The organism is Corynebacterium sp. CCM 9203 (assembly GCF_041357675.1).
Taxonomy (GTDB): Bacteria; Actinomycetota; Actinomycetes; order Mycobacteriales; family Mycobacteriaceae; genus Corynebacterium.
Genome location: NZ_JAUERY010000002.1, coordinates 346029 through 461371, shown reverse-complemented (window position 1 = coordinate 461371; position 115343 = coordinate 346029). Strand labels below are relative to the sequence as shown.

General features: G+C 62.5%; 105 protein-coding genes and 5 tRNA genes (1 of these 110 only partly in view). 75 read left to right on the top strand and 35 right to left on the bottom strand.

What is annotated here, in order from left to right; all coding sequences use genetic code 11:
• Positions 1 to 51: 51 nt before the first annotated feature.
• Entirely contained in the window at positions 52 to 561 is a 510-nt protein-coding gene (locus QWU44_RS05430) for a phage holin family protein (protein ID WP_370914668.1), read from the bottom strand.
• A 109-nt stretch (positions 562 to 670) separates the two neighbouring features.
• Here QWU44_RS05430 and QWU44_RS05425 point away from each other — a divergent pair, with 109 nt between their 5' ends.
• Positions 671 to 1483, top strand: a complete 813-nt coding sequence (locus QWU44_RS05425) for a hypothetical protein (RefSeq protein WP_370914667.1) — start codon at positions 671 to 673, stop codon at positions 1481 to 1483.
• A 36-nt stretch (positions 1484 to 1519) separates the two neighbouring features.
• Here QWU44_RS05425 and QWU44_RS05420 read toward each other — a convergent pair whose 3' ends face one another.
• A complete protein-coding gene (locus tag QWU44_RS05420) occupies positions 1520 to 2344 on the bottom strand; it encodes an HAD family hydrolase (RefSeq protein ID WP_370914914.1) in 825 nt (274 codons plus the stop codon).
• 456 nt (positions 2345 to 2800) lie between these two features.
• Here QWU44_RS05420 and ssd point away from each other — a divergent pair, with 456 nt between their 5' ends.
• From ssd to QWU44_RS05385, 7 genes are all read left to right on the top strand, one after another.
• Entirely contained in the window at positions 2801 to 3850 is a 1050-nt protein-coding gene (gene ssd, locus QWU44_RS05415; RefSeq protein ID WP_370914666.1) for a septum site-determining protein Ssd, read from the top strand.
• A complete protein-coding gene (locus QWU44_RS05410; RefSeq protein WP_370914665.1) occupies positions 3850 to 5004 on the top strand; it encodes a TadA family conjugal transfer-associated ATPase in 1155 nt (384 codons plus the stop codon). Before ssd ends, QWU44_RS05410 begins: the two co-directional genes overlap by 1 nt.
• Positions 5001 to 5792 carry a type II secretion system F family protein gene (locus QWU44_RS05405; protein WP_370914664.1) on the top strand — a complete coding sequence of 264 codons (792 nt, stop codon included), beginning with the start codon at positions 5001 to 5003 and terminating at the stop codon, positions 5790 to 5792. Before QWU44_RS05410 ends, QWU44_RS05405 begins: the two co-directional genes overlap by 4 nt.
• The gene (locus QWU44_RS05400) at positions 5789 to 6367 is read left to right on the top strand and encodes a type II secretion system F family protein (RefSeq protein ID WP_370914663.1); all 579 of its coding nucleotides are present in this window, start codon (positions 5789 to 5791) and stop codon (positions 6365 to 6367) included. The genes QWU44_RS05405 and QWU44_RS05400 overlap by 4 nt, the downstream gene beginning before the upstream one ends.
• A gap of 153 nt (positions 6368 to 6520) precedes the next feature.
• Positions 6521 to 6703: a DUF4244 domain-containing protein gene (locus QWU44_RS05395; protein WP_370914913.1), complete on the top strand. Its 183-nt coding sequence runs from the start codon at positions 6521 to 6523 to the stop codon at positions 6701 to 6703.
• Entirely contained in the window at positions 6703 to 7026 is a 324-nt protein-coding gene (locus QWU44_RS05390) for a hypothetical protein (protein ID WP_370914662.1), read from the top strand. Before QWU44_RS05395 ends, QWU44_RS05390 begins: the two co-directional genes overlap by 1 nt.
• On the top strand, positions 7013 to 7330 hold the full coding sequence (locus QWU44_RS05385) for an Rv3654c family TadE-like protein (protein WP_370914661.1): 318 nt from the start codon (positions 7013 to 7015) through the stop codon (positions 7328 to 7330). The genes QWU44_RS05390 and QWU44_RS05385 overlap by 14 nt, the downstream gene beginning before the upstream one ends.
• A gap of 2 nt (positions 7331 to 7332) precedes the next feature.
• On the opposite strand, the gene QWU44_RS05380 is transcribed toward QWU44_RS05385, so the two are convergent.
• On the bottom strand, positions 7333 to 9726 hold the full coding sequence (locus QWU44_RS05380) for a DEAD/DEAH box helicase (protein ID WP_370914660.1): 2394 nt from the start codon (positions 9724 to 9726) through the stop codon (positions 7333 to 7335).
• A gap of 277 nt (positions 9727 to 10003) precedes the next feature.
• On the opposite strand from QWU44_RS05380, the gene QWU44_RS05375 reads away from it, so the two are divergent.
• The 3 genes from QWU44_RS05375 to QWU44_RS05365 all read left to right on the top strand — a co-directional run bounded on the left by QWU44_RS05375 (position 10004) and on the right by QWU44_RS05365 (position 14656).
• On the top strand, positions 10004 to 10207 hold the full coding sequence (locus QWU44_RS05375; protein ID WP_370914659.1) for a cold-shock protein: 204 nt from the start codon (positions 10004 to 10006) through the stop codon (positions 10205 to 10207).
• 387 nt (positions 10208 to 10594) lie between these two features.
• Positions 10595 to 13534, top strand: a complete 2940-nt coding sequence (gene topA / locus QWU44_RS05370; RefSeq protein ID WP_370914658.1) for a type I DNA topoisomerase — start codon at positions 10595 to 10597, stop codon at positions 13532 to 13534.
• Positions 13535 to 13606: 72 nt separating this feature from the next.
• A complete protein-coding gene (locus QWU44_RS05365; RefSeq protein WP_370914657.1) occupies positions 13607 to 14656 on the top strand; it encodes a transglycosylase domain-containing protein in 1050 nt (349 codons plus the stop codon).
• 11 nt (positions 14657 to 14667) lie between these two features.
• Here QWU44_RS05365 and QWU44_RS05360 read toward each other — a convergent pair whose 3' ends face one another.
• Positions 14668 to 16197, bottom strand: a complete 1530-nt coding sequence (locus QWU44_RS05360; protein ID WP_370914656.1) for an adenylate/guanylate cyclase domain-containing protein — start codon at positions 16195 to 16197, stop codon at positions 14668 to 14670.
• 101 nt (positions 16198 to 16298) lie between these two features.
• Between QWU44_RS05360 and QWU44_RS05355 the strand changes: the two genes are divergently transcribed.
• The 3 genes from QWU44_RS05355 to QWU44_RS05345 all read left to right on the top strand — a co-directional run bounded on the left by QWU44_RS05355 (position 16299) and on the right by QWU44_RS05345 (position 18286).
• Positions 16299 to 17555: a DNA polymerase III subunit delta' gene (locus tag QWU44_RS05355; RefSeq protein ID WP_370914912.1), complete on the top strand. Its 1257-nt coding sequence runs from the start codon at positions 16299 to 16301 to the stop codon at positions 17553 to 17555.
• 73 nt (positions 17556 to 17628) lie between these two features.
• A tRNA-Thr gene (locus QWU44_RS05350) sits at positions 17629 to 17704 on the top strand.
• A gap of 369 nt (positions 17705 to 18073) precedes the next feature.
• Complete coding sequence (locus QWU44_RS05345) at positions 18074 to 18286, top strand: hypothetical protein (RefSeq protein ID WP_370914655.1); 213 nt, start codon at positions 18074 to 18076, stop codon at positions 18284 to 18286.
• Positions 18287 to 19362: 1076 nt separating this feature from the next.
• On the opposite strand, the gene QWU44_RS05340 is transcribed toward QWU44_RS05345, so the two are convergent.
• The 3 genes from QWU44_RS05340 to QWU44_RS05330 all read right to left on the bottom strand — a co-directional run bounded on the left by QWU44_RS05340 (position 19363) and on the right by QWU44_RS05330 (position 26657).
• A complete protein-coding gene (locus tag QWU44_RS05340) occupies positions 19363 to 21804 on the bottom strand; it encodes an ABC transporter permease (RefSeq protein ID WP_370914654.1) in 2442 nt (813 codons plus the stop codon).
• Positions 21801 to 22535 carry an ABC transporter ATP-binding protein gene (locus tag QWU44_RS05335; protein ID WP_370914653.1) on the bottom strand — a complete coding sequence of 245 codons (735 nt, stop codon included), beginning with the start codon at positions 22533 to 22535 and terminating at the stop codon, positions 21801 to 21803. The genes QWU44_RS05340 and QWU44_RS05335 overlap by 4 nt, the downstream gene beginning before the upstream one ends.
• A gap of 1707 nt (positions 22536 to 24242) precedes the next feature.
• Complete coding sequence (locus QWU44_RS05330) at positions 24243 to 26657, bottom strand: YncE family protein (protein WP_370914652.1); 2415 nt, start codon at positions 26655 to 26657, stop codon at positions 24243 to 24245.
• Positions 26658 to 26932: 275 nt separating this feature from the next.
• On the opposite strand from QWU44_RS05330, the gene QWU44_RS05325 reads away from it, so the two are divergent.
• Positions 26933 to 28081: an MFS transporter gene (locus tag QWU44_RS05325; protein ID WP_370914911.1), complete on the top strand. Its 1149-nt coding sequence runs from the start codon at positions 26933 to 26935 to the stop codon at positions 28079 to 28081.
• A 26-nt stretch (positions 28082 to 28107) separates the two neighbouring features.
• Here the strand turns inward: QWU44_RS05325 and QWU44_RS05320 are convergent, their stop codons facing one another.
• From QWU44_RS05320 to QWU44_RS05275, 10 genes are all read right to left on the bottom strand, one after another.
• The gene (locus tag QWU44_RS05320) at positions 28108 to 28923 is read right to left on the bottom strand and encodes a cytochrome c biogenesis CcdA family protein (protein WP_370914651.1); all 816 of its coding nucleotides are present in this window, start codon (positions 28921 to 28923) and stop codon (positions 28108 to 28110) included.
• 2 nt (positions 28924 to 28925) lie between these two features.
• Positions 28926 to 29843: a DsbA family protein gene (locus QWU44_RS05315; RefSeq protein WP_370914910.1), complete on the bottom strand. Its 918-nt coding sequence runs from the start codon at positions 29841 to 29843 to the stop codon at positions 28926 to 28928.
• Between the two features lie 178 nt (positions 29844 to 30021).
• A complete protein-coding gene (locus QWU44_RS05310) occupies positions 30022 to 30384 on the bottom strand; it encodes a DUF2304 domain-containing protein (RefSeq protein WP_370914909.1) in 363 nt (120 codons plus the stop codon).
• Positions 30384 to 31049 carry a glycosyltransferase family 2 protein gene (locus tag QWU44_RS05305; protein ID WP_232958759.1) on the bottom strand — a complete coding sequence of 222 codons (666 nt, stop codon included), beginning with the start codon at positions 31047 to 31049 and terminating at the stop codon, positions 30384 to 30386. Before QWU44_RS05305 ends, QWU44_RS05310 begins: the two co-directional genes overlap by 1 nt.
• 184 nt (positions 31050 to 31233) lie before the next feature.
• Complete coding sequence (locus QWU44_RS05300; protein ID WP_370914650.1) at positions 31234 to 32058, bottom strand: glycosyltransferase; 825 nt, start codon at positions 32056 to 32058, stop codon at positions 31234 to 31236.
• A gap of 4 nt (positions 32059 to 32062) precedes the next feature.
• The gene (locus QWU44_RS05295) at positions 32063 to 33286 is read right to left on the bottom strand and encodes a lipopolysaccharide biosynthesis protein (protein WP_370914649.1); all 1224 of its coding nucleotides are present in this window, start codon (positions 33284 to 33286) and stop codon (positions 32063 to 32065) included.
• Positions 33286 to 34725, bottom strand: a complete 1440-nt coding sequence (locus QWU44_RS05290; protein WP_370914648.1) for a M1 family metallopeptidase — start codon at positions 34723 to 34725, stop codon at positions 33286 to 33288. Before QWU44_RS05290 ends, QWU44_RS05295 begins: the two co-directional genes overlap by 1 nt.
• A complete protein-coding gene (locus QWU44_RS05285) occupies positions 34718 to 36835 on the bottom strand; it encodes a prolyl oligopeptidase family protein (RefSeq protein ID WP_370914647.1) in 2118 nt (705 codons plus the stop codon). Before QWU44_RS05285 ends, QWU44_RS05290 begins: the two co-directional genes overlap by 8 nt.
• A gap of 79 nt (positions 36836 to 36914) precedes the next feature.
• A complete protein-coding gene (locus QWU44_RS05280) occupies positions 36915 to 38216 on the bottom strand; it encodes an alpha/beta hydrolase (RefSeq protein WP_370914646.1) in 1302 nt (433 codons plus the stop codon).
• Between the two features lie 105 nt (positions 38217 to 38321).
• Positions 38322 to 39440, bottom strand: coding sequence for an alpha/beta hydrolase (locus QWU44_RS05275; protein ID WP_370914645.1), 1119 nt, complete (start codon positions 39438 to 39440; stop codon positions 38322 to 38324).
• A 906-nt stretch (positions 39441 to 40346) separates the two neighbouring features.
• Here QWU44_RS05275 and lpdA point away from each other — a divergent pair.
• The gene (gene lpdA / locus QWU44_RS05270) at positions 40347 to 41762 is read left to right on the top strand and encodes a dihydrolipoyl dehydrogenase (protein ID WP_370914644.1); all 1416 of its coding nucleotides are present in this window, start codon (positions 40347 to 40349) and stop codon (positions 41760 to 41762) included.
• 101 nt (positions 41763 to 41863) lie between these two features.
• Here lpdA and ramB read toward each other — a convergent pair whose 3' ends face one another.
• A complete protein-coding gene (gene ramB, locus QWU44_RS05265) occupies positions 41864 to 43294 on the bottom strand; it encodes an acetate metabolism transcriptional regulator RamB (RefSeq protein ID WP_370914643.1) in 1431 nt (476 codons plus the stop codon).
• A gap of 673 nt (positions 43295 to 43967) precedes the next feature.
• Between ramB and QWU44_RS05260 the strand changes: the two genes are divergently transcribed.
• The 8 genes from QWU44_RS05260 to QWU44_RS05225 all read left to right on the top strand — a co-directional run bounded on the left by QWU44_RS05260 (position 43968) and on the right by QWU44_RS05225 (position 50690).
• Positions 43968 to 44723, top strand: coding sequence for a succinate dehydrogenase cytochrome b subunit (locus QWU44_RS05260; protein WP_370914642.1), 756 nt, complete (start codon positions 43968 to 43970; stop codon positions 44721 to 44723).
• Positions 44724 to 44744: 21 nt separating this feature from the next.
• On the top strand, positions 44745 to 46754 hold the full coding sequence (locus QWU44_RS05255; protein ID WP_370914641.1) for a fumarate reductase/succinate dehydrogenase flavoprotein subunit: 2010 nt from the start codon (positions 44745 to 44747) through the stop codon (positions 46752 to 46754).
• Complete coding sequence (locus QWU44_RS05250) at positions 46754 to 47503, top strand: succinate dehydrogenase/fumarate reductase iron-sulfur subunit (RefSeq protein ID WP_370914640.1); 750 nt, start codon at positions 46754 to 46756, stop codon at positions 47501 to 47503. Before QWU44_RS05255 ends, QWU44_RS05250 begins: the two co-directional genes overlap by 1 nt.
• A gap of 56 nt (positions 47504 to 47559) precedes the next feature.
• A complete protein-coding gene (locus QWU44_RS05245; RefSeq protein ID WP_370914639.1) occupies positions 47560 to 47901 on the top strand; it encodes a hypothetical protein in 342 nt (113 codons plus the stop codon).
• 93 nt (positions 47902 to 47994) lie between these two features.
• Positions 47995 to 48129: a hypothetical protein gene (locus tag QWU44_RS05240; protein ID WP_370914638.1), complete on the top strand. Its 135-nt coding sequence runs from the start codon at positions 47995 to 47997 to the stop codon at positions 48127 to 48129.
• A 46-nt stretch (positions 48130 to 48175) separates the two neighbouring features.
• A complete protein-coding gene (locus QWU44_RS05235) occupies positions 48176 to 49498 on the top strand; it encodes a DUF445 domain-containing protein (RefSeq protein WP_370914637.1) in 1323 nt (440 codons plus the stop codon).
• A 51-nt stretch (positions 49499 to 49549) separates the two neighbouring features.
• Positions 49550 to 50317, top strand: a complete 768-nt coding sequence (locus QWU44_RS05230) for a CGLAU_01105 family protein (RefSeq protein ID WP_370914636.1) — start codon at positions 49550 to 49552, stop codon at positions 50315 to 50317.
• A gap of 127 nt (positions 50318 to 50444) precedes the next feature.
• Positions 50445 to 50690, top strand: a complete 246-nt coding sequence (locus QWU44_RS05225; protein ID WP_370914908.1) for a DUF2516 family protein — start codon at positions 50445 to 50447, stop codon at positions 50688 to 50690.
• Positions 50691 to 50783: 93 nt separating this feature from the next.
• Here the strand turns inward: QWU44_RS05225 and purU are convergent, their stop codons facing one another.
• Positions 50784 to 51686 carry a formyltetrahydrofolate deformylase gene (purU, locus tag QWU44_RS05220; RefSeq protein WP_370914635.1) on the bottom strand — a complete coding sequence of 301 codons (903 nt, stop codon included), beginning with the start codon at positions 51684 to 51686 and terminating at the stop codon, positions 50784 to 50786.
• Between the two features lie 75 nt (positions 51687 to 51761).
• Here purU and deoC point away from each other — a divergent pair, with 75 nt between their 5' ends.
• Complete coding sequence (deoC, locus tag QWU44_RS05215; RefSeq protein WP_370914634.1) at positions 51762 to 52451, top strand: deoxyribose-phosphate aldolase; 690 nt, start codon at positions 51762 to 51764, stop codon at positions 52449 to 52451.
• Between the two features lie 11 nt (positions 52452 to 52462).
• Here the strand turns inward: deoC and QWU44_RS05210 are convergent, their stop codons facing one another.
• The 3 genes from QWU44_RS05210 to QWU44_RS05200 form a co-directional block, all read right to left on the bottom strand.
• Positions 52463 to 53272: a DUF2993 domain-containing protein gene (locus QWU44_RS05210; RefSeq protein ID WP_370914633.1), complete on the bottom strand. Its 810-nt coding sequence runs from the start codon at positions 53270 to 53272 to the stop codon at positions 52463 to 52465.
• A 147-nt stretch (positions 53273 to 53419) separates the two neighbouring features.
• Complete coding sequence (locus tag QWU44_RS05205; protein WP_370914632.1) at positions 53420 to 54253, bottom strand: class I SAM-dependent methyltransferase; 834 nt, start codon at positions 54251 to 54253, stop codon at positions 53420 to 53422.
• Between the two features lie 15 nt (positions 54254 to 54268).
• Positions 54269 to 54772, bottom strand: a complete 504-nt coding sequence (locus QWU44_RS05200) for a DUF2505 domain-containing protein (protein ID WP_370914631.1) — start codon at positions 54770 to 54772, stop codon at positions 54269 to 54271.
• Between the two features lie 23 nt (positions 54773 to 54795).
• Between QWU44_RS05200 and QWU44_RS05195 the strand changes: the two genes are divergently transcribed.
• A complete protein-coding gene (locus QWU44_RS05195; RefSeq protein ID WP_370914630.1) occupies positions 54796 to 55956 on the top strand; it encodes a UDP-N-acetylmuramate dehydrogenase in 1161 nt (386 codons plus the stop codon).
• A gap of 94 nt (positions 55957 to 56050) precedes the next feature.
• Here QWU44_RS05195 and QWU44_RS05190 read toward each other — a convergent pair whose 3' ends face one another.
• Positions 56051 to 57802, bottom strand: coding sequence for a long-chain-fatty-acid--CoA ligase (locus QWU44_RS05190; RefSeq protein WP_370914629.1), 1752 nt, complete (start codon positions 57800 to 57802; stop codon positions 56051 to 56053).
• Between the two features lie 240 nt (positions 57803 to 58042).
• Here QWU44_RS05190 and mshA point away from each other — a divergent pair, with 240 nt between their 5' ends.
• The 4 genes from mshA (at position 58043) to QWU44_RS05170 (ending at position 62126) form a co-directional block, all read left to right on the top strand.
• A complete protein-coding gene (mshA, locus tag QWU44_RS05185) occupies positions 58043 to 59320 on the top strand; it encodes a D-inositol-3-phosphate glycosyltransferase (protein ID WP_370914628.1) in 1278 nt (425 codons plus the stop codon).
• An 85-nt stretch (positions 59321 to 59405) separates the two neighbouring features.
• A complete protein-coding gene (locus tag QWU44_RS05180; RefSeq protein ID WP_370914627.1) occupies positions 59406 to 60152 on the top strand; it encodes a phosphoglyceromutase in 747 nt (248 codons plus the stop codon).
• Between the two features lie 49 nt (positions 60153 to 60201).
• Entirely contained in the window at positions 60202 to 61443 is a 1242-nt protein-coding gene (locus QWU44_RS05175) for a sensor histidine kinase (RefSeq protein WP_370914907.1), read from the top strand.
• On the top strand, positions 61440 to 62126 hold the full coding sequence (locus tag QWU44_RS05170; protein WP_370914626.1) for a winged helix-turn-helix domain-containing protein: 687 nt from the start codon (positions 61440 to 61442) through the stop codon (positions 62124 to 62126). Before QWU44_RS05175 ends, QWU44_RS05170 begins: the two co-directional genes overlap by 4 nt.
• Here the strand turns inward: QWU44_RS05170 and QWU44_RS05165 are convergent.
• Positions 62108 to 63100: a hypothetical protein gene (locus QWU44_RS05165; protein WP_370914625.1), complete on the bottom strand. Its 993-nt coding sequence runs from the start codon at positions 63098 to 63100 to the stop codon at positions 62108 to 62110. The genes QWU44_RS05170 and QWU44_RS05165 overlap by 19 nt on opposite strands.
• 33 nt (positions 63101 to 63133) lie before the next feature.
• On the opposite strand from QWU44_RS05165, the gene QWU44_RS05160 reads away from it, so the two are divergent.
• The 9 genes from QWU44_RS05160 to QWU44_RS05120 all read left to right on the top strand — a co-directional run bounded on the left by QWU44_RS05160 (position 63134) and on the right by QWU44_RS05120 (position 71102).
• Positions 63134 to 64081, top strand: a complete 948-nt coding sequence (locus QWU44_RS05160) for a hypothetical protein (protein ID WP_370914624.1) — start codon at positions 63134 to 63136, stop codon at positions 64079 to 64081.
• Positions 64078 to 65097, top strand: a complete 1020-nt coding sequence (locus QWU44_RS05155) for a hypothetical protein (protein ID WP_370914623.1) — start codon at positions 64078 to 64080, stop codon at positions 65095 to 65097. The genes QWU44_RS05160 and QWU44_RS05155 overlap by 4 nt, the downstream gene beginning before the upstream one ends.
• Before the next feature lie 73 nt (positions 65098 to 65170).
• On the top strand, positions 65171 to 66019 hold the full coding sequence (gene proC, locus QWU44_RS05150) for a pyrroline-5-carboxylate reductase (protein WP_370914622.1): 849 nt from the start codon (positions 65171 to 65173) through the stop codon (positions 66017 to 66019).
• A gap of 244 nt (positions 66020 to 66263) precedes the next feature.
• Positions 66264 to 66455, top strand: a complete 192-nt coding sequence (locus tag QWU44_RS05145) for a helix-turn-helix domain-containing protein (protein WP_198735018.1) — start codon at positions 66264 to 66266, stop codon at positions 66453 to 66455.
• A 339-nt stretch (positions 66456 to 66794) separates the two neighbouring features.
• Positions 66795 to 66896 carry a 30S ribosomal protein bS22 gene (locus QWU44_RS05140; protein ID WP_003855542.1) on the top strand — a complete coding sequence of 34 codons (102 nt, stop codon included), beginning with the start codon at positions 66795 to 66797 and terminating at the stop codon, positions 66894 to 66896.
• Positions 66897 to 67103: 207 nt separating this feature from the next.
• Entirely contained in the window at positions 67104 to 68159 is a 1056-nt protein-coding gene (gene fepB / locus QWU44_RS05135; protein ID WP_370914621.1) for a Fe2+-enterobactin ABC transporter substrate-binding protein, read from the top strand.
• 122 nt (positions 68160 to 68281) lie between these two features.
• The gene (locus QWU44_RS05130; RefSeq protein WP_370914620.1) at positions 68282 to 69250 is read left to right on the top strand and encodes a FecCD family ABC transporter permease; all 969 of its coding nucleotides are present in this window, start codon (positions 68282 to 68284) and stop codon (positions 69248 to 69250) included.
• Entirely contained in the window at positions 69247 to 70311 is a 1065-nt protein-coding gene (locus QWU44_RS05125) for a FecCD family ABC transporter permease (protein WP_370914619.1), read from the top strand. Before QWU44_RS05130 ends, QWU44_RS05125 begins: the two co-directional genes overlap by 4 nt.
• A complete protein-coding gene (locus QWU44_RS05120) occupies positions 70311 to 71102 on the top strand; it encodes an ABC transporter ATP-binding protein (protein WP_370914618.1) in 792 nt (263 codons plus the stop codon). Before QWU44_RS05125 ends, QWU44_RS05120 begins: the two co-directional genes overlap by 1 nt.
• A gap of 10 nt (positions 71103 to 71112) precedes the next feature.
• Here the strand turns inward: QWU44_RS05120 and QWU44_RS05115 are convergent, their stop codons facing one another.
• Positions 71113 to 72159: an HAD-IB family hydrolase gene (locus QWU44_RS05115; RefSeq protein WP_370914617.1), complete on the bottom strand. Its 1047-nt coding sequence runs from the start codon at positions 72157 to 72159 to the stop codon at positions 71113 to 71115.
• A gap of 124 nt (positions 72160 to 72283) precedes the next feature.
• On the opposite strand from QWU44_RS05115, the gene QWU44_RS05110 reads away from it, so the two are divergent.
• The 8 genes from QWU44_RS05110 to QWU44_RS05075 all read left to right on the top strand — a co-directional run bounded on the left by QWU44_RS05110 (position 72284) and on the right by QWU44_RS05075 (position 81990).
• On the top strand, positions 72284 to 72523 hold the full coding sequence (locus QWU44_RS05110; RefSeq protein WP_370914616.1) for a glutaredoxin family protein: 240 nt from the start codon (positions 72284 to 72286) through the stop codon (positions 72521 to 72523).
• Positions 72524 to 72659: 136 nt separating this feature from the next.
• On the top strand, positions 72660 to 74039 hold the full coding sequence (locus QWU44_RS05105) for a glutamyl-tRNA reductase (protein ID WP_370914615.1): 1380 nt from the start codon (positions 72660 to 72662) through the stop codon (positions 74037 to 74039).
• Positions 74040 to 74170: 131 nt separating this feature from the next.
• Complete coding sequence (hemC, locus tag QWU44_RS05100) at positions 74171 to 75082, top strand: hydroxymethylbilane synthase (RefSeq protein WP_370914614.1); 912 nt, start codon at positions 74171 to 74173, stop codon at positions 75080 to 75082.
• 2 nt (positions 75083 to 75084) lie between these two features.
• On the top strand, positions 75085 to 75498 hold the full coding sequence (locus tag QWU44_RS05095) for a hypothetical protein (RefSeq protein ID WP_370914613.1): 414 nt from the start codon (positions 75085 to 75087) through the stop codon (positions 75496 to 75498).
• Positions 75499 to 75710: 212 nt separating this feature from the next.
• On the top strand, positions 75711 to 77396 hold the full coding sequence (locus tag QWU44_RS05090) for a uroporphyrinogen-III synthase (protein WP_370914612.1): 1686 nt from the start codon (positions 75711 to 75713) through the stop codon (positions 77394 to 77396).
• Positions 77397 to 77493: 97 nt separating this feature from the next.
• Positions 77494 to 78519, top strand: coding sequence for a porphobilinogen synthase (hemB, locus tag QWU44_RS05085; RefSeq protein ID WP_370914611.1), 1026 nt, complete (start codon positions 77494 to 77496; stop codon positions 78517 to 78519).
• 131 nt (positions 78520 to 78650) lie between these two features.
• Entirely contained in the window at positions 78651 to 79208 is a 558-nt protein-coding gene (locus QWU44_RS05080; RefSeq protein ID WP_370914610.1) for a hypothetical protein, read from the top strand.
• Positions 79209 to 79398: 190 nt separating this feature from the next.
• A complete protein-coding gene (locus tag QWU44_RS05075; protein ID WP_370914906.1) occupies positions 79399 to 81990 on the top strand; it encodes a heavy metal translocating P-type ATPase in 2592 nt (863 codons plus the stop codon).
• A gap of 33 nt (positions 81991 to 82023) precedes the next feature.
• Here QWU44_RS05075 and QWU44_RS05070 read toward each other — a convergent pair whose 3' ends face one another.
• Positions 82024 to 83190 carry an NADP-dependent malic enzyme gene (locus QWU44_RS05070; protein WP_370914609.1) on the bottom strand — a complete coding sequence of 389 codons (1167 nt, stop codon included), beginning with the start codon at positions 83188 to 83190 and terminating at the stop codon, positions 82024 to 82026.
• A gap of 157 nt (positions 83191 to 83347) precedes the next feature.
• Here QWU44_RS05070 and hemE point away from each other — a divergent pair, with 157 nt between their 5' ends.
• The 12 genes from hemE to rfbA all read left to right on the top strand — a co-directional run bounded on the left by hemE (position 83348) and on the right by rfbA (position 95916).
• On the top strand, positions 83348 to 84421 hold the full coding sequence (gene hemE, locus QWU44_RS05065) for a uroporphyrinogen decarboxylase (protein WP_370914608.1): 1074 nt from the start codon (positions 83348 to 83350) through the stop codon (positions 84419 to 84421).
• Between the two features lie 121 nt (positions 84422 to 84542).
• Positions 84543 to 85967, top strand: a complete 1425-nt coding sequence (locus QWU44_RS05060; protein ID WP_370914607.1) for a protoporphyrinogen oxidase — start codon at positions 84543 to 84545, stop codon at positions 85965 to 85967.
• Positions 85968 to 86191: 224 nt separating this feature from the next.
• Complete coding sequence (gene hemL / locus QWU44_RS05055) at positions 86192 to 87508, top strand: glutamate-1-semialdehyde 2,1-aminomutase (protein ID WP_370914606.1); 1317 nt, start codon at positions 86192 to 86194, stop codon at positions 87506 to 87508.
• A 37-nt stretch (positions 87509 to 87545) separates the two neighbouring features.
• On the top strand, positions 87546 to 88148 hold the full coding sequence (locus tag QWU44_RS05050; protein WP_370914605.1) for a histidine phosphatase family protein: 603 nt from the start codon (positions 87546 to 87548) through the stop codon (positions 88146 to 88148).
• 2 nt (positions 88149 to 88150) lie between these two features.
• Positions 88151 to 88753 (top strand): redoxin domain-containing protein, encoded by a 603-nt coding sequence (locus tag QWU44_RS05045; RefSeq protein ID WP_370914604.1) that lies wholly within the window; start codon positions 88151 to 88153, stop codon positions 88751 to 88753.
• Positions 88754 to 88764: 11 nt separating this feature from the next.
• On the top strand, positions 88765 to 89571 hold the full coding sequence (locus QWU44_RS05040; RefSeq protein ID WP_370914905.1) for a cytochrome c biogenesis CcdA family protein: 807 nt from the start codon (positions 88765 to 88767) through the stop codon (positions 89569 to 89571).
• 191 nt (positions 89572 to 89762) lie between these two features.
• Positions 89763 to 91376, top strand: coding sequence for a cytochrome c biogenesis protein ResB (locus QWU44_RS05035; RefSeq protein ID WP_370914603.1), 1614 nt, complete (start codon positions 89763 to 89765; stop codon positions 91374 to 91376).
• Between the two features lie 102 nt (positions 91377 to 91478).
• Positions 91479 to 92468, top strand: coding sequence for a c-type cytochrome biogenesis protein CcsB (gene ccsB, locus QWU44_RS05030; protein ID WP_370914602.1), 990 nt, complete (start codon positions 91479 to 91481; stop codon positions 92466 to 92468).
• Positions 92469 to 92705: 237 nt separating this feature from the next.
• On the top strand, positions 92706 to 93344 hold the full coding sequence (locus QWU44_RS05025) for a LysE family translocator (RefSeq protein WP_370914601.1): 639 nt from the start codon (positions 92706 to 92708) through the stop codon (positions 93342 to 93344).
• 40 nt (positions 93345 to 93384) lie between these two features.
• Positions 93385 to 94389: a dTDP-glucose 4,6-dehydratase gene (gene rfbB / locus QWU44_RS05020; RefSeq protein WP_370914600.1), complete on the top strand. Its 1005-nt coding sequence runs from the start codon at positions 93385 to 93387 to the stop codon at positions 94387 to 94389.
• A gap of 28 nt (positions 94390 to 94417) precedes the next feature.
• A complete protein-coding gene (rfbC, locus tag QWU44_RS05015) occupies positions 94418 to 95050 on the top strand; it encodes a dTDP-4-dehydrorhamnose 3,5-epimerase (protein WP_370914599.1) in 633 nt (210 codons plus the stop codon).
• A complete protein-coding gene (rfbA, locus tag QWU44_RS05010) occupies positions 95047 to 95916 on the top strand; it encodes a glucose-1-phosphate thymidylyltransferase RfbA (RefSeq protein WP_370914598.1) in 870 nt (289 codons plus the stop codon). Before rfbC ends, rfbA begins: the two co-directional genes overlap by 4 nt.
• Positions 95917 to 95947: 31 nt before the next feature.
• On the opposite strand, the gene QWU44_RS05005 is transcribed toward rfbA, so the two are convergent.
• Positions 95948 to 96361 carry an ArsR/SmtB family transcription factor gene (locus tag QWU44_RS05005; RefSeq protein WP_370914597.1) on the bottom strand — a complete coding sequence of 138 codons (414 nt, stop codon included), beginning with the start codon at positions 96359 to 96361 and terminating at the stop codon, positions 95948 to 95950.
• Between the two features lie 258 nt (positions 96362 to 96619).
• Entirely contained in the window at positions 96620 to 96940 is a 321-nt protein-coding gene (locus QWU44_RS05000; protein ID WP_370914596.1) for a hypothetical protein, read from the bottom strand.
• A 73-nt stretch (positions 96941 to 97013) separates the two neighbouring features.
• On the opposite strand from QWU44_RS05000, the gene QWU44_RS04995 reads away from it, so the two are divergent.
• Positions 97014 to 97334, top strand: coding sequence for a DUF4229 domain-containing protein (locus QWU44_RS04995; RefSeq protein ID WP_370914595.1), 321 nt, complete (start codon positions 97014 to 97016; stop codon positions 97332 to 97334).
• 60 nt (positions 97335 to 97394) lie between these two features.
• Here the strand turns inward: QWU44_RS04995 and QWU44_RS04990 are convergent, their stop codons facing one another.
• The 6 genes from QWU44_RS04990 to QWU44_RS04965 form a co-directional block, all read right to left on the bottom strand.
• Positions 97395 to 98288: a 1,4-dihydroxy-2-naphthoate polyprenyltransferase gene (locus QWU44_RS04990; protein WP_370914594.1), complete on the bottom strand. Its 894-nt coding sequence runs from the start codon at positions 98286 to 98288 to the stop codon at positions 97395 to 97397.
• A gap of 51 nt (positions 98289 to 98339) precedes the next feature.
• Positions 98340 to 99512, bottom strand: coding sequence for an o-succinylbenzoate--CoA ligase (gene menE, locus QWU44_RS04985; protein WP_370914593.1), 1173 nt, complete (start codon positions 99510 to 99512; stop codon positions 98340 to 98342).
• 33 nt (positions 99513 to 99545) lie between these two features.
• Positions 99546 to 99860, bottom strand: a complete 315-nt coding sequence (locus tag QWU44_RS04980; protein WP_370914592.1) for a hypothetical protein — start codon at positions 99858 to 99860, stop codon at positions 99546 to 99548.
• Positions 99861 to 100123: 263 nt separating this feature from the next.
• Positions 100124 to 100408, bottom strand: coding sequence for a hypothetical protein (locus tag QWU44_RS04975; protein WP_370914591.1), 285 nt, complete (start codon positions 100406 to 100408; stop codon positions 100124 to 100126).
• Positions 100405 to 101670: an anion permease gene (locus tag QWU44_RS04970; RefSeq protein WP_370914590.1), complete on the bottom strand. Its 1266-nt coding sequence runs from the start codon at positions 101668 to 101670 to the stop codon at positions 100405 to 100407. The genes QWU44_RS04975 and QWU44_RS04970 overlap by 4 nt, the downstream gene beginning before the upstream one ends.
• A 327-nt stretch (positions 101671 to 101997) precedes the next feature.
• Positions 101998 to 102939 (bottom strand): 1,4-dihydroxy-2-naphthoyl-CoA synthase, encoded by a 942-nt coding sequence (locus QWU44_RS04965; protein WP_370914589.1) that lies wholly within the window; start codon positions 102937 to 102939, stop codon positions 101998 to 102000.
• Between the two features lie 79 nt (positions 102940 to 103018).
• Here QWU44_RS04965 and QWU44_RS04960 point away from each other — a divergent pair, with 79 nt between their 5' ends.
• The 6 genes from QWU44_RS04960 (at position 103019) to QWU44_RS04935 (ending at position 109302) form a co-directional block, all read left to right on the top strand.
• Positions 103019 to 104056 carry an o-succinylbenzoate synthase gene (locus QWU44_RS04960; protein WP_370914904.1) on the top strand — a complete coding sequence of 346 codons (1038 nt, stop codon included), beginning with the start codon at positions 103019 to 103021 and terminating at the stop codon, positions 104054 to 104056.
• 38 nt (positions 104057 to 104094) lie between these two features.
• Positions 104095 to 105738, top strand: coding sequence for a 2-succinyl-5-enolpyruvyl-6-hydroxy-3-cyclohexene-1-carboxylic-acid synthase (menD, locus tag QWU44_RS04955; RefSeq protein ID WP_370914588.1), 1644 nt, complete (start codon positions 104095 to 104097; stop codon positions 105736 to 105738).
• Entirely contained in the window at positions 105735 to 106232 is a 498-nt protein-coding gene (locus QWU44_RS04950) for a DUF3592 domain-containing protein (protein ID WP_370914587.1), read from the top strand. Before menD ends, QWU44_RS04950 begins: the two co-directional genes overlap by 4 nt.
• Complete coding sequence (locus QWU44_RS04945) at positions 106225 to 107352, top strand: glycosyltransferase family 4 protein (protein WP_370914586.1); 1128 nt, start codon at positions 106225 to 106227, stop codon at positions 107350 to 107352. The genes QWU44_RS04950 and QWU44_RS04945 overlap by 8 nt, the downstream gene beginning before the upstream one ends.
• Before the next feature lie 72 nt (positions 107353 to 107424).
• Positions 107425 to 108591 carry a glycosyltransferase family 4 protein gene (locus tag QWU44_RS04940; RefSeq protein WP_370914585.1) on the top strand — a complete coding sequence of 389 codons (1167 nt, stop codon included), beginning with the start codon at positions 107425 to 107427 and terminating at the stop codon, positions 108589 to 108591.
• 21 nt (positions 108592 to 108612) lie between these two features.
• Positions 108613 to 109302: a demethylmenaquinone methyltransferase gene (locus QWU44_RS04935; RefSeq protein ID WP_370914584.1), complete on the top strand. Its 690-nt coding sequence runs from the start codon at positions 108613 to 108615 to the stop codon at positions 109300 to 109302.
• A 4-nt stretch (positions 109303 to 109306) separates the two neighbouring features.
• Here QWU44_RS04935 and QWU44_RS04930 read toward each other — a convergent pair whose 3' ends face one another.
• Complete coding sequence (locus QWU44_RS04930) at positions 109307 to 110551, bottom strand: geranylgeranyl reductase family protein (protein ID WP_370914903.1); 1245 nt, start codon at positions 110549 to 110551, stop codon at positions 109307 to 109309.
• Between the two features lie 254 nt (positions 110552 to 110805).
• Here QWU44_RS04930 and QWU44_RS04925 point away from each other — a divergent pair, with 254 nt between their 5' ends.
• The 9 genes from QWU44_RS04925 to rplA all read left to right on the top strand — a co-directional run.
• Positions 110806 to 111849 (top strand): polyprenyl synthetase family protein, encoded by a 1044-nt coding sequence (locus tag QWU44_RS04925; RefSeq protein ID WP_370914583.1) that lies wholly within the window; start codon positions 110806 to 110808, stop codon positions 111847 to 111849.
• A gap of 97 nt (positions 111850 to 111946) precedes the next feature.
• A tRNA-Tyr gene (locus tag QWU44_RS04920) sits at positions 111947 to 112028 on the top strand.
• A 243-nt stretch (positions 112029 to 112271) separates the two neighbouring features.
• Positions 112272 to 112344, top strand: a tRNA-Thr gene (locus tag QWU44_RS04915).
• Between the two features lie 54 nt (positions 112345 to 112398).
• Positions 112399 to 112470: transfer RNA gene (locus QWU44_RS04910), tRNA-Met, on the top strand.
• Positions 112471 to 112624: 154 nt separating this feature from the next.
• Positions 112625 to 112697 (top strand) — tRNA-Trp (locus QWU44_RS04905).
• A gap of 42 nt (positions 112698 to 112739) precedes the next feature.
• The gene (gene secE, locus QWU44_RS04900) at positions 112740 to 113087 is read left to right on the top strand and encodes a preprotein translocase subunit SecE (protein WP_370914582.1); all 348 of its coding nucleotides are present in this window, start codon (positions 112740 to 112742) and stop codon (positions 113085 to 113087) included.
• Between the two features lie 165 nt (positions 113088 to 113252).
• Positions 113253 to 114167: a transcription termination/antitermination protein NusG gene (gene nusG / locus QWU44_RS04895; RefSeq protein ID WP_370914581.1), complete on the top strand. Its 915-nt coding sequence runs from the start codon at positions 113253 to 113255 to the stop codon at positions 114165 to 114167.
• Positions 114168 to 114562: 395 nt separating this feature from the next.
• Complete coding sequence (rplK, locus tag QWU44_RS04890) at positions 114563 to 115000, top strand: 50S ribosomal protein L11 (protein WP_200253960.1); 438 nt, start codon at positions 114563 to 114565, stop codon at positions 114998 to 115000.
• Positions 115001 to 115117: 117 nt separating this feature from the next.
• Positions 115118 to 115343: the start of a 50S ribosomal protein L1 gene (gene rplA, locus QWU44_RS04885; protein WP_370914580.1), read on the top strand. 491 nt of this gene lie beyond the right edge of the window; only the first 226 of its 717 coding nucleotides appear in the window; it begins with the start codon at positions 115118 to 115120; the stop codon falls past the right edge of the window.

Sequence of the window (115343 nt, the reverse complement as noted above, 5' to 3'; positions counted from 1 at the left end):
GCGTAAGACGTCGGGGCGGGGCGAAGGAGAGAGACAGACAAACAGTGTGTCTTAGGTAAGCATGCCTTTGCGGGATGACGTCTCGAGCTTCTTCTCGGCCTGACCGGGAACCAGGGTCTTGAGTTTCTGGACCGAATCAATGGTCTTCTTCGGGGCACCGACCTTCTTCACCTTCTTGTATCCGATGAAGGCGACCACGGCGGCGAGGACGACCATGAACAGGAATACGATGAGGAAAGCGGCCCAGCGGTCCAGCCAGGTGGCGAGCAGTTCTGCCAGGAAGAAGAAAAAGAAGAAAGAACTGTAAAGAGCGATGGTACCGGCGACCGCAAACATGCCGCCACCGACGGCACCCTTCTTGGCTTCCTGCGCTAGCTCGGTCTTGGCGAGCTCAATTTCACCACGGATCAGAGTGGACATCTGCGCGGTGGCATCAGAGACCAGGTCGCCGATGGAACCCTGGCCGGCTGCACGGGTATCGACATCGGACAGAGGGATGCTGCTCACTTTGGGGGTGAATGAGTCTTTTCCGTCTGTGAAAAGGCCATCGGAGTTGCTCACGGTAGGTTGTCCTCCACGTGGGTGAAATATGGTGTGTGCGACAGTACTGATTGAGAGTACGGGATGAACACTGCGGGGGCACTGTCAGTTCAATACAGTCAATCGTGCCATGAACACGGGCTTTGTGCGAACCGCAGGAGCTATGGAGTGCTCGGATCTGCCGGGGCAGGAGCCCCGAACGGTCGATGTGCTGACTGCGGGGAACACCCTGAAGGACGGTTACCCTGGTGCCGTGAAACCCAGACGAGATCCACTGGCACCACTGCGGGACCTGCCCGGAGTGTCGGAATCCGCTTCTCAAGCCCGAGCGGCACTCGCCGCCGTGCACCGCAGACCGGTCAATCTACGTCGTCCGGAGATCACCGGTGCAGAATCCGTATTGCGAGGGGCGCGTGCAGGAGCAATGATCGACCGGGCCACGGGCGAAGACCCGGAGATCCTCACCCGTGCACTGGACGTCTACAGCATCCTGGCCCCTGACCTCGTTCAGGAAACCGCACGCGTGTTCTTGCGTTCTCCGCTGCAAGTGCTGGCGCGAATGGACGTACTCGCGGGTGGCACCGGGCGTCCCGTCAGGGCCTCAGCCGAACTGGCGGTGCTGGCAACCACCGTGACCGCCGGTGCAGATCCGGATCTCCTGCCCGGGGTCATGCACGGCCAGATACTCTCTACCGTCCCATTCGGTGAACGTAGTGGTGTCATTGCGCGGGCCATATCCCGACTGGCTGCCGTGGCCGGCGGTTTTGATCCGCGGGGTCTGGCGGTGCCTGAGCCCTGGCTCAACCGTCACCGAGCGGAATACCTGGCTGCCGGAAAGGAGTTCGGTACGGGAGCAATCGGAGTGGGACGATTCCTTGATCTGCATCTGCGCTCGTATGTGGCGGGGGCGGCGGAAGCGGAGGGGATCGCCGCTCTTCTGTGAGTGGTGCAGGCGGCACACCCGTCATCAGGTTGCGGATCAGGCGCGGGCACGCCGGGCGAGCCAGAAGCCTCCCACCGTCACAGCGGCGATTCCCGCGGCGATGCCCGTACCAATCCCGACATCGCGGCTGCTCGGCATCTGGAACAGTGGCTCCGGGTTCTTGAACGTCCGAATTTCCCAGCCGCGCTGCAGTGCTGTCTTCTTCAGCGGCCGGTCAGGGTTGACGGCGACGGCGGTACCCACGGCCTCAAGCATCGGAATGTCGGTGGCGGAGTCTGAGTAGGCGAAGCTGCGGTCCAGATTGTAGGAGTGTTCGCGGGCAAGGTCGAGGAGCGCCTGCCGTTTGGCGGCACCCTTACAGTAGAAGAGGACTTCTCCCGTGAATTTTCCGTGTTCCGTACCCAGTCGCGTCGTGACGATGCGGTGGACTCCCAGTTCCCGTGCGATCGGTTCGACCAGTTCAGCGGCGGATGCGGAGATAATGATCACGTCATGTCCGCGCGCTCGGTGCTGTTCTATGAGTGCGCGTGCCTCAGCGTAGATCGCTGGGGTCACCACTGAATGAAGTGTCTCTTCGACGATGCCGCGGACCTGTTCGACATCCCATCCCGCGACCATCGACGCCAGGTGATCCCGAGTGGAGTCCATCTGTTCGGATGAATGCCCGGCGAGCATGTACGTGGACTGCGCCAGAGTCATCTTGAGGGCTTCTGCGGGGGTGATCAAGCCGTTGTTCATGAACTCGCGGCCATACGCATAGGCGGATGATCTGGCGATCACTGTCTTGTCCAGATCGAAGAATGCCGCCACTGGTGCAGTGGTGACGTCCTGGGTCGGGAGCTGTTCAGACACGGGAACCAGTGTAGCTTCATTCCCCGGTGAAAACCCACAGGTGGCATGAAGCTTGTGGGGCTGGTGTGAATCAATGTGGTTAATGGGGTGCTCCTTTCGCGGCCCGGCCCTCGCGGTTCGGTGCCGCGGTCTCTGGCTCGTATATCGGTGGAGGGCGTGATGCGGTTACATGCATGAGTCCATGCACGGGGGGATTGTTGAACCTGTCGAATGTCTATGACATAATTGCCACTGCTGGGCCCCGATATACTGTGCGGCCCGCCCCGGTCACACCCCCCCGAGACCGGGTTACGACGGCCCGCGTAACACCCCCCCCGATACGCGGGCCGTCCCCATGTCCTCCCTATGTTCACGACCCGGGGATAGTCCACCGAGGCTGTTGAATTTTCCGGTTTCGGGATGGTTCTCCACAGCACAGTGGAACGCTCGTGCGACGGGATCATCGGATACGTGAGGCTCTGGTGTATGAGCACAGCGGACAAACCCATCCTCGTCGCGGTCACGGACCCGGTTCTCCATCCTGAGGCCATCCACGTGGCCACTGTCACTGGTCGTCCGGTCATCGATATGCCCGACCCCGAGGAGGTCAACCGACACGCCCGTCGGGCACACGCAGTCCTCGTGGATTCTGATGGTGCTGGTTGCTTCCGTTCCGGGGCCCGCCACCCGCACCTTTACCTCCTTGCAGCGGACCCGGGGCCGGTCGACTGGAGAACGGCGATGAGCTGTCATGCGGAGGCGGCTTTCGTGCTTCCCGCGCAGTCACCGGAACTGCTGGCGGCACTGGGGGATCAGACCACGACGGACACCCGTGGCAGAGTGCTCGGGATACTCGGTGCCGTTGGAGGGGCCGGTACCAGCACTCTCGCTGCGGCGGTTGCCCGCGAACTCGCTGACGATCGTCCACTTCTCATTGACGCTGTGGACAAGTCCGGCGGCCTGGATCTACTGCTCTGCATGGAGGACACACCCGGGGCCCGGTGGCCGGAGGTCACCCTGGGGCGTGGGCGTGTGGAACTCGATGATCTTCGCAATGCGCTTCCCCGAAGTGCTGATGGCATCACCGTCCTGTCCGCCGCCCGGAGCAGGATCACCGACCCCTTCACCTTGGATTCCGGAACACTGGCTGCGGCACTGACCTGCGTCCGATCGGGTTCCGGCACTGCCGTGCTCGACCTACCCGCCGGAGCCCGTGGCGCCGACCTCGCCGTCGAGTGCTGCGACCTCGTGATACTCCTGGTACCGGCGGAGGTTCGGGCGGTGGCTGCCGCAGCTTCACTTACCGCGAAATTCGCGGCGCGGAAGACACCGGTGTGCACTGTGCTCCGGCACCGGGGATGGTCCGGCATCGACGTTGCGGAAATGGAACGTCTCACGGCGACGGACTGTCTCGCGGAACTCGGACAGATCGCGGGCCTGGCTAAGTCATGTGAGATACACGGGCTCCCGATGAGACCGCCGAAGGCTCTGGCGGTTGTTGCTCGTGCCGCCGTCGCCGAATTCCGGGATCTGTGATGACACGCAGAGAATCCCTCGTGGAGCGGGTACGTCGGCGCCTTGCCGAGGAATCCAGTCACGCGGGAGCCATTCTGGATCAGCGCCACACAGCCCAGGTCATCCGGCAGGAAGCCGGCGTGATCAGTGACGTCGAGGTACTCGAGGTGCTCCGTCAACTGCGGTACGACTCCACGGGCGCTGGGCCACTCGAACCTGTGCTCTCGGTGGAAGGTGTCACTGATGTCGTGGTCAATGGCCCCGACGAAGTCTGGTACGACAGTGGCGAAGGCATGCAGCGTGCGGAGAGCAGCTTCACCTCCGACGCGGAGGTCCGCCGTCTGGCGACACGGCTCGCGGCTCTCTGCGGCAGGCGCCTCGATGACGCCCACCCGTTCGCTGACGGAAGGATGCACCGGGCTGACGGTACCGCGGTCCGGGTCCATGCACTACTTTCACCTCCCGCCGAGAACGGGACCTGCATCAGCCTTCGGGTACTGCGGCAGGCAACGATGCGCCTGGAGGCCCTTGCCGCAGGGGGAGCGATGCCCTCCGAAATCGCCGAACTGTTGCGATATGTGGTGCGTTCCCGGCACTCACTGCTGGTGGTCGGTGGGACAGGCTCCGGTAAAACCACGCTCCTATCAGCACTGCTCGCCGAGGTACCCCACCACGAACGTATTGTGTGCATCGAAGACACAGCGGAACTCCATCCGCCCCATCCTCATGTGGTCAACCTTGTGGCCCGCCCAGCGAACACCGAGGGGGCCGGTGAGATTACCATGTCCAGTCTGCTGCGGCAGGCACTGAGAATGCGTCCCGATCGGATCGTCGTGGGAGAGATTCGAGGTGCGGAAGTCGTTGATCTCCTAACCGCGCTAAACACCGGCCACGATGGAGGCGCGGGAACCGTACACGCGAACAGCCTGACCGAGGTGCCTGCACGATTTGAAGCGCTCGCGGCGCTCGGAGGTCTGCAGCGGACCGCACTGCATTCCCAGCTCACCGCGGCACTCCGGGTGGTGGTGTCAGTACACCGTTCCCCGGCCGGTGACCGACGGGTCCACCAGATCGGGGTCTTGCGTGACAATCCGATCAGGGTGTTACCGGTCTGGGATGCAGATGCAGGCGAACTAGCTGGTTTCGCTGACCTACGGGAGATGGTTTCCCGATGATTCCGCTCCTCATTCTGGCGGTCGCCTGTCTGTTCGGCCCACCCGCTCCGGGAACCCGGATCTCACGGGGTTGCCCCGTGAGATCCACCCGCGTCATGCCCGGTATCTTCCTCCTTGTCCTCGCTGTCCCCTTTGTCTTTCTCACACCGCTGACCGTCTCCCTGTCCCTGATTGTTGCGGTCATAACATGCACCTGGTGGGTCTTCAGTGCGCGACGATACCGGCAGCGGGCACGCGTCGCAGATGCCACCGCAGACATAATCAGTCGGCTCGTGGCCGATCTCCACGCCGGAACCGCCATGCCGGATGCCGTGAGATCCATATCAGAGAGTTTGGGGGAGCGCGGGCAAGTCCCGGCGTCGATCACGGAAGTGCTGTGTACCGCAGCCCGGCGTGCCGCCACGGGGTCGGGAGCGGCCATGACTCTAGCTGAGGCCGGTGATCTGCCTGATCTCGCCGCCGCCGGCCGGTTATGGGAACTATCCGAAAGTTACGGGATTCCCCTGGCCACGCTTCTTGACCAGGCGAGGAGCCGTACCGACGCTCGGATCCGTCACCGGAGTCGCACACAAGCCGCGCTCCAGGGGCCACAGGCGAGCGCCCTCGTGCTCACGCTCCTTCCTCCCTTCGGGATGCTGATGGGAATACTGATGGGGGCGCATCCGATCGAACTGCTGACCGGTGGTGGCGCCGGAGGTCTGCTGTTACTCGGTGGAGTGCTGCTCACCTGCGCGGGAATTGTCTCGTCGAGGATCATCGTTCTTCGTGCTGCAGGGGGTGCACCATGACAGATACGGCCCTCTGGGGCGCAGCGACGTTGCTCATTCTCGCCGCCGCCGCTCTCTGCGCACCACCTTCCCCGTTCCACCGGATTCGTGTGGCGACCGGACACGAACCCAAACAGCCTCGTGATCACCCAGCTCAGGCCTCGCCACTCGACGTCGCCGCAGACATTGAGTTGTTCGCAGCATGCACTGCCGCCGGACTCCCCACCGAAACAGTCATCACCGCAGTCGCTGCCGCCGCCGGTCCCACGACCGTGGACGCATGGCGGACAGCGGGGGCCCTGATCGCAGTCGGTGCACCCGGCGCTGATGCCTGGCAGGTGCTCACGAGAGTCCGGGGGCTCGATGAACTCGCGCGTATCGCCCTACACTCCGGGGAATCCGGAGCGACCGTATCCGCAGGATGTGAGCGCATTGCCCGTCGGTTACGCGAGGATGCCGCAGATGAAGCTGTAGGTGCGGCGGAACGTGCGGGAGTGCTTATCGCTTTGCCCCTGACCCTCTGTTTCCTGCCCGCGTTCATTCTCCTCGGGTTGGTCCCGATCGTGATCAGTCTCGGCGGTCAATTGCTCGGCTGAGGCCGGACATGGACCCCATCATCACCATCATCCAGAATCTCAGAAAGAAAAGTTGAGGAAAATACCATGACCCCTGAAACCACGCCCCCCACGCACTCCGCACACCCGGTTGCATCTGAGAGCCCGTACTCCGGGCCGACTGAGGTCGGCAAGGTGGCTACGCCCTTCCATTCGCTGTACAACGACGACGGCATGAGCACGATCGAATACGCCATGGGAAGCATCGCGGCAGCGGCGCTGGCTGCGGTGCTGTACACGGTGATCACGGGATCTGACGTCGTTGACGCGATCCGTGGCATCGTTCTCGATGCCCTGTCCGGCGGACCCGGTGCGTGATGCCGGAAACACCGACGCGCACGCACGAGCACGGATCGGTGACCATTGAGGCCGCCATCTCCATCAGTGCGCTGATCGTGTTCTGTGCCGTCATCGCAGCGGGCGTCGTGACTCTTTCGGCGCATGTCGCCGCAATCGATCTGGCGGGTGCCGTGGCCCGTGCACACGCGGTGGGAAAGGAGATCCACCCAGGCCCTGGAACCAGAATCGCCGTCACGGAGCATGCAGGGACAGTCACCGCAACAGTTTCCGTTCCCGCTCCGTTCGGGGTGGCCACGGCCAGAGCTTTCTATCCCGTGGAGTACCCCGGTGCGACAGAGTGAGAGAGGATCGACGACACTCATCGCCGCAACCGCCGCCGCCGCATTCATGGTGCTCGCGTTGATCGTGTTCGATGCCACCGGTGAACTTCTGGCCAGACACCGCGCATGGGTCTCTGCGGATCTCTCGGCCGTTACCGCGGCGACGGCACTGTGGTTCGGTGATGATCCGTGCGTCGCGGCTGCCGGGACCGCAGCGCTCAACGCGGGAGGAGAACTCCAGGAGTGCAATGTCGACGGAATGGATGTCACGGTACTTGTCGCGGTGTCGGGTGCGACGGGGCGTGCCCGGGCTGGTCCCCTGTGAGATCAGTGCCCGGAGAGCATCGTCACCATCGCCCCGAGTAGCTTCAGTGCGCCCTGTTTATCCAGTGGTGAGTTGCCGTTCCCGCATTTCGGGGACTGCACACACGAAGGACATCCGTCCTCGCACGGACAGGCACGGACCGCCTCGAAGGTGGCTGTGATCCACTCCCGGAAACGGGTGAAGCCACAGTCCGCGAACCCTGCGCCACCGGGATGCCCGTCATAGACAAAGACGGTGGGGAGACCGGTATCCGGGTGCAGCGCCGTGGAGACACCCCCGATGTCCCACCGGTCACATGTCGCGATCAGCGGCAGCATGCCGATCGCGGCGTGTTCTGCGGCGTGCAGGGTACCCGGGAGATCAGCCGGGGTAAGACCCATCGCAGCCAGTGTCGCCGGATCGATGGTGTAGGCGACCGCTCGTGTTTTCAATTGCTGCGCCGGATAATCGAGGGGAACCTGATCGAGCACTGTTCCGTCCATCAACCGCATGACATACCCGGTCACCTGCTCCGTCACCTCCACATCGACGTTCGCGACCCACAACCCCGGGAAAGGATTGTGCAGTTCCCCTTCGGTGGGATCCCCGGTGATGCGGATATCGGTGGTGCTCCGTGCGAAGGTCGTGTAATCGGGTATCTCCGTGTGGGCGAGGGCGAGGTGATCATCTAGCAGCAGGTCGTCCACGACGAAGGATTCGCCCTGGTGGAGATAGACCGCGCCGGGATGCACCTGGGACACCGCCCGTGTCGCGTCGACTGTCCCGAGTAGTCGACCGTCCTCTGAATCCACGATGGTGATCTCCCCATTTGCACCACCCCGAAGGGATACTGATGCGTGAGCGGTGTGTGGTTGCGGTACTCCTATTTCGTCATCGGTCAAGCGGTCTACCGCAAACCATCCTCGGGGGCGTTTCCGCAGAAACCCCTCCGTTGTCAACGTGTCGATGGTGTCGCGTATGGAGCTCGGGGAGCCTCCGGAGTGTGGCTCGAAAAGCTTGAGGTCCGCTTCCGTCAACGGAAACTCCACGGCCGCGCAGTAGAGGTGACCTCGTAGGACATAGGGGTTCGACGGGTCGAAGACGCTCTGCTCGATGGGGGATCCCAGCAGAGCTTCGGGGTGGTGCACCAGATACGTGTCCATCGGATCATCCCTGGCGATGAATACCACGATGGACTCCTGACCGCGTCTACCGGCACGACCGGCCTGCTGCCGGAATGATGCGACTGTCCCGGGGAATCCTGCGGTGATGACGGCATCGAGACCGCCGACGTCGATACCGAGTTCCAGTGCATTTGTGGAGGCGACCCCCAGGAGTGTGCCATCGTCCAACTGCCGCTCCAGTCGTCGCCGGTCTGCGGCGAGATATCCCGCCCGGTACGCCGCAATTCGCTCGGCCAGATCCCGACGCCCCATTTTGGAGAGTTCGTCGGCACAGCGTAGGGCAACTGCCTCCGCACCACGACGGGAATGCACGAAGGTCAGGGTCCGTGCCCCCTCTGATACCGAACTCGCCATGATCAGTGCGGCCTCTGCTGACGCGGCCCGTCGTGATGGGGGCGTGGGCGTATCATCCGGAGGAGCGATGAATCCGGGTTCCCAGAGCAGCACCGTCCTCGATCCCGTGGGTGCCCCGTCATCGGTCACGGTTTCCATGGGGAGGCCCACCAGTCTGCTCGCGTGGCCACCTGGGTCCGCGATGGTCGCCGATGTGAGGATGAACACCGGGGAACTGCCGTAGTGGGAGCAGATCCTGCGTAGTCTGCGGAGGACTAGGGCGACATTCGCCCCGAAGATGCCCCGGTAGGTGTGACATTCGTCGATGACCACGAAGGCCAGGTGTCGTAGAACCCGGGCCCATCGGGCATGGTTGGCCAGGATTGATGTGTGGCACATGTCCGGGTTGGTAAAGATCATGCGGCTGGTGTCCCGGATGTGGTGGCGGACCTCGTGTGGGGTGTCGCCGTCGTAGGGCGCGGGATGGATGCCGCCGAGTCCGTCGACGTTCCGGGATAGTCGGCTGGCGGTGGCGAGCTGATCGCTCCCCAGTGCTTTCGTTGGTGTGAGATAGAGCGCACATGCGACGGTGTCGGTGGCGAGCGTGGACAGGATCGGTAGGAGATAACCGAGGGACTTGCCCGATGAGGTGCCTGTGGAGACCACGACGTGGTGGCCTTCCCAGGCCAGCCGTGCGCACTGCTCCTGGTGGATGAACAGGCGCTGGATGTCTTCTTCCTCGGACAGGTGCCTCTGCAGTGGTGGGTGAACCCATTCCGGCCAATGGCCGTGTCGCGCGGGTCGTGGTGGGGTGGTGATGGAGAAGGTGCAGTGCGATTCGGGGAGCCGGGTAGCAAGAATTGCTCCTATTTCATCGCCTAATGTCCTGATGGCCGCCATCGCACTCCCTTTATTAATCCTTTTGACCTGCGAGAATAAACTAATTTCCGATTCAGACTATCGCTCAGCGCGCAAACATGACACACTGGTAATCGGTCGCAGATTTTCATGCGGGGTACTTCGGTACACGCAGAGGATAGTGTCACGGAACCCAGGTTTCATCCAACAGTTTCTTAGGATTCTGTTTGAAGCCTGTCAGGAGGTATCCGTGACGGCCCGGTGTTCTTCGTCAGGTGAAGTTCAACCGCATCCTAAAGTTAAGAAAAAGGTTAAAAGTATGGCACAGGGAACTGTGAAGTGGTTCAACGCTGAAAAGGGCTTTGGTTTCATTGCCCCGGCCGATGGATCCGATGATGTCTTCGTTCACTACTCCGAGATTCAGGGTAACGGTTTCCGTACCCTCGAGGAGAACCAGCAGGTCGAGTTCGAGATCGGTGAAGGCGCTAAGGGCCCGCAGGCCCAGCAGGTTCACGCCCTCTAAGGTCTCACCACCTGACTTGAAAACCCGGATTTCCCGCAGTGATGCGGTGGAAGCCGGGTTTTCTGCATCTCTGGGCGGATTTTTAGCGGCTTCCTGAAGTGTGGCGAGTGTATCCGTATACCCAGCGTGAGGGGTGCCACCTGTCACTGTGGTTCGTGATGGGTGCATTTGGAAGGTAAAGAAACTTAGGCGGCTAGACCCGGGTGGGGGTAATTCCCAGGTGCTAACTGTATGGCGGGAAAGTGGGTTTGTCCGGCGTGAACGGTGTACCGCAGGTGCATCTGAACGAGGAGTATCCCCGGTGATGCCGTGCAGTGGAGACATATACAACTGTGTACGGTAGTCGAAGATGAAGAACACCCACTGTTCGAGAGGTACGTAACCCAAGTGGCAGCAGCTAAGCGGTCAGGCACGAAACGACTGGTCATTGTCGAGTCGCAGACGAAGGCGAAGAAGATCGCCCCCTATCTGGGAAGCGACTATATCGTCGAGGCATCCGTCGGGCACATCCGTGACCTGCCGCGCGGTGCCGCTGATGTACCGGCGAAGTATAAGAAGGAACCTTGGGCACGTCTCGGGGTGGATGTCGAGCATGGCTTTGCTCCGCTGTACGTGGTCAGCGCGGACAAGAAGAAGAAGGTCTCGGACCTCAAGGCCAAACTCAAGGATGTCGATGAGCTTTACCTCGCCACCGACCCTGACCGTGAGGGCGAAGCCATCGCCTGGCATCTGCTCGAGGTGCTGAAGCCGAAGGTCCCGGTCCGGCGCATGGTGTTCAACGAGATCACCAAACCCGCGATCCTTGCGGCTGCGGAAAATACCCGCGAACTGGACGCCAATCTCGTCGACGCCCAGGAGGCCCGCCGCATCCTGGACAGGCTCTACGGTTACGAGATCTCCCCGGTGCTGTGGAAGAAGGTCATGCCTCGCTTGTCGGCCGGTCGTGTCCAGTCCGTGGCAACCCGGGTGATCGTCGAGCGGGAACGTGAACGGATGGCGTTCATTTCGGCGCACTACTGGGATATTGCGGCTGAGTTCGACACCGGTAACCCGTCCGCGGACGCGACCAACCCGCGAGTCTTCTCTGCACGCCTGACGGCTGTCGATGGGTCACGTGTCGCAGCGGGTCGGGACTTCAACGACCGAGGTGTTCTCAAGACCGATTCTGTCGTCGTCATCGACGAACAGCGGGCACGTCAGCTCGCGGATGGCCTCGCACAGTCGACGATGGCTGTTGTGGGTGTCGAGGAGAAGCCGTACACCCGCCGCCCGTACCCGCCGTTCATGACGTCGACATTGCAGCAGGAGGCCGGCCGGAAACTCCACTACACCTCGGACCGCACGATGCGTATCGCACAGCGGCTGTACGAGAACGGCCACATCACGTACATGCGCACCGACTCCACGACGCTGTCCGCGTCGGGCATTGAAGCGGCCCGGACCCAGGCTGTCGAACTCTACGGACGGGACTATGTCTCTGATGCTCCCCGCCAGTACACCCGTAAGGCGAAGAACTCCCAGGAGGCGCACGAGGCGATCCGTCCGGCAGGAGAGACCTTCGCCACCCCGGGTGAGCTGCACAGTCAGCTCGATGCCGAGGAGTTCAAGCTCTACGAACTGATCTGGCAGCGCACCGTGGCGTCCCAGATGGCCGATGCCAGGGGCACCTCCATGAAGGTGACCATCGCGGGTAACGCTGATGACGGGTCGGCCTGTGAGTTCGCTGCGACGGGGCGCACAATCACGTTCCCTGGTTTCCTCAAAGCATATGTCGAGGTGTCCCGACAAGCGGATGGCCGCGATGTGGCGGACAACGCGGAGAAGCAGCTTCCGCGCCTCAACGAGGGTGATGCCCTGACGATCTCCGACGTCACGGCAGAAGGCCACACCACCAATCCACCCGCCAGGTACACAGAGGCGTCGTTGGTGAAGAAGATGGAGGATCTGGGTATCGGGCGTCCGTCGACGTATGCGTCGATCATCAAGACGATCCAGGATCGCGGGTACGTCTATCCGCGAGGTAGTGCGCTGGTACCCAGTTGGGTCGCTTTCGCGGTCGTCGGGCTGTTGGAGGCGTCGTTCTCATCGCTGGTGGACTACGATTTCACGTCCTCGATGGAGGATGAGCTTGATGAGATAGCGGCGGGGACGGAGAACCGTACGCACTGGCTCAACGGGTTCTACTTCGGCAACGTGGAGGCATCCGACGCGATGGCGGAGACGGTGGCCCGGCTCGGTGGTCTGAAAGCGCTCGTCGGTGACAACCTCGAACACATCGATGCCCGCAGCGTGAACTCCCTGCATCTGTTCGATGACGAGGAAGGCCGGGGTATCTTCGTCCGGGTCGGACGCTACGGCCCGTACCTTGAGCGGCAGGTAGGTACCGCAGAGGACGGTTCCCCGGAACATCAGCGGGCGAATTTGCCGGATTCGATGACTCCGGACGAACTGAACCTTGCAGCGGCAGAGAAGCTTTTCGCTACGCCGCAGGGTGGGCGGGAACTGGGAGTCAATCCTGCCAATGGGCGGATCATCGTGGCCAAGGAGGGGCGTTACGGCCCGTACGTGACCGAACTGGTCACGGATGCGGAACGTGAGGGTGCTCTGGGGATTGCAGAGAAGGTTGTCGCCGAGGAGCGTGCCGCCGAGGACGCGCAGCGTGCCGCCGAGGGGAAGCGGGCGAAGAATTGGGAGACCAAAACCGCCGCGAACCAGAAGGAGAAGCGGGTCAACCAGATCATCGAGGAGACCCTCAAACCGGGAACCGCATCACTCTTTTCTTCCATGGAGCCGGCGACGGTGACGCTGGAGGATGCGCTGCGGCTGTTGTCTCTGCCGCGAGAGGTCGGAACCGACCCAACGGACGGTGAACTGATCACGGCCCAGAACGGTCGTTACGGTCCCTACCTGAAGAAGGGCAACGATTCCCGGTCGCTCGCGGACGAAGAGCAGATCTTCACTGTCACTCTCGACGAGGCGCGCCGCATCTACGCAGAACCGAAACGTCGTGGTCGTGCGCAGGCGGCTCCGCCATTGAAGACACTGGGTGACAATGATGTGTCGGGTAAACCGATGGTGGTCAAGGATGGCCGCTTCGGCCCTTATGTCACCGACGGCGAAACCAATGCGTCGCTGCGGAAGGGAGACACCCCCGAGACGATGACTGACGTTCGGGCGTGTGAACTGCTCTCCGAGCGGCGCGCCAAGGAAGCCGCGAACCCATCCCCGGCGAAGAAGACTCGGAAGAAAGCGACCAAGAAAGCCGCGAAAAAAACGGTGAAGAAGACCACGAAGCGTGTGGTCAAAGCGGGAACGAAGAAGAAATAGCTCTGAATCGGACTGCGGCGGGTTCGTGCGGTAATCCGCATGGGCCAGCGGTCCCGGCCCTGATGATGGTCCATGTACAGTGCGGATTCGAGGTCGACCGCTGCGGGACAATCCCGGAGCCGCAGGGAGGATGTTCGCGGCATGTTCTGCTCAACGTGTAGCAGGTGGATACCGGCGTATTCGTCGGGTCCCGTGGTGTGCCCGCACTGCCGCACAATCCAACCGGCCCCGGATGGGGAACAATCCTGCGACTTTCTTAGCCCGACGCCGCCGAAACGTCGGCAACGCGGTTTTCTCTTCAAGACCGCCACCGCGCTGCTCTTCTTCTGTCTCATCTCGACCATCGGATTCGGGTCACTCCGCTTCTGGACGCCGCCGTCGACGGCATTCATGAGGAACCATGAGGGGCCCTACGTATACGAGTACGTTTCGGTCGACCACATCAGTCGGAATGTGCTGGCCGCCATGATCCTGCATGAGGATGATCAGCTCGGTCCCCGGGTTCAGGCTTTTGACTGGGGAGATTTTCTGGGGCGGGCTCGGGCATATGTGACAGGAACCAAACAAGAGACCTATTCGACAATTCCCCAGCAATTGGCCAAAAACCTGTTCTTTTCCCCGGAACCCAGTGCAGTGCGCAAGGCGGTGGAGGTGTACCCGGCGTCGTTTCTCGCCTTCTCCCTGCCCGATTCCAGGATTATCGAGCTGTACGCGAACTATGCGGAATTCGGGGACGGCATCTACGGGGTATGCGCAGCGTCCTGGTACTACTTCGACACTCCACCGTGGTTTGTCTCTGAATCCGAAGCCGCCCAGCTCGCCGGAATGCTACCGAACCCCAAGGACGTCGTCCGGCTGCAGGGTGGCGGGGTGTCACACCCCGCCACCGCCGAATATCCCAGCGCCGCTTACCACATCAACGGTGCATTGAACGTCGACATCCCGCAGCGCCTCCGAGCATGGGGAGGGTGGGAAAACGTCATGGAGAGCATCGGAATCCACGACTCGGCCGGTGATCACTCGGATTCCAGGCCCTCCCCGACGTCATGTTCGGTGATGCCGGAGGGCATCCGTGCCCGGCTGGCGCGGGAGGACCCGGGATTCAGATCCCGGTGGCCCTGACGGACACGGAGCTATGCCCGCTCGGCGAGTGTCGCGCGGATAGGGCGTGCCAGTTGGGTCAACTCATGGCGCCCCCGCAGTTCCACGGACTTCAGCAGCGTCCACCGGGCGCGCTCGGCCTCGTTCGCGTCACGCAGGGTGGCGGCGGAGGTGAGCACCTGCCCAGGGGTGTTCTTGGCCAGTTCAGTCAGCCTCGCGGCCTGATTCACGGCGTCCCCGATGACGGTGTACTCGAAACGGTCATGCCCACCGATGTGCCCGGCAACGACATGTCCTGCAGAGACACCGATGCCGCAGGATAACTCCATGCCTTTGAGCTCCTGACGTAGCTCACGGGCGGCTGCGAGAGCATGCCCGGTGGCGTCGGCGAGTTGAAGCGGCGCACCGAAGACAGCGAGAGCTGCGTCCCCCTGGAACTTGTTGATGATGCCCTTGTGCCGGTGCACCACATCCACGACGTGCTCGAAGAACTGGTTGAGTGCCGCCACGACCTCCTCAGGGGTGTGATTCACCGCGAATCCCGTTGAGCCGATGACATCGACGAACAGAACCGCCACCTTTCGATCCTCGCCCCCGAGGGTTGGGCGTTCCTCCATAGCCCTGTGCGCGACCTCCGTACCGACGTAACGGCCGAAGAGCTCACGGACACGTTGACGCTCCCGGAGACCTCGCATCATCTCGTTGAACCCGGCCTGGAGCACCCCGATTTCGGAACCGTCGTAAATGTCTACCTGGGTGGAGGTCTCCCCTCGTCGAACCTTGTTGATCGCGTCCTGTAGTTCACGGATAGGGTCAACGACGCTCATGATCACGAGCGCTGTAGCCGCGAATCCCGTCACGAGGGCCGCGAGCGCGAGCGCGATCACTGCGGGCAGAATGTCTTCGGGATCCGCCGTGAAATAACCGCTCTTCTGTCCAGCGATGAGCAAAAGAATGCCGATGGCCGGGATGCCGGTCGTGGATAACCAGGTGAGCTGGAGACGTCGCTGTACCGGAGGTTCCAGAGTGGAGTCCTCGAAACGGCGGGCGAGAGCAATCACCGCGACCGGGCGGACGAGCCGCGCCGCTTCAAGATAGGTCAGCAGGACGATGACTGATCCTCCGAGGAAACTCGTCAGCCCCACGACCAGAGCGTGTCTGGGAGACTCCTCCACCCCCGCGACGGTGGTGATGATGCCGATACCGATCATCCACACGGCCCCCGCGAGCGCGGACTGGTACACCGGTATTCGCATGACCAGATTGCGCACCATATTCGGGTCATGCGCCTCCGGGTGCCGCTGCCAGCGGAGTACCGGAAGGAACAGCGCTGCCGTCGCGATGACGCCCACGACGATGGCGAACAAGAGGTACCCGACAGCGAGTACCGGGAGATACTCCGCGCGGTGCGTCACCTCGGATGTGGCGGGCAGCGGAACGAGGAACTTCAGAAATAGCATGACACCCACGGCGCCGAGTACATTCGAGCCGAGCACCGTCGCGGCATACAGTGGCCACGAGGTACCCCACAGCCACCTGATGATTTGTGCGACACGACTCATGACCTTCACCTTATCCGGCCCGCCGGACACGTGCGTGGCGTTGCTTATAGGCTGGGGGAGTGAGCACGCCGAAGGCCCCCCAGAACCCTGCCGACGTCCCGGTGACCGGACCGGACCGGGACGGAAACGATGTCTTTGATCGGGTCGCGGGTTCCCCGGCCGTCCGCCGCACGCTAACGTCCGCAGCGGCGTCGGCACGCACCCGCGCAGCGCGGAGAGGCAGGGACGACACAGAATCGACCGGAGCCACGGAAGCGGGCATGACCCACTCATGGCTGTTCACCGGGCCTCCAGGCTCCGGACGTTCGGTGGCCGCCCTCGCCTTCGCCGCAGCCCTCGTGTGCGGAGATCCGAATAGTACGGGATGCGGGAGATGCACCGCCTGCCGAACGGCGCTCGCCGGGACACACGCCGACGTCATCCACGTGGTGCCACACGAGCTGAGCATCAGTGTCAGTCGGATGCGCGACGTGATCCGGGACGCCTCCAAACGCCCCACCACCGCCGACTGGAGGGTCGTGGTCATCGAAGATGCCGACCGGTTGAGTGACGCGGCGGCCAACGCACTACTGAAAACGGTGGAGGAGCCCCCGGAACGGACGGTGATCATCCTATGCGCCCCGTCGACGGACCCCCGGGACATCGCCATCACGCTGCGCTCGCGGTGCCGACACGTCTACATCCCGACACCAGCGATCCCCGACGTCGCCCGCATTCTCGTCCGTGAACTCGGAGTCGCGGAAGGGGACGCGAACCTCGCCGCCGCAGCATCGGCCGGGCACATCGGGCGTGCGAGGAATCTTGTGCGCAGCACTGCGGCGCAGCAACGACGTGCACAAGTGCTGGGGCTCGCCAGACTGGTGTACGAGGGTGACCTCGCATTCCGGGAGGTGACCAACCTCATCCGCACCATCGAGACGGAAGCCGGGGAAACCCTCGATGCCCTCGACGAGAGGGAGACCGAGAAACTGGCCGTCGCGCTCGGAATGGGGGCGAAGGGCAAGGGAACGGTGAAAGCCCTGCGCGGCACCCGCACGGAGATCAAAGACCTGGAGGAGAAACAGAAACGACGCCGCACCCGCTACCTGCGGGACGCCCTCGACCTCTCCCTAGTGGATCTCGCGGGACTCTACAGGGACGCCCTGCTCACCTCATCCGGGGCGCAGGAGGTGCAACGCATTCATCCGGACATGGCGGAAATCGTCGACAAACTCGCGGAACGCAACACCGCTGAAGCTCTGGTGGCGTGCCTCGATGCCGTGACGCTCTGCCGGGAATCCCTCGGACAGAGTGTACGGCCCGTCGTGGCCATGGACGCGCTCGTCGGACGGCTCCGCAAAGCATGCGGAGTGTCCTGAAAAACCGGATCACGGTGGGTTTTCGTGTCAGAGGTGATCATGCGCTAGAGTGGACAACCGGTAGCGATACCACGCCGCCTTAGCTCAGTCGGTAGAGCATTTCACTCGTAATGAAAAGGTCGCGAGTTCGATTCTCGCAGGCGGCTCCACTTAGACGCCCATTTTGATACAAAGCCTGGTCTGACGGGTGGCGGATCAGAAAGGGCGTTTTTACTTGTTATCTCGGGTTTCTGGCGGTTCGCTTGTACTGGGCTGTGGTGCTACGAGGATTCGCTGGGGGTATCGGACAGACGATTCTCACGGCTTCGATGTGGGTTGAGTCTTCTGACGGCATGAAGCGTCAAAGGTATTGGCTTCCGCCCAAAAGTATATGGGTGGCGTTAAAATGTGCTGACTCACTACCCGGGCGGAAAGTACTGCACTGCACAAGGCTTCCGGTGGAGGTCTCGGGTGCTCAAGCTTTCCCGCCAACTACCGGTGGCTGGTGGGCTCGATCACCCCGAGTGAGGTGGTAGTGCATGAACGCGGTGTTTGACGCCCACCGAGACGGCCCCTGGGTCCGGGCATCGGGCCCGTGCCGAGGAGTCCGGCGAAACGGTGAGGCGATGTCGGACCGGGCTGCGTGGCCGATTGCGTTCAGCAGTGGCTGGTTTAGCGTGTTCGGGACGCCTAGGCAGAACACCAGCCATGCAGGCATGGTCGGCCAGTGCACGACGACTTCTGTGCTGTAGGCGGCGGATATAGTCCTGAGCCCGGGCGCGTGTTCGCTGTGGGTACGCTGAACGGGCTGTGGTTGACCGACATCACCGAGCACAAGACCGTCGAGGGCAAGTTCTGCCTCTGTGTGATCAAGTGGTGTCTACTCGGATCGTAGGGTGCTCGATCGAGTCGAGGGTGAAGTCGCGGCTGGCTGTCCGGGTGCTCGGGAACGCTGTCGTGATCTGTAGCGATGTCGTTGGCCACGTCGTTTACAACGATAGGGGCAGTCACTTTTCTCCCGCCGGGAGTTTCTGGTGTGTTCTTGCGCGTTGTCGCTGGCCTGGTCGGGCCGAGTGGGGACAATACCGCTGACCGCTGTGGAATCGTTGTTTGCGCTCCTGTAAAACAGTGCTCCTCGGCCGCGCCGTACCTAGGCCCATCTGCGGGGAGATGCTGATCGTAGGTAGTGGCCTGGATTGAGTGAGTCTTTTATCGCCGATATCGTCTGGCCTGTTTGATGCCTGTCGGTTTTGAGACGGTCATGAACACGACAGGCACACTGGCTGCGTGACTACAACCTGTTACCTACCCGTACAAACAGAACCGATTACCCCACGGTTATAGTTGCAAAAGGACTTGTTGTCCATCGAAGGACTATTCATTGAGTCTGAGGACAGTACCTACGGAATTACCTACCCGGGATCTGGAAGAGCCCGAGAAACAGATGGTGCAGCAGGCCCTCGAGTGCACCCACCACGGCGAGCATGGCGATGTGATACCGCGAATACACTGCTGATCGATGCTGGGGCTCGGGCCGTGTCCCTGTAGGCGAATGTCGCATCACGTTTGGACTTAGCCTTGACCGGGCCTGTTCTGCAAGTTTCACGGCGTTCTCCGCCGTTATGCGTGATGTTGAAGAGCGGAATCTTTGTCATCAATATTACCCGGCCTGGCGGCCCTAGCATTGGCGAATCCGATACGACATCATCAATCCAGCATCTCGCGAGACTCTCATATCGGGAATGCCAAAAATTCTGTAGTAAAAATCCGTCTAAACAAAAGCTGGCGGGAAAGATACATTATTTCGTATCTTTGACACTCTGTTTCTCTATGTCACCCTTAGCGCCTGGACAGGGGACACCTCAACCGCGCGCCGAGACGCAATCAGTGAAGCACACGCACCAACTGCAATAGTGACTGCGATGGTCAGTCCGAAGAATCCCAGAGGGAGACCTAATTCGAAGCGCAATTCGTCTGCTCTGTTCACGAGCGAATACACTCCGCTCACTGCTACAGTCATTCCAGCCATCACGCCAAGTAAAGCACCTAAGCTAGTAAGTAACAGGGTTTCCAACACAAGCGAAAGTCGAATATCTGACCTCAGATTTCCCAGGGCTCGCTGTAGTCCAATCTCTTGCGTCCTTTCCATGACTGAAACGCGAAGAGTATTAGAAATACCAACCATTGCAATTAATACACCAATTGTTAATAGCAATAATGCGAAAGTAGTTAAGAGCTTAATGTAGCCTTCTAGTTCCGCAACTTGCTGACTTGATCCTTGATATGAAACTGGTAGGCCCGACAACGCCTGCGATAGGGAGGCAACTGCATCAGTGACGTCAACGTTATCGGCAAACTTAACCCACACCTCTAATCTGTGTTCTCCGCCGATAGAATCAAAATCAGATTGAGTAACATAGGCATAGTTGGTTCCCTCGTCTCGTGTATCCGCTTGAAGTTCTAAGACCCCTCCCGGGCTTTCGATTTTGACGGCACTGCCATTCCTGATCTCAAACTGATTTCCGAGAAAAACGGTTCCTGGTTTTACTATTTCAAGGTACCGGGGTGTTTGAACAGCTTGCTGCAACTCGGGGCTAATTTTAACAATTTTTGCCCCTTTGATGACTTCACCATTGCTTTGAACATCGGCGCTCAAAGTTTCCACAACTGCGCTACTCTTGATAATGCCAAGTGTAGAAATTTTATTTATAATATCCTCGGCAGAAACGTGATCCTCATCGAAAGAAATAGAGATACTGGGCAAAGGTACATCAGTGAGCGACTTATTTATTGATGCGAAAACCGTCGAGCTACCAGTTCCGATTAATGCGATAAAGGCAACCGTAACTGCTGTGAGGGTTCCAATTGAAGATGACCTCATTTGATGGGTGCGAATCTTCTCCAACGCCTCGGTTGCTGCAACGGAACGTTCTACTCCGGGAATGTTCAGCAAGATACCAGAAATTTTATGGATCAGGCCGGAAATCAGGCATAGTCCAAGCGCAATAGTGATCGCACTAATAACGATTGTTACGAGGAGCATTCCTAAGTACGCAGACAGGACCATCCCAACAACACCGAGAAGAAAGAAGAGGTTAGTCACCGTAGTCACTAGTTTCCTAGTTCCATGACTAGTATTCGTATAGCTTGACTCTCTAAGAGCCCCGAGGGGGGTGTTTCTCATTGCTTGTTTCGCAGGTCCAAGCGCACCGACAATGCAGACAACCGTTCCAAGCGTTAGCGAAATGATGATACTCTTAACGCTCGTTCCAAAGGTCATTGGTATTGATGGAATTAAAAGAACGAACGCGATAATGCTCAGCGAAAAGGTGGCGCCCAAGATAGCTCCAAATAGCCCCGTACCGGCAGCATCACCAAGTACCGATCGGAAAATCTGGCCACGGCTAGCCCCGAGACAACGTTGTAATGAATAATCGCGCCGATCTTTTTCGATTCGTACAACAAAAACCGACCGAATTACCAGTACCAGAACGAGGAACGCGGCAAGTAGAACTCCGGCAACTCCCATCTGAATATACGTCGCACCTGGTAATGAGTATCGGGTCTTTTGCTTAATAAATTCATTGATCGAAATAACGGTTGGGTGTTTTTCGGAAGTCGATACTGCAGAACGAATACCCTCCAGAACCTCATTTGATTCTGGTGCTTGAATTAGAAGCTGTGAGTAGCTATCAGAGGCAACGTCACGAATGCTATTGATCGTTTCGACGCCACCATAAACAACATGATCTGACCCGGGTACCGAGGAGCCGGGAGTTTCAATTAAGCCAGATATTATAGCAGCACTAGGGTCAGCATCTTCCACATTCCACTTGATATATACTATATCTCCGACCGACAATCCCCAATTAGTAGCAATCGAAGCGTCTATCAAAATTTCATTAGGCGCCTTCGGTAATGATCCAGAGATAAGCTCGGAGTCCTCTGAGACCCAATCGAGTGAGCGGAGGCGCACTGGATTTTCAAGAGTGCCGCGTTGGATAAATCCGATACTATCAACAGAAGGTTGAATTGAGCTTACTCCCGGAACTTTGAGAATCTGATCGCGCAATTCAGCATTGATTGGATTTGTGTCATACCGGGGTCCAGATATAGTCACCGCATAGTTATAGTCTTTAAATGCATTTCGAAGGTTCTTTTCAGTGGTCTTCCAGAGGGAATCATTGAAAGTCAATACCGAGGTGAGGAAGAACACTCCGAGGGTTACTGCTATGATAACCGGCCGTAGTCTGGAAAATGAATTCCTCATGAGATGTCACCTTCAGTAGAAGTGAAGTGCTGTGAACGTGGAATCTCGATGCCTTCAATTCGACCATCAAGCATGCGCACAATTCGATCAGCACGATTAGCCGCATCGTGATCGTGGGTAACCATCATTATCGATTGGCCCAACTGTTTAGTGCAGTAAACGAAAAGCTCTAATAGTTGTGAACTTGTTTCTGAATCAAGCGCACCTGTCGGTTCATCAGCAAACACGATTTGTGGCCGACTGAGCATCGACCTAGCGATTGCAACACGTTGTTGTTGTCCACCTGACATCTGACTAGGGAAGCGTTCGAGTAGATTACCGATTCCGAGAATTTCGACAACTTCTTCTAGCCAAGCCGTATCCTCCCGGCAGCGTCGGAGTCGAAGAGGGTAGAGGATATTCTCGAGTGCAGTCTTTGAGGATATGAGGTTATATGCTTGGAAAATAAAACCAACAGATTCACGACGCATCTCAGTCAATTTACGATCATTGAGTTTGGTGATGTCGATGCCAGTAAGCAATATTTGTCCAGAATCAACAGAATCCAAACCAGAGGCGCAATGGAGAAGTGTCGATTTTCCAGATCCAGAAGGGCCGGTTACTGCAAGAAATTCTCCTGCCTGTATCTTTAGCTCGACATCAATTAGCCCAGTTACCTTTTCTTCTCCCACAGAGTAGTATTTACTGATACGGTCGATTACTAGTGGTTGTATATCCTTCTGTCTAGCCACGGATTCGCCTTTCTGAAAATGTGCCATTTGGGTGATTTGAACTTCAATATAAACATTTATATGCTCAATACTTTTAGAAAATCTATTATATTTAATTAGATTGGAAGCCTGGGATACTTCAGTGCTGTAATCTTTTGTTCTTTAGGGTGGTTGGGGGTTTGCTACATAAGTAGTGTAGGGCAAGGGGCGCTAATGTTCGACTATATTTATCTTTGGCCCCCTGTTTTAGGCTCGTAGAGACAGTTTCTCAGTTGTGTGGTCGGTGGTCAAGGGGTATGTATCGGGGGGTAAAAATTTGAAAAACTACAGTAGAGTTGGTTTTCGACTTTTGGTAGTGAACGTACACGTCGGGTTCTTTCTGGAAGCATACTTATGTGGTCCGAACCGGTGCGTCATGGGTATGTGACAACTGCGTTGTTTGGGCGTGAATGTCGATTTGGGAGATGGGGATGGTCTTGTGCTCAATGGTGTTAGTTAGTATAAGTGTGCTGGGGCGCAGTGTTTGGTGGATCTCGCTTCATCTACATGATGATTGTGGACCGCAGCCTCTGTTAGAACCGTCACGTCTCCGGTCCTGGGCGTCATCCTGTAGCCAAAACGATTGAGACTCCAACGCCGACAGTATCGTGTCGCTCGAGGTCAACCGGGGTGTACTTGCCAAACTCTCGGGTCAGTACCCCGTTGCTTAATCTGACATCCACCAGGCTTAACGTCTACGGTGTACCGTATTTTACCTCTCTACGTCAGCGCGTTACGCCTTCACGTGGGGTTTTTCTACCGGTTCCCCTAATTTATGTGGTTTCTAGCCCGCGACCTGTGTGGGGTAATGCATTCATGATGACGTGGCAGTGTAGATCTGCGGACATTGCTCCGATCTGTGGCGGTAGCGTTCGGTTACATGCCAGCCGTGAAGGTCTGGCTCGTTAAAATCCATCGCACACCAGTGTGGTGGATCATCGCGTGGTTGTCTCGGACGGAAGGCCGGACGCGCTGAGTTGTTCGTGTCAAATCAGTGACTCGTTGTTCTTTGGCAGTGTTTCCTCCGCGGCGTTTGCTTCGGATGAAAAAGTAACTTGAAACCAGATGACGGGTCGTTTCAAAAGACACAGAAAAGGTGATGGCTGCCGCTCCGATTGCGTGACCTTATGTGCCAACCGCTGGGGATGCGGTCGCATGATATGGTGCGACAGGCTATAGGGCACCGGTGTCGGCAATTCCGTTCTCAGCGAGCTTGGTTACGGACGGTTCGGAGAAGCGTGGCGGAAGGTCGGCTTTCCGCGGAAGATAGCTGTGCAGCGTCAGAATGCGTTTCCGTGTTCTGGGCACCCAAATCCTATTGGAGGACATGCAGCTCGCTAGACTAGTCAACGATCAATCGAGGATGGCTGTTGTCCCTGATGTCAGTATGATCGATTGACTTATATAGCATAGTCCGTCCGGCGGCGAAGTCCCCGGCCGGTTTGTGTGATCGGGGTGCCATTCTCATCGAGACGTGTCGCAGCATAGGGCATTCCACGCAGTTCATCGGGATTAAGGTCTCGTACTGTGTGAGTTCTCCGCAGATGTCCTATGTCGCGAACTAGACTAAAATGCCATCTACGCCAGCAATCTAAACTGGGTGGTATGTCCTCACAGTGGTTAGGGATTCGGAGCGACCTGTCATCCATTGGATGACTTTTGTCGACTCTGAGGACAGTGCCTACGGACTCACCTGCCCGGGATCTGGAAGAGCCCGAGGAAGACCTGATGCAGCAGTCCCCCGAGCGCGGCGAGTACTGCGAGCACGGCCATGATCCCGGTAAACGTCCCGGTGCTTGATCCGTCGGCGCGTGCGGAATCCCGGTCCGCGAGCGCGGCGTCACGTGCGGATTCAGCTTTGATACGGGCCTGCTCCGCGAGTTCCGCGGCGGCTTCTGCTTCGATCCGTGCTGCTTCGGCCCGCTCTGCCCGTACGGTGGCGTCTGTAGCTGTTTTCTCCGCTTCCGTGTGCGCCCGCTCGGCCGTGGTGAGTGCGGCCTCGAGGGCGGCGTGCGCCTGCTCTGCTGCGGCCAGCCGGGATTCGATTGCGGCCAGTGTTGCGGTGAGTGAGGTCACCTTTTCTTCGGCTGCGGCCAGTGCCTCCCGCGCGACGGTGAGTCGCTGTTCGAGTTCGGCAGTGTCGGCCGCATGCTCGGCTGCCGCCTCGGCGAGGGCCTCCTCAGCTGCTTCCGCGCGAGTTTTCTCCAGCGCGGCCGTATTTTCGGCTGCAGCCAGCTGTTCACGTACCGTCGCGAGTTCCCGGTGAGTCTCGGCCAGTGCATCCCGGGCCGCATCGCGGTCATCCCGGATGTCGTGGAAAGCCTGCCGCAGTCCCGCCAGCCGGACCTGTGCGAGCCGGTTTGCCCGGTAGCTGTGCAACTGGTCGGTCCCACCGTCTCCATTTCCCCAACTGCGTTTATTGGTGACGTAGATGGTGCCGTCCCCATCGAAGGAGATGTGGTTCGGCTTCGCGCCGGCATCGAGGTTGGCCACCGGAATGAGGGTGTCCGCATCGATCGCGGTGACTGTGCCACCGTCACGGTTACTCACGTAGAACAGATCGGTGACAGGCTCGTAGACCGCGGCCACGGCTTTGTCACCGGTCGCGATGTCTGCCAGTACATCTCCTGACTCCAGGTCGATGATGAGGACGTTTCCGGTGTCCTGATTCGCCACCGCGAGGTTTCCTCGTCCGATGTCGAGCGCCACGCCGGAGCCACGACGCATCACCTGCGGGTCCAGTTGGTATACCTCCGCATCGGAGGGATCCTCGATGTTGATCCGGAGTGCCGCCGGTTTGTCGAGGCTCACGGTGTAGAGGGTGTGCGTGGACTGGTCGTAGGCCGCGTCCATGGGCCGGGTGAAGCCCTCGGGGAGCGGAATCGTGCCAATCTTCGTGGGAGCGGTGGGATCGGAGCCGTCGTAGACGGTGATCCAACTATCATCCCGGCTGTACGGACTGGTGACGTACACGCGGTGGGTCGCGGAGTCCACGACCACGCTGCGTGGGTGGCCACCGTCGACCACCGGGAACTGGTGGATGAGGCTCAGGTTGTTGGCGTCGTAGACCGCGACGGTGCCGCCCATCGTGTTCGTCACCCAGAGAAGGTCATTGCTGTCGTCGATACCGATCCCGAACGCCTTGTACGCCTTGTAGTCGCCCTCGGCGGGTTCAGCGGGTTCAACTTCACCGAGGACCTCCAGTGTCGCCGGATCGACCTTCATGATCGCGGAGGGACTGCGAGTCTCCCGATCGAAGTGGGTCCGGGTGACGAACAGCGCTCCCTGGCGTGCGGAATACACCGACTGGTAGAGACCGCGGGGGAGTTCTCCGATGGTGACGTCGAACCCCTCTCCGCCGTAGGTGTCGTTCAGAGGGGCCACGACCGGGCCGTTCGTACGCAGCGGAGGCCCACCGTCAACGGTGTATCCGACGGTGATCGGCTTACCTATGATCGCCGGGTCTGTGGGAAGGGACACCGCCGTGGTTCGGGCGCGTCGATTTTCCGGGACGGTCACCGGTGTGGGCAGGAGGTTGGCGGAGTGTCCCTCGATGCCGACGTGATCGATGACGGCGCCTTCCGGGAGGTTGAACACCTCGACGGCCACCGCAGCCCCGAGGCGGGGCGCGGTCTCGGAGCCGGAGTCGGGGTCGTGCACGGTGATCCGCGGGTGGGACCGGTAGACCGTGGTCACGCTGTTGTCCCCGTCGCTGATGAGCAGGGTGTGCTCCTGTCCCGCGGTGAGGCGACTGGTGCTCAAGGTGTAAACGGTTCCTTTGAACGTGCCGTTCTCCGCGGTGACGGTGTCCACCAGGTTTCCGCCCCCGATGTCCCACTTCTGGGCTGTGCCGTCGACCTGCGCGGAGAGTACCGCCCCAGCCGGAAAACCTGTGACCTTCGTGCGGAGGACCGTGCCACCGGAGGACCACGTGAACGCATCGGTGACGACGATGGATGCGGTGCCCGCGGTGCTGGTCGACTCCGGTGCCGGGGCAGGCATGGCGGTGGCGTTACCGATGACGCCGATTCCCCCGGTGATGAGGGAGACTGTGACGATCCCGGCGAGAGCCCGCCGCCCGACCCGAAGCTGTGGTCTACCCATAGTGTGCTCCTCTTTCCCAACTGCGCTGTGACGACCCTGAATTGAAGATAAGTGGAGGCTAACCTAAAAGTATGGGTTGTGGCCAGGGGGTACCTGGAGCGGTGTGGCCGACCCCGCCCGAGCGCCCCGTGCCCCTGAAAGCCGGACGAAGGTCTAACATCTCCCGCATGGTGGAGGAGAGACCCGAATCGCACGTGCCCGGATACGTCCGACCGGGGCACGCGTTCAGACGCGTCGCCGGGGAACGCCGGGCCTGGCTCCCCGTGGCGCTCAGCATGTTCACGGTGGCTTGGGGTGGGAACGAGTTCACGCCACTGCTCGTGCTGTACCGCCAGGCTGGGGAATTCTCCCCGGTGTTCGTCGATCTCATGCTCGTCGCCTACGCCATCGGCGTCGCGGTGGGGCTGCTGGTCACCGGCCCGTTGACCGACCGGTACGGGCGACGCCCGATCATGCTGCCGGCCCCGATCCTCGCGGTGCTTGCTTCGGTGATCATTGCCCTCGCGGAGCACACGGCGGGGTGGATGACCATCGGGCGGTTCCTGTCCGGGCTCGCAGTCGGCATGGCGATGACGGGTGGCGGCTCGTGGGTGAAGGAACTCTCCTCGCCGCTGTTTGACCCGGGGGCCCGGCCCTCGTCGGGCGCGAAACGGGCGTCGATGGCATTGACCGCCGGGTTCGCCGTCGGCCCGGCGGTCGCCGGTGTTCTCGCGCAGTGGCTGCCCTGGCCCGGCCAGCTCTCCTTCGGTGTGCATGTGGTGCTGTCCCTGGTTCTGGTCCCCCTGCTCCTGACGATCCCGGAGACCCGGCAACCGGCGATCCACGCGAAGCGCCGGTCGGTACTGGATAGCTTGCGGGTCCCATCGTTGCGGAACCCCCGGTTCTACGCGGTGGTTCTACCCATCGCGCCCTGGGTGTTCGGCTCCGGGTTCACCGCCTACGCGACGCTGTCGGCACGCATGCAGGACCACGTCGCACACCCGTTGGCGTTCTCCGGTGCGATCACCCTGCTGACCCTGGGAGTCGGTTTCGCCATCCAGCAGGCGGCACCTGCGATTGCCGGAACCGGAGGGCCCCGCGGCCCGGTCGTTGCGATGGTGGCGACCATCGCGGGATTCGTTGGTGCTGTCGCGGTGGTGCTCAATCCGTCTGTGCCGGTGATGCTCGTGGCGTGCGTATTCCTCGGTCTCTCCTACGGGCTGTGCGTTTACACGGGCCTGTCGGAGGTGCAGCGGATGGCAGCCCCGAACGAGCTCGGTGCCCTGACCGGTATCTTCTACTGCTTCACCTACACCGGGATGGCGTTCCCGGCTCTGCTGACCAGACTCAGTGACTGGTTCAGCTACCCGCTGATGCTCGGTTTCGGGGCGGTGGTGGCCATGATCGTGCTGGCCGTGGTGAGCGTGACGGGGCGCCGGTTCTGATGGTGGTATCCCCCGGTGGCGCTAGCCTAGCGGCGCCGCAGGAGCTTCACACCGATTCCCACGGCGATGATGCTGAGGACGACGATCAGGGCGACGACGTTGTCGATACCGGCCGCGAACTGCGCAACCCGGTTCTGTAGCCGGAACTGGGTTTCGGTGTCCAGCAGGGTCGGTAGAGCGGAGGTTCCGTGGCTGGTGAGGAAGAGGGCACCTATACCGATGAACAGAAAGCCGGCGGCGATGCTGAGTGTGTTCGTATGGATCGGGCCGATGTGTATCTCCCGGCCCCGGAGCCAAGAGGCCCGGCCGAGGTCGAAGCGGTCCCACAGGAGAGCCAGAAGAAACAGTGGGACGGTCATGCCGAGGGCGTAGCAGGCCATGACGAGCGCGCCGTAGACGGCGGACCCGCCGAGCGCCGAAGTAGCGAGCACCGCCCCGAGGAGGGGACCGGCGCAGAAACCGGCGAAGCCGTAGACCGCCCCGAGCGCGAACACGGGCAGCCATCCGGTACCGCGGATCCGGTTGTTCATGGTGGAGAGGCCCGGGATGCGGAATCCCAGGCCCAGGAGGGACCAGAAACCGAAGGCGATCATCACCCAACCAGCCACGGCGATGACGGTGTCCCGGTGCTGGGTGAACAAGGAACTGAATCCACCGATTCCCGCGCCGACCGGGACGAGTACTGCGGCGAGTCCTGCGAAGAACACGGCGGTCCGTGCCACGAGCTGGCGTTTCGAGCTGAACGCGTAGGCGAAGAATGCGGGGAGAAGGAGCGCCGAGCAGGGGCTCAGGATGGAGAGTGCCCCGCCGAGGAACGCCCCGACTATGCCGATCGACAGCACTGTTAACGGGCCTCCTGTGCTGTCAATTCAGCCGAGGAACGGGTGTCGGCATCAGGAACCGTGTTCTCCCCGTCGGCCACGCGTTGGAGCTCTGTATTGATGACCTCCTCGAACACCTCAAGGGGTTGTGCGCCACCGATGAAGGTCTCTCCGATCACGAAACCGGGGGTTCCGCTCACACCGATACCGCTGGCGTAGGCACGGGCGTTGGCGATTGCTTCGTCGTATTTGTCGCTGGTCGCGTCCGCACGGAACTTCTCCATGTCCGGTACCCCGGCTTCTTTGGCGAAGCGGATGAAATCTTCGATCCCGTAGTTTGGGTGGCCGGACGTGTCCTTCGAGGAGGTGTAGAGAGCGTGCTTGAATTCGATGAACTTGCCCTGCTCTGCGGCGGCCCGTCCGGCCCGCGCCGCGGCTTCGGCGTTGGGGCCGTTGATCGGAAGATCATTCCATTCCATGCGCACCAGACCGGTGTCGACGTATTTGCTCAGGATCGTCGGTTCCGTGTTATTGGCGAACAGTGAGCAGAACGGGCACTCGAAGTCGGAGAACTCGGAGATGACGACGGGGGCGTCGATCGCGCCGATGGCGAAGGGATCGTGGACGTTGCGGCGGTGGATGTTGAGGATGTCCGATTGGGCCTGCAGCGGACCCCGCGGACCCCAGAACAGGGCATCGTAGCTGCCGTCGGACAGCTTCTTCGGTCCGCTACCGCGCGTCCCGTCTGCACCAGCTTTGACCGCATTGACGACGTCATCGTAGGACGGCGAGGAACCTGTTGTGGCCCCGGTGTTGTTCTCCGGGGCTGCGGTCGTGCCGATTGTGGCGGATGTGGTGGGATGATCTGCGGTGCGGTCTCCGATGACGTAGCCGACCAGACCCGCGATGATGACGAGAAGTGCGGTGAAGGCCCACAGCATCGGGGGGATTTGATTCGTTGTGGTTTCGGCGGATGCGGGGACGGAGGTGTTTTCTGTTGCGGTGGTCTCCGCATTCTCGTCGGACACGAGGGGCTCCTTCTCTGAGGGGCTTGGTGTGATGAATCGGTCAGTGTCTCATTGTCCACGATCGGTGGCGAAAACCAATCGGTCTGATCCGCTACACGGACGGATACTCGTCCTCCGGGCGGACGGCATTGCGCAGGGCGATGGCCCGCGCGAGACGTGCGTAGCGCAAGTCCTGTTCACGGAACCGCACCCACGCGCTCAAGGTGGTGAACATGAAAGCCACGGTCAGCGCATAGAGCAGCAGATCCGTGCCCCGGTCCACACCGACCCAGTTCGCCACCACCGTCAGATCATCCGGGCGGAGGACCGCCCAGATCGCTGCGAAAATGAACAGGATGAACCCGATCTTCACCCCAGCCTTGGCACGGGCCTTTCGCCGGTTGGACAAGAAGTACACGACGAGTGCGGTCGTGCAGACGAGGAGCAGGATCTGGATGAGCAGTTGTCCGGTGATCACGGGAGCCTCCTGGCGAGCAGTCCGTCGGCCAGGATGTTGACACCGTTGATCAGCGACTGGCCCTTACTCATCGAATATTCGGTGTAGAGGATGTCCACGGGCTGTTCGGCGACACGCCAACCGCGTTCATCGATCTGGGTGACGAACTCGCTGGCGTGGCTCATTCCGTTCATCCGGATGTTCAATTCCTCGGCAACCCGACGGTTGAATACGCGCAATCCATTGTGGGCGTCGGTGAGTCCCATCCGCTTCGCCCGGGGGGACAGCATCACCACCGTTCGCAGGACGACGCGTTTGAGCAGCGGAACCTGATCTCCCTCGCTGCGTGGCCTGCCGAAGCGAGTGCCGACGACGATGTCCAACGGCTCGGTGCGCAGCCGTTGGAGCATGGCCACGACATCCTTCACCTGGTGCTGCCCGTCGGCGTCGAAGGTGACGAAGTAGCGGGAGCCGGGCTGAGCTCGGGCATATTCGACACCCGTCTGGATCGCTGCACCCTGGCCGAGATTCACCGGATGATTGATCAGGTGTGCACCGGCGGCGTGGATGGCGATGTCGGAATCATCGGCGGAGCCGTCGTTGATCGCGACGATGTTGGGGAACGTCTCGCGGGCGGCGCGGATGACATCCCCGATGACGGTTGCTTCGTTGTAGCAGGGCATGACGAGCCAGGTGTCCCGGTAATCCGGGGTCGTGGCACCGCCGACGCCTGCGGTATCCGGTGAAACTGTGTCGGGAGATTCCATGATGGTGAACATGCTAGCCGACGGTGGGAGAGGTACAGGTGAGCGCCGGTGCACGGGGGAGAAGAGATGCAGGGGGAATGCCCCCGCTCGCGGCGTCCGCTCAGTCTCCTCTGTGGAAGAGCGTCCGGTACACCGATTTCAGCAGTCGTGGCGGTAATGCGCGGTAGAGGGTCCGCACCCCGAGATTGAGTACCGCTCGCCCACGCCCCACCAGGCCATAATCGACGAGGTTGCGCTGCATCTGGCGCTCGGCGGTGAACATTCCCCGTCCTGTGCGTCGGGCGAACATCTCATCACCCGTCCGAAACCTGGTCAATGGCTCAGGAAGGTTGTGGAAGCGCGCCCCTCCGGTGAGCATCCGCGCCCACAGGTCGTAGTCCTCCATGAAGTGGACGTCCCGGTAACCCCCCGCCCGGCGGACGGCACTGGTCCGCAGCATCACACTTGGATGGTTGACAGGTGTGTTGATGCGTGCGTACCGGGCGATTGCGTCGTGATCCTCCGGCAGGGTGCGTACCCCGGTGATCGTGTCCGGATCATCATCGGTGAACTCGGACATAGCGGTACCCAGTACATCGATCTCCGGGTGCTCCGCGAGGTAAGTGAGTTGTACGGCGAACCGCTCAGGTTCCGCGATGTCGTCCGCGTCGAGGCGAGCGAAGTAGTCCGTGTCGATCTCATCCAGCGCGGACTGGGACGCCGGACCCAGCCCCCGGTTCACCGGCAACTCAAGTTGCCGGGCGGACGGATTCTCCGCGAGGAAATCCGCCACCACCGTTGCGACGTCGTCCGGGACGGGACCGTCCCGGACGATGAGGATCTCCTCCGCCGGGCGGGTCTGTCCCGCCACCGAATCGAGGGCCTGCCTCAGATGGTCCGGGTTGTTTCCGTGGTAGACGGTGACGAGGGCGGTGAGCGTCGGCATGTGGTCAGCGTACCAGTGGCGCGGCACCCTGACGCAGGCCCGTGACGTGCACCAGGGCACCGGCGACAGGACCGATGACCAGTGCGAGACAGACATTCATCGCCAGGGGGAACGGGGCCAGGAAGACACCGAAGGCGACCATGCTTCCGGTCACCCATCCCGCCACATATCGGTTGTGCCGGTTGACCGCGAGCGTCGCGGTCCCGGTGATCATGAGCACCCCCGTGCAGGCAGCGCCGAACGTGAGCGCGGCGAGGACCGGACCCGGCACGACGAACCCGGCGCTGAAGAACACCCCCATGATCCACGGGCCGAGCAGCCAGGCAGCCACTGCACCGAGCACCCCGACACCGAACACCGCACTCAACGGCTTACGCAGCGCACCGAGCAGATCAGCGGAGTTCTCCACGAAATGCACGATCAGGGCTGACTGGAACCGTTGCAACGGTACGAGGATGGGGGCTCGGGTGAGCATCACCGCGAGCATGATTCCATCGACCGTGGTGTCCAGGCCCGCGTCCACGGAATCTCCGGCGACGGCCTTGACGAAGGTCGGAAACCCCACGATGAGCAGCGCCGTTGCCCCAGTGGCGAGCATTGCCGAGACAGCATTACGGACGAACCGCCCGGTACGCACGTCTGCGCCTGAACGCAGGGCAGCCCGCGCATCGGCAGACATCCCCAGAATGACCAGCCACGTCGCTGCCCCGAGCACGGTGACCACGAGGAATACCGGCAGGCCCCAGCCCAGTGGCCAGGCGACCAGCACGAGGACGAGCCGAACCCCCGAATCCACCGCCATCAGCCAGGCGTACTGCGCCCACAGGCCACATCCGGACAACACACCCGATAACACTGCCTGATAGGTGTAGCTGACCAGGCCGACGGCCAGCAGCACCACCGCCAGTCCGTGATCCTCGACCAGAAGCCGGGGTGCCCACAACGGGCCTGCAGTGACGAGGACGAGTGCAACGATGATTCCCACCATCCCGGCAACCCGGAACGGGCGGGCACCCCGTGACGGTGCTCCCTCGTCGGTCCGGGCACCGGCGACCGCCCGGGTCGTTTCCTGCATCAGACCGTCAACGACCCCGGCGAGCGCGAAGAACAGGCTCCAGAACGCCATAAACTGACCGAAACGCTGCACTCCCAGTGCCCAGGATGCGACGGTCAGGATGATGAAGCCACTGGCCGCGGCGAACACCGTCGCCAGGCTCAGCGCGCGCATCAGCCCGCGCTCCGGGTCCGGGACCGCGGCTCCGGGAATGGTGGCAGTGCCACGTTATGTAACCACGAATTCCACAACCCAGTCAGCGTGTCGACGGGCACCCCGACCTCCGTGCAGGCGGCCGACATCACCGTCCGTAGATCGATCGGTTCCACCACAGAATGCCGGTTCGCCGCCGTGTACCGGCGGATCGCCGCGAAGAAGACGGCGTCATCGTCGATCAGACACCGCAGGGCGTGCACGACTAGCGCCCCACGCTTGTACACCCGGTCATCGAACATCAGCGTCGGACCCGGGTCAGCGAGCAAAAGATCATTCGGCAGCCGGGTCAACACCCGGTAATGCCGACGGGCCGGCTCCGCAGCGGGCACCCCGGTCGAATGCTCGAACCACAGCCACTCCGCGTAGCACGCGAAGCCCTCGTTCAGCCAGATGTCGTTCCACTGCGCCAGACCCAGGGAATTACCGAACCACTGGTGCGACAACTCATGCGCGATGAGTCGCTCCTGTTCCTTCCGGCCGTCGACATGATTTGAACCGAAGATGCTCAGGCCCTGGGCCTCCAGTGGAATCTCGAGGTCATCCTCGGTCACCACGACCCGGTAACTGGCGAACGGGTACGGGCCGAATAATCGGGTGTACAGGCGCATCATCTCGACCTGATCCGCGAACTCGACCCGCGCCGCCGGAGCGGTCCCTGCGGGAAGGAACACGGACACCGGAACGGGCGCAGGAGCTGCGGAAGGGGCGGGCGTCGACAAGCGAGGATCGAAGTCGGCGGCATCGAACTCCGTGTACTGACCGACCTGGACGGTCGCCAGGTAGGTCGCCATCACGTGCTCCGTCCGGTAGTGCCACGACGTCCGTGACCCCGCCCGGCGCCGCTCCACGAGCTCCCCGTTGCACACCACCACGTAGGGATTGTCCGCTGAGACGATGATGTCGTAGCGGGCCTTCTCGTCCGGGGTGTCATCACAGGGGAACCAGCTTGGCGCGCCACACGGCTGCGACGCTACCAGGGAACCGTTCTCCAGCTCCTCCCAGCCGAGCGTCCCCCAGGGGCTGCGCACCGGGCGTGGCGAACCGGAATACGTGATCGACAGTGTGAATTCACTGTCCACCGGGATCTCCGAGTCGAAGGTCAGCAGCAGCTTGCCACGAGCGTGCCGCCACCGGGCCACCTCGACGCGCACCGCGCCCGATCCACTCGTGGTGATCTTGGCCACCTTCAGTGACGGCCCCAGATCGAGGGTCAGTTGTTTCAACGGCAGATAGTTCACCATCTCCAGCGTCGCGGAACCCGCGAGACGGTTCGATTCGACCCGATAGTCCAGGTCAAGACGGTAATGCCGGATGTGGAACCCCAGATTGAAGTCGACCCCGGTGTAGGAATCGCGGGTCCCCGGGATCGGGGAATTGCGCAGGCGTTGGCTAGTCATCGTGAGCGGATGATACCGCGCCGGGAGGCACGTGTCCGACCTGACGATCCAGCCAGGCGAAGATCATCGACGACAATCGGGCCCGCTGGGCACTGTCCGCCGCACCGCCGTGCCCGCCCTCGGTGTTCTCGTAGTAGTCCACGGGCTGCCCCGCATCCGTGAGCGCCGCGGCGAACAGTCGCGCATGGGCGGGGTGCACGCGGTCATCGCGTGTCGACGTTGTGACCAACGCCGGTGGATAGGGCCGCTGTGCCCGTGGCGTGACATTGTGCAGTGGGGAATACTGCTTCAGCACCTCGCGGAACTCCGGATCATCCGGGTCCCCGTACTCGGCGGTCCAACTCGCGCCGGCCGACATGCGGTGATAGCGGAGCATGTCCGTGAGTGGCACCTGCACCACCGCTGCCCCGAAGCGCTCCGGATACCGGGTCAGGGCCACCGCCGTCACCAGACCACCGTTGGATCCGCCCCACACGGCTAGCTGCTCCGGGGTGGTGTAGCCGCGCTCGACCAGATCCATCAGCACGGCCTCGTGATCCTCGTGGACCCGCAGCCGGTTGATGCCCGTCGCGCCACTGTGCCAGGCAGGGCCGAACTCACCACCACCACGCAGATTCGCCTGCACGAACAACCGGTCCCGCTCCAACCAGCCGACCCCCGTCGAACCGAGATAATCGGGTAGGAGAGACACCTCGAAACCGCCATAGGCGTAGACCAGGCACGGGCGTGGTTGAATGTCGCTCCCGTCCGCGCCGTCGGCGAAACGTCCCGTGATGAAGTAGGGGATCAGCGTGCCGTCGGCGGACCGGGCATGGTGCTGCCGGGTACTGAGACCGTCGGCGTCGAACGCCTCCGGTGCGCGATATACCGTGTGCAACTCCAACGATCCGGGGCCATCCGAGAGATCACCACACAGCAGTTTCACAGGCTCCGTGAAGGACCGGGCCGCCAGCCAGACCTGATCGTCATCCAGCGGCGCGGTGTCCACCACGCTGACCGTCGCCAGGTCAGGTACCTCCAGCTTCGTGAGCCCAGATGCCGGATCGCCCAGCGGCGCGGAGAACAGAATCGTCGCCACCGTGTCACTCACCGTCAGGATGAGGTGGTTACGGGTCACCGATAACCCTTCCAGGGCACTCGACGGTGACGGGGTGAACACACAATCCAGCGTGTGATCCCCACCGAGGTAGGCATCCAGGTCCGTGACCCCCAGGCCACCGTCCGGAACACCGCCGAACCCCGTGCGGGGGCACACGAAGAGTTTCCCCCGGTGCACCGACACCGCACAGTCCTCTGGTACCTCGATGATCTGGAGCCCGGCATCCGTTTCCACGAAGGTCCGCTGCCGGTAGAAATCGAGTGTGCGGCGCACGAACAGGCGTTCATGTCCCGGTGTCGTGTCCGCCCACCCTGTCGTGGTGATGTCCGACTCCGGTCCAGCGAAATACAGTTCTGCTTCGGAGAGCGGGACACCACGCCGCCACCGCAGCACCCGGGAGGGATAACCGGACTCGGTGAGAGAACCCGCGCCCGTGTTGGTTCCGAGGAAGATGGTGTCCCGGTCGATCCAGCTCACCGTCGTTTTCGCTTCCGGAACGGTGAACGGATGATCCGTGACGAAATCCATTGTGTTGAGGTCGAACTCGCGGATAACCACCGCATCCGCCCCGCCTCGGGACAGTCGCACCAGAGCCCGGTCGTGATCAGGGGAACGGACGTGGGCACCCCGCCACACCCAGTTCTCATCCTCGGCATCGGCCAGGGAGTCGAGGTCCAGGAGGATCTCCCACACCGGAGACCCAGCACGATAGTCCTCCAGTCGCGTCCGTCGCCACAGGCCACGGGTGTGCTCCGCGTCCCGCCAGAAGTTGTACACGTGCCCGCCACGCCGACTCGGAAACGCGATCCGGTCGTTAGTATCCAGGACCCCACGGATGCGGGACTCCAGTGCGGCGCGATCCACCGTGGCATCCGGAGCGTCGAGAAGCGCCACGGTGTCGTCGGTGTGCTCCGCAGCCCAGGCGAGAGCTGTGGGGGAATGGATCGGTTCCAGCTCCGGGTGAAGGGAGGCCGGGGCGCCGAAGTCTGCCGGGTCGGTGGTCTGGGTCATGCTCGTCATCGTACCGGCCGACGGGAGCAGGAAACCCGCCGTCCGGAAGGGAACGACGGGCTTCGTGGAACGTCGGGGCCTAGCCTGCGGCAGGGCTGGCACCGGGTAGATCGGTGATCTCGAGGGGAGCGGGGTTGCGGAGCTCCTCGATGATCTTGTTGACGTCGATGGTGCCGGGGTCAACGGCCTTCTCGACATCTGCGGGTGTCATGACTTCCGCGTTCGCGGCACGCCTATCGGCATCGGTGATCTCGTTGTCCAGGCCGAAGGCCTTGGAGAACGTCACCCAGGAACCACGGAGATCCTGCTGCCAGTACGGCCAGGAGTGGGTGCCGGTTGGGCGGAAGTTGAAGTCCGCCGGAATACCCTCGGCATCGAGCTTGGCTTTGAGGTCGTGGGTGCACTTGTTCGTGGCAGCCTCAATCAGGCCGCCTTCGATCACCAGGGTTGCGACTGTGGAGGAACCACGCCCGGCACTCCACAGGTCACTCTGTCCGGCGAGACCGGAGGCATTGGACACGTAGATCGCGGTGCCCTTGAGCGCCGCTGCATTGATGAGAGCATCGTTGTACGTCCACAGTTTGGAACCGAGCGGGCCCCACATCTGTTCCTTGGTGGCACCGCCCCTACCGAGCGTCACATCAATGAATGTCGGCCCGAACCCGTTCGAGGTTTCGGCGCAGCCGGAGAACGACCCGACTGCGTCATAGAAGCCCTGATTGTGCTCCGCGAGCAGCAGCGAGGACGTCGCCGTCATCGACATCCCGACGATTGCGCGCTTGCCGGAGGTGTTCAGTGCGGTTTCCAGGGGGCCCGGAAGTTCCTTGGTCAGGAATGTCTCCCAGGTCTGCTTTCCACCCAGGCTCTCAACGTCCTCCACCCAGTCGGTGTAGTACGAGAACTTTCCCTGCATTGGGATGGCCACGTTGACGTTCTTGTCCAGATAGAACTTGAGTGCATCGGACTGCATGACCCAGTTCGCGCGCCCTTCGCCTCCGTCTCCACCGTTGAGGAGGTAGATGATCGGACGCGGCCCGGCGGACTCATCGGCTTTGACGATGACGAACGGAACCTGACGGTCCATCGACGGAGAGTACGCCCACCATTCCGCGACGCGGCCCTTGTATTCCCTGTTGTACGCCTGGACCAGCTCGCGCCAGGCGAGGGCTTTGTTTCCGTCGTAGGCGGTACCGGGTTCGCCGATGTCGAGGGGTCCCTGGGTGATCTGGGCGGGAGGGAGTCCGTCGTTGACATCCTCGGGAGTTAGTTCAGCGGCCGCTGCGACGGGTGCGGTGAGAACCACGGATGCAGGGGTGACCAGAAGGGACACAGCGAGAGCGGTGGCTGTGACGGGGGAAGAGATGCGGTGGTGAAGGTTCACGGTGGAGCCAATCGGTCGTCGGGATGGAAGAAATGTGCGGGTCCGGTGGAGGACACCGGAAAATGAAACGTCCGGCCATCGGGGAACTGATGGCCGGATGGGTTTCTATTCGTCGAGGCCGAAGGCTCGGGCAAAGACGGGCCAGGAGTCACGGAGATCCTGCTGCCAGTAACCCCACGAGTGGGTTCCGGTCGGACGGAAGTTGAAGTTTCCGGGAACTCCCTGAGAATCCATCTTCACCTTCAGGTCGTGAGTGCACATGTTGGTGGCACCCTCAATGATGCCCCCGTTGACGACATGGATGAAGACGTTGAGCGGCTCGCCACCCGTCCACGGGGAGGTCCAGAGATCCTCGGTACCGGCGTAACCGGAGGCGTTGGAGACGTAGACCTCGGTGCCGCGGAGCTTGTCGGCGTTGATGAGGGCGTCGTTGTAGTGCCAGTTCGGGGTACCGAGTGGGCCCCACATCTGTTCCGGCGTGGCCCCGCCTCGGTTGAGAGTGAGCCGGATGTACTCGGGGGCGAGTCCACGGGAGGTTTCGGCGCAGCCGGAGAAAGAACCGACGGCGTCGTAGAAACCGGGATTGTGCTGGGCCAGGAGGAGCGAGGAGGTGGCCGACATCGACATACCGGCGATCGCGCGCCTGTTGGTTGCCCCCAATTTCGTTTCGAGGGGTCCGGGAAGTTCCTTCGTCAGGAACGTCTCCCAGGTCTGCTTGCCGCCGAGCGCGGGGACGTCCTCGACCCAGTCGGTGTAGTAGGAGAACTTGCCCTGCATCGGGATGACGACGTTGACGTTTTTCGTCAGGTAGTAGTCGATCACATCGGTCTGCATGATCCAGTTCGCTCGACCCTCGCCGCCGTCGCCGCCGTTGAGAAGGTAGATGACCGGGCGGGGACCTGCAGTCGGATCGGCCTTGATAACGACGAGCGGAATGTCCCGGTTCATCGAGGGAGAGTGAGCCCACATCTCGACGACCCGACTGTTATCGTATTCGCTGATCTTGTCACGCCAGATCAGCGAGGTGTTGCCATCATAGGCGGTTCCAGCCTCGACATCGCGGGGCCCCTCGGTGACGGTGGCGCGGGGGGTGTCTCCCGCCACCTGTGCCGGGGTGAGATCGGAGGCCAGTGCAACGGGGGCGGTAAGCGTCATACCCGTCACGGCTGCGGCGGACAGGGCTAGAGCTGCGACCGGGGCCGCGATGCGTCGGAGATTCCTCATGAATGTTCCTTGTTGTAGTCGTGCGCTGTATCGGGGAATGTCTTCCCGGCCGCTGCGTCCCGCTCCGGGATGCGGGGCAGTCGGCTGCGTCGTCTCCGTCATCCCTGGGCGAACTTCGGGATGGTGTCGGTTGACCGGATCTGACGGGTATGTCGTGGATCGTCACCCAAACGTTAGCACTCCGTGTCCGAGCGGTGCCCCACCCGGATTTTGTGGGGGAATCCAGTGCAGGGGCGGAAACGTGGTGGCGTGACGGGGTGTTCCGGAAACGCTCGGCACCCGCATCGTACGACAGCGGAGCCGCGTCTCAGCGTGTGTCTTCAAGTTACTGGTGTTGTTAATGTGACACAAGGGGCAATCGCACCCGGGCTGTTCCGCCTTTGTGGCGGATGCCCCGTGTCCATCGCGCATAGCTGGGCGGGTCGATACCCCGTCGGGCGTAACGTCGTAGACACCTCGTCCGTATACACCGGACAGTGGTACTCCGGTACTTCCCCGGTTCCATGCCCGGAGCCGACACCCTTCGACTGAAAAGGCAGAATAATCTGATGCAGGCACTCGAACCCATCATTCTCATGATCAACAATTTCCTCGGGGTCATCGCTCATGCGGGTTCCTCCGTGACCAGTGCACTCTCTCACGGAGTAGGGCGCTTCTGAGATCAGTACCCAGTGTTCCCGGGCTTCGCGTGAGCGTTGATTTCCGGGGGACAGAACGAGGGGTCCACCACGCACCCAGGTGTACGGTGGACCCCTCGTTTCAGCTTGGGTTCCGTGCGGGTGGGCGGTACTTCCGGTGTCTGTGGGGTGGGGCCGGGTTCCGCCGTAGGGTGACTGTCGGGTGCTGCCCGCGAATTGGTGGGGCATTTGCACGACATTCCTTGCACGGACACGTATCCTTGTGCGTGTGACTGAACATTATGACGTTGTTGTACTCGGCGCGGGTCCCGGTGGCTACGTGTCCGCCATCCGTGCTTCCCAGCTCGGCAAGAAGGTTGCCGTCATCGAGAAGCAGTACTGGGGTGGAGTGTGCCTGAACGTGGGCTGCATTCCGTCGAAGGCATTGCTGAAGAATGCGGAGGTGGCCCACACCTTTAATCATGAGGCGAAGCTCTTCGGCATTTCCGGTGACGTCTCCTTTGATTTCGGCGTGGCGCATGACCGGTCGCGAAAGGTGTCCGCAGGCATCGTCAAGGGTGTCCACTATCTGATGAAGAAAAACAAGATAGATGAGATCAACGGACTGGGCTCTTTCGTTGATGATCACACCATTGAGGTTACGGACGGTGACGATGCGGGAAAGAAGGTCACCTTCGACAACTGCATCATCGCCACCGGCTCAGTCGTGCGTTCGTTGCCCGGGATCGAAATCGGCGGCAACATCGTCTCCTACGAGGAGCAGATCCTCGACAAGGATTTGCCTGAATCCATGGTCATCGTCGGGGCGGGTGCCATCGGTATGGAGTTCGCCTACGTGCTCTCCAACTATGGTGTTGACGTCACCATAGTTGAGTTCATGGACCGGGTACTGCCCAACGAGGACGCGGATGTTTCCAAGGCGATCACCAAGGAGTACAAGAAGCTCGGTGTGAAGATCCTGACGGGACACAAGACCACCGCGGTCCGAGACAACGGCGACAGCGTCGAGGTTGACGTCGAGTCGAAGGACGGCAAGAAATCCGACACCCTCACCGTCGACCGGGTTATGGTCTCCATCGGCTTCGCTCCCCGGGTTGAGGGATTCGGTCTGGACAAGGCGGGCGTGAAGCTCACTGAGCGTGGCGCCATCGATATTGACGAGCGCATGCGCACCAACGTCAAGCACATTTATGCCATCGGTGATGTCACCGCGAAGCTTCAACTCGCACATGTCGCAGAGGCGCAGGGGGTTGTCGCTGCCGAGACGATCGCGGGTGCCGAGACGATGGAGCTGGGCGATTACATGATGATGCCGCGTGCCACGTTCTGTAACCCGCAGGTGGCTTCCTTTGGATACACCGAGGAACGAGCCCGTGAGCTGGCTGATGAGCGCGGTTGGGAGATCAAGACCGCCACGTTCCCGTTCTCCGCGAATGGTAAGGCGCAGGGGCTAGGCGAACCGGCCGGTTTCGTCAAGGTCGTCGCCGACGCCGAGTTCGGTGAACTGATCGGTGCGCACATGGTCGGATCCAACGTGTCCGAGCTGCTGCCCGAGTTGACCCTGGCTCAGCGCTTCGATCTCACCGCTGAAGAGGTCGGGCGAAACGTGCATACCCACCCGACGCTCTCCGAAGCGATGAAGGAAGCTGTCGAGGGCATCTCCGGACACATGATCAACCTCTGATCGACACTGTTCCAGGGCCGTACCGGTAAACCGGTACGGCCCTTGTCTTTGCCGTGATTCGAATCCGTGCCCGTGTCGTTCCCCACGTATCCGGGACGGGATCAGTAGGGGGCGACGGTCGAGGTGTGTGCGTCGATTTTCAGTGGTCGGTGCACAGGTGGGAATGCGCGCTGTGCACAGTCGGTTCTGGAGCACACACGGCATCCTGCGCCGATCGGAGTGGCGGCGTTGAGATTCCTCAAGTCGAGTCCTTCCGCGTAGACCGTCCGTTCCGCGTGGCGGGCTTCGCATCCGAGCCCGATAGCGAAGAGTTTCCCCGGTTCTGCGAAGCGACTGCGGTGGTGGTGCACGGTACGCGCGATCCACAGGTAGGTCCTGCCATCGGGCATCTGTGCGAGCTGACGCATGATCGTGCCCGGATTGGTGAAGGTCTCGTAGACGTTCCAGAGGGGGCAGGTCCCGCCGGAATGCGTGAAGTGGAAACCCGTCGCAGACTGCCGTTTGCTCATGTTGCCCGCACGGTCCACGCGGACAAAGGTGAAGGGGATCCCCCTCATCTGCGGTCTCTGGAGCGTGGACAGTCGGTGGCAGATGGTCTCGTACCCGGTACTGAATAATTGGCTGAGATACTCGATATCGTATCTGGAGTGTTCGGCTTCTGCGTGGAAACGTTGGTACGGCATGAGCAGTGCGGCCGCGTAGTAGCTCCCGACGCCCCGGATGGCGAGGATTCTGGATTCTTCCGAGGTGAAGTGTCCACCGTCGACTGCTTCGGAGACGAGGTCGGGTGCCTCGAGGTGCGCCAGCTCGGCCGCCATCCGGAAGGAACGTTGGCCGCTGGTCAATCGAGGGGAGAGGAATATCACGCCCTTCTCAGGGTCGAACCGGTGCAGGGTACCCTTCTGCCCTGTCCCCTTCCGTACTGAGATTCCGTGCCGGGAGAGCCTCCGGGTGATCGATGCCTCCGTCTCGCTCGGATCGGTGGGATCCGGATTGACCTCGACGGAGAGAATCTCTGCCGAGGTATCCAGTTCATCGAGATAGTTCTGGCGTGAGTAGAAGAAGTCCCGGACCTCTTCGTGTGGCATTCCGAGTGGGTTGTCGACGGCGCGGAGACCGATTTCCGGTTGCGGCGGGAAGTGGCGTGCGTCGGTGGCCAGGGAGAGTTTGTCCCTGACGTTTCGGTAGCGGCGGTGCATGTCCACCATCGCTCTCGCGAGTGAGGGATGGTTGTACACCAACTCGGAGAGTTCCTGGAGTTCCACTGGATCCGGGCAGATCTCCCGGTCGAGGACCACATCTTGTACTTCCGCGAGAAGACGCGAATCGTCGTCTCGGGAGAAGAATGTGGCGTCCACACCGAATGCCTCCGTGATCCGGAGAAGGACCGGGACTGTGAGCGGGCGCACATCGTGTTCGATCTGGTTGACGTAAGACGCCGAAAGGCCCAGCGTTGCAGCCAGGGAAGCTTGGCTGAGGTCGCGTTCGCGTCGAAGTTGCCGCAATCGGGAGCCCACATACGTCTTACTCATGGACCGTAGTCTAAGTGAGGGCGTATTCCCTTTGCAGGTGTTTGCTCGTGGAATGCACATATCTGCAATACCCCTCGAACTGGGGGAGATGGAAAATCTCGGGCGGCGGAGCTTTGCGGATGTCTGTGAAACGGGGGGAGTTGTCCGCCGCTGGTGCGAGGGGTGGTGATCTCTGTCGGGGGGATGAGGGCGTGGCCTGCATTGCTTCTGTCCACTGCTGGCGGTGTGGGCGATTGTCGCCGGTTACTTGACTGCCCCTGGGTGTCTGCCATCGGTGGCATCTTGGGTGGCTTGGCTCTGCAGGTGTGGCTAGGTGGTTGTTCTGGTGAGGTTGCGTGGTCCCGCGGGGGGTGATTGGGGGGCTTAATTGCGGTACTGCGAGTGGTACGGGGGTAGATTCAACTAAAGATTGATCCCGAATGGGGTAGGCGTGACACGACAAACCCTTATCACGTGTCAGAGATCACATCCTGAGATATTTCTCTAAATATGCCACTGTTTCGGCTGGTGGGGACGCTGGATTGGTCATGAGGGAATGTCAAAAAGAGGTAACGCTACCCTAAAGTTCATTAAAGCGGCAGGGTTGAGGCGTGTGAGCTACATCACCGGGTTCATTAACGGCTGGTTTGGCGGGATTAACGCGCCGTAAGGTTAGGTCAACACTGGAGGTGCCATGACTATTAAAGATATGGACCGTGACGCAATCCGTCACGGCAAAATTACTGAGAAACCGCTGCGTGAGCGGCCGAAGGTTCCGAGCTGGGCGCTGAAGCTGACGATGGCCGTGACCGGACTCATCTTTGGCGGCTTTGTTCTCATCCACATGATCGGAAACCTGAAGATCTTCCTGCCCGCCCATGACGGTGAGCCGGCGATCGACGTCTACGGGGAGTTTCTCCGAACCGTCGGTGAACCGCTCGTTCCCCGTGAAGGCGTGCTCTGGATCTTCCGTATCGTTCTGCTCACCGCTCTGATTCTGCACGTCTACGGTGCATTCGCGTTGACCGGACGCGCACATCAGTCACGCGGTAAGTTCCGCCGAACCAATCTGATGGGTGGCCTGAGTTCTTTCGCCACCCGCACCATGATCGTTTCCGGTCTGGTGCTCCTGCTGTTCATCGTCTTCCACATCCTCGACCTGACCCTTGGCGTCCAGCCCGCCGCCTCAGAGGTTTTCGAGCACGGGGCGGTCTACGCGAACATGGTCGCGAGTTTCAGCCGCTGGCCTGTGGCGATCTTCTACATCGCTGCGATGGTCGTGCTTTTCGTGCACCTCTCCCACGGACTGTTCACCGCAGTCAGTGACCTGGGGATCACCGGGCACCGCACCCGTGCCGTCCTCTTGTTCGTCTCCTACCTGGTACCTGCTGCCGTCATGGTGGGCAACATCTCCATCCCGCTGGCCATCGCCCTCGGCTGGATCCACTAGGCCACGGAAGGTAATCACACTATGAGCACTCACTCTGAAACCGCCACCAAGCCCGACTTCGTCCAGCCGCTCTCCTGCGTCGAGGGCGTAACCCCGGGGCGGATCCTCGAAGACCACGCCCCCAAGGGGGTCCCGATGAAGGACGCCTGGGAATGGCAGAAGGACCACTACAACCTGGTCTCACCGCTGAACCGTCGTAAATTCCGCATCATCGTCATCGGCACCGGCCTCTCCGGCGGCGGTGCGGCGGCAGCTCTCGGTGAGCTTGGCTATGACGTCAAGGCCTTCACCTATCATGATGCTCCTCGGCGTGCCCACTCGATTGCCGCCCAGGGTGGCGTCAACTCCGCCCGGGGCAAGAAGGTCGACAACGACGGCGCTTACCGCCACGTCAAGGACACCGTCAAGGGTGGCGACTACCGTTGCCGTGAGACGGACTGCTGGCGCCTCGCCTACGAATCCGTGCGTGTCATCGACCACATGAACGCGATCGGTGCCCCCTTCGCCCGTGAGTACGGTGGCACCCTCGCTACCCGGTCATTCGGCGGTGTGCAGGTTTCACGCACCTATTACACCCGTGGACAGACCGGCCAGCAGCTCCAGCTTTCCGCCGCGGCTGCGCTGCAGCGCCAGATCCACCTCGGTTCGGTGGAGATCTTCACGCACAATGAGATGGTCGACCTCATCGTCAAAGAAGAGGCGGACGGGACCAAGCGCTGTCACGGCGCGGTCATGCGTAACCTCATCACCGGGGAAATCACAGCACATACTGGTCATGCGGTGATTCTCTGCACCGGTGGCTACGGAAACGTCTACTACATGTCGACGTTGGCGAAGAACTCGAACGCCTCCGCCATCATGCGTGCATACGACCACGGTGCCTACATGGCCAGCCCGTCCTTCATCCAGTTCCACCCGACCGGCCTGCCGGTCAACTCGGAATGGCAGTCCAAGACGATTCTCATGTCGGAGTCTCTCCGCAACGACGGGCGCATCTGGTCTCCGAAGGAACCGAAGGACGACCGCGACCCGAACTCGATCCCCGAGGATGAGCGCGATTACTTCCTTGAGCGGCGCTACCCGGCATTCGGTAACCTAGTTCCCCGTGACGTCGCTTCCCGCGCGATCTCACAGCAGATCAACGCCGGTCTCGGTTGTGGTCCGATGCACAACTCCGCGTACCTGGACTTCCGGGACTCGATCGAGCGCCTCGGCAAGGACACGATCCGCGAGCGTTACTCCAACCTCTTCCAGATGTACGAGGAGACCATCGGCGAGGACCCCTACGTCACTCCGATGCGGATTGCTCCCACCTGTCACTTCACCATGGGGGGGCTGTGGACCGACTTCAACATGATGACCTCCATCGAAGGCCTGTTCGCCGGTGGCGAAGCAGGCTGGACCTACCACGGTGCCAACCGCCTGGGAGCGAACTCGCTGCTCTCTGCGTCCGTTGACGGATGGTTCACGCTCCCGTTCTCCGTTCCGAACTACCTTGGCCCGCTGCTGGGGTCCGAACGTATGGCGGAAGATGACGCGGTCGCCGTCGAAGCTGTCGAACGTGCACAGGCGCGGCTGGACAAGCTCATGAATATCAAGGGCACCCACGGTCCTGAGTTCTTCCACCGGAAGCTCGGGGACATCCTCTACTTCTCCTGTGGTGTGGCCAGGAACATCAAAGACCTCGCGGACGGGATCGAGAAGATCCGTGCGTTGCGCAAGGAGTTCTGGAATGACCTCAACATCACCGGTAATGCTGACGAGATGAATCAGGTTCTCGAGTACGCCAACCGAGTCGCCGACTACATCGATCTCGGCGAGCTCATGTGCGTCGACGCCCTGGACCGTGACGAGTCCTGCGGTGCGCACTTCCGCGATGACCACCTTTCCGATGAGGGCGAAGCCGAGCGTGACGACCTGAACTGGTGCTTCGTCTCCGCCTGGGAACCGAATGGCGAGAATAAGTTCATCCGCCACGCTGAGCCGCTGTACTTCGAAGCGATCCCTCTGCAGACAAGGAATTACAAGTAATGAAACTGCATCTCGAGATCTGGCGCCAGGCCGGACCCACGACCGAGGGTCACTACGAGTCCATCGATGTTCCCGATGCCGTGGAGCAGATGTCCATCCTGGAGCTTCTGGACCACGTCAACGAAACACTGATTGAGTCGGGCAAGGAACCCTTTGCCTTCGCCTCTGACTGTCGTGAGGGTATCTGTGGTACCTGCGGTCTGACGGTTAACGGTCGTCCACATGGGCCCGAACAGAACAAGCCATCCTGTCAGCAGCGGCTGTTCAACTTCTCCGACGGTGACACCATCAAGCTGGAACCCCTGCGTTCTGCCGCGTACCCGGTGATCAAGGACATGATTGTCGACCGCTCCGCACTCGACCGGGTCATGCAGCAGGGTGGTTACGTATCGGTGAATGCCGGTACCGCCCCGGATGCCGACACGCTGCACATGAACCATCAGACCGCTGAGCTCGCGCTCGACCATGCGGCCTGCATCGGTTGCGGAGCCTGTGTCGCAGCCTGCCCCAACGGGGCTGCACACCTATTTACCGGAGCGAAGCTGGTTCACCTTTCGCTCATGCCCCTGGGTAAGAATGAACGGGGTCGTCGGGCGCGTAATATGGTTGATGAGCTTGAGACCAACTTCGGGCCGTGCTCACTGTTCGGTGAATGCGCGGACGTGTGTCCGGCCGGGATTCCGCTCACCGCAGTCGCGGCCATCAACAAAGAGAGGGCCCGCGCGGCCTTCACCGCAAAGGATGCCTAGGGTCATCGTTCGATGAATCCGGGCCGACGGTACGATGACGAAAGGCAGCAACCGCTATGTCCGCTAATCCGGTGAAATCCGAGCAGTCGTTCCCACTGTTCGAGGGTGAGCCACACTACGTCGAGGGTTACCATCCCTCCAGCCTCGACGCACAGCACTCCTCACTTCTTCGCTTGTCCACGTGGGCCGGGATGGGGTTGATTCTGGCGTCCCTCGCTGGGTTCGGTGGCCTGGTCTACGGCCTCGGCTCATGGTCCGTAGGAAGCCAGCCGCATTGGGGAACCGTAGCCATCATCGGTTCCATCATCGCGGCAGCGTTCCTCGTGGGTGGCTTCTGGCTCATCCATCACGGGCGCCGCTACTACCGCGAGTACGCCGCACGCACCGGTCGGCACTGAACCCTAGAAGCGGCACATGCACTGACCCCTCAGCAGGCCCAAATCGGGAAGCTGTGGGGTCTTTTCGTTGTTGGGATCGGTAGAATCATCGGAATGCAACGCAAGATTCTCTGGATTCTGATCACCGTGTTCACCGTTCTTGTCGCACTCAGTCTCATTCCACGTGCCATTGAACTGTGGGATGCTGAACCTCCGTGGCGGAGCGCTGTCGCGCAGAGCCAGTTCTGACTGCGGCGATACCCGTAAATCGGAGGGTAACCGTCATAATGGTGCGATGGGCACACATGAATTCACCACGCACAGGGATGCAGAACCCCTGGCCGTCCCAGGGCCTTCTCCCGAGGTAGAGGCTGAACGGCGTCGACAGTTGCGGCGCTACAAGGCTTTTGCCACCGGTCTCCTCATCATCGCCGCTGCGATCTTCCTGTTCTGCAGATGGTTGGAGACCCGGCCCGGTGGAGTCGACCCCTGGGTGGGTTTCGTCCGGGCTGCGAGCGAAGCGGGGATGATCGGCGGTCTTGCTGACTGGTTCGCAGTTACCGCATTATTCCGTCGGCCCCTCGGATTGCCCATCCCCCACACCGCCATCGTCCGCAACAAGAAGGACCAGATCGGTGAGTCTCTCGGTGGTTTCGTTGGGGAAAACTTTCTCAACGCGGAGCTCATCACCGCCAAGGTACGCGCGGCCGGGATCCCCAACAGGCTCGGACGTTGGTTGTCGGAGCCAGACAACGCCGAGACCGTGTCCAGGGAGATCGGGCGACTCACCGGAAAGATCATCACCGCGCTGGATCCCGCAGACGCTGAAGCGGTAATCAATTCGACGTTAATCGAAAAACTTGCAGAACCGGAGTGGGGACCTCCCGCAGGTAAACTCATCGGCCAGCTCATCGAGGAAGGGAAGACCGAACCCATCGTCGATGAACTCGTGTACTGGCTACACATCAAGGCCGAGGACGCCGGTCCCTTCATCACCCGGATGCTGGACGAACGGCGACCCAGTTGGGCCCCCCAGATACTGAATGACGTGATCGGGGACAAAGTGCACCGGGAATTGGTCGAGTGGACCGCTGCCGTCGCCGCTGACCCGGAACACGAGGCGCGGCAGGCCGTGCGGCGTTTCATTCGACAGCTCTCCACCGACCTCCAGAATGATCCGGAGATGATCGGGCGTGTGGAGAAGATAAAACGGGACATCATGGGGTCCACTCCGGTACAGGGGGCGGCGGCAACCATCTGGCGTAGTGCATCGAGGTCCTTGCTCAGTGCGTCCGCCGATCGCGACTCCCTCTTGCGGTCTAAGACCAGAGAGCTTGCGATCACCTGGGGAAACAACCTCCTTGACGATGCGGCGCTCCGCGAATCACTCGACCGACGTGTCACCGGGGCGGCTGCTTTCCTCGCAGACAACTATGCGGAAGAAATCACCTCTATCATCAGCGAGACGGTCGAGCGCTGGGACGCGGATGAAGCCGGGGAGAAGATCGAGCTGATGGTCGGGAAGGATCTCCAGTACATTCGACTTAACGGCACCATCGTCGGCGCGTTGGCCGGACTCGGTATCTACGCCGTATCCCACCTGCTTTTCGGCGCTTGACGGGTGACCTGCAGGCACCGATCTGATAGCCCATCACAGAAGGAGTTTCACATGGCCCCCACAACCCCGAACGACAAGGGACACGAGGACACAACCGCATCTGACAAGTCGGCATCCGCGGGTGGACGCGACAGCGGTGTGCTGGCTGAGGCACTGGAGAAGCTCCGCGAGCCGTTCAACGCCTGGGTCAGCGCCGGAGCTTCCCTGGGGCCCTTAGTGGGTGAACTGGGGGACAAACTCCGCGCCGATCTGCGCCACGTGGATAAGCGCGAGGATGCGGATTCGGCCCGTGAAGCGGTCGGAGAACGTGTTGAGGAAACCGCGGACGAAGCCAAGAAAGCCGCTGAGAATCTCGGCTCAGCCCGTTCCGCAGAGGAAGCGAAATCAGCGGTCGCCGGGTTCGCGGCAACCGCTGAGAACACACTGCGGGATCTGTCCGACTCCGTCCGCAATGCAGCCGGACAGGCCCGGGACACCGAGGCGGCCGAGCAGGCACGCACCGCATTTCAGGAGGCAGTGGAGTCCACCCGCCGTACCTTCGATGAAGCGGTCGAGGCACTCCGTGAGCGCAGCAGCAGGGGCAGTCGCGACACGGATGCTGCAGAGAACGCCTCCACAGTCGACGAACTTCGCAGTGCCGTCGACGACCTCGTTGCACGGGCGGGGGAAGTGGTTCGCGATCTGAAGAACACCGGAGGCGAACGGCTCGATGATCTCCGCACACGGGTCCAGGACTCCGGTTCGGAGAAACAGGAGGCCGCCGATATCATCGACGGAGAAGTCGTCCACGAGGGTGACGAAACCGAACCCGGAAAGTAAGTCCCACGGGGTGCCACCGGGTTAGGTCCCACCCCGTTCAACCCGATCCCGGAAAGGACCCCGGTCCGACATGGACATCTACATCTTCACTGCGCTTAAAGCTATCGAGGACATCAGCCGCTTTCTGATGGCGGTCGTCGGTCTACTCGGCATCATCGGGGCGGCATTGTGTGCGGCGACACGCGAGGACGCTTTTACCGCTGCAGACAGGCAGCAGAAGTGGGTCTGGGTGGGATTACTCGTCGGTTCCGGGATTGCGCTGTTCCTGGTCATCCCGTTCATGTACTGGGCAGGCATGGTCATCATCGGAATCTACTGGTTTGATGTACGCCCCGAACTGAAGGATATCGTGGACGGGGAGACCACCTGGTGAAGCAGATGTGACGATGCCCCGGGTTGGTTCCGTGTGGGACCATCCGGGGCATCTCCATATCCGCCGTAGACCATCCCGGCGGACAACGTCGGATCAGTCGAAGACGACCGTGCGGTTGCCGTAGACCTGGACCCGGTCCTCAAGGTGGAAGCGGAGTCCACGGGCGAGAACGATCTTCTCGGCATCCCGACCGAGACGCTGCATGTCTGCTGGGGTGTCCTTGTGGGTGATCCGAATGACGTCCTGCTCGATGATGGGGCCGTCATCCAGCGCGGAGGTGGCGTAGTGGCAGGTGGCGCCGATCAGCTTCACGCCCCGCTTGTATGCCTGGTGGTAGGGGCGGGCGCCCATGAACGACGGCAGGAAGCTGTGGTGGATATTGATGGCCCGGCCCTCCCACATTTCACAGAGGTCCGGGGGGAGGATCTGCATGAATCGAGCAAGGACGACGGCGTCCGGTTCGTGTTCGTTGACCAGCTCCGCAACCCGGTCAAATGCCGCGCGCTTACCGACCGCATCCTTGGGAAACGGAACATGGTGGAAGGGGACACCGTGGTTCTCCGCAATACCGCGCAGATCCTCGTGATTACCGATGACGGCCGCAACCTCCATCGGGTAATCGTTCTGCTCGACGCGTCCCAGGAGATCATGGAGGCAATGTCCCTCTTTACTAACCAGAATGACAGCCCGCTTGGTACGGGCCGTATCCCAGATCCGCCAGCGGGCCGCAGCACCGAACTCAGCGGCCACCTTGTCGAACTCCTCCCGGAACACGTCGACCGGGGTGTCGAGCGATTCTGCCCGGAGTGCCTGTCGGGTGAAGAACCACCCGGAGTCAGGATCCGTGAAATAGTCCGCTTCAGTAATCCATCCGCCGTGCTGGGCCACGAAGGTGGAGAGACGGGCGACGATTCCCGTGGTGTCGGGGCAGCCGAGAGTAAGAACCAGTTGGCGTTCGGCGACGGGTACGGTGTGGGAGTTGTGGGCGTTGCTCATTTCACGAATTCTACCCCGGTGGTCAACCACTGTAGATCGGCCGGTCCGTCCTCGAACAGGCTAGGCTCGTGAACCATGAATGATTCCCTCACCCGTGACCGTCTAGCCCGCATGATCGACTACACTCTCGATACCCCGTGGGCGACCACCGCGGAAGTCCGTGCGCATGTGTCGAAAGCACTGGAGCTAGGCGTCGGGCAGGTCTGTGTGACGCCGTCGATGCTGCACGCGACGAGCGCTGCGGACGGGTTCGGTCTGAGGGTCGTCTCAGTCTGTGGTTTTCCTTCGGGTGGACACCATCAGTTGATCAAGGCTGCGGAGGCTCGCCTGGCCGTCGAATCGGGGGCCGATGAGGTGGACGTCGTGATCGACCTCGCTGCGGTTCGGACGGGGGACACCAACCGGATGATCGGGGAAATCGTGGCTGTCCGTGAAGCCGTCCCTGCACCGGTGACCCTCAAGGTGATCATCGAGACGGGACTCGTCGGGGAGGCGGAGATCCGTACTGCGGCCCGGGCGGCACGCACTGCGGGGGCGAACTACATCCGAACCTCGACCGGTTGGGTGGACTGCCCCGGTGCCACACCGGAGATTATCGGGATCATTGCGGAGGAGGTCGGGCACGGTCTCGGTATTGAAGCTGCCGGAGGAATCACGACGATTGGACAAGTCCGGAAACTCGTGGCGGCGGGTGCCACCCGACTATCCGTCGGCGCGGCGGCATCTGCGCTTCTCGACGCCGCCGCTGGTGACTCCGAGGGCTGAGTAGGCGGCTGTCAACCAACCTCGTCGAGATTGACGTTCTCACCACTGAGTTTGAGGTGCATGCCGTTTCGCCGTACGGAGACAGTATCAATCCGCATACCCTCGCCGAGTTCTGGCGCACTGGACTTCAGCGCCTTGCTGATGGCTCCTGTCACCTCATCGGGGAGCGTGAAACCGAACAGTCGGGTTTCCGTCGCTTCCATCTGGAGCTGGCCGTCCACGGCACTTGGCCTGATGATGAGCCTCGCCGCGCCATCCGTGAACTCGACATCGAGGGTGTCCGTCTCCGGATCCGTCCGGATGTCGGTGACCTGAACGAGGTTCTGCAGGAGTGCTCCCGCGAGTCCGTCTCCGGCGATGCTCGTCTGCTCGGCCATCGCAGCCTGCACCTGGGCGAGCATGAGATCGTCGGGGATCTTGGTTTCGATGGTGATGTGACCGGCAACGGGGCCATCGGGATCTCGTAGTGCGAGATCGGTGATGTGGATATCCGCTGCGGGCGTTCCCTTGATGTCCGGCCCACCGTTACTCCCATTGCGGGTGATCTGGAGTGTGGCCGGTGTGGAGACGTTAACGGTGGGAATCGTCCCGGTGGCAATAGAGAGCAGGAGCGGGGTCGGACCGAACCCGATGTCTGGTTCGCGGCTGGTGACCACTCCGTTCAGGGTGGCCTGCTCATCGAAATCATCCTTGAGCTCCTTCGATATCACCATTCTCAGGGCGATTTCGGCGATCAGGAGAATGATCAACAGGGAGACAACGATTCCCAGCAGAATCTTCCACCAGATGGAACCACGTTTTTTGCTCACAGGTCTACTCATTTTTCCCAGTGTTCCTGATCTTGTCCTCCGGTGCCACATCCGCTGGTGATGTTACTCGGCCGTGGAGGAATGCCGTCGAGAAACCTGCTGCGACTGTACAGTTAGCTCGGTTAAGCCACCGGATCAGGGGCCATGGTTTTCCTACTGCTAGAAGGTCGCCACATTTTCTTCAGGAGCAATGACGGACCAGGGTACGGTGAGGAGGCAATCCCTGACCGGACGTCGGATGGGGGTGAGGGGGATTCCCGATCCGGCAAGGATACGGCGGGCCTCCCGCCACCGGACGCGTGGCCCGTGCGGGGCCCAACCGGCCGCGTACTCCCAGGCACGATCGGCTGCGGTCAGAAGATCGTGGATTGCCTCACCTGGGAAATTCCGGTGGATGAGGATCTTCGGGAGCCGGGCTGCGACGTCGGAGGGGCGTTCCACATCGAAGGGGTCCCAGGCGAGGGTGAGCGAGACCGGGCCGTGGGCGTCGAGAAGCACCCAACTGCCCCGGCGTCCCAGCTCATCACAGGTCCCCTCGACGAAGAGACCGCCCGGTGCGAGCCGTGAAATCACGGTTTCCCATGCTGGATGCACCTGCTCGACGTCGTATTGGCGAAGTACATTGAAGGCACGGACAAGGTGTGGAGTGTGCCCGGCGAGTTCGAATCCGCCGAGCTCGAAAGTGACCCCGTCCCTGGGGGGAAGGACCCGCTCCGGGGTGATCTCCAACCCGGTGACGGTGATGTCCGGACGGAGCGTACGCAGCCACTGTGCCCACTCAACCGTCGTGGTGTCAGAGGCACCATATCCGACGTCGAGGGCCAACGGGGACTCTGCCCGCCGCACGATTTGCCGGATACGCGGTTCATGCACCATCCACCGGTCGCATCTACGGAGCCGGTTCCGGTTAGTGGTGCCACGGGTGGACACACCGATGGGCCGACCACGGCTGGCGGAGAAATCCGCTGCTAGATTATGCGCGTGATCGGCCATGAAGGGTGCTGTGAGTCAGTTGTTCTCGGAGATCCACTTCTCCGTCAGCTCGGCCTCGGTGACCGTTAGCTCGGCGACGGCGTCCGCGACCTTCGGTTCGATGGCGGGACCCATGAACGGAACCGTGACGTTGATCTCGTGGTTGTAGTGCATCGTGGCGGTGGCGTCATCACCGGTCAGCTTCAGGTCGCCGGCGAAGTCCACGGGGGCGCCCTTGACATCCGCCACGTAACGGCCCTCGGCCTCGGTTCCGTTCAGCGGACCGATCTTCACGGTGCGCTTGATCTTCAGCGCCTGGCTGATCATCGCGCGAACCGCCTCGGGCAGGAGGTCGGTTGGCATGACCTCGTAGAGCACGATCTCGACGCCTCCGTCGACCTCCTCGAAGGAATGCACCTCACCGGCCTCAGAGGAGAGGTTGGCGACGTTGTACTCCCAGTACTCGCGGTTGGTCAGTGCAGCGTGGACCGCTGCCGGCGGAAAATTGACGGTTGCAGTGTTCTCTTTACGCGTGGTCATGGGTTAAGACTACCGTTAAGGGGGTGTCTCCTTCATCGCTGGCCCACAGATTCAACGAACTCCATGTTGCTCTCCAGAATATTGACAGCATCCGGTTCGATCACGATTTCCGGTTCTCCGACGTCACGACCCTCCACCTCGGAGGGCGCCCGGTCGGAGCCGTCCGCTGCGCGACGACGGCCGCGCTCAGCGTTGCAGTCATGCGCGCTGACGCCCTCGACCTTCCGGTGTTGGTGGTGGGAGGAGGCTCGAACCTCGTCGTTGCAGATGGTGATCTGCCGTTGGTTGCTGTCGTTGTGGACTGCAAGGATGTTCACATCGACGTAGAACGGGGGGTTCTGCGTGCGGAAGCGGGAGCCGTGTGGGACGACGTCGTCGCCGCCTCCATCGACGCGGGACTAGGCGGGATCGAGTGCCTCTCCGGCATCCCCGGGAGCGCCGGTGCCACGCCGGTACAGAATGTCGGGGCCTACGGAGCGGAGATCGCCGATGTACTCACCCGGGTACTCCTGCTCGACCGGAGTACAGGTACCGTCGACTGGGTGCCAGCCGCAGCGCTCGAACTCGGCTACCGCACCTCGAACCTGAAACACACGGACAGGGGTGTCCTCCTCGCAATCGAGCTTAACCTCCGCACCGATGGATTGAGCGCACCACTCCGGTTCGGCGAACTCGCCCGGCGATTGGGCGTGACCGCCGCCGATGTCGGGGCCACCGACGGTGTACGTCGACCGGCGGCCCTGGTGCGGGATGCCGTCCTCGAACTGCGGCGCGGAAAAGGGATGGTCCACGACCCGGCGGACCACGACACCTGGTCCGCCGGGTCGTTCTTCACCAATCCCGTCATCGCCGACAGCGACGTCACGGACGTGCGGGTCGCCGTGGCCGCCCTGCACGGTGCCGCCGTCGCGGATGCGATGCCCTGTTATCCCGCAGGTGAAGGGCTGTCGAAGCTTTCGGCGGCATGGCTCATCGAGCGCGCCGGGTTCGTCAAAGGATATCCAGGCCCGGACGCGCAAGCCAGGTTGTCCACCCGCCACACCCTCGCGTTGACGAACCGGGGAGGGGCCACGACCGCAGATCTCGTGGCACTCGCCCGTGAAGTGCGAGCCGGGGTTCGGGAGGCGTTCGGCGTCACCCTGCACCCGGAGCCGGTTTGGGTCGGTGTCGACATCGACGGATGAGTGTCTCCGTTTCCCTGAGAACGGCAGGAGATACAGGAACGGCCCGCTCGAGGTATTTTCCATTCGGGTGGGCCGTTCCTGTCGGGGGAAAAGGCTACGCCCCCCGGTTTTCCTTGGATTCCTTTAGCGCCTTCTTCTCTTCCGTGCTGCCGTACCGTTCGACGAGCTGGTCCCGGACCTCCCGGCGGCGGATCTTGCCGATCTGGTCCCGCGGCATCTCATCGAAGTGGTAGAACCGCCGGGGAACCTTGTACCTGGTCAACAGCTCACGGCAGTGCTCCTTCAATCCCTCGGGGTCGAGGGCAGCGCCTTCTGCGAGGGTGATCGCCGCCACGACCGACTCCGAACCGTCTGAGCGGGGCATTCCCACCACGGTGGCGTCTGCGACGTCGGGGTGCGCCATCAGCGCCTCCTCCACCTCACCGGGATAGACGTTGAAACCACCCGTGATGATGACCTCCTTGATGCGTGCCACCAGGCGGATGAACCCGTCGGGCTCCATGACCCCGACGTCCCCGGTGCGGTACCAGCCGTCGTGGAAGGACTTCTCAGTGGCTTCCGGTTGATTGAGGTAGCCCTGGAAAACCTGGGGTCCGCGGACGAGAACCTCGCCTTCCTGGCCGTCCGGAACCGTGACGTCGAGGTTATCCGGGTCGGCGATCCGCACTTCGGTGTCGGGGAAGGGCACCCCGACGTAGCCGGGGCGGCGTTCGGGTGTCATCGGGTTTCCGACGATGATCGGTGAGGTCTCGGTGAGGCCGTAGCCCTCCACGAGGAGTCCACCGGTGTAGCGCTCCCACCGTTCGACCGTCCGGGCTGGCAGAGTGGAAGCGCCGCAGAAGCTGTTGCGTACGCCGGAGATGTCCACCCCAGCGGACTCGGCCGCTTCCACGATGCGCTCGTAGAGTGCCGGGACGCCGGGCAGCCAGGTGGGGGTGTTCTTCTGCATCGCCTTCATGATGAGCTTCAGGTCCGGGGCGGGCAGCAAAATGATCTCGCCACCGATGAAAACTCCGAGCGTGACGTTCATGGTCAGGCCGTAGGCGTGGAACATCGGCAATGCTGCGAGGAGCACCTCATCCTTTTCACCGAGTCCGGGGACCCAGTGTTTGCCCTGGATGATGTTGGCGACGAGGTTCGCGTGACTCAGTTGCGCGCCCTTGGGGGCACCGGTGGTGCCGGAGGTGTAGAGGATCAGAGCGATGTCGTCCTTCGTGATCTCCGGGTCTTCCAGGGTGCGGCCGTCGCCGCCGATCGCCTGCCCGATGAGAGCCTCCCACGGGACCGTGTTCGGTGCCTGTGCAGTCAAGCGGTCCCGCATCTTGTGGATCATCGGCAGAGGCAGCTTAAGGAGGAGCTGCTGGCCACGGGGCATGGCCTCGGTCATGTTGACGCTGATGATCGTCTCCAGGTGTGTGCGGCCGCGGAGCTTCTCCAGGGTTCCCGCAGACTTGTCCCAGCAGATGGCGACCCGGGCACCGTGGTCGTTGAACGGGTGTTCCAGTTCGTGGGCGGTGTAGAGGGGATTGTGTTCGACGACGGTGGCACCGAGTTTCAAGACCGCATAAAACGCGACAATGTGCTGTGGACAGTTCGGCATCAGGAGTGCGACCCGGTCACCGCGCCGGACACCGAAGGCGCGGAGGCCAGCGGCCGCCCGGCGGACCTGCCGGTCGAGCTCACTGTAGGACTGCGTACGGCCGAAGAAACGGGTGGCGTTCTTATCACCGTTGACCGCCAGGTTGTTGTTGTAGTGGTCGATCAGCGTTGCATCGCCGTACTCGAGACTGTGCGGCGTCCAGTCCGCGTAATGGTCGAGCCAGGCTTTTGATTCAAGTGCCGACATGGTGTCCCTTCGTAGGAGGATTGCTCACAGATGGGCGTACGTAACGCCCGCAGCGGTGTCGATGTCGTGGATGGTGGCCGGTGAACAGGCGCGATGAATCGCGCAACGGTCGTTACCGGTGTTTTTCTCATCCGGTTCGGAGAACGTCAGTACTTCCCGAGTATAGCGTCGGAAGGTGAGTGATCACTCACCTTCCGACCGTGTGGGAACCTCATGCATCGTCGAATTAGGATGGCTCGCATGCGCGTCGCGATGATCTCCATGCATACATCACCACTGCAGCAGCCGGGTAGTGGTGACGCCGGGGGGATGAACGTTTATATTGCCTCCACGGCCCGCCAACTGGCGCGGATGGGAATCTCGGTGGACGTGTTCACCCGTGCGACTCGCCCCAGCCAGGGGGAAGTGGTCGAGGTTGAACCGAATCTCAGGGTGGTTAACATTGTCGCCGGCCCTTACGAGGGACTGGACAAGGAGGCGCTGCCCACCCAGCTCACAGCCTTCGCCGGGGGAATCCTGTTGTTCGCCCGGTGCGGGGCATTGGCCTATGACGTGATCCACTCCCACTACTGGATGTCCGGCCAGGTCGGGTGGTTGCTCCGGGACATCTGGCAGGTTCCACTGGTGCATACGGCACACACGCTGGCTGCGGTGAAGAACGAACACCTCAGCGCAGCGGACTCTCCGGAATCGGAAGCCCGCCGGATCTGTGAACAACAGATCGTGGACAACGCCGATCAGCTCGTCGTCAACACGCGGGAGGAAGCCCTGAACCTCGAACGCCACTATGACGCGGAACCCGATTCAATAACCGTCATCCCCCCGGGGGCCGACACAGAATTGTTCACTCCGGGTACCGAGCGCGCCACCGAACGATGCCGCCGGGAACTCGGAATCCCACTGCACGCGAAGGTCGTGGCGTTCGTCGGCAGACTTCAAGAGTTCAAGGGACCGCAGGTGCTGATCCGGGCGGTTGCGGAACTAGCCGAGAGAGATCCGCAGCGCAATCTCCGTGTCATCATCTGCGGTGGACCATCCGGTCGATCCGCGACTCCGGAACAGTACCGGGATCTGGCGGAGGAACTGGGGGTCGAAAGACGCATCCGCTTCCTGGATCCCCGTCCCCCGGAGGAGCTGGTCACCGTTTACCGGGCTGCGGATGTCGTCGCCGTGCCGAGCTACAACGAGTCCTTCGGACTGGTCGCGATCGAGGCACAGGCCGCGGGAACCCCGGTCGTGGCATCCCGGGTCGGTGGACTCCCGATCGCGGTGGCGGAGGGGAAGACCGGAGTACTGGTCGACTCGCATGAGGCGGCGGACTGGGCGGATGCACTGGCCCGGGTGCTCGATGACGATGAGCTGCGGATCGCCATGGGGGAATCCGCGGTTGTCCACGCCGCGGAATTCAGTTGGCCGAGGACGGCTGCACACCTCGCGGATCTGTACCGCGAAGTCATCGGATACACACCGGAACGCTGTTATTCGCGCCGGGCGGCGGCCGACCGTCATCCGCGGTGACGTCAGTGTGAACATCCGGTGAATCCTGCCTGGGCTTTTCCGCCGGTTCCGGCACGATGTGGCGGGGCGTGGAACAATGGTGGTCATGAGTACCGGAAAGCTAATTCTGCTCCGCCACGGCCAGAGCCAGTGGAACGCCTCGAACCAGTTCACCGGGTGGGTGGACGTCGACCTGACTGATCAGGGTCGCGACGAAGCCCGCCGCGGTGGTGAACTGATGCGCGAGAACGACATCCTGCCGGACGTGGTCTACACCTCTCTGCAGCGCCGAGCGATCAACACGGCGAATCTCGCTCTGGACGCCGCAGACCGACACTGGATCCCCGTCGTCCGTGACTGGCGTCTCAACGAGCGTCACTACGGTGCGCTGCAGGGCCTGAACAAGGCCGAGACGAAGGACAAGTACGGCGAGGAACAGTTCATGGCCTGGCGTCGTTCCTACGACACACCGCCGCCTGCGCTGGAAGCCGATTCCGAGTTCTCCCAGGCACACGATCCCCGTTACGCTGATCTGGACAAGGTGCCGGACACGGAGTGCCTCAAGGACGTCGTCGCCCGTTTCGTGCCGTACTTCACCGAGGAGATCCTGCCCCGGGCGCTGGCCGGTGAGACCGTACTGCTCGCTGCGCACGGCAACTCGCTGCGTGCCCTGGTCAAGCACCTCGATGGAATCTCCGATGAGGATATCGCGGGTCTGAACATTCCTACCGGAATTCCACTGGTCTATGAACTCGACGAGAACGGGGCTGTCCTCAACCCGGGCGGCACCTACCTTGATCCCGAGGCAGCAGCAGCCGGTGCCGCGGCTGTCGCCGCCCAGGGTGGTAAGTAACCGGATCAGGTTCAGAAGCTGACGAGCCGGAGGTTGACGGCAGGTGTCTCTGTCTGTGTGGGCGGGGTTCGTCGGCGGTGTGATCCTCACACTGTGGGCGGTACCGGCCGTTGAATTCCTCCGTCGGCGCCTCCGAACGAAACGCTCTGCCGCGACATTGGCGGAGCATCAGGTGACCACGGTCTCCCAGGTACTGCACCTCGCCGTGCAGGGTGCCCCGACAGCGGTAACCGTTGTCGGGCGTGGGGGGGACGTGGTCCTCTCCAATTCCAGGGCGCATGAGATGGGTATCGTCCACGAGCGCTCCCTGAACGAGAAGGTCTGGGAGTGTGCTCTCAAGGTCTTCGAAGACCGGGAGTCGCGGGTCATCGACCTCGCGGGGCCGGCCCGTCGCGCGGGTAGCCGGGTGATGGCGGTTCAGGCTGTCGTCAAACCGCTCACTCGCGTGGATTCCAGGTTCGTCATCGTGTACGGCACTGACGAGTCGGAGAATCTGCGGATGGAATCGGCTCGGCGGGACTTCGTGGCCAATGTCTCCCACGAGCTCAAGACACCGGTGGGGGGTATGGCGCTGCTCGCCGAGGCGCTCATCGAATCTGCGGACGATCCGGAGTCGGTCAGCTATTTCGGGGGAAGACTGACCAAGGAGGCACACCGGCTCGCCGACATGATCAATGAACTGATCTCCCTGTCGAAGCTCCAGGGTGCCGAGAAACTCCCAGGCATGGAACCGGTCTCCGTGGACTCCGTCATCGCGGAGGCGCTCTCGCGTAACGAACTGTCCGCAGAAAACGCGGGTATCTCCCTGGTCCGGGGAGCGGATACCGGTGTTGAGGTGGACGGGGACGCGAGCCTGCTCATCACCGCGGTATCCAACTTGATCGGCAACGCCATCAACTACTCTCCCTCCGAAACCACCGTCTCGGTGTCTCAGAAGGTCTCCGACGATGGATCCGAGGTGTACATCCGCGTGACGGATCGGGGGATCGGGATCGCTCCGGAAGATCAGAAACGCGTGTTCGAACGGTTCTTCCGCGTCGATAAAGCCAGGTCGCGATCCACCGGCGGTACCGGACTGGGACTCGCTATCGTCAAACACGTCGCAGCGAACCACGGTGGATCCATCACGCTGTGGTCCAGGCCGGGGACCGGGTCAACCTTCACACTCATTCTTCCCGTGCACCGTGCCGGGGAGGACGACCCTCCTGATGGTGTGGACCTAGCTGAATCCATAGAACTGACGAAGAAACCGGCGCCACTACGCGCCCGCAGAAAGGACCGTGCAACATGACCCGCATCCTGCTCGTGGAGGACGAGGAGTCGTTGGCCGACCCATTGGCCTTCCTTCTGAAGAAGGAGGGCTTTGAAGTGATCATCGCCCCTGATGGGCCGACTGCTCTGATCGAGTTCGGACGTAATGACATCGATATCGTGTTGCTCGACCTGATGCTGCCGGGGATGTCCGGTACGGACGTCTGTCGACAACTGCGTGCCACCTCGTCCGTTCCGGTCATCATGGTTACCGCCCGCGATTCCGAGATAGATAAGGTTGTCGGCCTCGAACTCGGCGCTGATGATTACGTGACCAAACCGTACTCGTCCCGGGAACTGATCGCCCGTATCCGCGCGGTTCTCCGTCGTGGCGGTGACGTGGAGGATGAAGCTGGAGACCCCCAGGTTCTGTCCGCCGGTCGCGTGCGGATGGATGTGGAACGGCACACCGTCTCAGTTGCCGGAGAAGAGGTGGCGATGCCACTCAAGGAGTTCGATCTCCTCGAGTATCTCCTGCGGAACACCGGACGAGTGCTCACCCGCAGTCAGCTCATCGATCGGGTCTGGGGGGCGGACTACGTGGGTGACACTAAAACTCTGGACGTCCATGTGAAGCGGTTGCGTGCGAAGATCGAGGAAGAACCCTCCCGTCCGAGATACCTGGTCACCGTTCGGGGACTCGGTTACAAGTTCGAGGACTGATCTGCACCACCCCCACCCGGTTCCGGGGCCTGGTGAGCGGCCGCCGTCGCCGGGTGTGGGATGCCTGGTAAAGCGCCCGCTCTGAAGCCGGAATCATGGAGATAGTCCGCGGCCGCCCGGCGTTGCGCACAGTGCTCAGCGAGAACCGCATAGGCGTCTGCTCCCATTAGCGCGACCAGTTCCTGCCGGTGGCTCAACCACACAGGCTGCGTGGACGTGTGGCAGGCCGGTGACGTGGTGCAGTACCAGTCGAAATCCTCGCCGCCCTCGCCCCAGCCGCGGCGCGTGTACTCGGTGATTGTGGTGCGTAGGATCTCAGTTCCGTCGCCGCGGTCTTCCCAGTCCTCGAGGCGTCGTAGGGGAAGCTGCCAGCACACTTCGGGTTTCACGACGGTGAGATCTTCCCCAGTGGCGGTGGCCCACTGGTGTAGGGCACATCCCGCGCCGGTGGCCCAGCCTGCGCGGTTCGCGAAGATGCAGGCCCCTTTGACGACCACCGTCTTCAAAGCGGGCTCCGGTTCGCCGTCCTCTCCGTCGAGTTCATCCCATTCCAACCAGGGTTCGAGGGTGTCAGGTTCCCGATCTGCCGCGCGTTCCGCGAGCCATCCGTCGGCGCTGGCGGGGCGGAGCTGCCAGAAGTGTGCGGGCATCCGGGATACCGCGTCGACAAGTTGTTCCCGGTCCTCCTCGTCGCAGAGAAAGGCACCGTGCACGCAACATCCGACATCGGACTGTGTGGCGTCTATGCCCTTGCATGCTCCGGTGCCGAACTGGCACCGATAGTAGGACTCGAGCCAGGTCAGGTCGATTGAGAAGACGTGTTCGGGATCGCCGGGATCGGAGAACTCGAACCATTCTCGAGGATGGTCCGGTGGTAGTTCCGCGCCTGAACGGATCGATGCTGCCGCCGGTGAGCTGGCCGGAAAACCCAACTGCACCGGTCGCGACACGGGTTCGGTCTGCGGGCAATTCACACCTGCCTACGCTAGACCGTCTACCCTGGGAATGTGCGATTAGGTGTATTGGACGTGGGAAGCAACACGGTCCATCTTGTGGTGGTCGATGCCCGTGCGGGCGGACGGCCCACCGCAATGAGCGACTGGAAGACCACCATGCGGCTCGTCGAGTATCTCGATGACGCGGGTGCGATCAACGAGAAAGGTGTGAAACGCCTGGTGAAGGGGGTTGCTGAGGCCTCAGAGCTGACCAAGCAGCTCAACTGTGAGGACATTCTTCCCTTTGCCACTTCTGCGATCCGATCCGCCACCAACGGCCAGGATGTGATCGACACCGTCGAGCGTGAGACCGGAGTCCGGCTGGAGGTTCTCTCCGGTGAGGATGAAGCGAAGCTGACGTTCCTCGCGGTGCGCCGCTGGTACGGCTGGTCGACAGGTCGGATCATCAACCTCGACATCGGGGGTGGGTCCCTGGAACTGTCCACGGGGACAGATGAAACGCCGGATGCCGCGTTCTCTCTTGATCTGGGGGCTGGTCGGCTGACCCACCAATGGTTCGACACTGATCCGCCGAGTAGAAAGAAGATCAACGTTCTACGTGACTACATCGACGCGGAGCTGGTGGAACCGGCGAAGATCATGAAGCGTTGCGGACCGGCGGAACTCGCAGTGGGTACCTCCAAGACGTTCCGGACGCTTGCGCGGCTCACTGGGGCCGCCCCGTCCTCGGCGGGTCCGCGGGTGAAGCGTACGCTGACGGCCCCGGGTCTTCGCCAGCTCATCGCCTTCATCTCTCGGATGACGGCTGCGGATCGTGCGGAGCTGGAAGGCGTCAGTTCCGACCGCTCCCACCAGATCGTGGCGGGGGCGTTGGTTGCGGAAGCGGCCATGCGTGCGCTTGGCTTGGAGCAACTGGAGATCTGCCCTTGGGCGCTCCGTGAAGGAGTGATCCTGCGCCGGACGGAACAGGGAATGGACTATGAAAGGACGCGCACATGAGCGAGAAGAAACTCACCGTGGCGGAGCTGATGGCGCGCGCCGCAGCCGAGGAAGGGCAGGGGGAGGGCTCTGTCCCCCGCCGCCGTCGCCGTCGCAGCCTGGATGAGGGTGGGGTTTCCGTCGCTGAACTGACGGGGTCCATTCGCGCCGTCGAATCCAAACCTGCAGAGAGCCGTCATTCGAGCGTGCCGCTGGATGACACCACGGAACATGGTGCGGAGACTGGCCCGGGAAGCGGGGAGGCGGGTGAAACCTCTGCGGCAATGGCGGCCCAGACCGCCGCCGACGACGACGGTGTGGATGTTGTCGATGACCGTGAGAGCACCGGTTCCGGGGAAGCCATCGGGGATGCGGACGATACCCGGGTGACCGCGGAAACCTCTCCCACGAATGTCCCTGAGCGGGGGGATGCCCCAGTAGTCACCGAGAACACCGTTCCCAGTACGGAGGAGACCGTCGTTCTCTCGATCGTCACCGACGACGATCCGATTCGTCTGACAACCGGAGAGTTCCCTGCTGTCACCCCCCGCCAGGTGCAGCAGGAGCGTGTCGCTGCACCGGCTGCGGAGGTGTCCACGGGCACCGTGATTCCGGTTCCCGGACCGGAGGCGGTGGAGGGCGCCCGTACCCCCGCTGTGGATGAGGCCACGGCAACGACCGAGATGGAGGTCATCCCAGGTTCCGGAGAGACCTCCGCCACGGAGGTCGCCGTCGAGGATGATCCGTCCACTGATGCCGATGACGATCTCGGCGCCGGGGAGTCCGAAAAGATATCGATTCCGGTTGTCATCGGGATGATTCTGCTCGGTCTCGTCGTGGGTGTTGCTCTCTTCTTCGGATTCGAGAAACTGTGGAGTCATTTCAACACCGCGATCACGGCTGTTCTCGCTGTTGCGGTCACTGGCGGCATCATCGGTGTCGTACATGCCCTGCGTACAGAAAGGGACGGACTGTCGATGTTCCTCGCGGGGCTGGCGGGGCTGGCGGTGACCTTCGGTCCGCTGCTCACGGCATGAGTTCGTTTCAGGAGTAGTTCGGATAAAACGGGGACTTCTGCGAACTCGGGGTGTTCATGGCATGGTGTAGGCCATGACGAAGATTGCTGTAATCGGTGGAGGAAAGATCGGGGAGGCCCTGATCTCAGGCCTCGTCAATGGTGGAATTTCTGCCAAGGACGTGCATGTGTCGAACCGGCGACCGGAGCGCGGCAAGGAACTCGGTGATGCCTACGGGGTCATTGATTTTACGGACAACCGACAGTCCATTGACGGTGTCGACATTGTTTTCCTCTGCGTGAAGCCGAAGGATGCTGTGGGAGTGCTCTCTGACCTTTCGGATGCGATCGACAACAATCCGGAGGACACCACGGTGATCTCACTGGCTGCTGGGGTGTCACTCAAATCCCTGGAGGATGTCGTGTCCGCGGGTACCCCGGTCGTGCGTGTCATGCCGAATACTCCGATGCTGGTAGGTCGGGGCATGTGTGCTGTGGCAGGGGGCCGTTTCGTCGGTGAAGACCAACTGAATCATGTCTGTGATCTGCTTGATACTGTCGGCGACGTCGTCATGGTCGAGGAATGTCAGATGGATGCCGTCACGGCAATGTCCGGCTCGTCTCCCGCCTACCTGTTCCTCGTCGCTGAAGCGATGATCGACGGTGGAGTGAACCTCGGACTCTCCAGAGAGCTGGCGTCCAAATTGGCGATTTCGACGTTGACTGGTGCAGCGCACATGATGCTTGAGGGAGATCTCGGGCCGTCGGAACTGCGTGCCAACGTCTGTTCGCCCGGTGGAACGACGATCGCCGCGGTACGGGCGTTGGAGGAAAGCGGTATTCGTGCGGCCTTCTACCGGGCGACGCAGGTATGTGCCCAGCGATCTGCGGAAATTGGCCGGATGAGCGCTGGTAAGTCCGGCGGGGTGGATGACGAGGACTGATTTTCCGGGGCTGTGTGGAGACTCCGGTTGGAGGGGACCGGTGAGAATTATTGGCACCGATACCGAGGGATCTTGCTGTTAGTGACGGCGTCTATCCCTGTGCGAGGTGGGACACGGATGGGGCCCCCGACCACTCATGTCGCAACAGTCACATGTTTCACGGTAGGCTTATCGAGGCACGTGCGTGACCGATCTGCGGGAGGGGAAGCCCGCAGCGCGCCACGGGCTGAAGGGTTGAAAGAATATGGCACATGAAGAAAACGGAACCTTTTTGACCGTTGCCGAGGTCGCGGAGATCATGCGCGTTTCCAAGATGACGGTTTATCGCCTGGTCCACTCCGGTGAACTGCCGGCGGTCCGGGTTGGGCGTTCGTTCCGCGTCCATGAAAAGGCAGTCAACGACTATCTCGATTCCTCCTACTACAACGTGGGTTGAGGGGTTGCTGTCACCGCTCTCATCCTGAGGGTGTTCCGGCCGCAGTGGTCTCGGTTATCCGGGCTGCTGCGGCCGGATTTTTTTGTGCTGACCGGCGGCGCCGGTATGATGGGGGTATTCGTGCCTGCGAACGTTTTCGGCGACCGCCGTTATGAAGCTGGTCGATCACGATCTGACGATGATGGCGGTGGTATCGCCGGAGTCCCCGGTCGATACGGTCGTTCCAATTGTTTCGGTGGTGTCCGGTGGGCTGAAAGTGCACTCGGTCCCCGTGACCGCACGCCGAAGACAGTGGGCAGGGTATGTACATACATCTACGAGCAAAAGCGAGGAAACCCCATGGGTTCTGTGATCAAGAAGCGCCGTAAGCGCATGTCGAAGAAGAAGCACCGCAAGATGCTCCGCCGCACCCGCGTTCAGCGTAGGAAACTCGGCAAGTAGGCTCAGGCCAGGATGACAGGCTCCATCCCCGTGATATCGGGGGTCGGGGCCTGTTTTTTGTGTCTTTATTCCGGAGGTCTTCCGACTGCATGGAGGTGTTCAAAGGGTTGCCCAGTCTAACGCAATGAGCCAGAGGAGGGTAAGGTTGCGGTCGTATGTCAAAGCCCTCCTCGGAGAGGGAAACCGAGTGGACTGGAGTCCGGACACATGACAATGACACACCTGCGCCGCCCCCATCGCCTTCGGCGGATCCTCCAAGTCGGGGCCACGACAGTGGTACTCGCTCTGGGACTCGCCGCCTGCAATTCATCGGTGGATGAATCCGGGAAAACCGAGGATTCCACTTCGGAGACCTCGATGTCTCAGGGTGCCACGGAAGAAGCGTGGCCCCGCACCGTCAATGCCGTGAACGGGGAGGTCGTGATCCCTGCCGAACCCGAGCGCATTGTCTCCACCTCCGTCACCCTGACCGGAAGTCTCCTGGCGATCGACGCACCCGTCGTCGCCTCCGGAGCTGGTCAGCCGGACACCCCCTTCTCCGATAGTCAGGGGTTCTTCAAGCAGTGGGCTGATGTCGCGGATGAGCGTGGTGTGAAGCCGCTGTACACCAAGGAACCCGATCTCGAAGCGATTCTCGCGGAGAAGCCCGACCTGATCCTCGTGGCCGCCACAGGCCGTGACTCAGCGGTCGATCTCGTGGAGCAGCTTTCCCCGGTGGTGCCCACCGTGGTGATCGATTACGGTGACAAAACCTGGGAGGACGTCACCCGTCAGCTCGGCGAGATCACCGGACGTGAGAAGGAAGCGGACAAGGCGCTCAGTGACTTCGATGCCCTCGTTTCGGAGGTTGCCGACGCCATCACCCTGCCTGAGCAGCCCGTCAATACGATGGTCTACCTGCCGGACGGCAAGGGCGCGAACGTATTTACTGATGAAGCTGCACAGAACCGGCTTCTGGCGTCCCTCGGCTTCGAGATTGCCCCGATCCCCGATTCGGTCAAGGGCAACGAGTCCAAGGGAAAGCGCAGCGACATCGTGAAGGTTTCCGGTGAGAATCTCCCGGTGGCCATGAACGGTGAGACCGTCTTGCTGGCCGCTGCTGCAGAACAACTCGTTCCCAAGGTTCTCGCGGATCCAGCGCTCGCAAATACCGCTGCCGTCCAGAATGAGCGGGTCTACGCTCTCGGTGCTGACACCTTCCGGCTGGACTACTTCTCGGCCACCGATATGGTCGAGCACATCCGGGAGCTCTTCGCCTCCTGATCTCCGGTATGCACTCCTCAACGACAACCCACGTTCCGCCCGCTCACCAGGATCACCCCGGTAGCGGGCGGTTCGTGCTGGTGATCTTCCTGCTCATCGGCGTTTTGCTAGGGAGTACGATGATGAGCCTCACAGTAGGTTCACGCGTGAACTCCATCGGCGAGGCACTGCACAGGGTGCCGGATGCGCTGAACTATCTCCTGGATGCAACGGTGTTACCGGGGGACGTCGATGAACTCACCGTGCTGATCGGAACATACCGACTGCCGCGTACGATCCTCGCGGTATTGTGTGGTGCAGCACTCGGGGCAGCGGGGGCCGTCATCCAGGGGCACACGAGGAACCCTCTCGCGGACCCGGGTGTCCTGGGCATCAACGCAGGGGCCGCCGCTGCGGTGGTCACCGTGATCGGGGCAGGCGTTGCGACGACCGCCTCCGGCTACGTTTATCCTGCGATGGCGGGATGTGCGGCCGTCACGATCCTCATCTTCCTGCTTTCCTCCGGTGGACCGACGGCCGCGAACCCGGTCACCGTCATTCTCGCGGGAGTCGCTGTCAGCGCGTTGCTCATGGCGTATGTGCATCTCATGGTGTTGTCCAGTGATTTGGTGTTGGACCAGATGCGGCTCTGGGCGACAGGATCACTCGCCGGACGCCGGATGGACGTGGTCACCGCCACAGCTCCGGTGATCTGTGTGGGACTCATACTTGCGCTCGGTCAGGCGCCGGGACTGAACCTCCTCGCTCTGGGCACGACGACGGCGGCGAGCCTCGGTCTGCCGGTCACTCGGGTCCGGATTCTGGGCCTCGCGACTGTGGCTCTCCTTGGTGGCGCGGCGACGGCGGCGGCGGGTCCGTTGTCCTTCGTCGGTCTCGCCGCACCACACATCATGCGTACCCTGGCTGGACCTGATTACCGGAAGATCATCCCGGGCTCGGCGATGGCGGGAGGCATACTGACGCTCTGGGCGGACATGGCTGGCCGCGTCATGGCCAGACCCGACGAGATGGCCATGGGAATCGTCCTTGCGCTGGTTGGAGTGCCCGTGTTCATCCTCCTGGTCCGGAGACGGACGGTGGTGGGGCTGTGACCGGTATCAGAGCAGTGCGCATCGGGCGGATATCCGTCGTCTGGCGGTTACGTCCGCTTCTCATCGGTGCGCTCCTCCTCGTCCTCGGAACAACCGTGTTCACCGTGGGACTCGGACTGGGAAGTTATCCTCTGGATCCTGCTGAGGTCTGGCGGATCCTTCTTGGCCGTGGAACGGAGATCGAGCGCACCATCGTCTGGGATCTGCGCCTGGGGCGGGCGGTTGTCGCCCTGCTCGTCGGCGCATGTCTCGGTTTTTCCGGGGCGCTCACTCAGACTCTGGCCCGTAATCCGCTCGCCAGTCCCGACATTCTCGGAGTGACCCACGGGGCGAGCTTCGCCGCTGTGAGTGTCATCGCTTTTGCCGGTACCGGAGGTGCCCTCGGTCACGGGACAAGCCTGCTGCTCGGTTCTATCGGAATGACGTTCACTGCAGTCATCGGGGCGCTCGGTACCGCTGTTCTGGTGTGGTTCCTGGTAGGTCGTGAGCGGAACAACATGTTGAGCCTCGTGCTGATCGGTGTCGCCGTGTCGATGTTTCTGGGCGCACTGAACACCTGGATCATCGCACGCACCACCCTAGAACGTGCGGCGGCCGCGCAGCTCTGGCTCACTGGCTCACTCAATGGCCGTGACTTCGCCCATGCTTGGGCACCCACGGTGGTTCTGCTGGTCGCGGTTCTCGCTGCGGGGTGGCTCGCCTTCGTTCTCGGGGCGCTTGCGCTGGGACCGGCGACGACGCACACACTAGGGCACCATGTCACGGTGGCGCAGGCGGCGCAGTTGGTGACAGCGGTGGTGCTCGCGGCGGTGGCGGTCAGTGCTGCGGGACCGATCGGCTTCGTCGCCTTTGTGACCCCCCAGATCGCCCGAATCGCAGCCGGCTCACCGACCCCGCCCCTCCTGTTGTCCGCGTTGACCGGAGCGGTAACGGTCGCGGCCGCGGATCTCGCCGCCCGGGCATTGCTTCCCTGGGAAGTCCCGGTCGGGATTGTGACGGCCCTCGCCGGTGCCCCGGTACTGCTCTGGATGATCATCTCCCTCAACCGGAAAGGACACTGATGCCTACCACCAGCGAACCCCGACTCCGGGTCCGTGGGCTGACCGCGGGCTACGGGAACACGGAGATCCTGCACGGCATCGACACCGACATCCCAGCGGGGCGGATCACCGCCTTGATCGGCCCGAACGGTTGCGGTAAATCGACACTTCTCTCGTGTTTCTCGACGCTCCTGCCATACGGTGGATCGGTCTTGCTCGATGATCGGGATCTTGGCTGCGTACCACGTCGAGAACGGGCACGATTGCTGGCTCTGCTGCCGCAGGCTCCGACGGCACCCGACGGGCTCACGGTGGCGCAGCTTGTCGCGAGGGGTAGGCATCCGCACCAGTCGTGGTGGAGTCAGTGGTCCACGCGGGATGAGGCGGAGGTCGGTCGTGCACTGGAGATCACCGGCGTCCGGGATCTCGCGGAGCGGACCCTAGATCAGCTTTCCGGTGGACAGCGGCAGCGGGTATGGATCGCGATGACTCTGGCGCAGGACACCCCGACGCTCCTGCTTGATGAGCCGACCACCTACCTGGATCTCGCACACAGTATCGATGTGCTCTCTCTCGTGCGTAGCCTGTGCGACGAAGCGGGCAAGACTATTGTCATGGTTCTGCATGACCTGAACCTCGCTGTACGTTACGCCGACCACCTGTTGGTGATGGGGGAAGGGAAGATCGCGGCGAGGGGGACACCGGGAGAGGTGATGAGTCCGGAGATGCTCCGTGACGTGTTCGGACTCAAGGCACGTATCGTTCCAGACCCGGTGACTGGTGGGCCGATGGTTGTTCCGGAGCTGGTGTGACGGTCGGTTCCTAGCGGCGCTTGGCCCATTTCCAGCCGGCGACGGTAAAACCTGCCCCGAAGAGAGCAGGAAGGCCGAATGTGCGCACCGCCTTGCGCAGACTGCGGTAGTCACGGATCTCCCAGCCCCGGGATCGTGCTTCCTTGCGGAGATCTGAATCCGGGTTGATGGCGACGGCGGTTCCCACCATCGACAGCATCGGGACGTCGTTGATACTGTCCGAATATGCGGCGCAGCGCTCCAGGTCCAGCCCCTCGACGGCGGCCAAGGCCGCGACGGCGTGGCGTTTACCGGGGCCGTGGAGGATGTCGCCGACGAGCCGGCCCGTGAATTTTCCGTCCTTCACTTCAGCGACGGTACCGAGTGCGCCGGTGAATCCGTAACGACGGGCGAGGATCTGCGCCAACTGCACGGGGGTGGCGGATACCAGCCACACCTGGTGCCCGGCCGCTAGGTGGGTTTCGGCGAGCTCCCGGGTTCCGGGCCAGATCTTCTCGGACATGTGGGTGTCCACGATCTCCTCGCACAGTTCCACCAGTTCCGACACCTCCCGTCCCCTGATGAACTCGAGTGCCTGCTGCCGCCCTTCCGCCACGTCCTCGGCGTTCTCGGAACCGGTGACACGGAATTTCACCTGCTTCCAGATGACGGGTAGGACCTCGCTGACCCTGAAGTAACGCTTCCGGGCCAGACCGAGTGCGAAAACGAGGATGGAAGCACCCTGGATGAGGGTGTTGTCGACGTCGAAAAAAGCGGCGGCACCTATGTCCTGCTGGATCGCGGGATCAGGTGTGTTGACGTGTTTGGACCCGGCGGCTTCGAAGGCCCCGGACACCGAGGCGATGCCGGAGGTGAAGTCCTCCAGATCGAGATCAAAGATTTGCGCGATGGCTGCGGCTGCAGCGGCCTCACCTGCGGCCCGCTGGGTGGACTCGTCGATGGGGGGTAAAGCGGTTTCCTCCAGGAACCTGCGGAGGTTACCTCGGGATGCGGACCAGCTCGCGAGGAAGTCCTCGGGGCTGCCCGGGATACTGTCATCTGGAATGGGAGTGCTCACGCGCGTCAGGTGCCTTTTCGTCAGTGGAGCGTGCAGTAACGTCTCCAATCGTAGGGCACCCGGCGACCGTGCCGGGTGCGGGACGAGATCGGGCGCCGGTGCCGGGATTCGGATGGAGGCGGAAATGGGCGAGCATATTGTGGAGCTGATGGTCCGTGAGGGATGCGGGTCATGTGTGCGTGTGGCGACACAAATCAGGCCTGTCGTGGGGGCAGCAGGGGGGGTGCTTTACCTGCGGGATGTCGATACCGACCCTGAACTGGCGATGGAGTACGGTGACCGGGTTCCTGTCGTGCTCATAGACGGTGAAGAGTTCGCTTGCTGGGAAGTGGACGATGACGAGTTAGCGCAGGCTTTGTTGTAGGAAATCGGGCGGCAGGTTACTTTTGAGCGAAGATGGCGCGGGGTGTACCGCGGGGTCAACCTTTTGATTGATGGCTAATTTAGTCAGGTTGATCCACCAGTGATGATGAAGCAGTGAAAGCGGTGAGGTCTACAGCATGAGCGTCCTCGTGGTCGGCATGTCGCACCGGTCGGCCCCTGTGGCTGTCCTCGAGAAGGTCAGCATGAATGACGCGGTTCGTGAGGAGGCGTCACGGGCCCTGATCCGGCGAGCGTCGCTCTCGGAGGCGATGATCGTCTCGACCTGCAACCGGGTCGAGATCTACTGTGTCACCAACAGTTTCCACACCGGGGTCAATGATGTGGTGGAGGTGCTTCACGCCATGTCCGGGGTGGACATGGCGGTTCTGCGTCGTTCCCTCTACGTCCGCTATGCTGACGCCGCCGCCGAGCACATGCTCGTTGTCACGGCAGGGCTCGACTCCATGGTTGTCGGTGAACAGCAGATCATCGGGCAGGTGCGGACCGCTTATTCGCACGCCCGCGAACTTGGTACCGCAGGCCCCACCCTTCACGCCCTGGCCCAGTGTGCGCTGCACACCGGTAAACGTGTGCACACCGAAACAGACATCGATGACGCAGGTGCGTCCATGGTTTCCTTCGCCTGCTCCGAGGCGATCCGGCAGATGGGGCTCGAGGGTGTCGAACGACCTCTCGAAGGAACAACCGCGATGGTTCTCGGTGCTGGCGTCATGGCGTCACTCGCGGCGACCCATCTGGGGCGTTTGGGTGTCGACGGCCTCGTCCTCGCGAACCGAACCCGGAGCCGTGCCGATGTGCTCTCCGAACACGCCCGCGAAGCGGGGGTATCGGCCCGGGCGATAGACTTCGGGGAGCGTGCCAGAGCCTTGTCTGAGGTCGATCTCGTCGTCTCAGCCACGGGAGCTGATACTTTCACGGTCACCCGGGGGGACGTGCCCGTGGGGCGGGAGCTCACTTTCGTGGACCTCTCCCTCCCCCGGGACATTGATGACGCGGTCGCGGAACTCCCCGGTGTTCGTCTGGTCAACATCGGGCGGTTGTATGAGGCGCGTCGTGACAGCGGTGATGACAGTCATGCGCAGGCGATGCGGATCGTGTCGGAGGAACTCGAATCCTACTCTTCCGCGCAGCGGATTCGTGATGTCGTCCCCGCGGTCGCGGCCCTGCGTCGACATGCCTCTGATCTGGTCAGGACGGAGATGGAACGCCTCGCGCAGCGGACCCCTACCATGTCTGACGCCGACCGCGAGGAAGTTGCCCGAACCGTTCGGCGCGTCGTGGACAAACTGTTGCACCAGCCGACTGTCCGAGTGAAAGAACTCGCAGCACATTCCGGGACCGTCTCCTACGAGTCTGCGCTACAGGAGCTCTTCGGGCTCAACCCACCGCAGTCGGCGCGTCCCGTCGCGGTCGCTGCGGTAGACCTGCCGGTGGGGGACATCAGCGCGATCACTTCCATCCGCGCCAGCGTCGCGGATACCATCGCGGGTGCCTGACCGGTTCCTCCACACCCCGGGCGTTACACCGGCGGTCGAAGGGCGCTAGAGTTCGAAGCGACGGCGTTCTACCCGCAGACGCCCCACGACCCGGTGGCGCCGGCCCGCGCCGCAGAAAGGCAGCCGCAGTCATGACCTTCCGCATCGGTACCCGTGGATCCCAGTTGGCTACCACGCAGGCAGGAACGATCCGCGATACGCTTATCTCCGCGGGCTTTGACGCCGAACTGACCATCATCTCCACACCGGGAGATCGTTCGCAGGCTCCTGTCGAACGCATCGGGGTCGGCGTGTTCACCCAGGCGCTGCGTGACGCCATGGCGGCAGGAGAGTGTGATCTGGCGGTGCACTCCTTCAAGGATCTGCCCACGGCTCCGGATCCCCGGTTCCGGCTCATCGTGCCCGTTCGCGCGGATTCCCGGGAAGCACTCATCGCTCGCGACGGTCTGACACTCAGTGAGCTCCCCGAGGGGGCACGCGTAGGCACCTCTGCTCCGCGGCGGGTGAGTCAACTCCGTGGCCTGCGCCCTGATCTGGACATCCAGCCGCTTCGCGGAAACATCGACACACGTATGGGGCACGTCTTTGACGGGCGTCTCGATGCTGTGGTTCTGGCCTACGCGGGGCTGGAACGCACGGGAATGGGTGAACGGGCCACCGAGGTCTTTTCCCCGGATGTCCTGTTGCCGGCGCCTGCACAGGGCGCACTGGCGGTGGAATGCCGGGAGTCTGACCCTGATGCGGTCGCCGCCATCGAGACGCTTTCCGACCCGGCTGCGTCGGCATGTGCAGCGGCTGAACGACGCATCCTCTCGAAGCTGGAGGCGGGGTGTACCGCCCCCGTCGCCAGTCACGCCACCATCGAGGACGGCCGTATCACCCTCACCGCCGGGGTGTTCGCCCTGGATGGGTCGACCAGGCTGGTGCTCTCCGGTGTCGCGGACGTGGCTGAGCATCTCAAACTCGGAGATGATCTGGCGCGACAGCTCCTCGACCGCGGTGCCGCTGACGTCATGGCGGACGCCGGAGAACGGGAGCACTGACCATGGTGCGCCTTGAACTCACCGATACGGCGCTCACCGTGCACTTGAAATGGTGGGAGAAAGCCGCAGCCAGGCGCAGTCACCTCACCGTTCCCAGGCGCGTGATCCTCGCGGCACGTCCACTGGACAATGCTGCGGCCGCGGTGGAGGGGTACGCCGGTTCGCAATTGTCGGGCACCTCCATCAGCGGCGTCACCCGGTCTGGAACGCTCACCGGGCCAGCAGCCCCGGGAAGCCCCGGATTCACCTCGACTTTCGCTGTCTGTCACGGTACTGAACCAGGTATAGAGATTCTGCTGGATCACCCGACCGTGCAGCGGATCGTCGTGGTTGTCGCGGATGCCGAGGAACTGGTCTCCAGACTCGACGTGAACTCGGTTCCCGCCCGTGCCCCCCGTAGTATGCGCTCCCCCTGAGAGTCTCGCCGGTTTTCAACGCCGCCGCCGATGCTTTATCGTTGTCCTGGTATGCGCTCAACACTCCCGGTCGGCTGACCGATCCGGGTACTCCGGGTGCTGTAGCCCCTCCGGGGCATCTGGCACCGAACCCGGACCCAGATTTTTGTCCGTCACGTGCGGCGTCCCACCGGGCCGCGCCCGAGAACCCAAGCCTTGAAGAAAAGACACACATGAGCATGGCCCAACCGGCCCCCGAGGCCCAGGAACCCGCGACGGGGAACGTCATCTTCGTCGGTGCTGGTCCTGGAAACCCCGACCTGCTGACCGTCCGCGCCCGTGAGGTACTCAGTCACACAGCCATCGCGTTGACCGATTCAGGGATACTCAGTGGTGTTCTCGAGATCATTGCCAGTGAATTGGCTGTCCCGCAGGCGAAGCTCGACGCCGCCGAGAAGGAGTACGCCCGCCAGTGTGCGGAAGCGAAAGAAGCCGGTGCGCGCCGTAAGCCGCCGCGGCCTCCCGCGCCGACCGCAGCGGAGATCACCGAGGTCTCGGATGCCGGGCCGGAAGATATCGCGAAGCTTCTCGCGGAAGGAGTTGCGGACGGCTCCGACGTGATCCGGCTTGTCGCGGGAAACCCGTTGACCAGTGATTCCGTCCTGGCGGAGATTAACGCGGTTGCCGCAGCCGGTCTGGAGTTCCAGGTTGTGCCCGGGATGTCCGTTCCTTCCACGGTTCCGGCCTTCGCCGGAATTGCGCTGGGTTCCACCTACACTGAGACGGACATCACCCGCGGTGATGTCGATTGGGGCCAGCTCGCGACGGCTCCACAGCCACTCGTGCTGCAGGCCACCCGGGAGCAGCTTTCGACGATCGCCGACGAACTTCTCGGACGTGGAATGTCCGCGCAGACACCCGTGTCCGTGACGGTGCACGGTACAACCCGGCTGCAGCGTACCCACGACACGACCCTATCCACCCTGGGAAAGTTGGATGCAGAACTGCCAGGGCAGCTCGTCGTGTCCCTCGGTACCTCCGTGGATGACCGCTCGAAGTATTCCTGGTGGGAGAACCGACCGCTCTACGGGTGGCGTGTTCTCGTGCCGCGTGCCAAGGAGCAGGCAGCCGCGATGTCGACCCGCCTCGCCACACACGGGGCGATTCCGCAGGAAGTACCTACGATCTCCGTGGAGCCGCCACGGAATCCCGCACAGATGGAACGTGCCGTCAAGGGCATCGTTGAGGGGCGCTACCAGTGGATCATTCTCACCTCGGTGAATGCGGTGAAGGCACTGTGGTCGAAGATGACTGAATTTGGCCTGGACGCCCGATCCTTCGCTGGTATCCGAATCGCAGCGGTCGGGCACAAGACGGCGGCGGCGATCCGTGACCTGGGGATCACCCCGGAGCTCACCCCGCGGGTCAACAACCAGAACGCGGCCGGTCTGGTTGAGGTGTTCCCCGACTACGACTCTGATCTCGACCCGGTGGGTCGGGTGCTGCTGCCGCGTGCGGACATCGCGACGGAAACCCTCGTTGAGGGACTCGTCGACCTAGGCTGGGAGGTTGATGACATCGTCGCGTATCGCACGGTTCGTGCGGCGCCTCCGAGCGCCGAGATCCGCGAGATGATCAAATCCGGTGGGTTCGATGCGGTCTGTTTCACCTCCTCGTCCACTGTGCGTAATCTCGTCGGTATCGCAGGTAAACCGCATCAGCGGACGATCATTGCCTGTATCGGTCCGATGGCTGCAGCGACGGCGACGGAACTCGGGCTAAGGGTCGACGTCCAGCCGGAGGTCGCGGGTGTCGCTGAACTCGTTGATGCCCTCGCTGCGCACGTGGCTGCCCTGCGCGCAGCCGGGCAACTCCCGCCGCCGCGCAAGAAGCGTCGGGCGCGGCGGACGACGTCCTGATTCCACGCACGGGGCCGTGCACGGCCGTCGGCGGGGGAGTAGGACGTTAAGTGAGTTCTTCTTCCGACACCCGATTCTTCCGAGAGGTCTATTTCCAGTGACTGCTTTCTCCCCGTCAGCGCGCTCCCGCAGTCTTGTTCGGCGACCGCGCCGGTTGCGTACCACCCCGGCGATGCGTGAGCTGGTTTCCGAGAACATGCTCCGGCCCGCGGATTTCATCCTGCCGATGTTCATCGCGGACGGTATCGACGAGCCCAACCCGATCAGTTCCATGCCTGGCGTCGTGCAGCACACCACCGATTCTCTTCTCGCGGCGGTGGAGCAGGCGCGTGCTGCGGGTATCCGCTGCATCGACCTGTTCGGTGTTCCGCTCCCCGGTGACAAGGACGCCACAGGTTCCGCGGCGTGGAGTGCGCACGGCGTACTGAACCGCGGCGTTGCGGCGGTCCGTGAACGTTTCGGCGACGAGATTCTCGTCATGGCGGACACCTGTCTCGACGAGTTCACCGATCATGGGCATTGCGGTGTTCTGACCGAGGATCCCTCGGGGCGGATGATCGTCGACAATGACGCCACCGTCGAGCTGTACCAGCAGATGGCCGTCTCCCAGGCGGAGGCCGGTGCGCACATCGTCAGTCCCTCCGGGATGATGGACGGCCAGGTCGCGGCCATCCGTGAAGCCCTCGATGACGCGGGGCACGGGGACGTGGCGATCATGGCGTACTCCGCGAAGTACGCGTCCGCCTTCTTCGGCCCGTTCCGTGAGGCCGTAGGTTCTTCCCTCGACGGTGACCGCCGAGCCTATCAGCAGGATCCCGCGAACTTCCGGGAATCACTCCTGGAGGTAGAACTCGACGTCGCAGAAGGTGCCGACTTCGTCATGGTGAAGCCTGCACTGCCTTATCTCGACGTTCTGCGTGCCGTCGCGGACAATTCTCCTGTCCCGGTCGCGGCCTATCAGGTGTCCGGTGAGTATGCGATGATCGCCGCTGCCGGCGCGAACGGCTGGGTCGATGCCGACGTGGTGATGATGGAGTCGTTGACCTCCATCAAGAGGGCGGGGGCGGACCAGATCCTGACCTACTTCGCGGTCGACGCGGCCCGTCGCCTGCATGAGGCATAGAATCCCGGAGTGGTGCGGCACGCACCCCGATCCGATGGCTCCTCCATCAGCCGCTACCGTGGAGGTTATGGCCCGGACGGGCATGAAGAACTTATCCGCATGATCCACGTTCCCGACGACAGGACACCCGTATGACGCTGCAGACCGGGCGGCCCCAGGAGACACCGTCCACCACCATTCCGGAATCTGTGAGACTCGCCGTTCAGCTCTGGTGGGCGATGGTGCTCTTCGAGATCATTCACCAGGTGTTCAACGTGGTGATTGGTTTGATCGATCCCTCCGAGGTGAAAGCCAACGTGGATTTCGGACAGACCGCCGGAGTTCCCGTCGAGGCGGTGATCACGGTCGCTATCATCATGGCCGGGGTGCTCGGTATCGGGATGATGATGTTTCTTGGTTTCGCGGTTTACTCCTACGCCAGGAACAGTGACAGGAAGTGGCTGCGGACGCTGCTCGTGTTCTTCAGCGTCTACTTCGTGATCCGTGCCGTCGTGGTGTTCACCGCGACGCCGACGGGTACCGCAGTACCGACGGCACTCTACCTCGTAGACGGTAGTCTGCAGATCCTCACGGCGGTCGCGGGTGTCCTCGGCATCGTCTTCAGTCGTCGGGGAGATGCGCTGGAGTGGCGGGAGAAGCGGGATTCCGGGGACCGGGGTGGCCGGTCCCCGGATGATTCAGGAAAGTAACCGGGAAACTCCGTGTCCCGTGCCCGGTTCCGGGTAGATTCGAAGATCGAGGACACCCGCTTCCCGGGGAACCGGGATGTTCACCTTCCGACCAGCACCAGGAAATACCGTGACCCCGAAAAAGGATGCCCCCGCGAACACCGGTGGTTCGATTTCCCAGAAACGTACCCACGACAGCACTCCGAAAGACCTGAGAGCGGCGGAACGCCAGGTTGAGGCGGCGATCGCCGAGGCCAGGAAAGCCGCAGACAAGGCGGGTCTGGGTAATCGTACTGACGAGGAGTCGCTCCACCTGCGCCTGGCTCGCCGCTCAGGTGGTGGTTGGACGTCTTTCGCCCTTGAGCTGGAGGGGGTGAAGTCTGCGGTGCACGTCACCGAGATCCAACGTGCCCTGAACAATATCGACGGTGTTCGTGCGAGTGTGATCTATCCGACGTCGACGGCGTGGGTCACGGTCCCCGACGACGTCAACCCCGAAGATCTCATCGAAAAGCTCGCGGAGGTCGGGGTCAAGGCGTACCTGACCCGTTCATCCCTGCGGCGGCGTGCGGAGCGTCTTGAGATCGCCAACCGTCGTAAACGGTTGGCCCAGCACCGGCACTCACGGTCGGGGCTGTCGATCCGGGGACTGGGGCGGCGTCCGGGACAGAGACACTCCCGGGAGGAGGAGCAGGCGTGTCGGGACAGAGGGAGGCTGCGCTCCGATGTGCGCACTCTTCCCCGCGAAGCGGAACCGACCGATGTCCTGTTCACCGCCCGTGCGTTGATCACCCCCCTCCGATTCCTGATCAGCCTGCTGCTGGCCATTCCGGTTCTCGTGATGAACTATGTACGGGATCTGCAGTTCGACTACTGGCAGTGGACCTGCCTCGCGCTCGCGACCCCTGTTGTCCTCTGGGGTGCGTGGCCGTTCCACCGCGCGATGGTCGGGGGCCTCCGGCGGGGCATGTCGGCTCTCGATGCAGCGAGTTCCGCAGCGATCCTCTCCGCATATCTGTGGTCGGTGATGATACTGACCTTCACGAAGGCCGGTGACGTGGGGTGGACCTCCGCACCTGAATGGCTCGCCGTGAACCACTCGATCTTCTCCTCCGGGGAACTCTTTCTCGATGTGGCCTGCGGATCGACCGTTCTACTCCTCGTGGGTCGCCTCGCCACCCGGTCGGGCCGGAACTCTCTTCTCGACGAGGAGGGACAGGACATCGAGTCCGCGGTGTCCGAGGTGACTGTCGTACGGAAGAACACACGCAGCGGTAAACCGGTGAAGAAGAAGATCCCTCTGCAGGAGATCCGCGTCGGAGACGACATCATTGTTCCAGCCGGAGAGGTCATCCCCTCCGATGGGAAGGTCATCGGTGGCGCGTCGACGATCGTTCCCGGTCTCATCGGTGGCGGCAGGCAGACCCTCGACGTCAAGGTCAACAGTGACGTCTACGCGGGTGGCGTGAATCTCGGAGCGCCCCTGAAGATCCGTGTGCAGCGCACCGGCTCCCGTACCCGGTTGGCCAGCATGCACAGGTGGATCGCTGAGGCGTCGCAGTACCAGAACAGGTCTGCCCAGTTGGCCACCCGTTCGGCGTCCCTTCTCGTACCGTGGGCCCTCAGTCTGGCTACCCTCGACTTCGTGCTGTGGTGGTTGATCAGCGGAAACCTGAATGCAGCGTTCGCCACGGGCCTTGCCATTCTCGCCTGTGTCGGGCCCGTGGGGCTGGCGTTATCGACACCGATCGCGATGCGCCTCGGAATCGAGACCGCCGCGCGACGTGGGGTATTGATGCGCAATGCGGAAACCATGCGGGAACTCGACGAAGTCACCACCGTCATCTTCAACCGGGTGGGAACCCTGGCGAAGGGCGAAATGGGATTGGAGACCATCACCACGGAGGCCGGTGAGAATCCGGAGCTCGTGCTCCGCGTCGCCGGTGCCCTCGCCATGGAGAGCGATCATCCCGTCTCCAAGGCCCTCGTCCGAGCGGCACGGGAGGCTCGTGATTCCGGCGCCGGTGGTGATGAGATCCCGCACTGGATCGAGGTCAACCACGTCCGGATCACGGAGGGCGGAAATTTCTCCGGGCAGGTCGATATTCCGCTGCCGGACTCTGACGGAAATCTGGAGATTCGCACCGTTGAAGCGATGCTCTGGCGTCCGCGTGACCTCTCGGAACTCGATGGTCGTCTCGCGACGGCCTCGGTTTCCGGCGGTACCCCGCTCGTTGTGAGCTGGAAGGGAAAAGCCCGTGGAGTGATAACCCTCTATGACAAGGTCAAGGAGGACGCGATCGATGCGATCGCGGAGCTGGAGAACCTTGGCCTGGAGACGGTGATGCTCACCCGTGACACCTATCCTGTCGCCCGGCGTTTCGCCGACAACCTCGGCATCTCGAAGGTTCTCGCGGGTATCTCCCCCGGCAAGAAGGACATCGCGGTGCGGAGCGTACACGCCCGTGGTGAGACCGTCGCGATGATCGGTGACTCATCCGTCCTAGGCTGTCTCCGCGTCGCGGACATCGGTGTCCTGATGGGATCTGCAGATGACCTTGACCATGAGGAAGCGGATGTCGTGCTGTTGCGTGACGATGTCGAGACGGTTCCCGAGATGATCGTCCTATCCCGGCGAGTTTCGGCGCTCGCGGACCGGAACATCATCCTCGCCTGGGCCTACAACGGTATCGCGATGGCTGCGGCAGCGGCAGGTGTTCTGCCTCCGATGGCGGCGACCGTGCTCATGGTCGCCTCGTCCCTGATCATCGAGTACCGCTCGCAGCGGGTCCGGAAATTCTGACCGGACCCGACTGACGGGCCGAGCGCCCTGGAATCAGTTCTCCACCAACGCAGCGGCCTGTACCGCGGTACTCACCGCTGGTGCCACGCGGGCGTCGAGAGGCGAAGGGACGATGTAGTCCGCATCGAGGTTCTCTGCCGCGATCGCCGCGATTGCCCGTGACGCCGCGAGTTTCATCGCCGGGGTGATGGCGGTCGCCCGGGCCGCCAGAGCGCCCTGGAAGATACCGGGGAAAGCGAGCACGTTGTTGATCTGATTCGGAAGGTCACTCCGCCCGGTCGCCACAACAGCCCCGTAGCGGCGGGCCAGATCCGGGGCGATTTCCGGATCCGGGTTCGCCAGGGAGAACAGAATCGGATCCGGGGCCATGAGTTTCAGTTCCTCCTCGCGAATGTGCCCCCTGGACAATCCGATGAATGTGTCCGCACCGGCGAGAGCCTCGGCAACACCACCCATGACGCGGCGCGGGTTGGTGATACGCGCGAGTTCCTGCTTCACGGAATTCAGGGGTGTACGGTCCGGGTGGATGATGCCCCGCGAGTCGAGCATCACGACGTCCCGTACCCCGGCGTGGACGAGCATCTTCGCGCACGCGACCCCGGCTGCACCCGCGCCCGAGATCACGACCTTCAGGTCACCGAGCTTCCGGTGCAGGAGAGTGCACGCGTTGCGCAGTGCCGCGGTGATCACGATGGCTGTACCGTGCTGGTCGTCATGCATGACCGGAATGTCGAGGGCATCGATAAGTCGCCGTTCCAACTCGAAGCACCGGGGCGCGGAGATGTCTTCCAGGTTGATTGCCCCGAATGACGGAGCCAGTGCCACGATCGTCCTGAACAGTTCATCGACGTCGGTGGTGTCCAAGACCACCGGAATAGCGTTGAGGCCGGCGAAACGGCCGAACAGTTGAGCTTTTCCCTCCATGACAGGCAGTGCTGCCTTCGCCCCGATGTCGCCTAACCCCAGGACGGCGCTCCCGTCGGAGATCACCGCGACGTTGCGGCCCGCCCAGGTGTAGTCGTGTGCGAGTGCGGGGTCCTCCCGGATCGCCTCGCACACCCGCGCGACGCCGGGAGTGTAGGCGATGGACAGGTCGTGGACGCTGTCCAAGGGCCTGCGGGACGAGGTTCCGATCTTGCCGCCCTCGTGCGCCGCGAAGATCTCAGCGTCAGTCAGTGTTGTCGGATGATGGTCGCTCATGCCTGTGTCCTCTGTTGGGGGAAAGAAAGGTGACGTCACTATTTAAACTCTCCACAGGACGTGAAGGTGTGCTTCAGAGGAGGAGTGTGAGAGAGGTCTCGCTCCGTCGCGCCGGTGATCTGGCTTTACGGTCTGGGTGTCAGGCAGGATGGGAGTCATGACAGCATCCACACCGGCGGCCCGCCGCTCGCTCGACAACGCTCCCCTCCTTGACGCCGCAGCAGGCCGGACCCCTTCCCGCCCGCCGGTGTGGTTCATGCGGCAGGCCGGGCGCTCCCTCCCGGAGTACCGGAAGGTCCGCGAGGGTATCGCGATGCTGGATTCCTGTTTCATGCCTGACTTGCTCGCCGAGATCACCATGCAACCCGTCCGCAGGCACGACGTGGATGCGGCGATCCTCTTCTCCGATATCGTCGTCCCTCTCAAAGCGGCCGGTGTCGACGTCGAGATCGTCCCCGGTCGTGGCCCCGTGGTTGCCTCCCCGATCCGCAGCCGAGCCGACGTTGACGCCCTCCCGATCCTCGATCACGAGATCGAACCCGTCGCCGCCGGCATCGATCTCATTCTTGACGAGCTGACCGACACCCAGGCACTGATCGGGTTCGTCGGCGCCCCGTTCACCCTGGCCAGCTATCTCGTCGAGGGCGGGCCCAGCAAGAACCACCAGGTGACCAAGTCGATGATGCACGCCGACCCTGACACCTGGCACGCGCTCATGCGCCGCATCGTCCCCACCGTCACCGCCTTCCTCCGCACCCAGGTCACCGCGGGAATCGACGCCATGCAGTTGTTCGACTCCTGGGCAGGATTCCTCACCGAACGCGACTACCGCGACCATGTGCTGCCGTACTCCACCGAAATACTGGCGAGCATCGCTGGCGAGATCCCGCGCATCCACTTTGGTGTGACCACCGGCGAGCTTCTCGGCTCCATGGCGGAGGCCGGCAGTGAGGTCATGGGCGTGGACTGGCGCGTGCCCCTCGACAAGGCGGCCCGCCGGGTCCGCGCCACCAGCGGACCGAAGGTTCTCCAGGGCAACCTCGACCCCGCTCTCCTGTTCGCCGGAGAGACGGTTGTCGAACAGGAGATCGCCCGCATCCGCGGGGAGGCTGCCGCCGCGATCGCCGCGGGCGACGCTACCGGCCACATCTTCAATCTCGGCCACGGTGTGCTTCCCGACACCAACCCCGAGGCGATCACCGCCGCCGTTGCCGCGATCCACGCCGGGTAGAATTTACATTCCCCACCTGCCCGGACCCGCGGGAACCGGTGCGTGTCGGGGTACTAGGCTTGGTCGGGGACCACGCCCGTCCGCTATCACGCACTCTTCCCACAGGAGCACTGTTTAACCCGTGAGCACCTCGTACGCCATCATCGGGGCCGGTCTCGCCGGCCTCACCGCCGCCCGCGAGATCCGTACCCTCGCCCCGGACGCACACATTGACGTGTTCGAGGCCACCGATCGCATCGGCGGCAAACTGCACACCGTTGCTTTTGATGCGGGCCCGACGGACATGGGTGCAGAGGCATACCTCGCGTTCCGCGCGGACGCCACCGACTTCTTCACCGAACTCGGACTCGCTGACCGCATCGTGCACCCCGGGCCGCACACCTCGATGATCTACTCCGGCGGGCGGCTGCACCCACTCCCGCACGACACCGTGATGGGAATTCCTTCGGTCTCGGCAGCCCTCGGGGACCTCATCGGAGAGGACACCCGGGCGCGTATCGACGCCGAGGGGGACGCGCCGGGCATCGACTGGACGGTCGGGGGAGACACGAGCGTCGGCAGCTTGGTGCGTGAGCGCTTCGGGAATGACGTCGTCGATCACGTTGTTTCGGCACTGCTCGGCGGCGTGTATTCCTGCCCCGCGGATGAACTCGGTCTGCGCGCCACGGTTCCGCAGCTCGCCGCGGAACTCGACGCCCTCGCCGAGGCGGGGGAGTCCGTCACCCTGAGTCGGGCCCTGAAGAACCTCGACGAGAAGAAACAGGCCCGCAAGACCCTCACCCCGAAGGAGAAACTCACCCCGGAAAAGACTCCCGTGTTCGGTGCGTTCCGTGGCGGGTACGCGGAACTCTACGAGGAACTCGCGGAACAGTCCGGGGCGGACATCCACCTGGACACCTTTGTCTCCGGGATTGTGCCTGATTCGGGGAAATACCGTGTCACCGGCGCCGGTGACACCGTCTACGACCGGGTTCTCGTCGCCGTGCCCGCTCCCACTGCCGCCGTCCTCCTGCGTGGGGTCGCCCCGGCCGCCGCGACCGCAGCACGGGATGTGAAACTGTCCTCATCCGTCGTCGTCGGCATGCGTTTCGATTCCGCAGACGGACTACCGGACCATTCCGGGGTGCTCATCGCCGCCGACGAACCCGGCATGCACGCCAAGGCGTTCACCTTCTCGTCGAAGAAGTGGCCGCACATCGGTGAACGGGGAGGGGCCTTCGTGCGCGCCTCCTTCGGCACCTTCGGTGACGATTCCATGCTGAAGATCGATGAGGACGAACTCGTCGATCACGCCCTCGACGACCTGCAGAAAATCACCGGATTCGACGGGCGCGCTGCTGGTCTCTCCGAGATCTACACCCAGTACTGGTGGGGTGGGCTACCCCGGTTCTCCGACACCCATCTCGCCACCGTCGCCACCGTGCGAGCGGCGCTCGACGAAATTCCGACCGTTGCGGTGTCCGGGGCCTGGGTCGACGGTGTGGGTGTCCCGGCGATCATCGCCGGAGCCCGGGCAGCGGCGCGGAGACTCGTCGAAGCCAGTTAGCTCGTGTGCTCACGGGCACATCGTCACCGGGATCGGTGAAAAACAAGGACCGGCCCTGGGCTCCCACACGAAGGTGGGCAGTGGAACCGGTCATGTTACCGATGATGCTACCGCTCATGGCGTTGGGCGCCAAGAACCAAGTTCTCCGGTACGGAATGGCGTGCTGCCGCCCGAGGTGCCGCACAGGACGTGGAACCCGCGTCGGCACCGCCTACAATGGCCCCATGACTTCACGCTTTCCGACGTCCCAGAACACCGACGGCTCTGCACGCTGGTTCGAGCGTGCCCGTGCACTCACCCCGGGTGGAGTAAACTCGCCGGTCCGGGCCTTCGGTTCGGTCGGCGGGCAGAGCCGTTTCATTGCTTCGGCGAAGGGCAGTCATCTCACGGACGTTGACGGTAACGACTACGTCGACCTGTTCTGTTCCTGGGGTCCGATGCTCATGGGGCACGCGCACCCGGAGATCGTCGCCGCCGTGCAGGACGCCGCCACGCGGGGCCTGAGCTACGGCGCCCCCACCACCACCGAGGTCGAACTCGCCGAGCTCGTCGTCGAGCGCACCAGTGTCGATGAGGTTCGGTTGGTCAACTCCGGCACCGAGGCCACCATGTCGGCCGTCCGCCTGGCGCGCGGATACACCGGGAAGGCGAAGGTGCTGAAGTTCGCCGGCTGCTACCACGGACACGTCGACGCGCTGCTGGTCTCCGCAGGCTCCGGAGTTGCCACGTACTCCCTCCCGGACTCGCCCGGAGTCACCGGGGCGACCGCTCAGGACACGATCGTCGTGCCCTACAACGACCTTGACGCCGTGCGTGCCGCCTTCGCCGAGAACGACGGTGAGATCGCCTGCATCATCACCGAAGCTGCCGCCGGAAATATGGGTACCGTCGCCCCGGTGCCCGGTTTTAACGCGGCACTGAAGGAGATCGCCCACGACAACGGTGCGCTCCTGATCATCGATGAAGTGATGACCGGGTTCCGTACCTCCTACTCCGGTTGGTACGGCGTCGACGGGGTCGCCGGGGATCTCACGACCTTCGGAAAGGTCATCTCCGGAGGCCTGCCCGCGGCTGCTTTCGGTGGGCGGGGCGACATCATGGAACATCTCGCTCCCGGCGGATCCGTCTACCAGGCGGGCACACTCTCCGGGAACCCCGTCGCCGTGGCCGCGGGGATGGCGTCACTGCGGCTGGCCACCCCGGAGGTCTACAACACGGTGAACGCCAACGCCGACCGGCTCGACGCCCTCGTGTCCGAGGCACTGACCCGCGAGGGGGTGGCGCACCACATTCAGCGTGCCTCGAACATGCTCTCCGTCCGTTTCGCTGATGGAGAGGGCCGGAATTTCGCGGACATGCAGGCGGCCGATACCTTCCGCTTCCCACCGTTCTTCCACGCGCTGCTGGACAACGGGGTGTTCGTCTCCCCGTCGGTGTTCGAGACCTGGTTCGTCTCCTCTGCGCTCACGGACGATGACTTCGCCCGCATAGAGGCCGCCCTCGTTCCAGCGGCGAAGGCCGCGGCTGCGGCCGCCGCCTGACCCAGTCCACGTCCCACACCACGACCGAAAGCGCCCCATGAGCACCACGATCGTCCATCTTGTCCGGCACGGCGAAGTATTCAATCCCGAACGCATCCTTTACGGAAGGATTCCCGGATACCGGCTCTCGAGTCGGGGCCGGAGTCAGGCCGCATGCACGGCGGCGAGTTTCGCGGGGCACGATGTCACCGTGTTGCGTGCATCGCCGATGCAACGGGCTCAGGAGACCGCAGAGCCAATCTCCGGGATCACCGGCTGCGACATCGACACCGATGATGCGCTGCTCGAGGCGGGGAACCGGTTCGAGGGACTGCGTACGAAAGGCTGGCGGTCCCAACTGTGGAATCCGACCCGTTGGCCGTTGCTGGCCCGTCCCTGGGCACCGAGCTGGGGAGAGCCCTACACCGAGATCGCCGAGCGCATGATGGGGGCTGTTGAACGGGCTCGTCGTGACGCGGAGGGACACGAGGCGATTCTGATCAGCCATCAACTGCCCGTTGTCTGCGTCCAGCGCACCGTACAGGGGCTACCGCTCGCTCATCTCTCCCGTCAGTGCAACCTCGCCTCCGTCACTTCCCTCGTATTTCAGGGGGACGAAATCAGCGACATCTACTACACGGAACCCGCGCAGGAGATCTAGTGATGCACCGCCACCCCCGTTCTGTCCCTGCCGTTCTAGCTGCCGTGGCGATCCTGCTCGCCGGATGCTCATCGTCCGGTGATGGAGACACCCCAGCTCAGAAGGCGGCGACATTCCAGTTCGCGTCGCCCGGTGGTGCGCGTGAGATCACCTATCCGGAAGATGAACGACGACCCGTCACCCCGTTTTCCGGTGAGTCTCTCCAGGAACCGGGGAAAACCATTGACCTGGCGGACTATGAGGGGCAGGTCGTGGTACTCAACGCCTGGGGTCAGTGGTGCGGCCCGTGCAGGACGGAGTCCGATGACCTCCAGCTCGTGCAGGAAACCATCGAGGGCCGCGGTGGCACGGTTCTCGGTATCAACGTCCGGGACTATACTCCGGAGATTTCCCGAGACTTCATGGAGGATAACGGGCTGACCTACCCTTCTATCTATGACCCGCCGTTCAAGACTGCGGCGGCTCTCGGCGGAGTGCCCGCATCAGTGGTACCCACCACCATCGTCCTCGACCGGCAGCACCGCCCGGCAGCGGTGTTTCTCCGGGAGATCACCGCCGACGACATCCTCGCTGTCACCGAACCCCTCTTGGAGGAATCGCGGTGACGGGCGACTTCATCCTGCTCGCCGATTCCGGATTCGGGTCCCGGTTTGCCGAAGCCGCCGTTTCCGGTCCGCTGTTGCTCGGTCTGCTCGCTGCGGCGCTCGCCGGATTGGTGTCCTTCGCCAGCCCCTGTGTGATTCCGCTCGTCCCCGGCTACATGTCCTATCTCGCCGGGGTGGTCGGTGGTGAGATGGAGTACTCGTCGGACACCGGGCCCCGCGTCGCGAAGCGCGGGCGGTGGCGCGTCGCGGGCGCGGCCCTCCTCTTCGTCCTCGGATTCACCGTGATCTTCGTCCTGGCCACGGCTACCGTGTTCGGGGCGATACGGGCACTCACCCTGAATGCTGAACTGCTGCAACGTGTCGGGGGTGTGGTCACCGTCGTCATGGGTATCGCGTTCCTCGGTTTCATCCGGCCACTACAGTCCGAGCACCGTCTCCATCCGCGTCAGTGGTCAACCTGGGTGGGGGCCCCACTACTGGGTGGTGTGTTCGCTCTCGGGTGGACCCCGTGTCTCGGTCCGACGCTCGCTGCGATCATCTCCGTTTCGGCAGGAACCGAGGGAATGACGGCGGCCAGAGGAGTCGTGCTGATCATCTTCTACTGTCTCGGTCTGGGGCTTCCGTTCCTTCTCGTGGCCCTTGGCTCGGCATCCGCGATGCGTGGGGTTGGCTGGTTACGGAAGCACTCCCGGGCCATCCAGATCATTGGGGGAGTGACTCTCATACTCGTCGGTCTCGCTCTGGTGAGCGGACAGTGGGCACACTTCATCAACTGGGTTCGACAGTGGACCGTGGAATACGGTGGGGTGCTGATCTAGGGGAACACGTCGACACGGCGGGAAATACGGCGTTCCGTGGAGCCGGACGACACAACCGATGGCGGAGCCGCCCTTCAGATTCGCGAATGAGGTTCCGGGTGTGACGGCTGGTAGATTGACACGTCGATGACTCAATCCGGGGCGCAGCCACCCCGGCCCCTGTTTCCTGTTGGAGGACGAAGACCCCGACGATGTTGACCACCCTCTCCAGGTATCCGCTGAAGGCATGGCGCTGGCTCACCAGCATGCGCACCGCCCTCGCGTTGCTTTTCCTCCTCGCCCTCGGTGCGATTCCGGGAGCCCTTCTGCCGCAACGGCAGCTCAACGAACAGACGGTCATGGACTATATCGCGGCGAATGGCAGGGTCGCGCAGATCTATGATCGGCTCGAACTGTTCGATGTGTTCAGTTCTAGTTGGTACACCGCGATCTATGTCCTGCTGTTCATCTCCCTGATCGGCTGTATCCTTCCCCGTTCTTTCGAGCACTACCGGTCCATGCGCAGTCGGCCGGTACGTACCCCGCGTAATCTCTCACGGCTACCGTTGCACGATTCCGGTGAGGTGCCGAAAACCCCGGATGAGGTTCTCGCGGAGGCTCGTGGTCTGCTTGGGGGGTGGCGTGTTGCGGAATATACCGCGGATGAGGATCGTGCTGGGGCACGCTCGTTGTCGGCGGAACGCGGGTACGCGCGTGAGTTCGGCAATCTCGTGTTTCACCTGGGTCTGGTGGGCATTCTCTTCACGATCGGTCTCGGCAGATTGGTGTATTACGAGGGACAGGTGATCGTCGTCGCTGATGGAGAGAACCCGCAGTTCTGTAACACGGCTTTCGCGAACTACGACTCCTACAGGTGGGGGACTCTGGTCGATGGCACCGACCTCTCACCATTCTGCGTCGAGGTCGAGGATTTCACCGCGGATTATCTGCCGAACGGGCAAGCTGAGATGTTTACCTCCAATGTCCGGTGGGCGAAGGGCGACGACATCTTCACCGATCCCTCAGCGTGGCACCCGTATACCCTTAAGGTGAACCATCCGCTGAGGATCGAGGGTGACCGGATCTATCTCCAGGGACATGGATTCGCCCCACAGATCACGGTCACCTGGCCCAACGGTGAGTCCCGCTCGCAGACCGTGCAGTTCCGTCCCGACGATCTCACCTACTTTCTGTCTTCTGGGGCGATGCGGTTCGATCCGCCGGCTGGCATGTATCCGGATCTGTTCGAGCGGCGGCAGAACCAGATTGGTATCCAGGGGTTGTTCGCCCCTACTGCGGAGTTCACCGGGGAAAACAATGAGCTGTTGAGTTCAGCGTTCCCGGCTATGCGGGATCCGGCGGTGGCTATCGACATCTACCGTGGTGACACAGGTCTCGACGCGGGACGCGGGCAGAGCATCTTCAGTCTCGATTCCGGCCAGATTCACAACGGTGCTCTGCAGAAGATTGAACGCGTCAATCTTCTGCGGGGCGAATCGGTGACTCTGGACGATGGCACGAAGGTGACGTTCGATGGCGCGCACGAGTTTGTTAACTTACAGATCAGTCATGACCCCACCCAACGGTGGGTTCTCGTCAGCGCCGTCGCGATGCTCGGAGGGCTCATCCTCTCTCTCGCGGTGAAGCGTCGACGTATTTGGGTCCGGGTGCGTGCCACTGAGGAAGGTATTACCTTCGTTGAGACGGCGGGGTTGTCCCGCACGGACAGTGCCGGATGGGGCGAGGAACACGGACGTTTCCACCGTCGTCTTCTGGGTCTGCCGGAGGATCTCGATGAGGGGGAAGATGAGCAGGACCCGACCTGAATTGCCGGGTGGAATCACCCCGATGAGGTAGCGTAAGCTGGCCTTTTGAACATCCGTGGCCCCTTGGCCCGGCGAGAACCCCGTAACCGAGAGTTGGACTTGATGCCCGTCAACAGCAATCTGGCATATTTCTCCGATCTGTCATACCGGACCGCGTTCGCGATCTATGTCCTCGGACTCGTTCTCGCACTCGTCTACTACATTCGCCGGTCCAACCAGGTGTCGTCCACCACGATGACAGGTATCCGTGAGCGGGAACTCGTCGGTGTACCCGGGAATGGAACCATCTCCGCGTCCTCTCAAAAGGCGGAGACTGGACGGACATCGGCGCGTAGTGTCGAGAAGCTCGGGGGCATGGTGCAGTCGTTGCTGTGGCTCGGCCTCATCCTGCAGGGGGCATCGATTGTACTGCGTGGCCTGTCCGCCGGTCGGTTCCCCTGGGGCAACCTCTACGAGTACATTTCACTGGTCACCTTCCTCACCATGGCCATCGCAGCAGTCGTCATCCAGCGGAAAGACCTACGCGCCATGTGGCCATGGCTTCTCGTGCCGGTGCTCATCCTCATGTTCTACGGTGGCACGAAATTGCATGTCGCCTCTGCGCCGGTGGTCCCTGCACTCCGGTCGTTCTGGCTGCCGATCCATGTCTCGATCGTCTCCTTCGGCGCCGGAATCTGCATGCTTTCCGGGGTGGCGTCGCTGCTCTACCTCTTTCGCCAGGTCCAGCCGAAGGGCGAGGAGCGCGGCAGGATCGGAGAAATACTCCGGCCGCTTCCGGGTGCCGACACGCTGGACCGGATCGCCTACCGTACCGCAGCCTGGGCGGTGCCTGTTTTCGGTCTCGGCGTGATCCTCGGTGCCCTCTGGGCGGAATCCGCGTGGGGCCGTTTCTGGGGGTGGGATCCCAAGGAGACGATGTCCTTCGTCACCTGGATTCTCTACGCCGCCTACCTCCACGCCCGCTCGACACCGAGCTGGCGCAAGGCGGCGCCCTGGATCAACATTGCGGGTCTCACGGCGATGGTGTTCAACCTGTTCTTCATCAATCTGGTGACCACCGGCCTGCACTCCTATGCGGGTCTCCCCAACTGACTCTCCCACCGGGTGCATGGACCCTCCCCGTTTGCGGGGAGGGTCTTCTGTGTGTCTGACCGGAGGTGGGGCTCCGGCGTGGAGCCCCAGGGGTGGGATTCCACGAAAAATCATCGAGACCGGAGAAACATAGGGCAGGTGTCGACAACCGGGTGCCCGTGAGCCTCTGTGGCGCCGGTGCTGTAGGGTTCTCGCGTAATCAATCAGACGTCCTACCTCACTCCGGAGTGATCCACCGTGCTTTCCGCTGTCCTTGCCCTGGGCCTGATCTCCGGTGTTCTCATCGCAGTTCCGGGGCCCAGCGTCCTGTTTCTCGTGGGGCAGGCACTCGCGGTGGGGCGACGTCCCGCGATGGCGGGGGTGGCGGGTAACTGTCTCGGTATCGCGTTCACGGGTGTCATCGTTCTGATGGCGGTGGGAACGATTGCCGCGACGGCAACGGGCTTCCTGACCATTCTGCGGTGGTTGGCCGTGGTGGTGCTCGGTGGTCTGGGTATCGTCTACCTGCGTTCCGCGTGGCGGCTGCACCGGGACACCGTAAGCCTCGACATCCCGGAGGTCGCGGACGGGGATACCGGAGTGAAGGCGGCGTTCGTCTCGGGTCTGTTCGTCGGTGCGTCGAATCCGAAGGGGATCATCATGTTCGGGACGATCGTCCCCGGCTATCTTCCGGTGGGGGCGGATCCGCTGCCCGGACTGATCATCCTGAGTCTGGTACCCATGGTCGTCGGGGTGCTTATCGACGCCGCGTGGGTGGAGACCGCGGCCCGGGTGCGAGGTTGGTTGACGGGGGCGAAGAACGGATTGGTGTGGATACAGGCGGTCGGTGGGCTCCTGCTTCTCATCATGGCGGGGTTCGTGGCGGCAGGTCACTGAGCAGGCCGTGCGGGGGATTCCGCCCCGTAGAATCGGCTGCATGAGAATCCTCGTCACCGGTGGAGCCGGTTTCATCGGCTCGAATTTTGTTCGCAGTACCCTGGACAAGCGCCCCGATGCCAGTGTCACTGTCCTGGACGCGATGACCTATGCCGCCAATCCCGCGAATCTCACTGGACTGGATCCCGCGCGGTTCGCGCTGTTGAAGGAGGACATCCGCGCGGCGGACCTTGTCGATGACCTCGTCGCGGAAACGGATCTGGTGGTGCATTTCGCCGCCGAAAGCCACAACGACAACTCGCTGCGTGACCCCTTCGCCTTCGTCCGTACCAATGTGGAGGGCACCGTCACGCTCGTGGAGGCTGCGGCCCGACACGGGGTACGGTTCCACCACATCTCCACCGACGAGGTGTTCGGGGATCTGGCGCTGGACGACCCGGCCCGGTTTACTCCGGAAACCCCCTACAATCCATCGAGCCCGTACTCGGCGTCGAAGGCGGCGAGTGATCACTTCGTCCGCGCTTACGTCCGCTCCGCGGGGCTTAGGGCGACGATCAGCAACTGCTCCAACAACTACGGGCCGAGGCAGCACCCGGAGAAGTTTATTCCCCGGCAGATCACCACACTGCTGGAGGGCGGAACACCTCGGCTCTACGGGACGGGCGACAATGTCCGGGACTGGATCCACGTCGACGATCACAATGATGCTGTCTGGGCGGTCATCGAGCGAGGAGAGGTCGGGCGGACCTATCTCATCGGTGCGGACGGGGAGCGGTCGAACCGCGAGGTTGTGGGGGATCTACTGGAGCTCTTCGGTCGTGACCGCGATGACTTCGTGCATGTGACCGACCGTCCGGGGCATGATCGTCGTTACGCGATCGACGCTGCCTCGACGACTGCTCTGGGGTGGAAACCCCGCTACACCGATTTCCGGGCCGGGCTTGAACAGACCGTCGACTGGTACCGGGACAACCCCGAGTGGTGGCGGGAGGCGCGCGCCGCCGCGGAGGCGAACTACGCGGAAACCGAGGCGGTCATCGGCTAGCGCCCGTGCGCGCGGATAGACTGGTGGCATGCCTCAACCGCACCCGGACCTGCCCGAGATTCTCGTCGATGATCCCCGAGTTTTCCCTGATGCGCGGGGGAGTTTCCATGAGTGGTTTTCCGCCGCCCGATTCGAGGAACACACCGGGTACCCGCTCGATCTGCAGCAGGCGAACCTGAGTGTCTCCCGGCCTGGTGTGGTGCGGGGACTGCATTTCGCGGACGTTCCGCCTGGTCAGGCGAAGTGGGTGACCTGTGTACACGGACGGGTCCTCGACGTGGTGGTGGATATCCGGGTCGGATCGGACACCTTCGGCCGACACGTGGCCGTCGAACTCGACGACGAGAATCGGCGCTGCCTCTATATCCCCGTGGGGTTCGCCCACGGGTTCGCCGCCATCACCGAAGCGACCGTCGTGTACCTGACCTCCTCCGGATACAACCCGGATGCCGAGCACGGTATCGATCCCTTCGATCCGGAACTCGGGATCGGGTGGCCGGTGGCTGAAGGGGAGCGGATCGTGTCCGACAAGGATGCGGCCGCCCTCTCGCTGGCCGCTGCTCGTGCCGCCGGGATTCTCCCGGATCTCGGTGATTGCCTCGCATTCGAGTCCGAGCTGAAGAACGGCTGGGCGCTGGCAAATGAGGACGCCGGACTGTGAAGGGCATCATCCTCGCCGGTGGCACCGGGTCGCGCCTGCACCCGATCACACTCGGGGTGAGCAAGCAGCTCGTTCCTGTCTATGACAAACCGATGATCTACTATCCGCTGTCGACGCTGATGCTCGCGGGTATCGATGACATCCTGATCATCACGACACCCGCCGACCTGCCCCAGTTCGAGCGGTTACTCGGCGACGGTAGCCAGTTCGGGATCCGGTTGAGCTTTATCACGCAGTCCGAACCGAATGGATTGGCTGAAGCGTTCATCCTGGGGGCGGAGCATATCGGTGATGACTCGGTAGCGCTGATTCTCGGGGACAACATCTTCTACGGTGCGGGGCTGGGTACCCAACTCCGCCGGTTCACACGGCCGGAGGGAGGCGCGATTTTCGCGTACTGGGTGGCGGATCCCTCCGCCTACGGGGTGGTCGAGTTCGATGATTCCGGTCGTGCGCTTGCATTGGAGGAGAAACCGGCCGAACCGAAGTCCCATTATGCGGTCCCAGGCCTCTATTTCTACGACAACGAGGTGGTCGACATCGCCCGTGGTCTGACACCGAGTGCACGGGGTGAGTTGGAGATCACCGACATCAACTCCGCATACCTGGAGCAGGGGCGTCTGCAGGTCCAGGTGCTGCCCCGGGGCACGGCGTGGCTCGATACCGGGACGGTTGACCTGCTCATGGCTGCCGGTGATTTCGTGCGCACCATTGAACAGCGGCAGGGGCTGAAGATCGGATGTCCCGAGGAGGTCGCCTGGCGGATGGGGTACCTGAGTGACGTGGAACTCGCGGAACGGGCGGAAAAGCTGCGGAAATCCGGGTACGGTGACTATCTGCTGCAGACGCTGCACCGGGGGCGGTGAACCACTCCGCAGATCCTGTGGTCGAGGCCGATCAAAGTTCGTGGATCAGGGCGTGGACGCGGTCGAACTCGTCAGGGTTAACGGTGTAGTACGCCCACTTTCCGCGTTGTTCCCGGTGGACGAGCCGGGCAGCAGCCAGTTTCTTCATGTGGTGTGTGATCGTCGGCGCGGAAACTTCGAGGGCCTCGGAGAGTTCGTGCGAGCAGATCTCATTCGTCTGGCTCTCCGCAATGAGATAGAGAAGCTTGAGCCTCGTCGGATCTCCCAGGGCCTTGAACAGCTCGCTGGCGCGTTCGCTGAGTTCCGGAGGGAGTGCCCTGATCACTCCATCATCCGGGGATAATTCCGGACTTTCACCAACTGTGATACCTCCTATTGTGGGGGCGTTCTGGTGGGGGTCCACCGGTTGACCCGCAAGGTCGGTGATCTGGTTCATGGTGGGCATGCTGACCAATATAGCGCAACTGTGGGTAGCCTAATAACCGCTGGTTGCCAGGTTTTTATCCGATCGTCTCCCGGGTGATTTGTTGTGTCGATCCTGTGATGGTGACACTCCCTCGATCGGGGGCGTGTCGGATTCTTGTTCTGGAGATTCCCCGAAACCGGGGGTGTGCTGCTTGTATTGGATTTGATTGTTTGTCCCGGATGTCGGGGGAAGCTCCGTTCCACGCTTCGGGGATATGTCCCCAAAGAGTGGCTAAAGTCACTGCTTCGTGGTGTCGGGGTCTGTTGGCCCGTGTGATTCGCCCCTGTCGCCACCGTCATCCTGATCCGGCTCATCGTTGTACTTCGATCGCGCGCGGCGGATGCGCTCGTTCTCCTCGCGGGCAGCCTGCTCCGCTGCACGGCGTTCCTTGAAGCGTTGCTTCTTGAGATTCCAGAGAAACTCGTCGTCATCGTCCGGGCCTTTGATCTGTGGCTGTGCGGGTACCGTACGGTGGGTCCGCCAGCTACCCGGACCGAAAGCCTTCCACACCAGCACGATCACGACGATGATGAGCAGCAACAGTATCAAGCGTCCCACGGGGATTCCTTCCGACGGAGTTACCCCAACAACAATACGGACCGTGGGGTGCGGTTTAGTAGTGTCGATGGTTGTGAGTGAAAACCCCGTCAATGATGCCCCGGAACTCGATCAGGATCTGCGTGGTCGTGTCCGACGCGACATGGTGCTCTACGGCCTCGCCCGCCTGGGCCTGTTTCTCCTTCTGACCGTGGTGATTCAGGGGTTGGCGATCCTCGTCGGGGCACCGGTACCCCTCGTTATCTCATCCCTGCTGGCGCTGCTCGTGGCCTTCCCGTTGTCGATGTTCGTGTTCCGTTCACTCCGGATCCGTGTTACCCGGAATCTCGCCGATTGGAACGCACAACGGCGTGCACACAAGGAGTGGGTGAAGGCCCAGATCGCGGACCGCTAGGGGCGCTGTGACGGCCTGGTAGTGGAAACGGCGAGGCGTGAAACATCCGCTCGCTGGCCGTCAGCCGAAGCCCAGCGCCACCGCAGTTACGGCGGACCACATGAGCATCGTCTTGCCCGTGGCTCCGAGCACTGGAATGAGCTCCGCGCCCGTCTCGCCCCGGATGACGGGTTTCGCCGCAGCCAATGACACGGGTAGTGCGATGAGGGCGGCCAGGGCGGGCGGATGCCCGGTCGAGAGGATGAGGGTCATGAGATACGGTACGGCGGCCAGTACGACCCATAGTGTGCGTGTGTGCCGTTCGCCGAGCCGTACCGCGAGCGTGATCTTTCCACTGGCTTCGTCCGTGGGGATGTCTCGGAGGTTGTTTACGAGGTTCACGGCGGCGGAGAAGCAACCCACCGCGACAGCCCCTGCGAATCCCACCCAGGTGATATGACCCGACTGAGTGAACTGAGTCCCCAGCACCGCGACGAGGCCGAAGAACACGAATACCGCGACTTCACCGAGCCCCCGGTACCCGTAGGGCCTGGATCCGCCGGTGTAGAACCAGGCTGCGGCGATGCAGAGGGCACCGAGCAGAACCAGCCACCAGGCGCTCGTTGCGGCGAGGGCAAGTCCGCACGCACCGGCCACCCCGAAGGCGGCGAAGGCGGCGGTACGGACGTGTTCCGGGCGGGCGAGCCTCGATCCGGTCAGGCGGAGTGGGCCGGATCGGTCGTCGTCGGTACCCCGGATCCCGTCGGAATAATCGTTGGCGTAGTTGACCCCAATGATCAACGCCAGTGCGACGGTGGCCGCAGCCACGGCCTTCCAGGCGACGAACCCGTTCGCGTCTGCGGCCGCGCCCGAGCCGATGATGACCGGAGCGAAGGCATTGGGCCAGGTGCGTGGGCGTGCTCCCCCCAACCAGTCGGCGAGGCTCGGGGAACGAGTTGTGGTGGAATCAGCCATGACACCATCTTGGCTGACGGACAGGCCGGAGGGGGAATCAGAAAATCTGGATCACCGGGTGGGACCGGTGAACAGTCTCTCTACGGCGGCGCGGTCAGGTTTCCCGGGGCCGGTGACCGGCATGTTGCGCAAATGCCGGATCTCCTTCGGTAACTGCCACCGTGGGAGGTCATCGAGCCCCTCAATGACCTCCCAGGGGTCGAGGGAACCTGTGTAGGCGGCAACGATGGCCTGCCCGAGCCTGGGGTGCGGGATACCGGTGACACAGGCCTGATCCACCCCGTTGATGTCGAGCATGGCGCGTTCGACGATTCCGGGGTGTAACTTGAGTCCCCCTGAATCTATGAGGTCATCCATCCTTCCTGTGACGTGCAGCACCCCATCGACGAGTTCGCCCCGATCCGAGGTGGCGAACCAGCCCGGAATCGCGAAGGGGTCGTCTCTCGGGGGTGGCGTCCGGTAACCGGCCGCCACCATCGTCCCGCCGATCAGGATACGGCCGTCGTGGACCTTGATGCGTGCTCCGGGGATCGGGCGGCCATCGTACACGCAGCCTCCGGTGGTCTCTGAAGAGCCGTAGGTGGGAATAACCCGGATTCTCAAACGGTCGCAGGACTCCCGCAGGTGGCGTGGAAGGTACCCGCCGCCGACGAGGACTGCATCGAAACGCCGTAGTGCCTCGATACCGTTGAGCGTATCCAGGGCCTTGGCGAGTTGCAGGGGAACGAGAGCGGTGTAGACGGGTGCCTTGTGGGCAGTGGCATCGTTTGCCAAGTTCTGGGCCAGGTGTGTGAAGGCGGTGACATCGAATCCGCGGGACACGTCGAGGCAGGATGGCTCCGTACCGGCGACGAGTGAGCGGACGAGAACCTGTAGGCCCGCGATGTGGTGTCCGGGCATCGCCAGGAGCCAGTAGCCTTCCCCGGACAATGCGGAATGTGTGGCATCCGCAGCAGTGACGAGATTGGTGGGAGTGAGGAGTGCGCCCTTCGGGGTGCCCGTCGACCCTGATGTCGCGACGACCAGTGCGACCCCCGGATCGACGGGGTCACCGGGACGTTGGGAGCTGATCAGTAGTTCCGCACGTTCCCGATCCGCCCGGCTGTGACCACCGGGAAGTGGAAGCCAGGTGACGTTCCCGGCGATCGCCTCTGCGAGATCCGGGAGGATGGCTGCGGGATCGTCCGGTGGTACCGGAAGCGGGCGCAGAATGCGGGTGCTCATGGGATGAGAGTCTACGTCCGGGGTAAGTATTTCTTAAGAAGCATTCAGGCCGAGTGGTTCCAGAACGGAATCCCGGAGGTAAGACAGTGTTTCTTCGGTGGGGCGTAGACCGTGGAGGATCACCCACGCGAGTTCGATGTCTTCCCTGTTGGCGGGGGTCATTCCGGCATCGATGAGGTACCAGACGAACAGGTCGTCATCCTCGTGGAGCAGATCGCGGATATGGATGGATTCGGTGAGAACGGTCAACGGTGCGGGGATGGGGGTGGGGGTGGGGCGCAGCCAGTCGAGGATCCGGCCGACGGCGCTACGGAACGGGCTCGTGGCGGACACGCGTAACAGTGACATGGTGTCGGCTTCCTTTCTGTGGTGCGGAGAGTTCCGCGGTCAACGCCCCGGATCCGGTAGTGGATGATCGACTATGATGGGGCGAATAATTAGTTGGTTAATATCAATGATTGATCATATTAGTCATTTGATGGTGTGCTCGCAACTCTGACCTGCTGGATGGCGTGTTGAAACGACTCCGGCCCCGCACGCGGTTAATGCTTGCGGGGCCGGAGTCGCTGAAAATCAGGGGAGCTTGACGGGGCTCGGGGCTTTCTGGTGTCTCAGTGTGCCTCGGTGCCGAAGATGTCAACGCCGAAGGTGTCGTGGAAGACGCCCTTGGTGATCCACAGTATCCCGAGGACGATCGAGGCGATGATCACGGCGAAGCACAGACCGGCGAGTCCTTTCCTCCATACGGGAACGGGCCGGGTACCGCCGATGGTGTCCACTGCGGAGGGTGAGGCCAGCCGGACACCCACCGCGAACAGTGCCGGGAGGCCGGCGCCGAGGACGAGACCTGCGAGAATGACCTGGAGCAGGTCGGAGATCAGGGTGGTGATACTCATGAGTTGATCCTCCCGGCATGTTCACTGTTCTGGGGTTCGAGGGTGTCTGTCGGCAGGAGTGGCTCGTCGTTGTCGGTGGTCGGTTCCGGGGGTGCCACGCGGTTTGTGTGGGAATCCCAGGCGGCGTTGACGTTTCCGGAATGTACGGGTGCCCGGCGGGAACGCGCCCAGATCAGGGTGGCTAGGGCGATCAAGATGGTGAAGGCGAGGATGACCCCGACCAGATCATTGGTGATAAGTCCCACGGCGTGTGCGAGCAGCCATGTGAGGCCACCGACGAGTGCGGCTGCGGGGAGCGTGATCATCCAGGCCATGGCCATGCGCCCGGCGACGCTCCAACGGACCTCCGCGCCCTTCCGCCCCAGTCCCGAACCCATGATCGAGCCGGTGGCGACGTGAGTCGTGGACAGTGCCATGCCGAAGTGCGAGGAGGTTAGGATGATGGCCGCGGAAGAGGTCTCTGCAGCCATTCCCTGGGGTGAGTCGATCTCCACGAGGCCCTTGCCGAGCGTTCTGATCACCCGCCAGCCCCCCATGTAGGTGCCGAGTGCGATCGCGATGGCGCAGGTGAATTTCACCCAGAACGGGATGTTGGCGTCCGTGCCGAGACTTCCCGTGGCGACGAGGGCAAGAAAGATGACGCCCATCGTCTTTTGTGCGTCATTCGTGCCGTGGGCCAGGGAGACGAGGGAGGCGGAACCGATTTGGCCCCACCGGAAGTAGCGGTTTTTCTCTTTTTCGGGGACCGGACGAGTGAACCGGTACACCAGCGAGGTTCCGACGGTGGCGACCAGTCCCGCGACAACGGGTGCGCAGAGGGCGGGAACGACAACCTTGGCGACGACGCCGTTCCAGGCGACCCCCTGCATGCCCAAGGAGGCGACAGCGGCGCCGATCAGGCCACCGAAGAGTGCGTGTGAGGATGATGATGGGATTCCGAGAAGCCAGGTCAGAAGGTTCCATACGATGCCGCCGATCAGCCCGGCGAAGACGACGAGGAGCAGTTGATGCGCCTGACTCGGGTCCGCGAGGTCGAATTGATCGAGATCGACGACGCCCTTGGCCACGGTTGTGGCGACTTCCACGGAGAGAAACGCCCCGACCAGGTTGAGTACGGCGGAGAGTGTTACCGCCACCTTGGGTCGTAAAGCTCCGGTCGCGATGGATGTGGCCATGGCGTTGCCGGTGTCGTGAAAGCCGTTGGTGAAGTCGAACGCCAGGGCCGTGGCAACCACGATGAGCAGGATGATCAGTTCGGTCACATCACAGAAGTATGCCGCAGGACCCTCTCCTTCAGGAGTGGGAAAACAGATGATCGGAAGTGCAGTGATGAACCGGTTCGGTCACGTCACCCAAACGGGGGTGTTCAATTGTAGTTTTCCCTTTCGATGGATTTTGCTCATCCATCGTTTCACCAGCGTTAACCTCTTTTTGGGGTGTGCCTGTTCCTGTGTGAATGACGGAGTGTGGTCATTGTGGCGTTCCGGAGACGGAAAGATGAATTTTAGGTGAATTCTGCCGTGGTATTGGTCACCGGCGGGGCCGATGGACCGGCGCAGGGGCTCCCCGCCCGGTCCTGTGGGAGCTGTTTAGTAGTAGTACGGGAACGCCGACCAGTCCGGTTCCCGCTTTTCCAGGAAACTGTCCCGGCCCTCGACAGCCTCATCGGTCATGTACGCCAGGCGTGTCGCCTCACCGGCGAACACCTGCTGTCCCATCAACCCGTCGTCGGTGAGGTTGAACGCGAACTTCAGCATCCGCTGCGCCGTGGGTGACTTGCCGTTGATGGCCCGAGCCCACTCCACGGCAACGTTCTCCAGCTTCCCGTGGTCCGCAACCTCATTCACCGCCCCCATCTGCTGCATCCGTTCCGCGTCGTACGTCCGCCCGAGGAAGAAGATCTCGCGCGCGTACTTCTGGCCCACCTGCTTCGCCAGGTACGCCGAGCCGTAGCCGGCGTCGAAGGACCCGACGTCCGCGTCGGTCTGCTTGAACCGTGCCTCCTGGCGCGAGGCGATGGTCAGGTCGCAGACGACGTGCAGCGAATGGCCGCCTCCTGCGGCCCACCCGTTGACCACGGCGATGACCACCTTGGGCATCGTGCGGATCAGGCGCTGGACCTCCAAGATGTGCAGGCGCCCGCCCTCGACCTTCTCCCGCTCCGTGTCGACGGTGTCGGCGGTTTCACCGTCGGCGTACCGGTATCCGGAGCGGCCACGGATGCGTTGGTCCCCACCTGAACAGAACGCCCAGCCACCGTCCTTCACGCTGGGGCCGTTGCCCGTCAGCAGGATGCACCCCACATCGGGGGTGCGGCGGGCGTGATCGAGCGCCCGGTAGAGCTCATCGACGGTGTGCGGTCGGAACGCGTTGCGGACCTCGGGCCGGTCGAAGGCGATGCGCACGATGCCGTTCGCCCGACCTGCGCCGATATGCCGGTGGTAGGTGATGTCGGTGAGATCGAATCCCGGGACCTCGCGCCACTGCGTCGGGTCGAAGGGGTTGTCGGTGCTGTAGTCCGGTGTGTCCATGGGGACAACGGTAGCGTTTCGTATCCTGGGGACCATGCCGTTCACCCACGCCCCCCTGGACCCCCACCTCGTCGAACTGATCGCGATCCTCGACGCCGATGAACTCATCGGCCGGTCACACACCGTCGCACTGCCGATGCGGGTGCGGTTCCGGGGCATAACGAGCCGGGAGGCGCTGCTGATTGAGGGACCCGTCGGCTGGGGGGAGTTCGCCCCGTTCCGTGACTACGGGCCGGACGAGGCCGCAGCCTGGCTGGCGGCAGCCCTCGAGATGGCGTACCTCGGGGCGCCGGCCCCGCAACGGGACAGCATCGAGATCAATGCGACGGTCCCCGCCGTGGAACCGGGGGAGGTCCCGGAGATTCTCGCCCGATTCCCGGGCTGCCGCACAGTCAAGGTGAAGGTCGCGGAGCCGGGACAGACCCTCGATGACGATGTCGCCCGCATCGCCGCCGTCCGGGAAACGGTCCCGCATGCACTGGTCAGGGTCGACGCGAACCGTGGCTTCACCGTGGACCGCGCGCTCGACGCGGCCCGCGCCTTCGGTCCACTCGACTATTTCGAGCAGCCCTGCGCCACCACCGCGGAACTGGCGGAACTGCGCCGGCGCCTGGTCCGTTCCGGGATTTTCTGCCGGGTCGCGGTCGATGAATCGATACGGCGTGCCGGAGACCCGTTCGCCGTTCTGGAGGCCCGGGCACTGGATGTCGCGGTGGTGAAGGCCGCCCCACTCGGCGGAGTGCGTCGGCTGCTCGACATCGCGGAGAAGATCGCCGACCACGGGGTCTCGGTCACCGTCGCCAGCGCCCTGGACACTGCGGTGGGGGTGAATGCCGGTCTCGCCGCGGTGGCCGCCCTGCCCGGACATACGGATGACGACGAGATCGACGTCCCACCCGCCCCGGCTGGGCTGGGAACCGGTGGATTCTTCATTGAAGACGTTGTCGACGCTGCTGCGGCGGGGCGGAGCATCGTGGATGGTCACATCTCCTGCGCCGCCGTTCAACCGGACCTGGACCGGCTCGCGGGTCTCGAGGCGGACACCGCAACCGTCGACTTCTGGCATGCCCATCTGCGGGAGTCCCTGGAGTGTCTGAAGCGACAGGTCGGTGTGTGAAAGGTCATCCCGGGTGACCCGGTTAGACTCTGCAGAACATGACTGTCCCCGCCACCGCAACCGCCGCCGCGATCATTGCGGAACTCGTCGCCGCAGGAATCCGGAACGTCGTTGTCTGTCCCGGGTCACGCAGTGCTCCGCTGGCCCTGGCTGCGGCGGCCCGCCCGGAGCTGACGCTCCATGTGCGGCTTGATGAGCGCTCCGCGGCGTTTCTCGCTCTCGGCATGGCACGGGTGGACCATCGGCCCGCCGCCGTGATTGTCACATCAGGTACCGCCGTCGCCAACTGTCTGCCCGCGATGGTGGAGGCACACCACAGTGATCTACCGCTCGTCATCCTGGCCGCTGACCGGCCTTCCCGGCTCGTCGGCACCGGCGCGTCGCAGACCATCGATCAGCAGGGGATCTTCGGTCGTTTCGCAGACTGTGCTTTCGTGGAGGCGGGATCCGATGCAGGGCAGGCCGCGGCCGTCACCCGTCGTGCTCTCGCTTATGGCCGGGTGCACCTGAATGTCGCGTTCGATGTGCCGCTCGTGGATGACGAGCTTCCCGCTCCGGCGGAGCTTCCGGTCGGTGTGCCCCCGCGACGTCGACCTCACCGGGACTGGGGCACCGCGCACCTCGACCTGACCCGCCCCACCCTCGTGATCGCCGGTGACGGAGCCTGGCCGGTGGAGGAACTCGCCGGGGTCCCCACCATCGCTGAACCGACCGCCCCAGCCCCCGACCGGCCCGTGCATCCTGCGGCCGCAGGTGTCTTCACCAGGGAACAGGTCTCCGCAGAAGGGCACGTTCTGCACACCCGACCGGAACAGATCGTCGTCATCGGGCATCCCACACTCCACCGCGATGTCCTGGCGTTGATATCGGATCCCGGTATCGAGGTCACCGTGCTCACCCGGTCCGACGGGTACACCGATCCCGCGGGCACCGCGACGCGGGTCGCCAGTCGGGTGCGTGTCGACGGGGAGCCGACGAAGCAGTGGTTGAAGCTCTGTGAGGTCGCGGGGGAACAGGCTGCGGACGCGGTCCGCGAGATTCTTGACGGTGAGGAATTCGGTTTCACCGGATTGCACGTCGCTGCGGCGGTCGCCGACGGCCTTGCGGTTGGTGACACCCTGTTCGTCGGGTCGTCGAACCCCGTCCGCGACATCGCGCTCGTGGGGTTGCCGTTCGACGGTGTCGCCACCCACGCCCCGCGCGGAACCGCCGGCATCGACGGCAGCGTTTCCCAGGCGGTCGGCGTCGCCCTGGCCGCGCAGGCCCGTGACAGAATCTCGCCGCGTGCCCCGCGCACCGTCGCCCTGCTCGGGGACGTGACTTTTCTGCATGATGCCGGGGGCCTGTTCATCAGTGACGGGGACCCCGTACCGAACAACCTGACGATAGTCGTCGCCAATGATGACGGCTGCGGAATCTTCGAGACCCTCGAATCCGGAGAACCTGGGCTACGGGGTAGCTTCGAGCGGGTGTTCGGCACCCCACACGGCGTCGATCTCTCGGAGCTTGCGGCAGCTTACGGTTGGGAGCACCGCAAGGCGGAGAACACCGCTGACCTCATCGGCGCACTGGATGAGTCCATCGAACTCCCGCATCCGCCGCTGATCATCGAGGCCCGGACCACCCGCGCCACCCGCCGGGATCTGCATGCGGCACTGGTGAGCAGAGTGGTGGGTCGGTGACCGCGAGGTCGAACCGGGTCAACCCCCGGACGGCACTGCGCCGCGTGCCCCGCGACCGAATACGCCGTCGCCTGCACCAACTGGTAATCCTGTTCTGGCTCTCGGCCATGCTGATGGTGTCAGCGATGATCATCGGCCCCTGGCTGAACGACCGGGCGATATCCGCTGATCGGGGACAGGCGTACGCGACGGTCACTGACGCGGGATGGTGGCGGACAACTGTCGAATACCGGGACGAGAACGGGCTCCTCCGGGCTCCCCGGGGAGGTGTGCTTTACCCGAGCGACCTGGCAACCGGAACCGGGATCTGGGTGGACTACGACCGAGGAAACCCTGACCTGGTGAAGGTCTCCGGGAGGGACTTCCGGCGGGCGATCCCCCCGGCACTACTCACCGCGACTGTAGCCAGCCTCATCGCTGCCACAGCCTGGTGGCTCATAGCGATGCTCGATCGCCGACGGACCAGTCGGGAGGAGAGACCGGACGGTGACTGAACAGCGACTCCGGATCGCCGTCGTCGCTGAGTCCTTCCTCCCCAACGTCAACGGTGTCAGCAACTCTGTCCTGCGGATTCTCGAGCATCTCGCGGGGCAGGGACACCAGGCCCTCGTCATTGCGCCGGGTGCGCGTGATTTCGAAGAGGAGGTGGTCTCCTACGCGGGGTTCCCGGTGGTGCGGGTGCCCACCGTGATGATTCCGCTGATCAACTCTCTCCCCGTCGGTGTCCCGGTACCACTCGTGCTCAGGGCGCTACGGGAGTTCCGGCCCGATGTCATTCACCTGGCCAGTCCGTACGTGCTGGGTGCTGCGGGGGCGCTCGCCGCCCGCAACCTGGGGATTCCGGCGCTCGCCGTTTATCAGACAGACGTTGCAGGGTTCGCTCTCCGTTACCACCTCCGGCTGCTCATTTTCGCTTCCTGGCGGGTCACCCGCATGATCCACAATTCCTGTTCCCGGACGCTCGCACCCTCGACAGCGGCAATCGAGGCGTTAACGTCCCACGGGATCACCGATGTCCACCGTTGGGCGCGGGGTGTGGACACCGTGCGGTTCAATCCGGCCCACCGCAGTGAGCGACTGCGTCGCTCCTGGGACCCGGGCGGTGAGCGGCGCATCGTCGGCTATGTCGGTCGGTTGGCGGCGGAGAAGGGCGTCGAGCGGCTCGTCTCCCTGGTTGGCAGGGATGATCTCCAGCTCGTGATCGTCGGCGACGGGCCCGAGTACGGCGTCCTGCGGGATGCATTACCGGGTGCCGTGTTCACCGGGGCCCTCGGGGGAGAGGACCTGGGAAGGGCGTACGCCAGCTTCGATGTGTTCGTCCATCCCGGTGAGTTCGAGACGTTTTGCCAGACGATTCAGGAGGCGCAGGCCTCCGGTGTACCGACGATCGGGCCCCGTGCCGGTGGGCCGATCGATCTCATCACCCCGGGTGAGACGGGGGAGCTTCTGGACGTCGTGACGTTCAGCGTGGATCTTCCTGCTGCGGTGGACCGGGTCCTGGCGGAGCGGGAGGTCATGTCGGCGGCGGCCCAGGCGCGGGTGTCGGGTCAAACCTGGGACAAAGTCTGTGCGGAACTCATGGACCACTACCGGCAGATCCTGCGACACCGATAATTCCGGACATCGTCATCCTCCCGTCACCCGCCCGTGACCCCGGCGCCCAACTGCACACCCATCATCGGGAACATGCGTGTAGCCATTGTCGCCGAATCCTTCCTCCCCAACGTCAACGGTGTTACTAATTCAGTACTCCGGGTGCTCGAACACCTGCACCGCCACGGGGATGACGCTCTCGTCATTGCGCCGGGTGCGCGTGATTTCGAAGAGGAGGTGGTCTCCTACGCGGGGTTCCCGGTGGTGCGGGTGCCCACCGTGATGATTCCGCTGATCAACTCTCTCCCCGTCGGTGTCCCCGTCCCGGCTGTCAACCATGCATTGCGCGCCTTTCGACCCGATGTGGTGCATCTCGCCAGCCCGTTCGTTCTCGGGGCTGCGGGAGCATTCGTGGCCCGCCAGCTCAGGGTTCCGGCTGTCGCCGTCTATCAGACCGACGTTGTTGGTTTCGCGGAGAAATACCACCTGGCGGCACTGTCGGCTGCTGCGTGGGAATGGACCCGATTGATCCACAACTCCTGCGCCCGCACCCTTGCCCCCGCCACTCCCGCGATCAAGGCTCTGAGGGCTCACGGGATCACCGATGTCCACCGTTGGGCGCGGGGTGTGGACACCGTGCGGTTCAATCCGGCCCACCGCAGTGAGCGACTGCGTCGCTCCTGGGACCCGGGCGGTGAGCGGCGCATCGTCGGCTATGTCGGTCGGTTGGCGGCGGAGAAGGGCGTCGAGCGGCTCGTCTCCCTGGTTGGCAGGGATGATCTCCAGCTCGTGATCGTCGGCGACGGGCCCGAGTACGGCGTCCTGCGGGATGCATTACCGGGTGCCGTGTTCACCGGGGCCCTCGGGGGAGAGGACCTGGGAAGGGCGTACGCCAGCTTCGATGTGTTCGTCCATCCCGGTGAGTTCGAGACGTTTTGCCAGACGATTCAGGAGGCGCAGGCCTCCGGTGTACCGACGATCGGGCCCCGTGCCGGTGGGCCGATCGATCTCATCACCCCGGGTGAGACGGGGGAGCTTCTGGACGTCGTGACGTTCAGCGTGGATCTTCCTGCTGCGGTGGACCGGGTCCTGGCGGAGCGGGAGGTCATGTCGGCGGCGGCGCTCGACCGGGTCGCCGCCCGGACCTGGGAAGGTGTCTGCGGTGAACTGCGCGGACACTATTCGGCGGTTCTCGCTGACCAGTGTCGGACGGAACACCCCGGTGGGGTACGGCCCGGGGCGTGGGCACGGTGGCGTTAGTCGTCGCGTAGCCTGGGCCACGTGGTTAAGGCATCCCTGGACAAGAATCCCGACGAGGTCGCGCGGATGTTCGACGCTGTCGGTGCCAAGTACGACATCACGAACACGGTGCTCTCCCTCGGACGTGACCGCCACTGGCGTCGGCGTACCCGGCAGCGCCTCGATCTGCGCCCAGGGGAACGGGTCCTGGACCTCGCCGCAGGTACCGCTGTGTCCACCGTCGAACTCGCCCGCTCCGGGGCTTGGTGCGTGGCCTGTGACTTTTCCACCGGGATGCTTGCCGCCGGTGCACACCGTGCCGTGTCCAAGGTCGCCGGGGACGGCCTCGCACTGCCTTTCGCCGACGCGTCCTTCGACGCAGTGACCATCAGTTTCGGTCTCCGTAACTTCGCCGACACTCGCGCCGGCCTCCGGGAGATGGCCCGCGTGACCCGGCCCGGGGGACGGCTGACCGTCGCCGAGTTCTCCACTCCCGTTATTCCCGTGTTCGCGCAGGTCTACAAGGAATACCTGATGCGGGCACTGCCGGCTCTTGCCCGTCTCATCTCCTCAGATCCGTCGGCCTACGAGTACCTGGCGGAATCCATCCGCGCCTGGCCGGATCAGGAACAACTGGCCCGTGAGATCGCTGCCGCCGGGTGGACCGAGGTTGGCTGGCAAAACTTGACCGGAGGCATCACGGCCCTTCATTCCGCTGTGAAACCGAGCTAGGGGGTCAGCTCCAGAGAACCGTGTTCGTGCCCTGCATCCGGTACAGGCCACCCGTGGCGAGACGCCACGCCCGGGCCACCGCGTCACGGTCCTCGTCAGTGACGAGGTTGCCCATCAGTCGTGCTGTGGCGCGCATCAGTGGACCTGCCTGCGGCCCCCGGAAACCGAGGGGCCCGACCATCGGGAGCAGTCGCGGGTAGGTGAGCAGTCGGGCTGCGGTCCGGGCGAGCAGGAAGGCCTCCCCGTAGTTCTCTCGGAGCACCCGGGGCCACACCACCGTCAGATCCCGCCGCGGGTTGATCAGGTCGACCGCGAGATGTGCGGTCTCCAGACCGTAGTCGATGCCCTCTCCATTCAGAGGATTGACGCAGGCCGCGGCATCACCGATGAGCATCCAGTTGGGGCCTGCGACCCCGCTCACAGCGCCTCCCATCGGCAACAAGGCTCCCGCTACATCGGTCACCGGCCCGAGTCCCCAGGTGGCCCGCTGGAGAGTGGCGTAGTGGGCGAGCAGTTTTTTCGTGTTCACCTTTGCCGGGCGGGAGTTCGTCGATAATGCGCCGCACCCGATGTTCACATGACCGTCAGACAGCGGAAAAATCCACCCATAGCCGGGTTGCACCATCCCGTCGGGATCGCGAAGCTCCAGGTGAGAGTGAATCCACTCCTCGTCGGAGAACGGGGTGCTGCAGTAGGCGCGGGCAGCCACCCCGTACACCTCACCCCGGTGCCAGACCCGTCCTAGCAGCTTGCCGAAGGTGGAGCGCACACCGTCTGCGACGAGTACCGTGCCGCAGCGGACCACATGCTCTCCACTCGCTGTTGACAGGGTTACCGATTCCACCCTGCCTCCGCCGAGCGTCACGTCGACTGCGGGGGATTCCTCGTACACGGTGACACCCTCAGTGGCGCGTGCCGAATCCAGGAGTAGCGCGTCGAGTTCTGTGCGTCGCATTGCGGAGCCTTCGACTCCGAACGGTGATGATGGCCACGGTGCTGTCACATCGCCGCCGAAACCGTGCAACTTCAAGCCGCGTGAGCGGTATCCGTGGGCGATCTCCGGACCAAAACCGAGAAGCTGGAGTTGATGCATCGCACGTGGAGTCAATCCGTCGCCGCACGTCTTGTCACGAGGGAAACGTGCGGCGTCAACCAGCATCACCTCAAACCCGCGGCCAGCGGCGTGGATCGCGGCAGCAGAGCCCGCAGGACCCGCTCCTACGACTAGGACGTCGACTGATTCGGAAATATTCACCGCACCATTGTCGCACCCGTTGTAGGCACCAGGTTTTTACCCCGGAGTGTCCCGGGAACGCCTGCGTCGACTACGGTTGATTCCGGGTCTGATCCGGGCCCGCGGTGGTCGTCGCGCGGGAACGTGACACCACCCGTACATCCGCGCTGGACGGCGTTGATGTACGGGAACCGGAAACGGCCCAGCACACCACTCCAATCCGGCGGCCGGTCCAGCCCGCCGCGAGAAGACAACGAGGGCAACGACGCATGAGCAACGGCCGCACCGTGTCACACGGGTCAGGTGACCACGATAAGATGTCCTCCCCTGGGACGTCCGTGAACCTGGGTGATGAGCAACTCAATGAAGCCATCTCCACCGGTATGCGCGAGGTCGAGGAACTCCTCGGCGACGAACTCACCGTCGGTGAGGATTTCGTCACCGACAAGGTTCGTTACCTGGCTGCAGCGGGAGGGAAGCGTTTCCGCCCCATGTTTGCGCTCCTTGCCTCCAGATACGGGGTGAACCCGGGCAGTCCTGACGTGGTCAGAGCCGCAGCGGTGGTGGAAATGACCCACCTGGCAACCCTCTACCACGACGATGTCATGGACGAGGCTGAAAAACGCAGGGGAGTGGATTCGGCGAACTCCCGTTGGGGGAATTCGATGGCGATTCTCGCCGGTGATTACCTCCTGGCACGGGCCTCCCGGATCATGGCTCAACTGGGAGTCGATACCGTAGCCCACTTCGCCGAAACCTTCGGAGAATTGGTTACCGGACAGATGCGGGAGACTATCGGTGCCGGCGACGGTGACCCCGTCGAGCACTATCGTGCCGTGATCCGGGAGAAGACAGGTGTCCTCATCGCCTCCGCTGGGTACCTGGGAGGGTTACACGGTGGGGCCACTCCTGATCAGATCACAGCACTGCAGCGTTTCGGCTACGCCATCGGCATGGTTTTCCAGATCGTCGACGACATCATTGACATCTACTCGGATTCTGCCCAATCGGGGAAGACCCCGGGAACGGATCTAAAGGAGGGAGTATTCACACTTCCGGTGCTCTATGCCATGGAGGAGGACAGTCCCGTTGGTGCGGAGCTCCGTGCGAAACTCACCGGTCCGGTCACTGACGATGATGAGGTGTCTCGTGTCCTTGATCTGCTACACCGCTCCACCGGCAGGGAGAAAGCACTGGCTGATGTTCGTCACTATGTTGACCTTGCGGAGGCAGAACTACGCAAACTACCGCAGAACGACACCACGACGGCGCTTCGGAATCTCACGAGATTCACGGTCAGCCGCGTCGGATGATTATTCGGAAACCCTGAAAAAGTAGTGTGACGTGCGGACTTGCGCACAACCGCCGATGCCGTAGTAGAGTGTGCAGTGCACCGCGAAAGCGATGTACGCCAGGTTGCCCGAGCGGCCAAAGGGAGCGGACTGTAAATCCGTCGGCTTAGCCTACGTTGGTTCGAATCCATCACCTGGCACCGCAGTAGAGGCCCGTCCTCGGCTTGTTCTTCCAAGTGAAGTTCCAGTCGGGGACGGGCTTTGCGTTTGTTTCCAGGACTGGGTTGGGGAATGAAGTGGCCGCCCGGATGCGGTCGAGAGAACGGGAATGTCCCCTTAAAATGTGTATTGAGCTGGTGATTTGTGTAGCTCTAGGTAGTCGGGTTAATCTTTGTGAGGCTTCAACGGAACGGGCGCTTGGCGTACACGGTTCCAGAGGCTGTGCCCCCTTAGCTCAGTCGGCAGAGCGTTTCCATGGTAAGGAAAAGGTCGACAGTTCGATTCTGTCAGGGGGCTCTGTTGTTTTTCCCGCTGGGATCACCTACGGTCACGGTAGTGGGGAAGCCACATGGCGGTGTAGCTCAGTGGTAGAGCAAACGACTCATAATCGTTGTGTCGCGAGTTCAATTCTCGCCATCGCTACTGGGATATCATTCCACCGTCCGGGCGCTGAGAAGTGTCGGGACGGTATTTGTTTGTCTGATATTCCCGCGTTTGCCCCACTGCAGTGGTGGTGCTTTATCGGCCCATTGCGTATCTGGTAGGGTAGTCGCGTACTGCTGAATGCAGTGTATGAAGGGGCGTAGCTCAACTGGCAGAGCAGCGGTCTCCAAAACCGCAGGTTGCAGGTTCAAGTCCTGTCGCCCCTGCAAAAACTTCTATGCACACGCAGAATCAAGGAGCACCGTACCGTGACCGACGAGAATAAGCCGCAGCCAACAGGTTCGGCGCGTCCGGCCGGTAAGCGCCAGATTGTGGGGGTGTCCACCACAGGTAGCGATGCCTACGCGGCGAAGCGAGCCAAGGACTCTACCTCTACCGCAGGGGACAAGGATGACAAGGCGGGGCTGGGGTCACGCATTGGCACTTTCCTTCCCGAGGTTGTCCAGGAGATGCGCAAGGTCATCTGGCCGACCACCAAGCAGATGGTTATTTACACGGTCATCGTGCTCATTTTCCTCATCACACTGACCGCATTGGTGTCCGGAGTGGATTTCCTGGCTGGTCTCGGAGTTGAGAAGGCGCTCACCGCCAACTAGAATTCCGTGTGAGAACAAAAAGTACGCAGTATCCCGCCAGGCCCGCCGTGGTCCGGCGGGATATTTCATGAGGTGGGCAGCGTAGAATATGACCACGAAACCCGACCGGGGTCGGCTCCCCTCTCCGCGCCCCACCCCAACAAGCACCCAATGGAGTACACCCAGATGAGCGACGACAACACCACGACCGAGAACGTCGGACAGAGCACCGACGAGAGCACCATTCCTGAGCAGCCGGTGCAGGAAGCCGACCTGCAGATGGTGGAGGACTCGGAAGGGCCGACCCTGGGTGATGTCACTGCTGAGGATGCCGCCGGTGAATCTGAACCGGAGACGGCTATGGCGGAGCCTACGGACGTTGCTTCCGCCGCGGCCGCCCTGGGCGATGCAAGTGCAGCCCCGGCAGAGCAGAGTGATGAGGACACGGCCCTCGCAGAGTACAAGGCACGGCTGCGGAAGTTCCTCCGTGAGCTGAAGAAGCTCCCGGGTCAGTGGTACATCATCCAGTGCTACTCCGGCTACGAGAACAAAGTGAAGACAAACCTGGACATGCGTGCCCAGACCTTGGAGGTCGAGGATTCGATCTACGACGTGGTTGTTCCGATCGAAGAGGTCATCGAGATCCGCGACGGCAAGCGTAAACCCGTCAAGCGTAAACTCCTTCCCGGCTATGTTCTCGTTCGCATGGACATCAACGACCGTTCCTGGTCCGTTGTGCGGGATACCCCCGGGGTTACCAGCTTCGTGGGGAACGAAGGCAACGCGACGCCGGTCAAGCATCGCGATGTTGCCAAGTTCCTGATGCCGCAGGAGACCACACCTGTGGAAGGTGCGGATGGTGCCGTTGATACTTCGGGTGAGAAGCTCGTCGCGCAGCCGTCCCCGTCCGTCGCAAAGCAGATCGAGGTGGACTTCCAGGTCGGTGAAGCCGTTACCATCCTGACCGGAGCCCTCGCCTCCGTCTCGGCGACAATTTCGGAGATTGATGCTGAAGGCGGCAAGCTCAAGGCTCTTGTCTCTATCTTCGGACGTGAGACTCCGGTCGACCTGACCTTCGACCAGGTCGAGAAGATCAGCTAGGGGCATAGCACTGGGCCTGTCTGAGCCCGCCCGGCACAGATTTACTGTGGCGGGCGGGCTTGTGTGTTTCGGGAAACTGGAGTATTCTGATTAGTCGCGTGTATGCGTATTTCGCAAACCGGTGAAGAAAGAAAACACCGCGAGAGTGTATGCCTGCGGATACGCGCAGAAACATTTTGAATCGGGCCGGGGCTCTCACACTCCGGTTCGGTTCGTCGACATCCACACACATCAATCCCCGGTGGCCGGGTTACGCCTTCAACGCAGTCGGAACTGCGGGTGGGGCCCGGCATCCGGACGACGACAGTGGTTGTGCGGCACCGGGTGAATAACTCCGGGATCGCCCACCCATGGACATCGGCCACCGCCGTCGGTAACAAGGAAGAGGTATTACGATGCCCCCGAAGAAGAAGAAAAAAGTCACCGGCCTGATCAAACTGCAGATCCAGGCGGGCCAGGCCAACCCTGCTCCTCCGGTTGGTCCCGCCCTGGGTGCCCATGGTGTCAACATCATGGAATTCTGCAAGGCATACAATGCCGCGACCGAGCAGCAGCGCGGAAACGTCATCCCCGTCGAGATCACAGTCTTCGAGGACCGCTCCTTCGAGTTCAAGCTGAAGACGCCTCCGGCAGCGAAGCTGCTCCTGAAGGCGGCTGGTTTGCAGAAGGGCTCCGGTGTTCCGCACACCCAGAAGGTCGGCAAGGTCACCATGGCTCAGATCAAGGAGATCGCCGAGACCAAGAAGGAAGATCTCAACGCCAACGACATCGACGCTGCAGCGAAGATCATCGCCGGCACTGCCCGCTCCATGGGCATCGAGGTTGAGGGCTGATCCCTCAATCTGCGCTCCGTGTACCCGCTGCGGTGCGTGGAGCCGGTGGAAGGGCCCGCTTCGGCCCGGACCACAGTTTCCAACCACTTTTCACCACCAGAAAACTAAGGAATCACAATGAGCAAGCAGTCCAAGGCGTACCGCGCCAAGGCCGAAAAGATCGACAAGGGCCGTATCTACGCACCGATTGAGGCTACTCGTCTGGTCAAGGAGACCTCCTCCGACAACTTCGACGCCACCATCGATGTCGCGGTACGTCTCGGTGTTGATCCCCGCAAGGCCGACCAGTTGGTGCGCGGTACCGTCTCCCTGCCGAACGGAACTGGTAAGACCGTCCGTGTCG

Bases quoted from the DNA above. Each gene is read 5' to 3' on its own strand.
- QWU44_RS05425 (WP_370914667.1), top strand. From the start codon at position 671: ATGAACACGGGCTTTGTGCGAACCGCAGGAGCTATGGAGTGCTCGGAT.
- ssd (WP_370914666.1), top strand. From the start codon at position 2,801: ATGAGCACAGCGGACAAACCCATCCTCGTCGCGGTCACGGACCCGGTT.
- QWU44_RS05410 (WP_370914665.1), top strand. From the start codon at position 3,850: ATGACACGCAGAGAATCCCTCGTGGAGCGGGTACGTCGGCGCCTTGCC.
- QWU44_RS05405 (WP_370914664.1), top strand. From the start codon at position 5,001: ATGATTCCGCTCCTCATTCTGGCGGTCGCCTGTCTGTTCGGCCCACCC.
- QWU44_RS05400 (WP_370914663.1), top strand. From the start codon at position 5,789: ATGACAGATACGGCCCTCTGGGGCGCAGCGACGTTGCTCATTCTCGCC.
- QWU44_RS05390 (WP_370914662.1), top strand. From the start codon at position 6,703: ATGCCGGAAACACCGACGCGCACGCACGAGCACGGATCGGTGACCATT.
- QWU44_RS05380 (WP_370914660.1), bottom strand. From the start codon at position 9,726: ATGGCGGCCATCAGGACATTAGGCGATGAAATAGGAGCAATTCTTGCT.
- QWU44_RS05375 (WP_370914659.1), top strand. From the start codon at position 10,004: ATGGCACAGGGAACTGTGAAGTGGTTCAACGCTGAAAAGGGCTTTGGT.
- QWU44_RS05365 (WP_370914657.1), top strand. From the start codon at position 13,607: ATGTACAGTGCGGATTCGAGGTCGACCGCTGCGGGACAATCCCGGAGC.
- QWU44_RS05360 (WP_370914656.1), bottom strand. From the start codon at position 16,197: ATGAGTCGTGTCGCACAAATCATCAGGTGGCTGTGGGGTACCTCGTGG.
- QWU44_RS05345 (WP_370914655.1), top strand. From the start codon at position 18,074: ATGAACGCGGTGTTTGACGCCCACCGAGACGGCCCCTGGGTCCGGGCA.
- QWU44_RS05340 (WP_370914654.1), bottom strand. From the start codon at position 21,804: ATGAGGAATTCATTTTCCAGACTACGGCCGGTTATCATAGCAGTAACC.
- QWU44_RS05330 (WP_370914652.1), bottom strand. From the start codon at position 26,657: ATGGGTAGACCACAGCTTCGGGTCGGGCGGCGGGCTCTCGCCGGGATC.
- QWU44_RS05325 (WP_370914911.1), top strand. From the start codon at position 26,933: ATGTTCACGGTGGCTTGGGGTGGGAACGAGTTCACGCCACTGCTCGTG.
- QWU44_RS05315 (WP_370914910.1), bottom strand. From the start codon at position 29,843: ATGCTGTGGGCCTTCACCGCACTTCTCGTCATCATCGCGGGTCTGGTC.
- QWU44_RS05305 (WP_232958759.1), bottom strand. From the start codon at position 31,049: ATGCCCTGCTACAACGAAGCAACCGTCATCGGGGATGTCATCCGCGCC.
- QWU44_RS05300 (WP_370914650.1), bottom strand. From the start codon at position 32,058: ATGCCGACGCTCACCGCCCTCGTCACCGTCTACCACGGAAACAACCCG.
- QWU44_RS05295 (WP_370914649.1), bottom strand. From the start codon at position 33,286: ATGCGCGCGCTGAGCCTGGCGACGGTGTTCGCCGCGGCCAGTGGCTTC.
- QWU44_RS05290 (WP_370914648.1), bottom strand. From the start codon at position 34,725: ATGACTAGCCAACGCCTGCGCAATTCCCCGATCCCGGGGACCCGCGAT.
- QWU44_RS05285 (WP_370914647.1), bottom strand. From the start codon at position 36,835: ATGACCCAGACCACCGACCCGGCAGACTTCGGCGCCCCGGCCTCCCTT.
- QWU44_RS05275 (WP_370914645.1), bottom strand. From the start codon at position 39,440: ATGAGGAATCTCCGACGCATCGCGGCCCCGGTCGCAGCTCTAGCCCTG.
- ramB (WP_370914643.1), bottom strand. From the start codon at position 43,294: ATGAGTAAGACGTATGTGGGCTCCCGATTGCGGCAACTTCGACGCGAA.
- QWU44_RS05260 (WP_370914642.1), top strand. From the start codon at position 43,968: ATGACTATTAAAGATATGGACCGTGACGCAATCCGTCACGGCAAAATT.
- QWU44_RS05255 (WP_370914641.1), top strand. From the start codon at position 44,745: ATGAGCACTCACTCTGAAACCGCCACCAAGCCCGACTTCGTCCAGCCG.
- QWU44_RS05250 (WP_370914640.1), top strand. From the start codon at position 46,754: ATGAAACTGCATCTCGAGATCTGGCGCCAGGCCGGACCCACGACCGAG.
- QWU44_RS05245 (WP_370914639.1), top strand. From the start codon at position 47,560: ATGTCCGCTAATCCGGTGAAATCCGAGCAGTCGTTCCCACTGTTCGAG.
- QWU44_RS05240 (WP_370914638.1), top strand. From the start codon at position 47,995: ATGCAACGCAAGATTCTCTGGATTCTGATCACCGTGTTCACCGTTCTT.
- QWU44_RS05235 (WP_370914637.1), top strand. From the start codon at position 48,176: ATGGGCACACATGAATTCACCACGCACAGGGATGCAGAACCCCTGGCC.
- QWU44_RS05230 (WP_370914636.1), top strand. From the start codon at position 49,550: ATGGCCCCCACAACCCCGAACGACAAGGGACACGAGGACACAACCGCA.
- QWU44_RS05225 (WP_370914908.1), top strand. From the start codon at position 50,445: ATGGCGGTCGTCGGTCTACTCGGCATCATCGGGGCGGCATTGTGTGCG.
- purU (WP_370914635.1), bottom strand. From the start codon at position 51,686: ATGAGCAACGCCCACAACTCCCACACCGTACCCGTCGCCGAACGCCAA.
- deoC (WP_370914634.1), top strand. From the start codon at position 51,762: ATGAATGATTCCCTCACCCGTGACCGTCTAGCCCGCATGATCGACTAC.
- QWU44_RS05210 (WP_370914633.1), bottom strand. From the start codon at position 53,272: ATGAGTAGACCTGTGAGCAAAAAACGTGGTTCCATCTGGTGGAAGATT.
- QWU44_RS05205 (WP_370914632.1), bottom strand. From the start codon at position 54,253: ATGGCCGATCACGCGCATAATCTAGCAGCGGATTTCTCCGCCAGCCGT.
- QWU44_RS05200 (WP_370914631.1), bottom strand. From the start codon at position 54,772: ATGACCACGCGTAAAGAGAACACTGCAACCGTCAATTTTCCGCCGGCA.
- QWU44_RS05190 (WP_370914629.1), bottom strand. From the start codon at position 57,802: ATGTCGGCACTTGAATCAAAAGCCTGGCTCGACCATTACGCGGACTGG.
- mshA (WP_370914628.1), top strand. From the start codon at position 58,043: ATGCGCGTCGCGATGATCTCCATGCATACATCACCACTGCAGCAGCCG.
- QWU44_RS05180 (WP_370914627.1), top strand. From the start codon at position 59,406: ATGAGTACCGGAAAGCTAATTCTGCTCCGCCACGGCCAGAGCCAGTGG.
- QWU44_RS05170 (WP_370914626.1), top strand. From the start codon at position 61,440: ATGACCCGCATCCTGCTCGTGGAGGACGAGGAGTCGTTGGCCGACCCA.
- QWU44_RS05155 (WP_370914623.1), top strand. From the start codon at position 64,078: ATGAGCGAGAAGAAACTCACCGTGGCGGAGCTGATGGCGCGCGCCGCA.
- proC (WP_370914622.1), top strand. From the start codon at position 65,171: ATGACGAAGATTGCTGTAATCGGTGGAGGAAAGATCGGGGAGGCCCTG.
- QWU44_RS05145 (WP_198735018.1), top strand. From the start codon at position 66,264: ATGGCACATGAAGAAAACGGAACCTTTTTGACCGTTGCCGAGGTCGCG.
- QWU44_RS05140 (WP_003855542.1), top strand. From the start codon at position 66,795: ATGGGTTCTGTGATCAAGAAGCGCCGTAAGCGCATGTCGAAGAAGAAG.
- fepB (WP_370914621.1), top strand. From the start codon at position 67,104: ATGACAATGACACACCTGCGCCGCCCCCATCGCCTTCGGCGGATCCTC.
- QWU44_RS05130 (WP_370914620.1), top strand. From the start codon at position 68,282: ATGAGCCTCACAGTAGGTTCACGCGTGAACTCCATCGGCGAGGCACTG.
- QWU44_RS05120 (WP_370914618.1), top strand. From the start codon at position 70,311: ATGCCTACCACCAGCGAACCCCGACTCCGGGTCCGTGGGCTGACCGCG.
- QWU44_RS05110 (WP_370914616.1), top strand. From the start codon at position 72,284: ATGGGCGAGCATATTGTGGAGCTGATGGTCCGTGAGGGATGCGGGTCA.
- QWU44_RS05105 (WP_370914615.1), top strand. From the start codon at position 72,660: ATGAGCGTCCTCGTGGTCGGCATGTCGCACCGGTCGGCCCCTGTGGCT.
- hemC (WP_370914614.1), top strand. From the start codon at position 74,171: ATGACCTTCCGCATCGGTACCCGTGGATCCCAGTTGGCTACCACGCAG.
- QWU44_RS05095 (WP_370914613.1), top strand. From the start codon at position 75,085: ATGGTGCGCCTTGAACTCACCGATACGGCGCTCACCGTGCACTTGAAA.
- QWU44_RS05090 (WP_370914612.1), top strand. From the start codon at position 75,711: ATGAGCATGGCCCAACCGGCCCCCGAGGCCCAGGAACCCGCGACGGGG.
- QWU44_RS05080 (WP_370914610.1), top strand. From the start codon at position 78,651: ATGACGCTGCAGACCGGGCGGCCCCAGGAGACACCGTCCACCACCATT.
- QWU44_RS05070 (WP_370914609.1), bottom strand. From the start codon at position 83,190: ATGAGCGACCATCATCCGACAACACTGACTGACGCTGAGATCTTCGCG.
- hemE (WP_370914608.1), top strand. From the start codon at position 83,348: ATGACAGCATCCACACCGGCGGCCCGCCGCTCGCTCGACAACGCTCCC.
- hemL (WP_370914606.1), top strand. From the start codon at position 86,192: ATGACTTCACGCTTTCCGACGTCCCAGAACACCGACGGCTCTGCACGC.
- QWU44_RS05050 (WP_370914605.1), top strand. From the start codon at position 87,546: ATGAGCACCACGATCGTCCATCTTGTCCGGCACGGCGAAGTATTCAAT.
- QWU44_RS05045 (WP_370914604.1), top strand. From the start codon at position 88,151: ATGCACCGCCACCCCCGTTCTGTCCCTGCCGTTCTAGCTGCCGTGGCG.
- QWU44_RS05035 (WP_370914603.1), top strand. From the start codon at position 89,763: ATGTTGACCACCCTCTCCAGGTATCCGCTGAAGGCATGGCGCTGGCTC.
- ccsB (WP_370914602.1), top strand. From the start codon at position 91,479: ATGCCCGTCAACAGCAATCTGGCATATTTCTCCGATCTGTCATACCGG.
- rfbB (WP_370914600.1), top strand. From the start codon at position 93,385: ATGAGAATCCTCGTCACCGGTGGAGCCGGTTTCATCGGCTCGAATTTT.
- rfbC (WP_370914599.1), top strand. From the start codon at position 94,418: ATGCCTCAACCGCACCCGGACCTGCCCGAGATTCTCGTCGATGATCCC.
- QWU44_RS05005 (WP_370914597.1), bottom strand. From the start codon at position 96,361: ATGCCCACCATGAACCAGATCACCGACCTTGCGGGTCAACCGGTGGAC.
- QWU44_RS04990 (WP_370914594.1), bottom strand. From the start codon at position 98,288: ATGGCTGATTCCACCACAACTCGTTCCCCGAGCCTCGCCGACTGGTTG.
- menE (WP_370914593.1), bottom strand. From the start codon at position 99,512: ATGAGCACCCGCATTCTGCGCCCGCTTCCGGTACCACCGGACGATCCC.
- QWU44_RS04980 (WP_370914592.1), bottom strand. From the start codon at position 99,860: ATGTCACTGTTACGCGTGTCCGCCACGAGCCCGTTCCGTAGCGCCGTC.
- QWU44_RS04975 (WP_370914591.1), bottom strand. From the start codon at position 100,408: ATGAGTATCACCACCCTGATCTCCGACCTGCTCCAGGTCATTCTCGCA.
- QWU44_RS04965 (WP_370914589.1), bottom strand. From the start codon at position 102,939: ATGGACACACCGGACTACAGCACCGACAACCCCTTCGACCCGACGCAG.
- menD (WP_370914588.1), top strand. From the start codon at position 104,095: ATGACTGTCCCCGCCACCGCAACCGCCGCCGCGATCATTGCGGAACTC.
- QWU44_RS04940 (WP_370914585.1), top strand. From the start codon at position 107,425: ATGCGTGTAGCCATTGTCGCCGAATCCTTCCTCCCCAACGTCAACGGT.
- QWU44_RS04925 (WP_370914583.1), top strand. From the start codon at position 110,806: ATGAGCAACGGCCGCACCGTGTCACACGGGTCAGGTGACCACGATAAG.
- nusG (WP_370914581.1), top strand. From the start codon at position 113,253: ATGAGCGACGACAACACCACGACCGAGAACGTCGGACAGAGCACCGAC.
- rplK (WP_200253960.1), top strand. From the start codon at position 114,563: ATGCCCCCGAAGAAGAAGAAAAAAGTCACCGGCCTGATCAAACTGCAG.